The 112,608-nt window shown below is 69.8% G+C and carries 109 protein-coding genes, 1 tRNA gene and 1 riboswitch (1 of these 111 cut by a window edge); of the genes, 50 read left to right on the top strand and 60 right to left on the bottom strand.

Going from position 1 to position 112,608, the window contains the following annotated elements:
- The 6 genes from AB0H54_RS02595 to AB0H54_RS02570 form a co-directional block, all read left to right on the top strand.
- On the top strand, positions 1-1,978 hold the 3' portion of the coding sequence (locus AB0H54_RS02595) for a GNAT family N-acetyltransferase (protein ID WP_357342269.1). 62 nt of this gene lie to the left of the window's left edge; 1,978 of the gene's 2,040 nt are visible here — the last part of the coding sequence; its start codon lies off the left edge, out of view; its stop codon occupies positions 1,976-1,978.
- A gap of 576 nt (positions 1,979-2,554) precedes the next feature.
- Positions 2,555-3,154 (top strand): Uma2 family endonuclease, encoded by a 600-nt coding sequence (locus tag AB0H54_RS02590; RefSeq protein WP_357342268.1) that lies wholly within the window; start codon positions 2,555-2,557, stop codon positions 3,152-3,154.
- A gap of 94 nt (positions 3,155-3,248) precedes the next feature.
- The gene (locus AB0H54_RS02585) at positions 3,249-4,340 is read left to right on the top strand and encodes an LLM class flavin-dependent oxidoreductase (RefSeq protein ID WP_357342266.1); all 1,092 of its coding nucleotides are present in this window, start codon (positions 3,249-3,251) and stop codon (positions 4,338-4,340) included.
- Positions 4,337-4,957 (top strand): FMN reductase, encoded by a 621-nt coding sequence (locus tag AB0H54_RS02580; protein WP_357342265.1) that lies wholly within the window; start codon positions 4,337-4,339, stop codon positions 4,955-4,957. The genes AB0H54_RS02585 and AB0H54_RS02580 overlap by 4 nt, the downstream gene beginning before the upstream one ends.
- A 25-nt stretch (positions 4,958-4,982) precedes the next feature.
- Positions 4,983-5,531 (top strand): YceI family protein, encoded by a 549-nt coding sequence (locus AB0H54_RS02575; protein WP_357342264.1) that lies wholly within the window; start codon positions 4,983-4,985, stop codon positions 5,529-5,531.
- A 152-nt stretch (positions 5,532-5,683) separates the two neighbouring features.
- Positions 5,684-6,406, top strand: coding sequence for a hypothetical protein (locus AB0H54_RS02570; protein ID WP_357342263.1), 723 nt, complete (start codon positions 5,684-5,686; stop codon positions 6,404-6,406).
- Here AB0H54_RS02570 and AB0H54_RS02565 read toward each other — a convergent pair.
- Both AB0H54_RS02565 and AB0H54_RS02560 read right to left on the bottom strand, forming a co-directional pair.
- Positions 6,403-6,870 carry a MarR family transcriptional regulator gene (locus AB0H54_RS02565; protein WP_357342261.1) on the bottom strand — a complete coding sequence of 156 codons (468 nt, stop codon included), beginning with the start codon at positions 6,868-6,870 and terminating at the stop codon, positions 6,403-6,405. The genes AB0H54_RS02570 and AB0H54_RS02565 overlap by 4 nt on opposite strands.
- Positions 6,867-7,496: a DJ-1/PfpI family protein gene (locus tag AB0H54_RS02560; protein ID WP_357342260.1), complete on the bottom strand. Its 630-nt coding sequence runs from the start codon at positions 7,494-7,496 to the stop codon at positions 6,867-6,869. Before AB0H54_RS02560 ends, AB0H54_RS02565 begins: the two co-directional genes overlap by 4 nt.
- 115 nt (positions 7,497-7,611) lie before the next feature.
- Between AB0H54_RS02560 and AB0H54_RS02555 the strand changes: the two genes are divergently transcribed.
- From AB0H54_RS02555 to AB0H54_RS02545, 3 genes are all read left to right on the top strand, one after another.
- Positions 7,612-7,845 carry a hypothetical protein gene (locus AB0H54_RS02555; protein ID WP_357342258.1) on the top strand — a complete coding sequence of 78 codons (234 nt, stop codon included), beginning with the start codon at positions 7,612-7,614 and terminating at the stop codon, positions 7,843-7,845.
- 14 nt (positions 7,846-7,859) lie between these two features.
- On the top strand, positions 7,860-8,957 hold the full coding sequence (locus tag AB0H54_RS02550; RefSeq protein ID WP_357342256.1) for an SPFH domain-containing protein: 1,098 nt from the start codon (positions 7,860-7,862) through the stop codon (positions 8,955-8,957).
- Positions 8,958-9,046: 89 nt separating this feature from the next.
- Positions 9,047-9,394 (top strand): hypothetical protein, encoded by a 348-nt coding sequence (locus tag AB0H54_RS02545; protein ID WP_357342255.1) that lies wholly within the window; start codon positions 9,047-9,049, stop codon positions 9,392-9,394.
- Between the two features lie 10 nt (positions 9,395-9,404).
- Here AB0H54_RS02545 and AB0H54_RS02540 read toward each other — a convergent pair whose 3' ends face one another.
- From AB0H54_RS02540 to AB0H54_RS02525, 4 genes are all read right to left on the bottom strand, one after another.
- Positions 9,405-9,944: a hypothetical protein gene (locus AB0H54_RS02540; protein WP_357342254.1), complete on the bottom strand. Its 540-nt coding sequence runs from the start codon at positions 9,942-9,944 to the stop codon at positions 9,405-9,407.
- Between the two features lie 71 nt (positions 9,945-10,015).
- The gene (locus AB0H54_RS02535; RefSeq protein WP_357342252.1) at positions 10,016-11,224 is read right to left on the bottom strand and encodes an O-succinylhomoserine sulfhydrylase; all 1,209 of its coding nucleotides are present in this window, start codon (positions 11,222-11,224) and stop codon (positions 10,016-10,018) included.
- 10 nt (positions 11,225-11,234) lie between these two features.
- Positions 11,235-11,651, bottom strand: coding sequence for a rhodanese-like domain-containing protein (locus AB0H54_RS02530; RefSeq protein ID WP_357342250.1), 417 nt, complete (start codon positions 11,649-11,651; stop codon positions 11,235-11,237).
- A 17-nt stretch (positions 11,652-11,668) separates the two neighbouring features.
- Positions 11,669-11,786: riboswitch (SAM riboswitch) on the bottom strand.
- Between the two features lie 46 nt (positions 11,787-11,832).
- Positions 11,833-12,291 (bottom strand): hypothetical protein, encoded by a 459-nt coding sequence (locus AB0H54_RS02525; RefSeq protein ID WP_355274596.1) that lies wholly within the window; start codon positions 12,289-12,291, stop codon positions 11,833-11,835.
- A gap of 189 nt (positions 12,292-12,480) precedes the next feature.
- Here AB0H54_RS02525 and AB0H54_RS02520 point away from each other — a divergent pair, with 189 nt between their 5' ends.
- Together AB0H54_RS02520 and AB0H54_RS02515 are read left to right on the top strand one after the other, a co-directional pair.
- On the top strand, positions 12,481-13,869 hold the full coding sequence (locus AB0H54_RS02520) for an FAD-dependent oxidoreductase (RefSeq protein ID WP_357342248.1): 1,389 nt from the start codon (positions 12,481-12,483) through the stop codon (positions 13,867-13,869).
- A gap of 57 nt (positions 13,870-13,926) precedes the next feature.
- The gene (locus AB0H54_RS02515; RefSeq protein ID WP_357342246.1) at positions 13,927-14,793 is read left to right on the top strand and encodes an amidohydrolase family protein; all 867 of its coding nucleotides are present in this window, start codon (positions 13,927-13,929) and stop codon (positions 14,791-14,793) included.
- A 1-nt stretch (position 14,794) separates the two neighbouring features.
- Here AB0H54_RS02515 and AB0H54_RS02510 read toward each other — a convergent pair whose 3' ends face one another.
- Positions 14,795-15,277 carry a DUF456 domain-containing protein gene (locus AB0H54_RS02510; protein WP_355274691.1) on the bottom strand — a complete coding sequence of 161 codons (483 nt, stop codon included), beginning with the start codon at positions 15,275-15,277 and terminating at the stop codon, positions 14,795-14,797.
- A gap of 127 nt (positions 15,278-15,404) precedes the next feature.
- On the opposite strand from AB0H54_RS02510, the gene AB0H54_RS02505 reads away from it, so the two are divergent.
- Together AB0H54_RS02505 and AB0H54_RS02500 are read left to right on the top strand one after the other, a co-directional pair.
- Positions 15,405-16,499 (top strand): CaiB/BaiF CoA-transferase family protein, encoded by a 1,095-nt coding sequence (locus AB0H54_RS02505; RefSeq protein ID WP_357342244.1) that lies wholly within the window; start codon positions 15,405-15,407, stop codon positions 16,497-16,499.
- 78 nt (positions 16,500-16,577) lie between these two features.
- Positions 16,578-16,937, top strand: coding sequence for a hypothetical protein (locus AB0H54_RS02500; protein WP_355274696.1), 360 nt, complete (start codon positions 16,578-16,580; stop codon positions 16,935-16,937).
- Position 16,938: 1 nt separating this feature from the next.
- On the opposite strand, the gene AB0H54_RS02495 is transcribed toward AB0H54_RS02500, so the two are convergent.
- Positions 16,939-18,441, bottom strand: a complete 1,503-nt coding sequence (locus AB0H54_RS02495) for a PLP-dependent aminotransferase family protein (protein ID WP_355274699.1) — start codon at positions 18,439-18,441, stop codon at positions 16,939-16,941.
- Positions 18,442-18,502: 61 nt separating this feature from the next.
- On the opposite strand from AB0H54_RS02495, the gene AB0H54_RS02490 reads away from it, so the two are divergent.
- From AB0H54_RS02490 to AB0H54_RS02480, 3 genes are all read left to right on the top strand, one after another.
- The gene (locus tag AB0H54_RS02490) at positions 18,503-18,787 is read left to right on the top strand and encodes a hypothetical protein (protein ID WP_357342242.1); all 285 of its coding nucleotides are present in this window, start codon (positions 18,503-18,505) and stop codon (positions 18,785-18,787) included.
- 47 nt (positions 18,788-18,834) lie between these two features.
- Positions 18,835-19,398, top strand: coding sequence for a methylated-DNA--[protein]-cysteine S-methyltransferase (locus AB0H54_RS02485; RefSeq protein ID WP_357342240.1), 564 nt, complete (start codon positions 18,835-18,837; stop codon positions 19,396-19,398).
- Between the two features lie 155 nt (positions 19,399-19,553).
- On the top strand, positions 19,554-20,372 hold the full coding sequence (locus AB0H54_RS02480; protein WP_357342239.1) for an alpha/beta hydrolase: 819 nt from the start codon (positions 19,554-19,556) through the stop codon (positions 20,370-20,372).
- A gap of 13 nt (positions 20,373-20,385) precedes the next feature.
- Here the strand turns inward: AB0H54_RS02480 and AB0H54_RS02475 are convergent, their stop codons facing one another.
- From AB0H54_RS02475 to AB0H54_RS02465, 3 genes are all read right to left on the bottom strand, one after another.
- On the bottom strand, positions 20,386-20,679 hold the full coding sequence (locus AB0H54_RS02475; protein ID WP_357342238.1) for a hypothetical protein: 294 nt from the start codon (positions 20,677-20,679) through the stop codon (positions 20,386-20,388).
- A 180-nt stretch (positions 20,680-20,859) separates the two neighbouring features.
- Positions 20,860-21,741 carry a hypothetical protein gene (locus AB0H54_RS02470; RefSeq protein WP_357342237.1) on the bottom strand — a complete coding sequence of 294 codons (882 nt, stop codon included), beginning with the start codon at positions 21,739-21,741 and terminating at the stop codon, positions 20,860-20,862.
- A gap of 205 nt (positions 21,742-21,946) precedes the next feature.
- A complete protein-coding gene (locus AB0H54_RS02465; RefSeq protein ID WP_355274712.1) occupies positions 21,947-23,236 on the bottom strand; it encodes an adenylosuccinate synthase in 1,290 nt (429 codons plus the stop codon).
- A gap of 273 nt (positions 23,237-23,509) precedes the next feature.
- On the opposite strand from AB0H54_RS02465, the gene AB0H54_RS02460 reads away from it, so the two are divergent.
- From AB0H54_RS02460 to AB0H54_RS02450, 3 genes are read left to right on the top strand one after another with little or no spacing between them, the layout of a single operon-like run.
- Positions 23,510-24,139 carry a hypothetical protein gene (locus tag AB0H54_RS02460; RefSeq protein ID WP_355274714.1) on the top strand — a complete coding sequence of 210 codons (630 nt, stop codon included), beginning with the start codon at positions 23,510-23,512 and terminating at the stop codon, positions 24,137-24,139.
- Entirely contained in the window at positions 24,136-24,924 is a 789-nt protein-coding gene (locus tag AB0H54_RS02455) for a site-2 protease family protein (RefSeq protein ID WP_357342236.1), read from the top strand. Before AB0H54_RS02460 ends, AB0H54_RS02455 begins: the two co-directional genes overlap by 4 nt.
- Before the next feature lie 43 nt (positions 24,925-24,967).
- Positions 24,968-25,822: a glycosyltransferase gene (locus tag AB0H54_RS02450; RefSeq protein ID WP_357342235.1), complete on the top strand. Its 855-nt coding sequence runs from the start codon at positions 24,968-24,970 to the stop codon at positions 25,820-25,822.
- A 4-nt stretch (positions 25,823-25,826) separates the two neighbouring features.
- Here AB0H54_RS02450 and AB0H54_RS02445 read toward each other — a convergent pair whose 3' ends face one another.
- The 3 genes from AB0H54_RS02445 to AB0H54_RS02435 form a co-directional block, all read right to left on the bottom strand.
- Positions 25,827-26,993, bottom strand: a complete 1,167-nt coding sequence (locus AB0H54_RS02445; protein ID WP_357342234.1) for an FUSC family protein — start codon at positions 26,991-26,993, stop codon at positions 25,827-25,829.
- Between the two features lie 25 nt (positions 26,994-27,018).
- The gene (locus AB0H54_RS02440) at positions 27,019-27,453 is read right to left on the bottom strand and encodes a DUF3151 domain-containing protein (protein ID WP_355274722.1); all 435 of its coding nucleotides are present in this window, start codon (positions 27,451-27,453) and stop codon (positions 27,019-27,021) included.
- Between the two features lie 127 nt (positions 27,454-27,580).
- Positions 27,581-27,751 (bottom strand): hypothetical protein, encoded by a 171-nt coding sequence (locus tag AB0H54_RS02435; protein WP_357342233.1) that lies wholly within the window; start codon positions 27,749-27,751, stop codon positions 27,581-27,583.
- Positions 27,752-29,247: 1,496 nt separating this feature from the next.
- Between AB0H54_RS02435 and AB0H54_RS02430 the strand changes: the two genes are divergently transcribed.
- The 3 genes from AB0H54_RS02430 to AB0H54_RS02420 all read left to right on the top strand — a co-directional run bounded on the left by AB0H54_RS02430 (position 29,248) and on the right by AB0H54_RS02420 (position 32,438).
- A complete protein-coding gene (locus AB0H54_RS02430) occupies positions 29,248-29,880 on the top strand; it encodes a hypothetical protein (protein ID WP_357342232.1) in 633 nt (210 codons plus the stop codon).
- 515 nt (positions 29,881-30,395) lie between these two features.
- Positions 30,396-31,280 (top strand): hypothetical protein, encoded by an 885-nt coding sequence (locus AB0H54_RS02425; protein ID WP_357342231.1) that lies wholly within the window; start codon positions 30,396-30,398, stop codon positions 31,278-31,280.
- A gap of 99 nt (positions 31,281-31,379) precedes the next feature.
- Entirely contained in the window at positions 31,380-32,438 is a 1,059-nt protein-coding gene (locus tag AB0H54_RS02420) for a fused (3R)-hydroxyacyl-ACP dehydratase subunits HadA/HadB (protein WP_357342230.1), read from the top strand.
- Between the two features lie 31 nt (positions 32,439-32,469).
- Here the strand turns inward: AB0H54_RS02420 and AB0H54_RS02415 are convergent, their stop codons facing one another.
- Both AB0H54_RS02415 and fbaA read right to left on the bottom strand, forming a co-directional pair.
- The gene (locus AB0H54_RS02415) at positions 32,470-33,588 is read right to left on the bottom strand and encodes a BTAD domain-containing putative transcriptional regulator (protein ID WP_357342229.1); all 1,119 of its coding nucleotides are present in this window, start codon (positions 33,586-33,588) and stop codon (positions 32,470-32,472) included.
- A 37-nt stretch (positions 33,589-33,625) separates the two neighbouring features.
- Positions 33,626-34,663: a class II fructose-bisphosphate aldolase gene (gene fbaA / locus AB0H54_RS02410; protein WP_355274735.1), complete on the bottom strand. Its 1,038-nt coding sequence runs from the start codon at positions 34,661-34,663 to the stop codon at positions 33,626-33,628.
- A 167-nt stretch (positions 34,664-34,830) separates the two neighbouring features.
- Here fbaA and AB0H54_RS02405 point away from each other — a divergent pair, with 167 nt between their 5' ends.
- Together AB0H54_RS02405 and AB0H54_RS02400 are read left to right on the top strand one after the other, a co-directional pair.
- Entirely contained in the window at positions 34,831-35,493 is a 663-nt protein-coding gene (locus AB0H54_RS02405; RefSeq protein WP_355275405.1) for a VTT domain-containing protein, read from the top strand.
- A 4-nt stretch (positions 35,494-35,497) separates the two neighbouring features.
- Complete coding sequence (locus AB0H54_RS02400) at positions 35,498-36,196, top strand: DedA family protein (RefSeq protein ID WP_355274738.1); 699 nt, start codon at positions 35,498-35,500, stop codon at positions 36,194-36,196.
- A 3-nt stretch (positions 36,197-36,199) separates the two neighbouring features.
- Here AB0H54_RS02400 and AB0H54_RS02395 read toward each other — a convergent pair whose 3' ends face one another.
- From AB0H54_RS02395 to AB0H54_RS02385, 3 genes are all read right to left on the bottom strand, one after another.
- A complete protein-coding gene (locus AB0H54_RS02395) occupies positions 36,200-37,291 on the bottom strand; it encodes a glycoside hydrolase family 76 protein (protein ID WP_355275407.1) in 1,092 nt (363 codons plus the stop codon).
- 200 nt (positions 37,292-37,491) lie between these two features.
- Positions 37,492-38,175, bottom strand: coding sequence for a TrmH family RNA methyltransferase (locus AB0H54_RS02390; RefSeq protein WP_357342228.1), 684 nt, complete (start codon positions 38,173-38,175; stop codon positions 37,492-37,494).
- A 25-nt stretch (positions 38,176-38,200) separates the two neighbouring features.
- Entirely contained in the window at positions 38,201-38,518 is a 318-nt protein-coding gene (locus AB0H54_RS02385; RefSeq protein ID WP_355274742.1) for a DUF4190 domain-containing protein, read from the bottom strand.
- An 84-nt stretch (positions 38,519-38,602) separates the two neighbouring features.
- On the opposite strand from AB0H54_RS02385, the gene AB0H54_RS02380 reads away from it, so the two are divergent.
- Positions 38,603-39,049 (top strand): hypothetical protein, encoded by a 447-nt coding sequence (locus AB0H54_RS02380; RefSeq protein WP_355274744.1) that lies wholly within the window; start codon positions 38,603-38,605, stop codon positions 39,047-39,049.
- Here AB0H54_RS02380 and AB0H54_RS02375 read toward each other — a convergent pair.
- The 8 genes from AB0H54_RS02375 to clpB form a co-directional block, all read right to left on the bottom strand.
- Positions 39,033-39,974, bottom strand: a complete 942-nt coding sequence (locus tag AB0H54_RS02375; protein WP_357342227.1) for an alpha/beta fold hydrolase — start codon at positions 39,972-39,974, stop codon at positions 39,033-39,035. The two genes, AB0H54_RS02380 and AB0H54_RS02375, sit on opposite strands and share 17 nt — an antisense overlap.
- Before the next feature lie 68 nt (positions 39,975-40,042).
- Positions 40,043-40,741 (bottom strand): lysoplasmalogenase, encoded by a 699-nt coding sequence (locus AB0H54_RS02370; RefSeq protein WP_357342226.1) that lies wholly within the window; start codon positions 40,739-40,741, stop codon positions 40,043-40,045.
- Position 40,742: 1 nt separating this feature from the next.
- Positions 40,743-41,801 (bottom strand): beta-ketoacyl-ACP synthase 3, encoded by a 1,059-nt coding sequence (locus tag AB0H54_RS02365; protein WP_357342224.1) that lies wholly within the window; start codon positions 41,799-41,801, stop codon positions 40,743-40,745.
- A gap of 68 nt (positions 41,802-41,869) precedes the next feature.
- Complete coding sequence (gene pyrE, locus AB0H54_RS02360) at positions 41,870-42,433, bottom strand: orotate phosphoribosyltransferase (protein WP_019049751.1); 564 nt, start codon at positions 42,431-42,433, stop codon at positions 41,870-41,872.
- A gap of 76 nt (positions 42,434-42,509) precedes the next feature.
- On the bottom strand, positions 42,510-43,316 hold the full coding sequence (locus AB0H54_RS02355) for an SDR family NAD(P)-dependent oxidoreductase (RefSeq protein WP_355274757.1): 807 nt from the start codon (positions 43,314-43,316) through the stop codon (positions 42,510-42,512).
- Positions 43,317-43,335: 19 nt separating this feature from the next.
- A complete protein-coding gene (locus AB0H54_RS02350) occupies positions 43,336-44,481 on the bottom strand; it encodes a hypothetical protein (protein ID WP_357342221.1) in 1,146 nt (381 codons plus the stop codon).
- Positions 44,482-44,558: 77 nt separating this feature from the next.
- On the bottom strand, positions 44,559-45,344 hold the full coding sequence (locus AB0H54_RS02345) for a DUF5666 domain-containing protein (protein ID WP_357342219.1): 786 nt from the start codon (positions 45,342-45,344) through the stop codon (positions 44,559-44,561).
- A gap of 62 nt (positions 45,345-45,406) precedes the next feature.
- Positions 45,407-47,980 (bottom strand): ATP-dependent chaperone ClpB, encoded by a 2,574-nt coding sequence (gene clpB, locus AB0H54_RS02340; protein WP_355274766.1) that lies wholly within the window; start codon positions 47,978-47,980, stop codon positions 45,407-45,409.
- Between the two features lie 208 nt (positions 47,981-48,188).
- On the opposite strand from clpB, the gene AB0H54_RS02335 reads away from it, so the two are divergent.
- Complete coding sequence (locus AB0H54_RS02335; RefSeq protein WP_357342217.1) at positions 48,189-49,178, top strand: NADP-dependent oxidoreductase; 990 nt, start codon at positions 48,189-48,191, stop codon at positions 49,176-49,178.
- 7 nt (positions 49,179-49,185) lie between these two features.
- Here AB0H54_RS02335 and AB0H54_RS02330 read toward each other — a convergent pair whose 3' ends face one another.
- The 4 genes from AB0H54_RS02330 to AB0H54_RS02315 are packed head-to-tail and all read right to left on the bottom strand — an operon-like array spanning position 49,186 to position 52,224.
- Positions 49,186-49,944, bottom strand: coding sequence for an ESX secretion-associated protein EspG (locus AB0H54_RS02330; RefSeq protein WP_357342216.1), 759 nt, complete (start codon positions 49,942-49,944; stop codon positions 49,186-49,188).
- Positions 49,945-49,978: 34 nt separating this feature from the next.
- Positions 49,979-51,283, bottom strand: a complete 1,305-nt coding sequence (locus tag AB0H54_RS02325) for a hypothetical protein (RefSeq protein WP_357342214.1) — start codon at positions 51,281-51,283, stop codon at positions 49,979-49,981.
- On the bottom strand, positions 51,284-51,661 hold the full coding sequence (locus tag AB0H54_RS02320; RefSeq protein WP_357342213.1) for a hypothetical protein: 378 nt from the start codon (positions 51,659-51,661) through the stop codon (positions 51,284-51,286).
- A gap of 14 nt (positions 51,662-51,675) precedes the next feature.
- Positions 51,676-52,224 (bottom strand): DUF3558 domain-containing protein, encoded by a 549-nt coding sequence (locus AB0H54_RS02315; protein WP_357342212.1) that lies wholly within the window; start codon positions 52,222-52,224, stop codon positions 51,676-51,678.
- 65 nt (positions 52,225-52,289) lie between these two features.
- Between AB0H54_RS02315 and AB0H54_RS02310 the strand changes: the two genes are divergently transcribed.
- Positions 52,290-52,655, top strand: a complete 366-nt coding sequence (locus AB0H54_RS02310) for a hypothetical protein (RefSeq protein ID WP_357342210.1) — start codon at positions 52,290-52,292, stop codon at positions 52,653-52,655.
- Here the strand turns inward: AB0H54_RS02310 and AB0H54_RS02305 are convergent.
- The gene (locus tag AB0H54_RS02305) at positions 52,645-53,253 is read right to left on the bottom strand and encodes a maleylpyruvate isomerase family mycothiol-dependent enzyme (RefSeq protein ID WP_357342209.1); all 609 of its coding nucleotides are present in this window, start codon (positions 53,251-53,253) and stop codon (positions 52,645-52,647) included. The genes AB0H54_RS02310 and AB0H54_RS02305 overlap by 11 nt on opposite strands.
- Before the next feature lie 69 nt (positions 53,254-53,322).
- Here AB0H54_RS02305 and AB0H54_RS02300 point away from each other — a divergent pair, with 69 nt between their 5' ends.
- Positions 53,323-53,823 carry a MarR family transcriptional regulator gene (locus AB0H54_RS02300; protein ID WP_357342207.1) on the top strand — a complete coding sequence of 167 codons (501 nt, stop codon included), beginning with the start codon at positions 53,323-53,325 and terminating at the stop codon, positions 53,821-53,823.
- Here AB0H54_RS02300 and AB0H54_RS02295 read toward each other — a convergent pair.
- Together AB0H54_RS02295 and AB0H54_RS02290 are read right to left on the bottom strand one after the other, a co-directional pair.
- The gene (locus AB0H54_RS02295) at positions 53,804-54,217 is read right to left on the bottom strand and encodes a type II toxin-antitoxin system VapC family toxin (protein ID WP_355274795.1); all 414 of its coding nucleotides are present in this window, start codon (positions 54,215-54,217) and stop codon (positions 53,804-53,806) included. The two genes, AB0H54_RS02300 and AB0H54_RS02295, sit on opposite strands and share 20 nt — an antisense overlap.
- Positions 54,210-54,455 (bottom strand): prevent-host-death protein, encoded by a 246-nt coding sequence (locus AB0H54_RS02290; protein WP_355275408.1) that lies wholly within the window; start codon positions 54,453-54,455, stop codon positions 54,210-54,212. Before AB0H54_RS02290 ends, AB0H54_RS02295 begins: the two co-directional genes overlap by 8 nt.
- Before the next feature lie 279 nt (positions 54,456-54,734).
- On the opposite strand from AB0H54_RS02290, the gene AB0H54_RS02285 reads away from it, so the two are divergent.
- On the top strand, positions 54,735-55,895 hold the full coding sequence (locus AB0H54_RS02285; RefSeq protein ID WP_355274796.1) for an FAD-binding oxidoreductase: 1,161 nt from the start codon (positions 54,735-54,737) through the stop codon (positions 55,893-55,895).
- A gap of 38 nt (positions 55,896-55,933) precedes the next feature.
- The gene (locus tag AB0H54_RS02280) at positions 55,934-56,686 is read left to right on the top strand and encodes an FAD-binding oxidoreductase (RefSeq protein ID WP_357342206.1); all 753 of its coding nucleotides are present in this window, start codon (positions 55,934-55,936) and stop codon (positions 56,684-56,686) included.
- Here AB0H54_RS02280 and AB0H54_RS02275 read toward each other — a convergent pair.
- The 6 genes from AB0H54_RS02275 to AB0H54_RS02250 form a co-directional block, all read right to left on the bottom strand.
- A complete protein-coding gene (locus AB0H54_RS02275) occupies positions 56,683-57,852 on the bottom strand; it encodes an FAD-binding oxidoreductase (protein ID WP_357342204.1) in 1,170 nt (389 codons plus the stop codon). The genes AB0H54_RS02280 and AB0H54_RS02275 overlap by 4 nt on opposite strands.
- 604 nt (positions 57,853-58,456) lie before the next feature.
- The gene (locus AB0H54_RS02270) at positions 58,457-58,858 is read right to left on the bottom strand and encodes a helix-turn-helix transcriptional regulator (RefSeq protein ID WP_355274801.1); all 402 of its coding nucleotides are present in this window, start codon (positions 58,856-58,858) and stop codon (positions 58,457-58,459) included.
- Positions 58,858-60,039: a molecular chaperone DnaJ gene (gene dnaJ, locus AB0H54_RS02265; RefSeq protein WP_355274804.1), complete on the bottom strand. Its 1,182-nt coding sequence runs from the start codon at positions 60,037-60,039 to the stop codon at positions 58,858-58,860. The genes AB0H54_RS02270 and dnaJ overlap by 1 nt, the downstream gene beginning before the upstream one ends.
- Before the next feature lie 24 nt (positions 60,040-60,063).
- Entirely contained in the window at positions 60,064-60,585 is a 522-nt protein-coding gene (grpE, locus tag AB0H54_RS02260; protein ID WP_357344169.1) for a nucleotide exchange factor GrpE, read from the bottom strand.
- Positions 60,586-60,626: 41 nt separating this feature from the next.
- Positions 60,627-62,471, bottom strand: a complete 1,845-nt coding sequence (gene dnaK / locus AB0H54_RS02255; RefSeq protein ID WP_355274807.1) for a molecular chaperone DnaK — start codon at positions 62,469-62,471, stop codon at positions 60,627-60,629.
- Positions 62,472-62,733: 262 nt separating this feature from the next.
- Positions 62,734-63,201, bottom strand: coding sequence for a MarR family transcriptional regulator (locus tag AB0H54_RS02250; protein ID WP_357342202.1), 468 nt, complete (start codon positions 63,199-63,201; stop codon positions 62,734-62,736).
- Between the two features lie 111 nt (positions 63,202-63,312).
- On the opposite strand from AB0H54_RS02250, the gene AB0H54_RS02245 reads away from it, so the two are divergent.
- The 3 genes from AB0H54_RS02245 to AB0H54_RS02235 all read left to right on the top strand — a co-directional run bounded on the left by AB0H54_RS02245 (position 63,313) and on the right by AB0H54_RS02235 (position 65,677).
- Positions 63,313-65,001: an MFS transporter gene (locus tag AB0H54_RS02245; protein WP_357342201.1), complete on the top strand. Its 1,689-nt coding sequence runs from the start codon at positions 63,313-63,315 to the stop codon at positions 64,999-65,001.
- Between the two features lie 58 nt (positions 65,002-65,059).
- Positions 65,060-65,368 (top strand): hypothetical protein, encoded by a 309-nt coding sequence (locus AB0H54_RS02240; RefSeq protein ID WP_357342199.1) that lies wholly within the window; start codon positions 65,060-65,062, stop codon positions 65,366-65,368.
- Between the two features lie 72 nt (positions 65,369-65,440).
- Positions 65,441-65,677: a hypothetical protein gene (locus AB0H54_RS02235; RefSeq protein ID WP_357342198.1), complete on the top strand. Its 237-nt coding sequence runs from the start codon at positions 65,441-65,443 to the stop codon at positions 65,675-65,677.
- On the opposite strand, the gene AB0H54_RS02230 is transcribed toward AB0H54_RS02235, so the two are convergent.
- From AB0H54_RS02230 to AB0H54_RS02220, 3 genes are all read right to left on the bottom strand, one after another.
- On the bottom strand, positions 65,670-67,142 hold the full coding sequence (locus AB0H54_RS02230) for a dynamin family protein (RefSeq protein ID WP_357344167.1): 1,473 nt from the start codon (positions 67,140-67,142) through the stop codon (positions 65,670-65,672). The genes AB0H54_RS02235 and AB0H54_RS02230 overlap by 8 nt on opposite strands.
- A gap of 83 nt (positions 67,143-67,225) precedes the next feature.
- The gene (locus AB0H54_RS02225) at positions 67,226-69,064 is read right to left on the bottom strand and encodes a dynamin family protein (RefSeq protein ID WP_357342197.1); all 1,839 of its coding nucleotides are present in this window, start codon (positions 69,062-69,064) and stop codon (positions 67,226-67,228) included.
- A gap of 17 nt (positions 69,065-69,081) precedes the next feature.
- Positions 69,082-72,945 (bottom strand): IniB N-terminal domain-containing protein, encoded by a 3,864-nt coding sequence (locus AB0H54_RS02220; protein ID WP_357342195.1) that lies wholly within the window; start codon positions 72,943-72,945, stop codon positions 69,082-69,084.
- A gap of 283 nt (positions 72,946-73,228) precedes the next feature.
- Between AB0H54_RS02220 and AB0H54_RS02215 the strand changes: the two genes are divergently transcribed.
- The 6 genes from AB0H54_RS02215 (at position 73,229) to AB0H54_RS02190 (ending at position 82,516) form a co-directional block, all read left to right on the top strand.
- Positions 73,229-75,028, top strand: a complete 1,800-nt coding sequence (locus AB0H54_RS02215) for an Hsp70 family protein (protein WP_357342194.1) — start codon at positions 73,229-73,231, stop codon at positions 75,026-75,028.
- Positions 75,021-77,519 carry a LuxR C-terminal-related transcriptional regulator gene (locus AB0H54_RS02210; RefSeq protein WP_357342192.1) on the top strand — a complete coding sequence of 833 codons (2,499 nt, stop codon included), beginning with the start codon at positions 75,021-75,023 and terminating at the stop codon, positions 77,517-77,519. The genes AB0H54_RS02215 and AB0H54_RS02210 overlap by 8 nt, the downstream gene beginning before the upstream one ends.
- Positions 77,520-77,562: 43 nt before the next feature.
- Complete coding sequence (locus AB0H54_RS02205; RefSeq protein ID WP_357342191.1) at positions 77,563-78,672, top strand: hypothetical protein; 1,110 nt, start codon at positions 77,563-77,565, stop codon at positions 78,670-78,672.
- 118 nt (positions 78,673-78,790) lie between these two features.
- Entirely contained in the window at positions 78,791-80,152 is a 1,362-nt protein-coding gene (locus AB0H54_RS02200; protein WP_355274833.1) for a S1 family peptidase, read from the top strand.
- Between the two features lie 155 nt (positions 80,153-80,307).
- Complete coding sequence (locus tag AB0H54_RS02195; protein ID WP_357342189.1) at positions 80,308-81,570, top strand: S1 family peptidase; 1,263 nt, start codon at positions 80,308-80,310, stop codon at positions 81,568-81,570.
- Positions 81,571-81,661: 91 nt separating this feature from the next.
- The gene (locus tag AB0H54_RS02190) at positions 81,662-82,516 is read left to right on the top strand and encodes an NRDE family protein (RefSeq protein WP_357342187.1); all 855 of its coding nucleotides are present in this window, start codon (positions 81,662-81,664) and stop codon (positions 82,514-82,516) included.
- Positions 82,517-82,584: 68 nt separating this feature from the next.
- On the opposite strand, the gene AB0H54_RS02185 is transcribed toward AB0H54_RS02190, so the two are convergent.
- Entirely contained in the window at positions 82,585-83,256 is a 672-nt protein-coding gene (locus AB0H54_RS02185; RefSeq protein WP_357342186.1) for a hypothetical protein, read from the bottom strand.
- Between the two features lie 518 nt (positions 83,257-83,774).
- Between AB0H54_RS02185 and AB0H54_RS02180 the strand changes: the two genes are divergently transcribed.
- The 3 genes from AB0H54_RS02180 to AB0H54_RS02170 all read left to right on the top strand — a co-directional run bounded on the left by AB0H54_RS02180 (position 83,775) and on the right by AB0H54_RS02170 (position 88,977).
- Positions 83,775-86,981, top strand: a complete 3,207-nt coding sequence (locus AB0H54_RS02180) for a (Fe-S)-binding protein (protein WP_357342184.1) — start codon at positions 83,775-83,777, stop codon at positions 86,979-86,981.
- A 170-nt stretch (positions 86,982-87,151) separates the two neighbouring features.
- Complete coding sequence (locus AB0H54_RS02175; RefSeq protein ID WP_357342182.1) at positions 87,152-88,330, top strand: histidine kinase; 1,179 nt, start codon at positions 87,152-87,154, stop codon at positions 88,328-88,330.
- Positions 88,327-88,977 (top strand): response regulator transcription factor, encoded by a 651-nt coding sequence (locus AB0H54_RS02170; protein WP_357342180.1) that lies wholly within the window; start codon positions 88,327-88,329, stop codon positions 88,975-88,977. Before AB0H54_RS02175 ends, AB0H54_RS02170 begins: the two co-directional genes overlap by 4 nt.
- 4 nt (positions 88,978-88,981) lie before the next feature.
- Here AB0H54_RS02170 and AB0H54_RS02165 read toward each other — a convergent pair whose 3' ends face one another.
- On the bottom strand, positions 88,982-90,547 hold the full coding sequence (locus tag AB0H54_RS02165; RefSeq protein ID WP_357342178.1) for an alpha/beta hydrolase: 1,566 nt from the start codon (positions 90,545-90,547) through the stop codon (positions 88,982-88,984).
- A 91-nt stretch (positions 90,548-90,638) separates the two neighbouring features.
- On the bottom strand, positions 90,639-91,163 hold the full coding sequence (locus tag AB0H54_RS02160; protein WP_357342177.1) for a YdcF family protein: 525 nt from the start codon (positions 91,161-91,163) through the stop codon (positions 90,639-90,641).
- Between the two features lie 230 nt (positions 91,164-91,393).
- On the opposite strand from AB0H54_RS02160, the gene AB0H54_RS02155 reads away from it, so the two are divergent.
- Positions 91,394-92,716, top strand: a complete 1,323-nt coding sequence (locus AB0H54_RS02155; RefSeq protein WP_357342175.1) for a UDP-glucose/GDP-mannose dehydrogenase family protein — start codon at positions 91,394-91,396, stop codon at positions 92,714-92,716.
- Between the two features lie 87 nt (positions 92,717-92,803).
- Positions 92,804-94,165, top strand: a complete 1,362-nt coding sequence (locus AB0H54_RS02150; RefSeq protein WP_357342173.1) for an Hsp70 family protein — start codon at positions 92,804-92,806, stop codon at positions 94,163-94,165.
- Between the two features lie 3 nt (positions 94,166-94,168).
- Here the strand turns inward: AB0H54_RS02150 and AB0H54_RS02145 are convergent, their stop codons facing one another.
- The 3 genes from AB0H54_RS02145 to AB0H54_RS02135 all read right to left on the bottom strand — a co-directional run bounded on the left by AB0H54_RS02145 (position 94,169) and on the right by AB0H54_RS02135 (position 98,566).
- Positions 94,169-95,446: a YibE/F family protein gene (locus AB0H54_RS02145; protein ID WP_357342171.1), complete on the bottom strand. Its 1,278-nt coding sequence runs from the start codon at positions 95,444-95,446 to the stop codon at positions 94,169-94,171.
- Positions 95,447-95,911: 465 nt separating this feature from the next.
- Positions 95,912-97,165 (bottom strand): pyridoxal phosphate-dependent aminotransferase, encoded by a 1,254-nt coding sequence (locus AB0H54_RS02140; protein WP_218716750.1) that lies wholly within the window; start codon positions 97,163-97,165, stop codon positions 95,912-95,914.
- Positions 97,166-97,300: 135 nt separating this feature from the next.
- Positions 97,301-98,566 (bottom strand): XRE family transcriptional regulator, encoded by a 1,266-nt coding sequence (locus tag AB0H54_RS02135; RefSeq protein ID WP_357342169.1) that lies wholly within the window; start codon positions 98,564-98,566, stop codon positions 97,301-97,303.
- Between the two features lie 202 nt (positions 98,567-98,768).
- On the opposite strand from AB0H54_RS02135, the gene AB0H54_RS02130 reads away from it, so the two are divergent.
- Complete coding sequence (locus AB0H54_RS02130; RefSeq protein ID WP_357342167.1) at positions 98,769-99,281, top strand: hypothetical protein; 513 nt, start codon at positions 98,769-98,771, stop codon at positions 99,279-99,281.
- On the opposite strand, the gene dcd is transcribed toward AB0H54_RS02130, so the two are convergent.
- Complete coding sequence (dcd, locus tag AB0H54_RS02125; protein WP_355274869.1) at positions 99,194-99,793, bottom strand: dCTP deaminase; 600 nt, start codon at positions 99,791-99,793, stop codon at positions 99,194-99,196. The genes AB0H54_RS02130 and dcd overlap by 88 nt on opposite strands.
- A 128-nt stretch (positions 99,794-99,921) precedes the next feature.
- Positions 99,922-100,341 carry a hypothetical protein gene (locus AB0H54_RS02120; RefSeq protein ID WP_357342165.1) on the bottom strand — a complete coding sequence of 140 codons (420 nt, stop codon included), beginning with the start codon at positions 100,339-100,341 and terminating at the stop codon, positions 99,922-99,924.
- A gap of 286 nt (positions 100,342-100,627) precedes the next feature.
- Between AB0H54_RS02120 and AB0H54_RS02115 the strand changes: the two genes are divergently transcribed.
- Positions 100,628-100,698 (top strand) — tRNA-Gly (locus AB0H54_RS02115).
- Positions 100,699-100,746: 48 nt separating this feature from the next.
- Here AB0H54_RS02115 and AB0H54_RS02110 read toward each other — a convergent pair.
- From AB0H54_RS02110 to AB0H54_RS02085, 6 genes are all read right to left on the bottom strand, one after another.
- Positions 100,747-101,187 (bottom strand): hypothetical protein, encoded by a 441-nt coding sequence (locus tag AB0H54_RS02110; RefSeq protein ID WP_357342163.1) that lies wholly within the window; start codon positions 101,185-101,187, stop codon positions 100,747-100,749.
- A gap of 194 nt (positions 101,188-101,381) precedes the next feature.
- Complete coding sequence (locus AB0H54_RS02105; RefSeq protein WP_355274879.1) at positions 101,382-101,879, bottom strand: flavin reductase family protein; 498 nt, start codon at positions 101,877-101,879, stop codon at positions 101,382-101,384.
- Positions 101,872-102,390: an NAD(P)H-dependent oxidoreductase gene (locus AB0H54_RS02100; protein ID WP_357342161.1), complete on the bottom strand. Its 519-nt coding sequence runs from the start codon at positions 102,388-102,390 to the stop codon at positions 101,872-101,874. The genes AB0H54_RS02105 and AB0H54_RS02100 overlap by 8 nt, the downstream gene beginning before the upstream one ends.
- A 32-nt stretch (positions 102,391-102,422) precedes the next feature.
- Entirely contained in the window at positions 102,423-103,691 is a 1,269-nt protein-coding gene (locus AB0H54_RS02095) for an SfnB family sulfur acquisition oxidoreductase (protein ID WP_357342160.1), read from the bottom strand.
- The gene (gene sfnG / locus AB0H54_RS02090; RefSeq protein WP_357342159.1) at positions 103,691-104,806 is read right to left on the bottom strand and encodes a dimethylsulfone monooxygenase SfnG; all 1,116 of its coding nucleotides are present in this window, start codon (positions 104,804-104,806) and stop codon (positions 103,691-103,693) included. The genes AB0H54_RS02095 and sfnG overlap by 1 nt, the downstream gene beginning before the upstream one ends.
- Before the next feature lie 90 nt (positions 104,807-104,896).
- On the bottom strand, positions 104,897-105,214 hold the full coding sequence (locus tag AB0H54_RS02085; protein ID WP_355274888.1) for a hypothetical protein: 318 nt from the start codon (positions 105,212-105,214) through the stop codon (positions 104,897-104,899).
- A 136-nt stretch (positions 105,215-105,350) separates the two neighbouring features.
- Here AB0H54_RS02085 and AB0H54_RS02080 point away from each other — a divergent pair, with 136 nt between their 5' ends.
- From AB0H54_RS02080 to AB0H54_RS02070, 3 genes are all read left to right on the top strand, one after another.
- Positions 105,351-106,085, top strand: a complete 735-nt coding sequence (locus AB0H54_RS02080) for a crotonase/enoyl-CoA hydratase family protein (RefSeq protein WP_357344165.1) — start codon at positions 105,351-105,353, stop codon at positions 106,083-106,085.
- 172 nt (positions 106,086-106,257) lie between these two features.
- Positions 106,258-107,364, top strand: a complete 1,107-nt coding sequence (locus tag AB0H54_RS02075; protein ID WP_355274890.1) for a DUF4185 domain-containing protein — start codon at positions 106,258-106,260, stop codon at positions 107,362-107,364.
- 201 nt (positions 107,365-107,565) lie between these two features.
- Complete coding sequence (locus AB0H54_RS02070; RefSeq protein WP_357342157.1) at positions 107,566-108,213, top strand: class I SAM-dependent methyltransferase; 648 nt, start codon at positions 107,566-107,568, stop codon at positions 108,211-108,213.
- Here the strand turns inward: AB0H54_RS02070 and AB0H54_RS02065 are convergent.
- Positions 108,193-108,657: a flavodoxin family protein gene (locus AB0H54_RS02065; RefSeq protein ID WP_357342155.1), complete on the bottom strand. Its 465-nt coding sequence runs from the start codon at positions 108,655-108,657 to the stop codon at positions 108,193-108,195. The genes AB0H54_RS02070 and AB0H54_RS02065 overlap by 21 nt on opposite strands.
- 43 nt (positions 108,658-108,700) lie before the next feature.
- Positions 108,701-109,294: an alpha/beta family hydrolase gene (locus AB0H54_RS02060; RefSeq protein ID WP_357342154.1), complete on the bottom strand. Its 594-nt coding sequence runs from the start codon at positions 109,292-109,294 to the stop codon at positions 108,701-108,703.
- 231 nt (positions 109,295-109,525) lie between these two features.
- Between AB0H54_RS02060 and AB0H54_RS02055 the strand changes: the two genes are divergently transcribed.
- Positions 109,526-111,361, top strand: coding sequence for an acyl-CoA dehydrogenase (locus AB0H54_RS02055; RefSeq protein WP_355275414.1), 1,836 nt, complete (start codon positions 109,526-109,528; stop codon positions 111,359-111,361).
- 62 nt (positions 111,362-111,423) lie between these two features.
- Here the strand turns inward: AB0H54_RS02055 and AB0H54_RS02050 are convergent, their stop codons facing one another.
- Positions 111,424-112,557 (bottom strand): helix-turn-helix transcriptional regulator, encoded by a 1,134-nt coding sequence (locus tag AB0H54_RS02050; RefSeq protein WP_357342153.1) that lies wholly within the window; start codon positions 112,555-112,557, stop codon positions 111,424-111,426.
- Positions 112,558-112,608 lie beyond the last annotated feature (51 nt).

Genomic DNA, 112,608 nt, shown 5'->3' with positions numbered 1-112,608 from the left:
CTGGAAACACCACAATCGAACCTTGGGATTGATGCCTGCCGGTGCATTCAAGGACGCAGCCTTCCGCGGTTGGCTGATCGGGGCGTGGATTGGGGGCAAAGCGGTGGGGTACGCACTCTTCCGACTGCCTCGAAACAACAAGATCATCCTGGCCCATCTCTGCGTCGCCGATGAAGCGCGGGGATCCGGTGTCGCGCGTGCGCTGATCACCGCAATTCGAGATCGGCACTCGTCTCGCCTCGGAATCCGCGCCAAGTGCCGAAACGACTACAACCTCGACAAGATGTGGAGCCGGTTGGGGTTCCACCCACACGGAACAGCAGTTGGTCGTGGTAGGGATCGAAGCCCGATGACGGTGTGGTGGCTCGACTACGGCCACCCCGACCTATTCAGCTCAGTCGGCAATGGCGAGCCGTCCAACGGAGAGTCAAACGCCGTCGAAGCCGCGCTTGATCTCAACATCTTGATGGACCTCCACATCAGGAAAACGAGCGAGCGCTCACAGGTACTGGCCGCCGACCATCTCGATGGCCTGCGCCTTGTCGTCACCGACGGCGTCCACCGGGAACTTGCGCGACAACCAGTTGATCGTCGAGCTCGGTTGGAGTCGGCTGCGAACCAGTATCCGCATCGCGCTGGAGAACCAGGACGTGCCGCCGAGCTATACGGGAAGCTCGCCGAGGCGGCAACTGAGTGCACAATGTCGATGCAGGACGAGGGCGACCTGTGGCAGATCGCCGAAGCCGTCGCCGCAGGTGTTGAAATCCTATTGACCTGGGACGATGGCCTTCGGTCGAGGTTCAACCGGCTGAGGGCCCGCATCCCCGAACTCACCTCGCTGCAGGTGGTCGACCCCGATCATCTGGTCACGTATTTAGACGAGCTCGCCCATTTGTCGGCATATCAACCAGCACGACTCCAAGGGAGCGACTACGACCGAGTACGGGCTGGCGCATCCGACGAAGCTTGCTTGATGAATTTCCTCGGAAAACAGACCGGCGAGGCACGAGGCGAGCTCCGAGATGCGCTACGCCGGCTCGCACGGCAACATGTTCCATGCTGGCTAATCCGGACCGGCGACGCCGACCCGATCGCTTGTTATGCCGCGCATCTCGATGGCAACGTGCTCCGCGTGCCACTATTCCGCACTGCGGGCGGCCCCATGTCGGAAACGATCGCCCATCAGCTGCTCTGGCTGCTCCGCCGAGATGCTAAAGCACAAGGCGCTCAAGTTATCGACGTGACCGACGAGCATGTCGACGGCCCGCTGGTCCGCGCAATGGCCTCGGAACCGTTCCACCAGGTCGGCGAACACCGGTACGCATGGGTTGTGGCGGTCTGCGGAACGAGCCACGAAGTGACACAAGCAACGAATGCTGCACGTCGTTCAGTGGGAGTACCGCCTGGCCCGCTGCACCGACCTGAACTGCCGCCGCACGCAGCAGCTGAACTAGAGCGAACACTGTGGCCGGCGAAGCTGTCCGACAGCAGCTTGCCGCACTACATCATCCCCATCCAGCCGAAGTGGAGCGGAGAACTTCTCGGATACCCAGACCAATTGACAACCCGACCCGTTGAACTCTCACTGGGACGCGAACAGGTCTACTACCGATCCGCGAGACCTCGACTGAAGGCACCGGCCCGGATCCTGTGGCGGGTCAGCAAAACCAAGCACAACCCATCAGGGATTATCGGAACTTCAACGCTGGATGCTGTTTTTGTCGATACGCCGGAGCGCCTACATGCCATATTCAGCAAGTACGGCGTGTTCGACTGGAGACTTCTCGAGACCCTGGCAGCGGCCGGACCGATGATCCAAGCACTACAGTTCTCGGATACCGAGCTGTTCGACAGGCCGATCTCGGAATACGCCTACAACCTGATCAGGGAAGAACACGGTGGGCCAGGGACCTTCTACTCGCCTCGCCTCATCGGAAACCAGCTGTTCACAGCCCTGTATCGAGTCGCCACGGGATGAGGGTTGGCGATCTTTCGCCATCGAACAGGTGTTCGTCAGCAATCGCGACTAGGGTCAGGCCATGATCGCGACATCGAGGTCAACGAGCGAACTCCGATCGAATCCGCGTCCGGTATTGCTGTCGCTTCGGCCGCGATTCGCCGACGCGATCCTGGATGGCTCCAAAACTGTCGAGCTTCGACGAACCCGTGTCGCCGCCCCACCCGGAACCCTGCTCATTCTCTATTCGAGCGCGCCGGTGATGGCAGTCGTGGGGGTTGCGACACTTGCAGACCGCGAAACCGCCAGCCCACCGACAATCTGGCAGAGACATCGCAGCCACCTCGGGCTCACCCAAGCAGAATTCGCCGACTATCTCACCGGCGCACACCATGCCACAGCCCTGTCTGTCAGCAGCCCGCGAACACTCCCAGACCCTCTCACCTTGACTCAGCTGCGAACCCATGCCACATTCCAGCCACCGCAGAGCTACAGATACCTCGCACAGACAGATCCCGCCCCACTCACCCGGCTAGCGACATCGCTGATCGAATCGGATGGTGGTTCCGCGCGGCCTGCCCTGCGATGATGTCGAGCATGAGCGCGCCGGACGAACACGCACAGCTGCGAATTTCGACTGCCGAGTTCTTCGACGGCGCCGCGGACGATCTGGGCGATATCGAGATCGTGGGCGGGCGAGTTGTGCGCCTGATGGCCCAGAGTCCGCTACACAGTCGTGTCGTCCGTCGCCCGGCTGGAGCACTCGAGTCAGGCCGGCGCGATGGCGGTCCATGCATGGTGGTTGATTCCGACGTCGCAGCCCGCTTTCCGGACACCGATGCCGCCGCCGCAGATAGGCGTCTGAACATCCGGTATCCGGACGTGTGGGTCCGGGACTGCGATCCGTACGACGTCAACACAGTCACCGACCACATTCTGCTGGTGATAGAAGTGACATCCGAGTCAACCATCGACGCCGACATCACCGACAAGCGGATCCAGTACGCAGCCGCAGGCATTCCGAGGTACCTCATCGTCCGACTCGATCAGAAGGAAGAACGCATCGAGGAGATCGAGGAGTACCGACTCGACTGGTCGGGCCGACGATACCGCGTGCACACCGTGCATCGCCGCGTACTTCTGCTCGATGATCCCATCGAAGTAACCGTTCCGTTCGCATCACTGGAACAGGCATAGCCACCCCTGAATGTGAGCTGCCTCACAGCGGAATAGGTTCCCGCTCTCGCTGGTTATAGTTGCCATGGCAACCAAAGCGAGTCGAGGAGGGCCCGTGCAGTTCGGAATCTTCACCGTGGGCGATGTGACCACCGACCCCACGAACGGCCGCACCCCCACCGAGGCCGAGCGGATCAAGGCGATGGTCGCGATCGCGCAGAAGGCCGAGGAGGTGGGGCTCGACGTGTTCGCGATGGGCGAGCACCACAACCCGCCCTTCGTGCCGTCCTCGCCGACCACCATGCTCGGCTACATCGCGGGCCGCACCGACAAGATCATGCTGTCCACCTCCACCACGCTGATCACCACGAACGACCCGGTCAAGATCGCCGAGGACTTCGCGATGCTGCAGCACCTGGCCGACGGCCGGGTCGACCTGATGCTCGGCCGCGGCAACACCGGCCCGGTCTACCCCTGGTTCGGCAAGGACATCCGCGACGGCATCCCGCTGGCCATCGAGAACTACCACCTGCTGCACCGGCTGTGGCGCGAGGACGTCGTCGACTGGGAGGGCAAGTTCCGCACCCCGCTGCAGTCGTTCACCTCCACCCCGCGCCCGCTCGACGACGTCCCGCCGTTCGTCTGGCACGGCTCCATCCGCAGCCCGGAGATCGCCGAGCAGGCCGCCTACTACGGTGACGGCTTCTTCGCCAACCACATCTTCTGGCCCACCGACCACTTCCAGCGGCTGATCGAGCTGTACCGGCGCCGCTACGAGCACTACGGCCACGGCAGCGCCGACCAGGCCATCGTCGGCCTCGGCGGGCAGGTGTTCCTGCGCAAGAACTCCCAGGACGCGATCCGGGAATTCCGCCCGTACTTCGACAACGCGCCCGTCTACGGACACGGCCCGTCGCTGGAGGAGTTCACCGAGCAGACCCCGCTCACCGTCGGCAGCCCGGAGCAGGTCATCGAGAAGACGCTCACCTTCCGCGAGCACTTCGGCGACTACCAGCGCCAGCTGTTCCTGGTCGACCACGCCGGCCTGCCGCTGAAGACGGTGCTCGAGCAGCTCGACCTGCTCGGCGAGGAAGTGATTCCGGTGCTGCGCAAGGAATTCGCCGCCGGACGTCCCGCACATATCCCCGACGCGCCGACCCACGAATCACTGCTCGCCGCCAAGACGTCCACGGAGGTGACCGCATGACGACCCGTATCGCGGTGGTGTCGGCCGGGCTCTCGCAGCCCTCCTCGACCCGGCTGCTGGCCGACCGGCTGGCCACCGCCACCGCACGCGAGCTGCGCGCCGCCGGGGCCGAGGTCGAACTCGACTTCGTCGACCTGCGCGATCACGCCCGCGACCTGGCCGACAACCTGATCACCGGCTTCCCGGCCCCGGCGCTGCGGTCGGCGATCGATCAGGTCGTCACCGCCGACGGCCTGATCGCGGTGACCCCGATCTTCAGTGCCTCCTACAGCGGTCTGTTCAAGACCTTCTTCGATGTGCTGGAACCGGATTCGCTCGCGGGCAAGCCGGTGCTGGCCGGGGCCACCGGCGGCACCGAACGGCACTCGCTCGCTCTCGAGCACGCGGTGCGTCCGCTGTTCGCCTACCTGCGCTCGATCGTCGTACCCACCGCCGTGTACGCCGCGTCGACGGACTGGGGCGCCAACGGCGCCGACCAGTCGCTCAACAACAGGATCGACCGCGCCGCGGCCGAATTCGCCACCCAGATCCTCGGCAGGCCCGCCACCGGACCCGCCGACCCGTACGACGAGCCGACCCCGTTCGCGGATCTGCTCGCCGCCAACCTTCCACGCTAGAACCCAACCCCCACAAGGAGTTCCCATGACCACCGCTATCGCCAACGGCCTCACCGCGGGCACCTGGGCCATCGACCCCACCCACTCGACCGTCGGCTTCTCGGTCCGCCACCTGATGGTGAGCAAGGTCCGCGGCCGCTTCACCGACTTCGACGGCGCCCTCGTCATCGGCGCGGACGGCTCCGCCTCGGCCACCGCCGAGATCCGCGTCGACTCCCTCACCACCGACAACGCCCAGCGCGACGGCCACCTGCGCACCGCCGACTTCTTCCACGCCGAGCAGTTCCCGGTGATGACCTTCAAGTCCACCGGATTCCGCGGCGAGGGCAGCGATTTCGTCGTCGACGGCGAGTTCACCGTCCGCGGCAACACCAAGCCGGTCTCCCTCGAGGTCGAGTTCCTCGGCGTCAACGAGGGCATGGGCAACGGCCCGGTCGCCGGCTTCGAAGCCAAGACCGTCGTCTCCCGCCGCGACTTCGGCCTCGACATCGACATGCCGCTCCCCGACGGCGGCGCCGTCATCGGCGACAAGATCACCCTCACCCTCGAGATCGAGGTCGGCCTCCAGAGCTGACCCCGACCCCACTTCCCGACGCCCCCGTCACCACCGCGGTGCCGGGGGCGTCGTGCTGCCACCGGACGAGCGTCTCCGCGCGCCACGGCGACCCGGTCCGGCGCGGGAACGCATTGGTAGGGTCTGCATCGCTGACCAGGAGGGAGGACATCGTGACGGAGAACGGCGAATGGTGGTCGACACCGCGCGACGCCACCCACCTCGGACCCGGGTTCCCGCCGACAGACCTCCCGTCACCCGACCCGGCACCAGGATCTTCCCCGGGAGTCGCTCACCCGCCGTACCTCCCGCCGCAGCCGTACGCCCCGAGACCGCGATACCAGTCCAGGCGCAGCGGTTGGCTCGTCGGCGCGCTCTGCACGCTGTCGGCGATCGCGGTGTTCGCGGCGATCGCGATCTGGACCGGCGACGACTCCGCACCGGCCGCGACAGCGCCGGATATCGCGACCGTGCTCCCCGGGCTCGCGCCCAACGGCTACGCCGGGCTCTCGTGTACACATCGCACCTCCCGTGGCCCGCTGACGGCGCCGAACACCGACAATCTCCAGCTCGGGGATTGGACCGAAGCGTGGGATTGCGCGGGACTGCCCGAACAGCCGGGCTACGCCGTTCTCGCCTATCCGGCGAAATCGGACGTCCGCGGTGTCATCTCGCGACTTCCGCAGAACACCAATGCGTTCGGCCGCTATGACGCCTACACCTGGCATTCCTCGCCGTACGACACCCCGCAGCGCTCCTGGAAGGCGATCGTCTTCACCGACGATCGCCGGAGCCGGTTCCTCGTGCTCGCGCAGACGCCCTACTGGCAGGGAACGTCCAAGGGAATGTCGACCTCTGCCTTCGATACCTGGTGCGCCGCAATGCCATTCGGCTAGGGGTCGCCGTCGGTTCGATCCTCGGCCGTGATCGCGTCGACCGCGGTGGACAGTCGGGTCAGTGCGGCGACGATCGAGGCGAACTCCGCCGGGCCGAGTTCCTCGGCGAGGCGGTGGGAGAGTTTCGCGTGCTGCGGGTTGATGCGCTGGACCGCCGCGCGGCCCGATTCCGTCGCCGCGACGAGTTTGGCCCGCTTGTGTGCCGGGTTGCGGCGGTATTCGCACAGGCCCTTGTCGACGAGCAGGTCTGCGATGCGCTGGACGCTCTGGCGGGTGATGCCCATCGCGCGGGCGATGCCCGCGACCGGGAGCGGTTCGGCGAGGACGGCGCCGAGGACCTGCCACCAGGCGGCGGTCAGACCGGCCGGGGCGGCCAATTCCTCGGCGATGGCGAGGAATTGGCCGTTGAGCTTGAACGAGGTGATCGCCGCGGTGGAGAAGAGTTCCTGGTCGCGGGCTGTCACGCGTGTGCGGCTTCGTACTCGGCGAGCACGGCGTAGGCCGCGGGGTCGCGGTGCGCGAACAGCTGGTACCACGCCTCGATGACGTGCGGCTCGGACACCTCGAGCCGGGTGAAGACCTCCCTGGCGAACTCGAACGGCGACATGCCGTCGGCGGTGATCACGTCCCGGTCGGTGACGGCCGGCGCGTCGACATAGTGCTCGGCGCCCGAGTATCCGCTGTAGACAAGGTATTCGGCGGCATTGGAGGTGTGCGCGCGGTCGTCGAGCAGGCCCGCCTTGGCCAGGCCGAAGGTGGCACCGCAGATGCCCGCGACCGGCACGCCCGCCGCGACGAACTCGCGCGCCTTGTCCGCGAACGGCACCAGCTCCTCGCCCTCCCAGAGATCGGCGCCGGGCAGGATCAGCATCGCGCTGTCGGCCGGATCGAGATCGGCCAGCGCGAGGTCGGGCGTGACCCGCAGGCGGCCCATCGTGGTGATCGGCTCGGTGGTCAACCCGACCGTCTTCACCTGGAAGGTGCCCGGCTCGCGATGCCAGCTGCCGTTGGCGAGCTGCGCGGTGGCGGCGCCCACCTCCCAGTCGGCGAGGGTGTTGTACACGGCCATGTGAACTGTTCGCATCGTCATGACAGTATCCTGTCATATTTGACAGCTTGCTGTCAATAAGAAATTCGAAACCCACCGAAAGGCCGCGCGTCGTACGCTGACGTCATTCGCTGCGAGACAGGGAGGTTCAGCCGCGATGACCGACCCCGTGCACGGCATGACGGGCACCATCACGTCACCGATCCGGGGCCCGGGCACGCTGGGCGAAGTGCTCGTGGCGATCCGCGGGGGCACCGAGCTGTACATCGCGCGAGCGGACGAGCCGATCTCGGCCGGGACCACCGTGCTGATCGTCGCGGTCCATCCGGGCCGCATCGTCGATGTCGTCGTCTGGATTCCCCTCGCACCGCAACTGCCGCAAGAGAACTGAGAGAAGGGGCTCACATGCTGGGCTATCACGTCCCCGATCCCGACGAGGCCATGCTGGTCAGTGGCGCCAAGACCAAGGACAACGCGCCGTTCAGGGTCGTCATCGGCCGCGGCGCCTGGGTGGTGCCACTGTTCCGTAAGGTCCGCTACCTGTCGCTGGCCATGTTCGAATCCGAGATCAAGGAGCGTTGCGTCACCAAGCAGGCGATCCAGCTCGACGTGCGGGCGGTGATCGCGTTCAAGGTCGCCAACGACACCCCGTCCATCGTCAACGCCGCCCAGCGCTTCCTCTCCGAGCAGGAGCAGGAGATGTCGGTGCTCACCGGCCGCATCTTCTCCGGCCACCTGCGCTCCATCGTCGGCTCGATGACGGTCGAGGAGATCATCCGCGAACGCCAGAAGCTGGCCGACGAGGTCCTGCTCGCCTCGAAGGTGGAGATGGGCAATATCGGCCTGTGGGTCGACTCGTTCCAGATCCAGTCGATCGACGACGGGAACCTCGGCTACATCAACGCCCTGGCCGCACCGCACAACGCGGCCGTGCAGCGCGACGCCCAGATCGCCCAGGCCCAGGCCGCGCAGCGCGCCGCCGAGGCCGAGCAGGAGTCGCTGCGCCGCCGGGCCGAGTACGAGCGGGAGACCTCGATCCTCAAGGCGCAGTATCAGCGCGACATCGACAAGGCCAATGCCGAAGCGGCCCAGGCGGGTCCGCTCGCCGACGCCATCGCCCGGCAGGAGGTCCTCACCGCCCAGGCCGAGCAGGCCCGCAAGAACGCCGAACTGCGGGAGCAGGAACTGCAGGCCGAAGTCGTGAAACCCGCACTGGCCGAGGCGGAACGCGTCCGCATCCTCGCCGAGGCCGAGGCCGACCGCACCCGCATCCAGGCCGAGGCCGCCGCCTCCAACAACCGGATCGCCCTGGACCAGTTGCTCATCGAGCAGCTGCCCGAGATCGTCAAGCAGGCCTCCAACGGCCTGGCCAACGCGAATCTCACCGTCCTCAACGGCCCCGACGGCGTCGGCGAACTGGTCAACGGCATGGTCGGTCAGGGCCTGACCGTCTTCAACTCCCTGCAGAAGGCGCTGTCGAACGGCGATACCGACAACGCCTGATCCCGGTGTCCGGCCGGGCGCCATTAACGGCGCCCGGCCGGATGTCGATTCTCTGGCACGAACGCCGGGATCGACGCAAGGAATGACTGATGGGATTGTGGATCGGCAGCCCCGAGCTGGACGCCTCCGAGAAGGTGATCTGGCAGCAACTCGCCAATCGAACGCAGGGCGGCAGGGCCGTCGGCGGACGCCTCTTCCTGACCGGAGCCCGCCTGCTCTTCGTGCCCAACCACCTGGACGCGCTCACCGGTGGCAAGCGCTGGGAGGTGTCCCTGAGCCAGGTGCGCGCCGTCGGCAGGCAGAGCCCGGACGGCGGCCTGTTCAGCGGCGGCCTGCGCACCCGCCTGCTCATCGAGACCGACACCGGCACCGAGCTTTTCGTCATCGGCCAGCTCGACGAGGTGATCGGGATCCTCGAAACGGCGGTCCCCCTGTAGCGCCGCCGGATCAGCCCCGCCAATTCGACGGGGCCTGCTGAAACCCCGGCCGCGGACTGTCGAAGGTCGCGATCACCTCGCGCACGACCCGCACCGCGGCCCCGGGGCCGACCTCGGGCCATCGCTCGATCGCCTCGAACTTCACCGCCGAGCCGCTGTAGACGATCAGCTCGTCGGTCCGGGCGGGATAGAAGCCGTAACCGATGCCGTCGGTGGTCTCGTAGTACTCGTGCCGCGTCGAGTAGGCCGAGTCGATCCGACCCGGTTCGGGCAGCGACACGATGCCGTCGGCGACCGCGCGATCGAGAATCTTCCCCATGACCCCGGTGAGCCCGATGGCCGTGGCGTAACCGACCTCAGCGGACCACGGGCCCCGGTGCTCCTCACGCAGTGGCAGCTCGGCGGCGGGCCCGGTGAAAGTCCGGCCCGCCCACGCCACGATCGCGTCGTCGATCGGGAAAGTCCAGGTGTGCTCGTCGAAGAGCTCTTTCGCCCGCCGCCTACGACGATCGTTCTCGGCGTAGTAGGCCTGACGTTCTTCCGCGTCCATCAACCGAAACTAACAGCGCACCAGCACATCCGGCGGTCGATGACCGCCGACGGACTGGCGCGCTGTGGGTTTCAGCTCAGGGCGTGGTCGAGGTCGCCGAGGAGGTCCTCGATGTCCTCCAGGCCGACCGAGATGCGGACCACGCCGTCGGACAGGCCGATCGACGCGCGGCCCTCGGGGCCCATCGCGCGGTGGGTGGTGGTGGCGGGGTGGGTGATCAGGGTCTTCGCGTCGCCGAGGTTGTTGGAGATGTCGATGATGCGCAGACGGTTGAGGACCTCGAAGGCGCGCTTCTTGCCGTCGTCGCCTGCCAGCTCGAAGGTGACGACGGTGCCGCCGCCGGACATCTGCGCGGTGGCGAGGGCGTGCTGCGGATGCGATTCCAGGAAGGGGTATTTCACCCAGTTCACGGACTTGTTCGTCTCCAGGAACCGGGCGACCTTCAGCGCGGATTCGGTGGACTGGCGCACGCGCAGCGGCATGGTCTCCAGGCCCTTGAGCAGGGTCCAGGCGTTGAACGGGCTCAGCGCGGGGCCGGTGTGGCGCATCAGGTTCTTCACCGGGCCGTCGATGTAGTCCTGGGCGCCGAGGATCGCGCCGCCGAGCACGCGGCCCTGGCCGTCGATGTGCTTGGTGCCGGAGTAGACCACCACGTCGGCGCCGAGTTCGAAGCCGCGCTGCAGCAGCGGGGTGGCGAAGACGTTGTCCAGCACCACCTTCGCGCCCGCGGCGTGCGCGAGCTCGGTGACCTTGCGGACGTCCACCAGGGTCTGCATCGGGTTGGCCGGGGTCTCGAAGAACACGGCCTGGGTGGGCACCGAGAGCGCCTGCTCCCACTGCTCGAGGTCGTCACCGTCGACGAAGACGGTCTCCACGCCCCAGCGCGGCAGGATCTCGTTGCACACCACGAAGCAGGAGCCGAACAGGCTGCGGGCGGCGACGAGGCGGTCGCCCGCCTTCAGCAGCGCGCCCAGCGCCGTGAACACCGCGGACATGCCCGAGGCGGTCGCGAACGCGGCCTCGGCGCCGTCGAGCAGCCGGATGCGCTCCTCGAACATGGCCACGGTCGGGTTGCCGTAGCGGGAGTAGACGAAGTGCTCGACCTCGCCGGTGAACGACGCCTCGGCGGCCTCCGCGCTCTCGTAGACGAAGCCCGAGGTCAGGTAGAGCGCCTCGGAGGTCTCCTCGAAGCCGGAGCGGCGCAGACCGCCGCGGACGCCGAGGGTGGCCGGGCCGACGCCCTCGGGCAGTGGCTTGTCGAACGAACCACCGGTGATCATGCGTTTCTCCTTATGCCTGACGCCACGGCAGGCCGACCGCGCGCCAGCCGACGCTGCCGCGCTGCCCGAACGCGTCGGGGCCGCCCTCGAAACCGTCCAGCACGTTGTAGGACGGGGTGAAGCCCGCCGCCGTCGCCACGGTCGCCGCGCCGATGGAGCGCTGACCGGAGCGACACAGGAACACCACGGGCGCGTCGTCCGGCCGCCCGGCCAGCACCTGCTCGAGCTGCGCGCCGAAGTTCGGATTGCGGGTCCCGGTGCCGTCGACCCACTCGATGAAGTGGGCCGGGCGCTCGATCGAGCTGGTGTCGGGGATGCCGATCTGTGCCCACTCGCCTTCGGTGCGCACGTCGACCAGCACCGCGTCGGGGTGCTCGGTCAGGATCTCCCACGCCTTCTCAGGGGTGATGTCGCCGGCGTAAGTCATGTCGAACCTCCTGCGTGAATCCGCTCTTGCCGTGCCGGTTCTCCGGGCACACGGCCAGGTCGTCACCCGGAGCACCCCACCGCGGAGGAGGGTTGCCGACCAGCGAGCCGGGGCTTGGCGCTGGTACTCATGACCTTGCGATCTGAGATTGCCCCGGCGGAGGTCACCGTGTCAAACAGTTCTACGGGGTGCAGACCAGCCAGTTGCCATCCACCCTGGTCAGGTTCCAGGTGCTGGTGGACGACGTGTCGCCGATCCGCACGGTGGCGTCGATCTTGGCCCGGTCGCCGTTCACCGTCGCCTTGTCGAAACCCTTCTTGTCGATCGTCACTTCCGATTTCGGGCCACCGAGCCGTTCCGACAGGCCCGACTTCTCCTCGTCGAAGCCGGGGCAGGCGACACCGGGCGGCGGACGCAGCTCACTGCGCGAGCGCGCGTCGATATAGTTGGTGACGGCGGCCGCGAGCCGGTCGGCCTCTGTGACATTTTTCTCAGCGGGCGAGAGCAGCCCGCCGAGCACGATGCCGACGAGCACGATCACCGCGATCACCGCGGCCGCGACGAACGGGACGATGGAACGCTTGTCGGTCTGATCCACCACGATGGGCTGGTCTTCCGAGCCTGTCTGCTCCTCGTTCATGCTGTAATCCTGACAGACCCGGTGCGGGCAACCACACCGCACGCCGGGTGGCCACAACGCCGCAGATAGAATCGCCAGAATGCGGTGCGCCGCCGATCTCGAAGGCGGCTGCCAGCAGCCGGATCGTCAACTTAGCCTAAGCTAAATTGACGCCGTCAACAGTTCTCGACCAAAGGGTGCGCGTAGAAAATGACCGAACAGAGTGCAGCGACCCGCCCGCTCCGCATTGCGATCGTGGGCGCAGGACCGGCCGGTATCTACGCCGCCGACGCATTGATGAAGTCCGATGCCGATGTCAGCATCGACCTCTACGAGCGCATGCCCGCGCCCTTCGGCCTGATCCGCTACGGCGTCGCGCCCGACCACCCGCGCATCAAGGGCATCATCACCGCCCTGCACAAGGTCCTCGACAAGGACCAGGTGCGCCTGCTCGGCAACATCGACTACGGCACCGACATCACCCTCGACGACCTGCGTCAGTTCTACGACGCGGTCATCTTCTCCACCGGCGCCAACGCCGACCGCGCCCTGCCCATCCCGGGTATCGACCTCGACGGCTCCTACGGTGCCGCCGACTTCGTGTCCTGGTACGACGGACACCCCGACGTGCCGCGTTCGTGGCCGCTGGAGGCGGAGAAGGTCGCCGTGCTCGGTGTCGGCAACGTCGCCCTCGACGTCGCCCGTGTGCTGGCCAAGACCGGTGACGAGCTGCTGCCGACGGAGATCCCGCCGAACGTCTACAAGGGCTTGAAGGCCAACAAGGCCGTCGAGGTCCACGTCTTCGGCCGTCGTGGTCCCGCCCAGGCCAAGTTCACCCCGCTCGAGCTGCGCGAGCTCGACCACTCGCCGACGATCGAGGTCATCGTCGACCCCGAGGACATCGACTACGACGAGGGCTCCGAGGCCGCGCGCCGCAACTCCAAGCAGGTCGACATGGTCGCCAACACTCTCGAGCAGTGGGCGATCCGTGATCAGGGCAACCGCCCGCACAAGCTGTTCCTGCACTTCTTCGAGTCCCCGGCCGAGGTCATCGGCGAGGACGGCAAGGTCGTCGGGCTCAAGACCGAGCGCACCCAGCTCGACGGCACCGGCAACGTCAAGGGCACCGGCGAGTTCAAGCAGTGGGACGTGCAGGCCATCTACCGCGCCGTCGGCTACCTGTCGCAGAACATCACCCAGCTGCCGTTCGACGACCAGGCGGGCACCGTGCCGAACGAAGCCGGTCGCGTGATCTCCGACGAGACCGCCGAGGGCGACGCCCGCTTCATGCCCGCCACCTACGTGACCGGCTGGATCAAGCGCGGCCCGGTCGGCCTCATCGGCCACACCAAGGGCGACGCCAACGAGACCATCGCCTGCCTGCTCGACGACGCCAAGGACTTCGCCCCGGCGCCGCAGCCCGAGCTGGACGCGGTCACCACGTTCCTCGAGAGCAAGGGCATCCCGTTCACCACCTGGGCCGGCTGGTACCGCCTCGACGCCCACGAGCGCGCCCTCGGCGAGCCCGAAGGCCGTGAGCGCGTCAAGGTCGTGGAGCGCGAGGACATGCTGCGCGCCTCCGAGCCGAACAAGGTCTAGCCACGGACGTCGGGCCCGAACTGTTCCATTCCGCCGAACTCGAGGCATTCTGTACAAGTGTTCGATGCCCACGTCCACATCATCGATCCGCGGTTCCCGCTGATCGAGAACGAAGGCTATCTGCCCGACCCCTACACCATCGCGGACTACCGAAAGCGCATGGAGCACTTTCATGTTCGCGGTGGTGCGGTGGTCAGCGCGTCGTTCCAGGGTTCCGACCAGTCCTATCTGAAGGCCGCGCTGGCGGCCCTCGGTGAGGACTGGGTCGGGGTCACCCGGCTGGATCTGGACGCCACCGACGACGAGATCATCGAGCTGGATCGCGCCGGCGTGCGCGCGCTCCGGTTCAATCTCAAGCGCGCCGCCGCCGACATCACCGAGATGACGTTGCAGGCGCTGCGCGCGCACGAGCTGGCAGGCTGGCACGTGGAGCTCTACATCGACGGCCAGATGCTGGCCTCGCTGCAACCGGTGATCTCGAAACTGCCCGCGCTGTCCATCGACCACCTCGGCATGTCCGAGGAGGGTCTGCCCTACCTGCTGGATCTGGTCGATCGCGGCGCGAGGGTGAAGGCCACCGGTTTCGGCCGGGTCGACATGGACGTGGCCGAGACGCTGCGCCGGATCCACGCCGTCAACCCCGGCGCGCTGATGTTCGGCAGCGACCTGCCCGGCACCAGGGCGGGCAGGCCGTTCGCCGACGCCGACGTCGAACTGATCTGGCAGGTGGTCGGCGCCGACCTGCACTCGGTGCTCGAGGACAACGCCAGGGAGTTCTACCGGCTGCCGATCGCGGACCGGTCCACGGCCGATCCGCTGCCGACGACGCCGATCCCGCGCACCGACAATCCGACGGTGCCGATCCCCCGCGACGAACTGCCCGGCGCGGGCGAGCACACCCGCCCGCTGCCGGTCATCGAATAACTCAGGCCAGCATCGCGCCGGTGAACCAGACACCGGCGGCGATCAGCGCGCCGAACAGCTCGACCAGCATCGACAGGCCGACGCCCTTGAGCGCGTGCAGCGTCGCGGGCCAGGCCAGCTCGTTGGTCTTCAACCGGTACAGCTCGGCCAGGTACACGCCGAGCACGAAGCCGATGAACAGGCCGACGATCGGGATGACGAAGAAGCCGACGACCCCGAGGACCGCGCCGAACAGCAGCGCCTTGTTCGACACCCCCGCCTCGCGCATCCGCCTGCCCGGCCAGGTGTACTTGACGACGCCGGAGATGACCAGCGCGACCGAGGCGATCGCGAGCACCGTCCACGCGGTGCTGCCACCGGTCATGAAGGCCCACACCGCGATTGCCGCGAAGATCAGAATGACGCCGGGCAGAATCGGTACGATCACACCGATCAGGCCGACCAGAATGACGAGGCCTACAATGACCTCACCCCACACGCTCACTACCGGGTTCCTCCCATTGTGGCGCCGAGTCGCGCCACCGGAATTCTGACCCATGCCCTACCCGGCTCGCCATCCCGACGCTATTGTCAATGTGTCAATACCGTTCGACGATGAACAGAGGTCAGGTGTGAGTGAGTCCGCCGCCAAGCAGGGACCCCTCGCGGGTATCAAGGTCATCGAGCTGGCCGGCATCGGGCCCGGTCCCCACGCCGCGCTACTGCTGGCCGATCTCGGCGCCGATGTGGTCCGCGTGCAGCGTCCCGGCATGATGCCCGGATACATGGAGCGACCGCAGTGGCGCGGCCGGACCATCGTCGAGGCGAACCTGAAGGATCCGGCCGACGTCGCCAAGATCCTCGACCTGGTCGAGCGGGCCGATGTGCTGCTCGAGGGCTTCCGCCCCGGCGTCACCGAGCGCATGGGCCTCGGTCCCGTCGACGCGCTGGCCCGCAACCCGCGCCTGGTCTACGGCCGGATGACCGGCTGGGGCCAGTACGGTCCGCTCGCCGATCGCGCAGGCCACGACATCAACTACATCTCGCTGACCGGTGTGCTCAACGCCATCGGCCGCAAGGGTGAGCGGCCGGTGCCGCCGCTGAACATGGTCGGCGACTTCGGTGGCGGCTCGATGTTCCTGGTGTTCGGTGTGCTGGCCGCGCTGGTCGAGCGGCAGAGCTCCGGGCAGGGCCAGGTCATCGACGCCGCGATGGTCGATGGCGCGCTTGCCCTTTCGCACATGATGTGGGGCATGCGCGGGGTCGGCCTGTGGTCCGACGAGCGCGGCACCAACCTGCTCGACACCGGCATGGCGTTCTACGACACCTACGAGACCTCCGACGGCAAGTACATGGCCGTCGGCGCGATCGAGCCGCAGTTCTACGCCCAGCTGCTGGCCGGGCTGGAGATCGACGCGGAGGGTCTGCCGATGCAGCTCGACCCGAACGGGCAGGAGCAGCTGCGCAAGCTGTTCGCGGACAAGTTCAAGACCAAGACCCGCGACGAGTGGGCCGCGATCTTCGACGGCACCGACGCCTGCACCACCCCGGTGCTCACCTTCACCGAGGCCACCGAGAATCCGCACATCGCGGCCCGTACCGGCCTGATCGAGATCGAGGGCGTGGTCCAGCACGCGCCCGCGCCGCGGTTCTCCCGCACCCCCGGCGGCGTGCCGACCCCGCCGCCGTCGGAGACGACACCGATCGAATCGGTCTGGGCTGACTGATTCTCCGGCCTGTCGTCGGTAGTCTCAGCGACTATCGACGACAGGCCACGGATCCGAACCGGCCACCGGCCACCGAAGGTGCTCACCGCGCTGATCGCGGTCACCACCTTCGGCGCCGCGCTGCTCGCCTTCGCGGTGGCCGAGGCCCTGCTCGACGATCGCCACGCGCAGCTCGCCGAATCCCGTTGCCGCAGCGACCTGCCGGTCCCGATCACGGTCAGCCTGCTCAACGGGCTCGCGGCCGGGCTGCTGGCGGCCACCACCATCGCGCTGGTGTGCCTGCTGATGCTGCTGTTCCGCTATCCGTCCGCGCGCGGCGGCGTCGCCGTGCCGCTCACCACCGTGGCCATCGTGATCTCGACGCTGTTCATGCTCGGCGCCGGGTACGAGACCGTGCGGCCGCACCCGGCCACCTACCACTCGTGCGGATTCGGCTGACTCAGTAGCAGGTGAGCGGCTGGAGCGGATCGGCGGCGCGCGGGGTCAGCGCGTCGTAGGCGGCGGCGATGGACTTCACGGCCAGGCGCAGCTCGGCCTCCGGGTGGGTGAAGGGCAGGCGCAGGAACCGCTCGAACGCGCCCTGGACGCCGAAACGCGGTCCGGCGGCGAGCAATACGCCGTGATTGGGCGCGGTGGCGGCCAGTGCCGTCGACACCGGGCTCGGCAGCTGCGCCCACACCGACATGCCGCCCGCGCCGGGCGTGATGTGCCAGCCGGGGAGATCCTCGGCGACGGCGTCGAGCAGGGCGGTGCGCTGGGCACGCAGCTGCTCGCGACGGCGCGCCAGGATCGGTTCGGCGTGCTCGAGCAGGTGCACGGTGGCCAGCTGGTCCATCACCGGGGTGCCGAGGTCGACGGTGGCGCGGATACCGAGCAGCTTGGTGATCAGCGCCTGGTTGGTGCGGATCCAGCCGACCCGCAGGCCACCCCAGAACGACTTCGACGCCGAGCCGATGGTGATGATCTCCGGACCCTTGGCGAACGCGGCGACCGGCGGCGGCATGGTGTCGCCGGACAGGTTCAGCTCGCTCATCGACTCGTCGACGACGATGGTCATCCTGGTGTCGCGGGCGATGGCCGCCAGTTCGGCGCGGCCGTCGGCGTCGAGCAGCAGGCCGGTGGGGTTGTTGAAGTCGGGGACCAGGTAGGCCAGCGTCGCCGCGGTCTGCCTGGCGGTGCTGCGCAGCCCGTCGAGATCCCAACCGGCGTGCGGCGATTCGGGCCGCAGCGGCACCGGGATCGGGCGGGCGCCGACATCGCGGATGGCCTCGATCGCGTTCGGATAGCTCGGGTGCTCGATCAGCACGCGCGCGGCGGGCGAGGTGAGCACGTTGAGCAGCAGCCGCAGGCCGTGCTGGGCGCCGAGGGTGACCAGGATCTGGTCGGGTTCGGTGGGCAGGCCGCGGGCGGTGTAGCGACGGGCCAGCGCCTCGCGCAGGGCCAGCACCCCGACCGGGTCCATGCCGTGGGTGCCGAGGTAGGCCGGAATTCCTTGCAGCGCGGCGGAATACGCGTCGTGCAGTTCCGGCGGTGCCGACATCGCCGCGTAGGTCATGTCGATGGTCGGCAGCTCGGGCTGGGCCATCAGGGCCATGATGCCGCGGGCGGGCTTGGAACCGTCGTGCTGGATGGCGGGCGGCAGCGCCACCGTGCTGCGCGAACCCTGACGGCTGATCAGGTAGCCGTGCTCGCGCAGCAGCGAGTAGGTGGAGGTGATCGTCGTGCGGCTGACGCCGAGGGTGGCGGCCAGATCCCGCTCGCTGGGCAGCGCGACGCCGAGCGGGGCGCGGCCGTCGTGGATCAGCAGCCGGATGGCCTCGGCCAGGGCCAGATAGGCGGGCCGGTGCGGACGGCGCTCGGGGGAATCGCCGTCGGTTTCGGGGTCGCGCCACCGGCCGAGGTCGCGGGCCAGGCCGGACGCGCCGATCACTCTTGTCGCCATGAAGTCCAGTATTCCGTAAGTGGATATTTCTAGGCAAGGCCAGTCGGAGGATTCTTACGTCATGACCACTTTTCTCGCCCTCGCCGTCGCCGCCGCCTTCGGATACGCGGTCTACCACTTCTCCCCGAAACAGGGCGAGCTGCCGTTCTGGCCGTTCCAGTCCTCGCCGCACGACCGCGCCTTCGGCACCTATGATGACCAGCGACTTTTCCGCGACCTCGATGCCGTGCGGGTGCACGACGACGAGCCGCTGACCGAAGCGCCGAAGGCCACCGAAACCAGTCCAGTCCAGTTGCCGGAAACTGGCCTTCTCAAGGCCGGTGAGCGCGGGCCACTCGCCGCGTGACCGGGGGCGGACCCGAATCTGTCACCGGGTCGGCGCACACTGTGCTCATGAGTTCCGGAACCCGGACCGAACCGGTTGCCGCGGCACTGTTCGACACCGCGATCGGCCTGTGCGCCATCGCCTGGCACGGCGACACCGTCGTGCGGTTCCAGCTGCCCGAGGCGAGCGAGGAGGAGACGCTCGCCCGGATCACCAGGCCGCTGGCGGGCGCGCCGGTCGTCGAGGACGAGCCGGGACCCGTGATCACCGCGGCGATCGCGGGCATCCGCGCGCACCTGGCGGGCACGCTGGACGCGCTGCGCTGGATCGACGTCGACCTGCGCGGCGTGCCAGAGTTCTACCGGGGCGTCTACGCCGTCACCCGCGACATCGACCCCGGCCACACCCTCAGCTACGGCGACATCGCGATCCGCCTCGGCGCTCCCGGCTCGGCCCAGGCCGTCGGACAGGCGCTGGGCCGCAACCCCATTCCGCTCATCATCCCGTGTCACCGTGTGCTCGCCGCCGACCACGCGCTGCACGGCTTCTCCGCGCCCGGCGGCATCGGCACCAAGGCCCGGCTGCTGGAGATCGAGCGCACCCCCGGCTTCGGCGAGCCGATGCTGTTCTGACCCGGCCCGACCGATGAGTTCTCGGTCGCCGGGTGCGTCCGCATGGACGGTGACGCAGCACGCGCACCTCGGGAAACCCGTGCCGACCTGCGATGGACGCGATCGCGTACCGTCGAGTCCGGTGGTCACACGGCCCGAATGCGAGAGGAACCACGATGCAGACTGTGACGTCGGCCGACGGCACCACGATTGCCTACGACCGGGTCGGGGACGGAACGGCGGGCACCGTCATCCTGATCGGCGGGGCGTTCAGCTACCGCGAGTACACGACCATGGTCGAGCTCGCGCAGACCCTGGCGACCGATTTCGGTCTGACGGTGCTCAACTACGACCGGCGCGGGCGCGGTGACAGCGCCGACTCCCCCGGCGTGTACGACGTGGCCAACGAGATCGCCGACATCGCCGCGCTGGTCGAGGCCGCGGGCGGGCAGGCGGCGCTGTTCGGCTGGTCCTCGGGCGCCGCGCTGGCACTGCTCGCCGCGCGCGAGGTGGCGGGGGTGACCGCGGTGGTCGCGTTCGAGCCGCCGTTCGTCGTCGACCCGAAAGACCATGTGCCGCCGAAGAACCTGGCAGACAAGCTGCATCCGATGATCGCCGCGGACAAGCGCAACAAGACGGTGCGGTACTACATGACCAAGGCGATGGGCATGCCGTGGCTGATGGTCTCCGCGATGCGGCTGACCCCGTTCTGGAAAAACCTTGCCGCGACCTCGAATTCGACGGCCCACGACTGGGCGGTGATGCGGCCGTTCATGCTCGGCAAGTCGCTCGATCCCGCCGACTGGAGCGAGGTGAAGGTCCCGGTCCTCGTCCTCACGGGCGACCGCACCTCCCCGATGCTCACCCGGGGCGCCAAGGCCGCGGCCGCGGCCCTGCCCGACGCGACCTTCGCCGAACTGCCCGGCGTGAGCCACAACCCGAAGATCTCGATCCTGGCCCCCGCCATCGGCGATTTCCTCACCGCCACCCCCTGAACGGACCTGCCGATCAGGGTGGCGGTGGGTGATCGCGGTAGAACTGGCAGGGCTCGCCGGTGAGGTAGCCGTCCATACAGGCGAAGTAGGTCTGGACGCAGGCGTTGCTGGTGCAGCCCGCCGTGTACAGCATGCCCCGGATGCGCTCGTTGCGCTGTTGCGACGGCGCGAGGGTCTGCGCGGGCGGGAGCACCGAACTCACCGGCGCCGGGCTGGGTGGCGGCGTTGTCTCGCTGGGCGACGAGCAGCCGGACACGACAGCGAGCGTCAGCAGCGCTGACAAGGCCAGACCCGCGCGCACCGTCATCCGTCACCTCCGTCCGAAACCCGACTCGACGGTACTACCGCCGGGTCCGGCCTGCCCAGACCCGCGCCTGTCGGAGAGTGGCGACCTTGCGTTCATCGGCCGGCCCCATCATCGATCGCCGCCGACGAGGCCGAGGCCGATCGAGCAACCTTCGTCCGAGCGCAGGCGCCGGTCAGCGGGTCAGAGGGTAGCGCCGTAGGTGGCACCGGCAGCTCCGCCCAGAACGCCACCCGCGACCGCGGCGGGGACGCCGAGGAGCGCCGCACCGCCAACGGCACCGACACCCGCACCGATGAGGGCACCGGCACCGGCGGCACCAGCGCCCGCCGCGATGATCAGCGGCGACTCGGCGGCCCAGGTCACCGGGAAGGTCACGGGCGCACCGGGGCCGGTGGCGGCGGCCGCCAGCGCGGCGACACCGGCGGTCGCGGCGGCCGACCCCGCCACGCCGACACCGAATCCGATCGCCCCGCCCACTGCCGCACCCGCCGCACCACCGACGACGCCACCGGCGACAGCGGCCGGGACGCCGAACAGCGCAGCGCCCCCGAGAGCGCCCGCCGCGGTGGCGGCAGCGATCTTGTCGGAGCGGCTGGGGTTGATGCCGATCGAGCGGCCCTGGGTGGCGATGGCGGCCTCGACATCGGCGGCGGTGGTGTTCACGCCGTCGAGGACCTCGCCGGGAACCTCGTCGGGGACGGGGCTGGTGAAGTCGCCGACGCGCAGGGTGCGCGGGGGCGGGGCGATGGGCGCCACGGGCTCGACCGGCTCGGGGAGATGCAGTTCCTCGATGACGATCGGCGGCGGCGGGGCGGTGTACTCGGGCACCGGACGCGATTCCGGGCGTTCGGGGGCGAGGCGCTCCAGGGTGTCGGGAACGTCGAAGTTCGCCAGATCGGAACGGCCGTCGTCGGCGGGCGCCGGCGTGTTCACGCCGGGCTGTTCCGGGTTGATCCCCGGCTGCGGCACCGCGATCGCGACACCGGCACAGGCGACGGCCAGCGCCATCGGCAGCACGCCGACGAGCGGGCGAGCGACCCGCCGCGCCGTCGAAGAGTTCACATCATCGGACCGACGGATCACGCCGAACACCCACTCACACACTCGACACAGTGCGGCACGTCCCCGCGTACCGCGCAGCGACGATAGCGGTAGCCGAGCGGATGCTGTCAAATCGATAGCGAGTCGACATCACTCGCGCGTGTCGACCCTGAACTGCGAAAATGACCCCTCCCCGAGCGCGGGGAGGGGCCATTCGCGAAGAAACTCAGCCCAGCACGTCGTGGCGCACGATCGTCTGATCGCGGCCGGGGCCGACGCCGATGCACGAGATCCGCGCGCCCGAAAGCTCTTCCAGACGCAGCACATACGCCTGCGCGTTGGCGGGCAACTCCTCGAAGGTGCGGGCGTGCGAGATGTCCTCCCACCAGCCGGGCATCTCCTCGTAGATCGGCTTGGCGTGGTGGAACTCGGTCTGGGTGGTCGGCATCTGCTCGACCCGCTCACCGTCGATCTCGTAGGCGACGCAGATCGGCACGGTGTCCAGACCCGACAGCACGTCGAGCTTGGTGAGGAAGTAGTCGGTGATGCCGTTGACGCGCGTGGCGTAGCGGCTGATCACCGCGTCGAACCAGCCGCAGCGGCGGGCGCGGCCGGTGGTGACACCCACCTCGCCGCCCTGCTTGGCCAGGAACTCGCCGAAGTTGTCGAACAGCTCGGTCGGGAACGGGCCGGAGCCGACGCGGGTGGTGTAGCACTTGAGGATGCCGAGCACCGTGTCGATCTTGTTCGGGCCGATGCCGGAACCGACCGCCGCGCCGCCCGAGGTCGGGTTGGACGAGGTGACGAACGGGTAGGTGCCGTGGTCGACGTCGAGCAGGGTGCCCTGCGAGCCTTCCAGCAGGATGGTGTCGCCGCGCTCGAGCGCCAGGTTCAGCTCGAGGCGGGTGTCGGCGATGCGGTGCTTGAACGACTCGGCCTGGCCGAGCACCTCGTCGACCACCTGCTGCGGGTCCAGCGCGCGGCGGTTGTAGATCTTCACCAGCACCTGGTTCTTGAATTCCAGTGCGGCCTCGACCTTCTGGGTGAGGATCTTCTCGTCCAGCACGTCGGCGACGCGGACGCCGACGCGGGCGACCTTGTCCTGGTAGCAGGGGCCGATGCCACGGCCGGTGGTGCCGATCTTGCGGCTGCCGAGGAAGCGCTCGGCGACCTTATCGATGGCCACGTGGTACGGCATGATCAGGTGCGCGTCGGCCGAGAGCAGCAGGCCGGAGGTGTCCACCCCGCGCTCTTCGAGACCGGCCAGCTCTTCGAGCAGCACGCCGGGATCGACCACGACGCCGTTGCCGATGACGTTCTGCACACCGGGGGTGAGGATGCCGGACGGGATCAGGTGCAGCGCGAACTTGTCGCCGTTGGGGAGCACGACCGTGTGGCCTGCGTTGTTGCCGCCCTGGTAACGAACGACCCACTGCAACCGCTCACCGAGCAGGTCGGTAGCTTTGCCCTTACCCTCGTCGCCCCATTGGGCGCCGATGAGGACGATTGCCGGCATTTCGCGTCTCCTACAGATCGACGGCAGCACACGGTGTACTGCAGCTACCTGCCGATTGAGGCGGTGGCCGGAGACACAGTCTAGTCGACGCCTGATCAGGGCCCTCCGACCTGCCCTGTCCGAGCACGCCGACCCCCGGCCGCTCCGGGTGCCACGATCGGTTACGGTTACTTGCCGGCAGGGGGTTTGGCCGTGTTCGAGGGCGACACACCGTCGACCCGACCGAGGAGGGTGTACCGCAGTTTGAGTACCCACGTTCTCCGATGTGGTGACATGCCCGTCCCGATCGCGCTGGCCTCGCAGCCGACCACGCAGACCGAGCCGGTGCCCGATACCGCCGTGATCGATGAGCTGCTGCCGGTGCTGGCCGCCGACAGCCTGCCGCGCCTGATCGTGCTCGGCTCCGACGCCGCCCTGGCCGCCGTGCTCACCCATCTGATGCGCACCGAACGCCTGCATGTCGAGGTCGGGTTCGTCCCGGTCGAGACGACCTACGCCTCGCGGGTCTATCAGACCGCGACCGGCAACGCCGCCGCGAAGATCGCGCTGGAGGGCCGGGCCATCGAGACCCCGCTGATCCGCGACGACACCGGCACCGTGCTCGTCGGCCGGGCCAGCATCACCGGCATCGACGGCGCCAAGCTCGAGGGCGAGGCCTACGTCGACGACACGCTGCTGTTCACCGGCATCGTGACGACCATGCTGATCTCACCGACGATGACGATGCCCGGTGTCCGCGCCAGGGTCCGCAAGGGCTTCCGCAAGCGCACCTGGGTGTCCGGGCGCGCCGCGCAACTCGGCACGCCGGGCGCGATCGTCACCCGCGACGGGATCACCACCGAACGCAAGGTGCCCCGCTCGACCTTCTACCGCTTCGAACAACCCTGGCTCCTGGTGCGATGACGTCTTCCTTCCCCACCGGCAGGCGGACCGGCCACAGCGCCGTCCGCCCGAGCCCGGTCTTCCTGCTCATCGTGTTGATCACCGTGCTCGGTGGCGCGCTCGCCTGGGACGCCGACATCGAGTCGGTGCGCGCGAAGGTCGGCGTGTTCGTGCTCGTGGTGTTCGGCTGGATCATCAGCCTGTGCCTGCACGAATTCGCGCACGCCTATGTCGCGTGGCGCGCGGGTGATCATGAAGTGGAGGTGCGGGGATATCTCACCCTGAATCCGCTGAAATACAGCCACCCGGTGCTCTCGATCGGATTGCCGCTGATTTTCATCGCGCTCGGCGGTATCGGATTGCCCGGCGGCGCGGTGTATGTGGACACGACCCGATTCCGCTCGGGGGTGCAGCGGCTGGTCAGCGCGGTCGGCCCGGCGTCCAATCTGCTGTGCGCGGTGGTGCTGCTCGTGGTGATCCGCGCGTTCGGGACGATGCAGGAGCACGCCGGGTTCTGGTGTGGGCTCAGTTTCCTGGCGTTCTTGCAGATCACCGCGTTTCTGCTGAACATCCTGCCGGTGCCGGGCCTGGACGGATTCGGGATCATCGAGCCCTCGCTGAGCTACGAGACCCGGCGGTCGCTCGACCAGATCAAGCCCTACGGAATGCTCGTTCTCTTCGCTGTCATCTTCTTCACACCATTGAGCCGGGTGTTTTTCGACGCTGTTTACGCTTTGTTCGAACTTTCCGGGGTACCTGACGGGTGGGCTGCCTACGGTAGCCACATGACCCGCTTCTGGCGTTGATAGCCTGTCGCCGGTCAACCTCGACTCTGGAACGGAAACGCGTATGGGCACCACCGAACCGCCCGTAATCCTCTCTGTCGTCATCCCGGTACTCGACGAAGCCTCGGTCATCGCCGCCTGCCTGGAGCGGCTGGTCGGTCAGGACGCCATCGACGAGATCGTCGTCGTCGACAACGGCAGCACCGACCGCACCCGGGAGATCGTCGCCGAGCTAGCCGCCCGACATCCGAAGATCGAGCTGATCGACGAGCCGAATCCCGGCGTCGCGCACGCCCGCAACACCGGCTTCGACAAGGCGCGCGGCGACTACCTCGGCCGCATCGACGCCGACACCATGGTCGCGCCCGACTGGGGCGCCACCGTGCGCGCGCACCTCGACGCGCATCCGGACACCGTCGCGGTGACCGGCATCAGCACCTACCACGACTCCCCGATCGGCTTCTTCCTCGCCGCCGCGATCGGTGGCCAGCAGCGCCTCGGCCTGATCAAGCACCAGCCCGTCGGCAATGTGCACGGCGCCAATATGGCGATCCGGCGGACCGCGTGGGAGCAGGTGCACGCGGACACCACCACCCGTCGCGACCTGCACGAAGACCTCGACCTCGCGCTCTGCCTGACCAAGGCGAAGCTGCGCATCGACCAGCTGCCGCAGCTGCGCGCGGAGATCTCGGCGCGCCGCCGCCAGACCCCGCCGAGCGTCTGGTGGAAGTACCAGCTGCGTGGCCTGGAGACCATCGCCAACCAGGGCTACAACGTGGTGGGCTTCCACCGCGCCGTGATCACCGGCGCCTGGGTGATGCACACCTCGCAGTGGCCGATCTACCGGGTGTGGGACTTCGACCGCAAGCGGTTCACGCTGCGTCCCGGCCGCCCCAGGGTCTCCCCCGTCGGCGACTGATCCCTCACTCTTCGGGCGTCACATACGGATTGGGCACGGTGGGCGGGAGCAGCGCCATCGCCGAGATGCGCTGCATCCCGCACACGACCATCAGATCCACCACGATCGACCGGATCTGCGCGAACACCACGTGCGCCGAAAGACCGGCCCCGACAACGAGTTCGGGCCTGGCTTTCTTGGCGACGCTGCGCAGCGCGCGGGTGGCCTCGGCCTGATCGGGCTGCTCGCCCGGATCGGCCAGCATCATCCTGCGGACCACATCGGTGGCGTTGCCGAGCTGGTCGACCAGGTCGATCAGGCGGGGGTCGAGCACCTCGTCGTCGCGGACGAGGGTCAGGGAACGGCGCAGCAGCACCCTGGTATTGCGGACCGCGTTGTCGAGCGGGTCGGCCGCCGAATGGATGCGGGCCAGGCGCTTGCGGGAGTTCCAGTACAGCGGCGAGATCCGGCTGACCTCGCGACCGCCCTCCAGCGCCGAGCGCAGGGCGTCGATCTGCTTCTGGGTGGCGCGCACCGCGGTCAGCGACTCGTGCACCTTGTCCGAGTCCTGCTCGAGCAGGCCGTCGGCGCAGGTGATCATCGACTTGCTCATCACCGACAGCACATCGGCCGCGTGCTCGCGGGCCCGGCGCACCGGATGCAGCGGGATCAGCCCGACCATGAGCACGCCGACCAGCCCGCCGACCAGGGCGTCGATCATCCGGCTCGGGCCCGCCCCCGGCGATTGGCTCAGCGTCGAGACCAGCACCGCCGACCCCGCGGCCTGGATCGTGATGATCGAGCCGCCGTCGAGGAACACCGAGCACGCCATCGCGGCGGCGACCACCAGGCCCACCTGCCAGACCCCGGTGCCGACCTGGGCGATGAACAGGTCACCGATGCCGATGCCGACGGCGACCCCGACCACCAGCTCCACCGAGCGCCGGATCCGGGCGCCGAAGGAGATGCCGATCGAGACGACCGCGGCGGTGGGCGCGAAGAACGGGTCGGGATGCCCGATGACGTTGTGCGCGATGAACCACGCCAGCGCCGCGCCGAGCGAGCACTGGATGATCGGGATGGTCGACAGACGCAGTCGCACCGCCGACGCCTTCAGGCGATCGACGGTGCTGTCCTTGGCGGCGGCGACGACCGGAGTCGCCGCGGCGACGACGGAATGGGGATCGCTCACCTACGGCTCGGATCCGGTCGCCGGCTCAATCCAGGCCGAGTTCGGCTGCCGCGTGCGGATCGCAGTCCTCGAGCAGGTCCAGGCAGCGGGCGTATTCCTCGGTCTCGCCGATGAGCTTGGCAGCCCTGGCCAGCGCGCCGACGCTGCGCAGGAAACCCTGGTTCGGCTCGTGATTCCACGGGACCGGGCCGAAACCCTTCCAGCCGTTGCGGCGCAGCAGGTCGAGGCCGCGGTGGTAGCCGGTGCGGGCGAAGGCGTAGGCGGCGACGGTGTCGTGGGTGACCTCGTCGCCGGCGCGCTCGAGCGAGGCCTCGGCCAGCTGCGCCCAGGCGATCGAGGCGGCCGGATGATCGGCGGCGACCTTGACCGGGTCGGCGCCCGCCGCGATGGCGTCCTCGGCGTCGATCAATTCGGGAAGGAGGACCGGCTGCGGTCCGAGCAGGTCACCGAAGGAGGTCATGGGTTCATTGTGCACCGCGGCCCGTCACGACGTCGCCCGGCCCGCCGCGAGGCGATCGGCGAACCCCTCGGCGCGACGCGCACTAGGCTGAGGCGCGAGTGGAACGTTCGAGCCTGAGCGAGGGGTACTAGGTGTCCGACCCGACCGACGAGAACAACGCGGCAGCCGACTCTGCCGACCCCGGCGCGACCGCCCAGCGGGGCGCCGATTCGTCGAGCACCGCGCCGTCGACCGGCGCGCCCAAGTCGACCCCCGAAGCGGTCACCGAACCGGGCAGGCCGACCGTTTCCCCAGGCACCACGGAGACCGTGGTCATCCGTCGCGGTGACCTGCCGGGTGCGGCCGGGCAGGGTTCGAGCCCGTCCGGACGGGCTGCCGACGCGGCCGGTCCTTCGGGCGGATCAGGCGATGCGCCGGGCAGTTCCTCGCCGGGACCCGGCAACGCGACCGGTGGCCGGCGCCCCGATGACCAGTCGACCGAGCGACATACGAACGCGCCCGGCGGACGCCAGTCCGCACCGCCATCGAGCGCGTCCGGCGGCCAGCAGCCGGCCGGACGCCCCGCCGGCGCTCCCGGCGGTCCGCGACCACAGGTCGGACCGGCAGCACCCCCGCCACGCCGAGCCCAGCCGGTCGGTCGTTCCTCGAACCCGGCTGCCGGACAGCGTCCTTCCGGCCCCGGCGGCCCGGGCAACCAGCCCGGCAGTCCCCGACCCCAGGGCGGACCCGGTGTGCCGCCGGGCCGTCCGAACGATGGTCCCGGTGGTCGTCCGGCATCCGGTCCGGGCAACACCCCGGGCGGCCTCGGTCCCCAAGGTGCGCCTGGTGCTCAAGGTCGGCCTGCGGCCCAGGGTGGCCCAGGCGCTCCCGGCGCCCAAGGTGGGCCCGGCGCTACCTTCGGTCGATCCGGCAATGTGCCTGGTGGACAACAGCATTCGGGACCGGGTGGGCCTCGGGTGGCGGGTGGCCCTGGCACGCCGCCGCATGCGGGACGGCCCGGTGCGGGCCCCGGTGGGCAACAGCCTTCCGTGCCCGGCGCGCGGCAGGGTTTCGGTCCGGGCAACGCACCCGGGCAGCCCTCCGATCGCCCCGGCGGACAGCCGGGTTCCAGCCCGGGCGATGATGGCCGGCGCCCCACAGGTCCCGGGTCCGATCGCCCTTCGGATGCGCGCGGACCACAGGCCGCCGGTCCCGGTAACGGGCCTGGCACGCAGCGATCCTCGGGTCCGGGCGCACCGCAGGTGGGTCGCGTGCCGGGCGCACCGGCCGGTGGTCGACCCGGCAATGCGCCTGGCGGACAGCCCGTTTCGGGTCCGGCCAACGGTGGTGGCGCCCCGGCTGGAGCCTCGCCGCTGGCTGGTCTCTCACAGGGCCTGCCCGGGGGGGATCGCGCGGACCAGAGCGGTGCGGACCCGGCGGGACGCGGCAACGAGCGCCCCGCCGACCTCGCCGGACCGGACGCCCCGACCACGGCGATGTCGATCCCGGGCCGGAAACCGGCCACCACCAAGGGTGATTCGGCCGACGACCGCACCGTCAAGGTCCCGAGCGCACAGTCCAGGGCGGCCCAGGCCGACATCTCGACCGCCGAGATGAACCAGGCCGACCGCCCGTCGAAGCCGGACGCGAAGCCCGGCAAGGCAACTGCCGCAGCGGCAGGCGTCGCGGTCGGCGCGGCCCTCGCCGGAGCCGCCGCCGCGGGCACTCGCGATTCCGACACGGACCAGGCAGCAGACGCGGCCACCGGCACCCCTGAAGACTCAGCGCGGGCGGACCGCAGCGCCGATGCGACTGATGCAACTCGAAGTGGTGAGTCGCCGGATGCCGACACCACGACAGGTGCCGATGCCGCAGCAGCAGGCTCACCGACCAGCACTGGCGCCGCAGGCGCTGGCACAGCAGCCGCTGGCGCAGGCGCGGGCAGGCCAGGCGCAGCTGGCGCAGGCGCGGCGGGCGCAGGCGCGGCGGGCGCAGGCGCGGCAAGCGCAGGCGCAGGTGGCGCGGGAGCAGCAGGCGCAGGTGGCGCTGGCGCAGCAGGCGCAGGCGCCGCAGACGCAAGTGGCGCAGGCGCGGGAGCAGCAGGCGCAGGTGGCGCTGGCGCAGCAGGCGCAGGCGCGGCTGGCGCAGCAGGCGCAGGCGCAGGCGCAGGTGGCGCTGGCGCAGGTGGCGCTGGCGCAGGTGGCGCTGGCGCAGCAGGCGCGGCTGGCGCAGGCGCAGCAGGCGCAGGCGCGGCAGGCGCAGCAGGCGCAGGCGCGGCAGGCGCAGCAGGCGCAGGCGCGGCAGGCGCAGGCGCTGGCGCAGCGGGCGCTGGCGCAGCTGGCGCGGGCGCAGCATCGAGCGCAGGCGCCAACGTTGCTGGCTCACCGACCGGCACGGGCGCTGCGGCGGCTGGATCGAACTCCGCTGTCGGAGATGCCGATTCGGTAGCGACCGGCTCTGCGGGGGCGAACGACAGCACTGCGGCGAAGGCAGGCTCCGCGGCGGCCGCAAGCGCTGCCGCCCAGGCCGATGAATCCGCAAGCGGCCGCTCGGCTGCCGGCGCTGATGCTGCGGCGGACGGTAGCCGCTCGGCCGGCGGCGCTGATGCTGCTGCGGCGGCAGACGGCCCCGGGGGCGACGGATCGGCTGCAGCGGGTCCGGGGGCAGGCGGGGCGGGGGCGAACGTCGCCGGTCCGCGAGGTGCCACGCAGGCCGATGCCGACGCACCCACGATCTCCGGAGTTGTCGCCGGCGAGGGTGTTTCGCGGTCTCGGGATGTCGACGCGACCGAGAAGTTCCAGACCGCAGCGGGTTCCGGCGACAAGGGCACGCCGCAGGGAGCGGGTACCAAGCAGGGAGGCCGACCAGGCGCGGACGCGGGTAATCGGCCAGGTGCTGCCGCTGCGGCGGCGGGAGCGGCGGGAGCGGCGGGCGCTGCGGCGGCGGGGGCGGCGGGTGCTGCCTTGTTGCGCAAGGGCGGGGGTGAGCCGCCCGCGTCGGAGGATCAGACGATCGCGATGCGGGTGGTGAATCCGGCGGACGCGCCGACCACCGCCATGCCGGTGCAGCGGCCGCAGGGGACGGATCGGGTGGTGCCGCCGTCGGGTGGCAGGCCGATGACACCGCCGCCGAATACCCCGCGTGGGCCCGCGGGGCCGCGGCAGGCCGGGCATCAGGGGCCCGCCGGGCCGCACGGGCCGGGGGTCGAGGAGACCCAGCCGTCGCCGCCGCGCGCGCCGATCGCACCGCCCAAGCCGGCGTCGGCGCCGTCGCCCGCCGACATCCAGCCGACGCGCCCCGCGCAGCAGCTGGCCGAGGGCAAGCGTCAGGTCGCGCCGCCGGAGGCACCGCGCCCGGTCGCGCCGCCGCGGCGAATCGAGGCTCCGCAGGAGGCCGCGGCCGACAAGCCGGCCCGCTCGAAGCGCTGGCTGCTGGCGGCGGCAGGCGCCGCGGTGCTGGTCATCGCCCTGATCGTCACCGTGGTGACGCTGATGACCGGTGGGGACAACTCGCCGGAGGGCCAGGTCCGCACCGCGATCGGCGCCTACGCCGACGCGCTGGGCTCCGGCGACCTGGACGACCTGCGGTCGAGCACGTGCGGCCAGCTGCACGACTTCTATCAGGGCATCACCGCCGACCAGTTCAAGGGCGTGCACCAGCTCTCGACCGAGCGCGGTTCCATCCCGGTCGTCGCCAGCGTGGATGCGGTGCGCATCACAGGCGACACCGCGCTGGCCGAGGCGACCGTGTACACCTCGGCCGATCCGGCGAAGCGGACCGCGCGGACCTTCGACCTGCAGCGCACCGACGGTAGCTGGAAGGTCTGCGACCCCGCGGGCACCCCGTAGCAGCGGTGTCGACCCGTCGTAGCGGCAGTTCATGGCCGCTATGACGGGTCACACATAACTGGTCATCCGCTTGGGTACTCGAGTAACATTTTCCGGATCATGAGCAGGGAACAGACAGTGTCGCAGCCGGGCACCGAAGCTGTGGTCCCGGATGCGGCGCTGGTCGGCCAGCGCTTCGGTTTCCGCGATCACTACGAGGTCGGCCGCGAAAAGATCCGGGAATTCGCCAGGGCCGTGCAGAACACGCACCCCGCCCACCACCAGGAAGTCGACGCGCGCAAGCTCGGGTACGACGGCGTCATCGCGCCGCCGACCTTCGCCTCGGTGATCGGGATGAGCGCCACCAGGGCGCTGCTCGACAGCGTGCTGACCGAGTATGACCTCTCCCAGGTGCTGCAGACCGACCAGGTCTTCGAGATCTACCGGCCCATGCTGGCCGGCGACCGGATCCGCACCGAGATCGAGATCGAGTCGATCCGCCAGTTCGGTGACAACGACTTCGTCAACGTCGGCTTCAAGCTGATCAACTCCGACGACGAGATCGCCGTGCAGGGCACCACCACCATCGTGGCCCGCCGCGGTGTCGAGGTGGACCCGAACATCGTCGAGGCCGTCGAGAACATCAGCATGCACGCCCGCCCGGCGGCCATCGCCGGCGTCGACACCGACGACATCCTGATCCGCCACACCGGCCCCGCACCCGCCACCCCGGAACGTGAGTTCGCGCCGGTCAACACCGTCCCCGAATTCGGCTCGGTGGCCAAGGGCGACGAACTGCCCGCCGGTATCGCCAAGGTGACCCGCGGCGACCTGGCCAACTACGCGGGCGTCTCCGGCGATCCGAACCCGATCCACTTCAGTGATCGCGCGGCCGAACTGGCCGGCCTGCCGACCGTGGTCGCCCACGGCCTGCTCACCATGGGCCTGGCCGCCCAGTACCTGAGCGACTGGCTCGGCGACCCGACCGCCATCGCGAAGCTGGCCGTGCGCTTCTCCGGTTTCGTGCCGGTGCCGCCGGCCGCCGCGGGCGTCATCGAGTTCTCCGGCAAGGTGAAGTCGGTCGACCCGGAGCGCCGTGGCGCCACCATCCTGCTGAGCGGAATCTCCGAGGGCCGCAAGCTCTTCGGCCGCGCGGTCGCCGAGGTCCGCCTAACCTGAGCAGTTCTCGCCGGTGGCCCGGGCGGATCGCCTAGGCCACCGCGATGAACGTCAGGATCGTCGCGCCGATGCGGATGAGGTCGCCGTCGGCGAGCAGGGCGCCGCTGTCGATCGGCACCTCGTTCACGTAGACGCCGTTGGCCGAATGCAGGTCCTTGATCAGCAGGCCGGCGCGGCTCGGCATGATGTGGGCGTGGTAGCGGCTGGCCTTCGGGTCGTCGAGGACCAGTTCGTTGTCGGTCATCCGGCCGATCCGTAAGCCGCCGTGCGGAATCGGGATGGTGCGGCCGTCGGCGAAGCGCAGATTGCCGTTGCGGATCGAGCGCGGCACCTCGGTGACCGTCTCGGTCATCGCGGCCGCGAGCTGCTCGGATCGCTTGGCCTCCACCACATTCAGCGGTTCCTGCCGCAGCACCCGCTGTTCCAGGTCGATCAGCGCGGCGCCGGGGTCGATGCCGAGTTCCTCGGCCAGCACGGCACGCACCCGGCGGCACGCCTCCAGCGCGTCGGCCTGGCGCCCGGACAGGTAGAGCGCGGTGATCAGCTGACCCCACAGCGGCTCGCGCAGCGGGTGCTCGTTGGTCATCGAGACCAGCTCGCCGATCACCGAAGACGCTCGGCCGCAGGCGATCTCGGCGTCGACGCGGGCGGAGACGGCCAGCAGCCGCTCCTCGTCCATCGCCGTGGCGAAACCGTCGGCGAACTGCAGCCCGGCCAGGTCGGCCAGCGCGCGGCCGGACCACTCCCGCAGCGCGACACCGAACAGATTGGCCGCGCCGGGGTGGTCGCCCACCTCCAGGCAGCGGCTCCCCGCCTCGCGCGCGTTCTCGAAGCGGCCGAGATCGCATGCGGTGTCCGGGATCTCGAGCCGATAGCCCGCGCCCTCGGTGCGCAGGACCTGAGCCGAGTCGATGCCCGCGTTGCGCAGGGCCTTGCGGATGTTCGAGACGAACACCTGCAGGCTGGCGGCGTAGGAGTCCGGCGGATCCTCGTTCCAGACCATCTCGGCCAGCACGGCAGAAGACACCGCGCGCCGTCGATTGACGGTGAGCGCGGCTAGCAGAGCGCGCGGCTTGGGCCCGCCGACCGCCACCGGCTCACCGCCGACCAGCAGTCGAACGGGCCCGAGCACACGGACATCAAGACTCATGAGCTCGGGCCCCGTTTGATTGTCGCGAAAAGGCCGATCAGGAACCGCTGACGGAGCGTCCGGCCGACTTCAGGTCGTTGCAGGCCTCGACGACGCGCGCGGCCATCGAGGTCTCGGCCTTCTTCAGGTAGCTGCGCGGGTCGTAGACCTTCTTGTTGCCGACCTCACCATCGATCTTCAGCACACCGTCGTAGTTGGCGAACATGTGGCCGGCCACCGGGCGGGTGAAGGCGTACTGGGTGTCGGTGTCGACGTTCATCTTCACGACGCCGTAGCGCAGCGAGTCCTCGATCTCGGACTTCAGCGAGCCCGAACCACCGTGGAAGACGAAGTCGAACGGCTGCGAGCCCTCGGGCAGCGCCAGCTTGGCGGCCGCGACGCGCTGGCCCTCGGCCAGCACCTCGGGCTTGAGCACCACGTTGCCCGGCTTGTACACGCCGTGCACGTTGCCGAAGGTGGCGGCCAGCAGGTACTTGCCGTTCTCCCCGGCGCCGAGCGCGTCGATGGTCTTCTCGAAGTCCTCGGGCGAGGTGTAGAGCTTGTCGTTGATCTCGGCCTCGACGCCGTCTTCCTCGCCACCGACGACGCCGATCTCGACCTCGAGGATGATGTTGGCGGACTTCGAGAGCTTCAGCAGCTCCTTGGCGATCTCGAGGTTCTCGTCGATCGGGATGGCCGAGCCGTCCCACATGTGCGACTGGAACAGCGGGTTCAGGCCGTTGTTCACCCGCTCCTGCGAGATGGCGAGCAGCGGACGCACGTAGGTGTCCAGCTTGTCCTTGGGGCAGTGGTCGGTGTGCAGCGCGATGGTCACGTCGTACCTGGCCGCCACCACATGCGCGAACTCGGCCAGCGCCACCGCGCCGGTGACCATGTCCTTCACGCCGAGACCGGAGCCGAACTCGGCGCCACCGGTCGAGAACTGGATGATCCCGTCGCTGCCCGCGTCCGCGAAGCCCTTGATGGCGGCGTTGATCGTCTCCGACGAAGTGCAGTTGATAGCCGGGAATGCGAACGAGTGCGCCTTGGCCCGGCCGAGCATCTCGGCGTAGACCTCCGGAGTCGCGATAGGCACAGCAGTGACCTCCGTGTGTGGGGAGCGAAAAACCAATTCTGTCAGGCGTCAGCCTACTGTGGGCCACTCATGTCACAGATTCGCCCGGTACTGTGGGGGCCGTGACTTTGCTGGCGGTATCCGATGCGGTGACGAACAACCTTGCGTTGACCCAGTTGCTGGACCCGATGTATCTGCTCCAGGAGACCTGGCTCAAGAACGCGGTCCTACCCGCCATCCTGGCGATCGTCTTCATCGAGACCGGTCTGCTGTTCCCGTTGCTGCCCGGTGACTCGCTGCTGTTCACCGGCGGCATGCTCGCCGCGCAGCCGAACCCGCCGGTCTCCATCTGGGTGCTCGTGCCGCTGGTGATCCTCGTCGCGTTCGCCGGTGACCAGTGCGCCTACTGGATCGGCCGGCGGATCGGTCCGGCGATCTTCCGCAAGGAGGACAGCCGCTTCTTCAAGAAGCAGTACATCACCGAGACGCACGAGTTCTTCGAGAAGCACGGCCCCAAGACCATCATCCTGGCCAGGTTCGTGCCGATCGTGCGCACGTTCATGCCGGTGCTGGCCGGGGTGTCCAAGATGGACTACCGCAAGTACGTGGCGTTCGACATCGTCGGCGCGGTGCTCTGGGGTGGCGGCGTCACGGTGCTCGGCTACTTCCTCGGCAACGTGCCCTTCATCCGCGACCACATCGAGGGCATCTTCCTGCTGATCGTGTTCGTCTCGATCCTGCCCGCGATCATCACCGTCGGTAAGAAGGTGCTCGACAAGCGTCGCGGTACCGCGCCCACCGAGGACGCGCCCGCCGCCGAGCTGGCCGCTTCGGCGAACGAGATCCGCTGAGCAAGTGACCGCAGTACCGTCGACCCTGGCACTGGGCAGCTTCGATCCACTGATCTCGGCAGGCCCCGCCGTGGTCTGGACGGTTGTACTCGTCTTCGTCTTCCTCGAATGCGCCTTCATCATCGGGCTGTTCCTGCCCGGTGACTCGATGCTGATCACCGCGGGCATCGTGATGGCCTCGCACGCCAACGGCGAAGCCCAGGTCTGGGCCCTGTCGCTGGGCACCATGGTGGCCGCGATCGCGGGTAACCAGGTGGGCTATGTCGTGGGCCAGCGCACCGGGCATCACCTGGTCGCGCGCAAGAACGGCCGCTATATCAACACCAGGAATCTGGCCAAGGTCACCGCGCTGCTGGAGAAACACGGCTTCCTCGCCGTGCTGGTGGCGCGCTGGATTCCGTGGGTGCGCACGCTGTGCCCGATGGTGGCGGGCGCGGCCGGGATGGACCATCGCCGCTACACCGTCGCCAGTACTCTCGGCGCGATCATCTGGGCCCCGGTGCTGCTGCTGATCGGCTACTACGCGGGCGAGTTCCTCGAGCAGGTGCCGTGGCTGATGCCCGCGGTGATCGGCACGATGATCGTCGGCCTGATCATCGGCACGATCCTCGGCCTGCGCCACTACCGCCAGGAGATGGCCAAGCCGGCCGAGGACTTCGATGTCGAGCGGGCGCCCAGCGTCGTCGGCGAGGCCGAGCGCTGAGGCTCACAGCCCGGCGGCGGTGACCTGGTAGGCGGCTTCCATCAGCATCCAGCCGGACAGCTGCACCGACAGGTCGCGTTCCGGCACGACCGAGGCCGTCACGGAGCCGCCCGCCGTGAACTTGCCCGCACCGGCCGTGCCGCCGGGTAAGCGGGCGGGCTTGCTCCAGTCGTGGCCGAACAGCGGCTCACCCTCGACCTCGAGCCGGTTGGCCCAGGCCGCGGTGGCGGACGCCTTCACGATGGCCGCCGCGGTCCGCCGATCGGTCTCCTGCTGCTTGCCCTCGCCGGGCAGCATCAGCGCGACGACCGCCAGGTAGCGGGCCAGGATGCCGTTGAACAGGCCGCCGTCACCACCGCCGCCGCCGGAGATCACCAGGCGGGTGGTCATGTGCTCCTCGACGGCGGCCAGCAGGCGGCCGACCCGCGCGATGTGCCGCTCGTCGTCGTCGATGTGCACGGCCAGCTCGGTCTCCAGACCGAGCACGACGCCCTGGCAGTAGCTGAACACCGGCCGTTCGATCTCGCCGGACGGCAGGTGGATGCCGTCGAGGATCAGGCCGGACTCGGGATCGCGCAGGGTGGCGTCGATCCAGTCGGCCATCTCCTGCGCGCGCTCGACCCGGCCCAGGCGCAGCAGCGCGATGCCCGCCGGGCCGTTGGCGGGCGCGTTGAAGAAGTCCGAGCGGACCCGCCACGGGATGCCGCCGCCGGTGTCCGGGTCCCAGGCGCCGTAGAGCTGCTGTTCGAGCGCGGCCAGGCCGCGCCGGGCCTCGGTCAGGTCCTGGGTGCGCTCGGCGCGTTCCAGCGCGATCGCGAGCCAGGCCATGTCGTCGTAGTAGCGGTTGGTCCAGCCGGTGATGTTGCGCATGCGGATGGCGCGGGCGATCGCGCCGATCCGCCTGCGCCGGGCGGGGGTGGGCACCCGGTTGGCGGCGTCGACCGCGATGTCGAGCAGGTGCGCCTGCCACCAGTAGTGCCAGCCGGCGAAGGCGCGTTCGCGCCGGGTGGCCGGCCAGCCGACGACACCCAATTCCGTTCCGGGACAACCCCACAGCATGCGCAGGTGCCGCGAGATGATCGCGGACTCGGCCATGTCGGCGCGCTCGGACCACAGCGCCGGTGTCGGCACGGATCCGGCGCGATCAGTGGGCTGTGGGCGCCGGCCGCTGCGCGAGGTCATAGCACCATGGTGCCAGTTGCTGCCCGGTTTCCGCGCCCGTTCTGTTACCGATTCGAGGCTGATTCGATCACAACCGGGCCGATACACACATGGACACGGTCAGGAACCGACCGCTACCAGGCCAGCGACAGGTCGGCGTGTTGCCTGATCCAGGCGTGCATGGCGATCCCGGCGGCGACGCCGGCGTTGATACTGCGCGTCGAACCGAACTGGGCGATCGAGACCGTCAGCGCCGCAGCGTCTTTCGCGTCATCGCTGACGCCGGGCCCTTCCTGGCCGAACAGCAGCAGGCAGTCGCGGGGCAGTTGCGCGGTCTCCAGCGGGACGGCGCCGGGCACATTGTCGACCGCGACGACGGTCAACCCCTCGGCCGCGGCGAATTGGCGCAGCTCGGCCAGGTCGCTGTGGTGCACGAGGTGCTGGTAGCGGTCGGTGACCATGGCGCCGCGCCGGTTCCACCGCCGCCTGCCGACGATGTGCACCGCGGCCGCGGCGAAGGCGTTGGCGGTGCGGACCACCGTGCCGATATTGGCGTCGTGCCCGAAGTTCTCGATGGCCACGTGGAAGGGAAAGCGGCGCGCATCGATGTCGGCGACGATCGCCTCGCGGGTCCAGTACCGGTAGGCGTCGACGACATTGCGCCGGTCGCCCTCGGCCAGCAGCACCGGGTCGTAGCGATCGTCGGTGGGCGCCGGGGTGCCGTACTCCTGCTCCCACGGCCCGAGCCCGTGCGGATGCTCGCCCCATTCGGTCGGACCCGCGACCTCGACCTCGGGCGATGGCACTGACTCGTTCACCCGGAGAATGCTAGGTGGACCTCGGCTAGGCCGTTGATTCGGCTGCCCCCACGAGGACGAACACCACCACACTCGCCACGGTGACGAGCAGCGCCACCACGAGCACCGCGGTGCCGACGATCCCCATGATGTAGCCGGCGTACGCCTGCGAACGGCCACCGACCCGGCCCTGCGACGCGTCGATCTCCGCGAGCACGGAGCGGCCCTTCGCCCAGGCGAACGGCGCGAGGATGCCGCACAGCGCGAGTCCGAGGATGCCGAGGATCAGCGCCGTGGTCGCCTGCGGATGGTCCGGCGGCGGCCCGTAGCCGGGATATCCCTGCGGCGGGGGCTGAGTGCTCATGCGCGAATCGTAATCCCGGACGCCAGGAAGCGGGCGGTGACGCGACCTATCCTGGAGGCGTAGGGCTCACGGGTGGTTGTCGGTATGGAGCACACGCGCATTGTTCAGGCGCTGACCTGCGTCGTCGCGATGTATCTGGTCGCGCTCGCGGTCTGGCTCGGCTGGCTCGCCCCGCATACGCCGCCGGGCACGATGCCCTATCAGGTCCTCATCATGGTCGGGTTGTTCGGTTCGTGCGCCGGTATCGCGATGGCGATCGCGTCGATGCCGACCAGGGCCGACCGCAAGCTGCGCAGGCACGGGCTGGAGGGCTGGGCGCGCATCGACGGCATGCGCCCGCTGGCGCGCACCGATCATTCCAGTGAGCTCACCGAATTCGACGTCGAGCTGACCGTGCCGGGGTCGGCCACCTATCACGGGAAGATCGTGGTGGACGTGATGCCGGTCGACAAATCCCGGATGACGATCGGCCAGACCATCCCGATCCGCGTCGACCCGCTGAACAGGAACCGCATCATGCTTGTGCTGTAGCCCCCGGCGTCGGCAGGCCGACGATCGGTTTGCCGCGGCGCAGGGTGCGTTGCCAGCGCTGGAAGTCGAAGACGGCGGGTTCGGTGCTGTCGATGAAGGCGCGGATCAGTTTCACGAAACGGTCCGGGTCGTAGTGGTGCGGGAAATGTCCAGCGCCGTCGAAGATCTCGAGCATCGAGCCGGGGAACGCGCGGTGCGCGCGTTCGGCGTGGCCGGAGGGGATGACGGTGTCGCGGGTGCCGCCGATGATGAGCGTCGGCAGGTGCGCGGCGAGGTAGCCGCGGTCGAGCATGGTGATGGACTGTCCGTGCCGGTCGGCGGCGGCGCGGATGGTGCGCAGGAACGCGTTGCGCGCGCCGGTGTCGGACAGCTGGCCGTAGAGGCGAAGCACGTAGTCGACGTCCGGGCCGACCCCGAGGCCGCCGAGCCCGTTGACCACCGGGATCGCCGCGCGCACGACGGTGCGCACCGGCCAGCTGGTCACCGCCATCAGTCCGGGACCGGCGCCGGGCAGCGTGGCCAGCCGGAACGCCGGATGCACCCCCGCGCCCATCCCCGCCGGGCAGACCAGCGCCAGCCGCTCCACCTTCTCCGGGAACTGGTAGGCGAATTGCATCGCGACGCCGCCGCCGAGCGAATGCCCGACCACGGTCACCCGCTCGAAGCCGAGCACGCTGAGCAGATCACGCATGCCGTTCGCGTAGGCGGCGACGGCGTAGTCGGCCCGGGGCTTGTCCGATTCGCCGTGGCCGAGCAGGTCGGGCGCGAGCACGGTGAAATGCTCGGCGAGCGCGTCGAACACCGGCGCCCAGGTCCCCGAGCTGTCGGAGATGCCGTGGATGAGCAACAGCGGCGGCCCCGACCCCGCCATCCGGAACGCGCGGCGATAGCCGTGCACCTCGATGAACTGCACTTCCCCGGTCATCTTCGAAGCGTGCGCGGCCGGTGTTGCCGCCCGAGGACGCCCAGGTAAGCGCTGTGTGACAGGGAGTATCAGGCACCGCGCCGAGGCGTGCCGACCTCCGGATCGGTGAGGAGGTACTGCGCGGCCGCGTAGGTCGCCAGGATGACGCCTTCGCTGATCCGGCGGGTCCGGTCGTCACGCGCGAACAGGCGGCGCAGCACGATCAGGCCGTCCGACACCGTGAACAACAGCGCGCCGACACCCAGCCTGCTACGCGGGTCACCGTTCGGGATGTTCAGTCCGGCGACATTGCGCGCACCGGGCGCGAGGGCCGGATCGGAGGCCAGCGTCGCGGCGGTGCCGAGCGTGGCGCCGTAGGCGGTCAGCGGCACCGCGAGCACCGGGGCCTTGGCCCGCAGCAGCCCGGCCGCACCCGCCCACGCCACCAGCCGGGGCGCGGCGATCGCGGCACGCGGCCTGGCACCGCGCCGCCACCACAGCATCGAGTACCCGGTCTGCATGACGGCGAACGAGGACGCGCCCGCGATCAGGCGCTTGTCGTCGTCGGGGTCGATCAGCAGCACGTCACCGACGGTGGCCGCGGCCAGCGAGCCGAGCAGGATGCGGCGTTCGGCCGGATCGAGCTCGATCCCGCTGGTGACGGTGTCGGCCGCCAGCAGTGGCATGAGCAGTGGCTTGGTCAGCCATTGCAGCCGTTCGCGACCGGTGACGGCACCGAAGACGGTGACCGCCGCCGCCGCGAGATATCCGGCTCGCAGCGGTCGCACGTCAGAAGCTCGTTTCCTTCGGGGCGGGCGGCAGGGTGACGACCTGGCCCGCGTAGCTCAGTCCGGCGCCGAACCCGAGCAGCAGCGCCAGCTGACCACCCTTCGCCTTGCCGGTGACCAGCATCTCCTCCATCGCCAGCGGGATCGAGGCGGCCGAGGTGTTACCGGTGTGCTCGATGTCGTTGGCCATCGGGATGCCGTCGGCCAGGCCGAGGTTCTTCTTCATCAGCTCGTTGATCCGCGCGTTGGCCTGGTGCGGGATGAACACCTCGATGTCCTCCTTGGCCACGCCGGAGGCGTCCAGCGCCGCCGACAGCGCGCGCGGCAGCGTCACCGCGGCCCAGCGGAAGACCTTGGGGCCCTCCATGTGCAGCGACATCCGGCCGATCGGCTCGACCGCGGGGTCGGTGCCCTGCATGGCCTGGGCCTTGTTCATGTACGCGAGGAAGTCGACGTCCTGGGCGATGGCCTCGGCGTTCTCGCCGTCGCTGCCCCAGACCGTCGGCGAGATGCCGTTCTCCTCGGCCGGGCCGACGACCACGGCGCCCGCGCCGTCACCGAAGATCATCGCGGTGCCGCGGTCGGTCGGATCGAGGCCGACGGTCATCGTCTCGGCGCCGATCACCAGCACGTATTCGACCGAACCGGCTCGGATCAGGTCGGCGGCGACGCCGAGGCCGTACCCGAAACCGCCGCAACCGGAGGTGAGGTCGAAGGCCGCGACGCCGTTGAGACCGAGGTCGGAGGCCACCGAGGGGGCGCCGTGCGGGGTGAGCTTGAGCCAGCTCGAGGTGCACAGCAGCACCGCGCCGATCTTGTCGCGCTCGATCGGGGTGTTCTTCAGTGCGCGATCACCCGCGGCGACGGCGATCGACCGGATGGTCTCGTCGCCACTGATCCAGCGGCGGTTGTGGATACCGGTGCGCTCGAAGATCCACTCGGGCGTCGAGTCGAGCTGTTCGCACACTTCAGCATTGCTGACGATGCGCTGCGGTCGGTACGCACCGATCCCGAGCATCGCAACGTTGTCACGACTCTTGTTAACTGCAATGCTCACCACAGGTGACTCACACGTCCTTCAGACTTACCGGACGACCACATCGTCATCCAGGTTTGGCGTTGTTCAGGCTAACCCAGAGCAAGGTCATCGAGACCGAGGATGGACCGATACTCCAGTCCCTCCGCGGCGATGACCTGGTCAGCACCGGTTTCCCGGTCGACGACGGTGGCGACGCCGACCACGATCGCGCCCGCGTCGCGCAGCGCGCGAACCGCGGTCAGCGGCGAGTTGCCGGTGGTGGTGGTGTCCTCGACGACCAGCACCCGTTTGCCGACGATGTCGGGGCCCTCGATCTGGCGCTGCATGCCGTGCGCCTTGGCGGCCTTGCGGACGACGAACGCGTCGATCGGACGACCCGGCGCGTGCATGACCGCCATCGCGACCGGATCGGCGCCCATGGTGAGTCCACCGACGGCGTCGAAGTCCCAGTCGGCGACCAGCTCGCGCAGCAGCGAACCGATCAGCGGGGCGGCCTGGTGGTGCAGCGTCGCGCGGCGCAGGTCGACGTAGTAGTCGGCCTCCTTGCCCGAGGACAGCGTCACCTTGCCGTGCACGACCGCGAGCTCGCGCACGAGCGCGGCCAGCTGGTCGCGATCCGCCTCGGTGAGCGCCTGACGTGCCTGGTCGATCATCGTTTGCGTGTCCTTTCGGTCATGAGCCGGGCCGGTGATAACGCTACGCGCTGCTTCTCGGCCCAGCGCTCATGCCCTAGGTCCGTCCGCGCGCGTTGAAGAGTCCGCGATTGAGGCGGGTCACCAGGGTGCGCGGGACGAACCCCGCCACCGCGGTGAGCACCTTGTACTGCACACCGGGCACGCTGATCACCTTGCCGGAATCCAGATCCTGCAGGCACCCGTCGACGACCTGGTCGACGTCGAGCCACAGGCGCTTCGGCAGCGAACCCATCTCGATGCCTGCGCGCTCGTGGAACTCGGTGTGCACGAACCCGGGGCACAGCGCCTGGACGCGGACACCGGTGCCCGCCAATCCACCCGCCAACCCCTCCGAGAAGGATACGACGTAGGCCTTGGAGGCCGAGTAGGTCGACCCCCGGCCGGGGATCAGCCCGGCCACACTCGCCACGTTCACGATCGACCCGCTCGCCGCGGCGATCATCGCGGGCAGCGCGGCCCGGCTCAGCTGGAGCACCGAGGTGACGTTGACGTCGAGCTGGGCCTGCAACTCGGCGGGCTCGAGCGTCCAGAACTCCCCCGAATGCGCGAAACCCGCGTTGTTCACCAGGAATTCGAGGCCCTGCGCGGCGCGCTCGGCGACCCTGGCGCGGTCCTCGTCGTCGGCGAGGTCGGCGACGAGCACCTCGGCGGAGGTGGCGTAGCGGCGGCCGAGCTCATCGGCGAGCGCGCGCAGCCGCTCCTCGTTCCTGGCGACGAGCACCAGGTCGTAGCCGAGGCTGGCGAGGCGGTGGGCGAATCCCTGCCCGATCCCGGACGTCGGTCCGGTGATCATGGCGACGGGACGGTGCACGCCGGGTAGGCGCACGGGACTATCGGTCATCGCTGGTCGATTCCACTGGTCACTTCGGTACCGGACCCTGATAGGGGCGGAACCCCGGATGGAACGGCCCGCCGGGCTGTCCCGATTCGGCGTCGTCGCCCTGCGGCAGCGGCGGTTCCACCCGCGGCCGCGGTTCGGGGACGACGGCCAGCGACGGGCGCTTGGGCGGCTCGCCGAGGGGACGACGGCCGGGCGCGGGCTGATCCTCGAAATCGGGATCGTCGAGGTCGGGGTCGTAGTCGTCGGCGGTGTAGGCGGGCCTGCCCGCCGGGCGGCGGCCGTACTCGTAGTCGTCGGGCGCGGCGGCGGCCTGCGGCGCGGCGCCGCGCGAGCCGTAGCCCGGCTCGTCGCGGTAGCGATCGGCGTCGTCGTCGAGGTCGTCGTCCGGGCCGGGGAACCGGGCGCGGCCGTGGTCGGAGTAGTCCTCGGCGACCGGGCGGCCTGCCGCGAATTCGCTCGGCGACCGCTCGTCGTCGAAGTCGTCGTCCTCGTCGTAGGCCGGTCGCGGGGGCGCGGTCAGCGGCTGGTCGGCGTTGCTGCGCGGACGGGTGAATTCGCTCGGTTCGGCGACCGGTGGCAGCACGTGCAGCAGCCCGGACAGGCGCAGCACCGCGTCGATCGCGGTCTCCCAGTCCTTGGCGCCGCTGCCGACGGGCAGCATGCCGAGGGTCCAGTTGCCCTCGCTCCACAGCATCTGCACGGTGTCGGTGAGCGACTCGATGAAGCCGACCATCCGCTGGTCGACCGCGTGCCTGGCGATCTCGGGATCGGTCGCGAAGACGACGCGGTCACCGATCGCGCCGAGCAGTTCCAGATCGTGGTCCTTCGGCGGCGACGCAGTCTTGAGCCGCATGTCGACGTCGATCTCGGAGCCGATCTGCCTGCGCACCGCCACCAGGGTCGCCGCGTCCTCCAGGTCGAAGAGCACGAACTTCTCGCCCTTGCGGATGCCGGAGACCACGTCGACCGCGGAGAGGTAGCCGAGCTTGGCCAGTGCGCCACGACGCCACGTCGAGGCGAGCGCAGGCTCGACCGAGACGTAGGTATAGCCCTGGGACTTCGCCCAGACCTGGCGGGCGTGCCCGGTCCGCTGTCGCTGGACCCGATCGAAATACAGCAGTACGACCGCACCCACGAGTGCGATCGCCGCTAACCCGAACCACATAGCCGTCATCGTCGCCTAGCCTATCCAGCCGTCGCCGTGATCGCCCGGCAGTGCCGGGCTTTCGACGCGCGGGTCGCTCATCGGGGGCCGCTTGGTAACGCCGTACTGATGATGATCTTGGCGTGGATCGACCCGTCTGGGTTCTTGTCGCCCTGCACCATAACCATGTCGCCGACGGGCAGCTCGCTCGCCTTCGTGCTGGTCAGCGAGATCACCTGGGTGGCATCGTCGATCAGCACCCGGACCGTCGATCCGCCGAGGGTGCTCATGGTGATCTCGGTGCCGGTGTTGGCGGTGATGCTGCCCATCGTGGCACCGAGATCGTCGCCACCGCCGAGGCCGGGCAGCCCGGGCAGGCCGCTCGCGCTGGGCGGCACGACCGGAGTGGTCTGCCGATTGGTCGGCGGCACCAGCACCTGGCTGGTCGTCGCCCCCGACGCGGTGGTGTCGTCATCGGACTTGTTGCCGCTCAGCACCAGGCCGGCGAGCACGCCGCCGACCGCGATCAGCGCGAGCACGCCGAGGCCGAGCGCGATCCACAGACCGGTGTGCCGCTTCGGCGGTTCGCCCTGGTCACCGTCCTGTGGACGGGGCGGATAGCCCGGTGGCGGGGCGCCGGGGTAGCTCTGGCCGTAGCCGGGGGGCGGCTGGTGCGGTGGTGGTTGCGCTGCGGGATAACCACTTTCGTAGGCGCCCCACTGCGCGTCGTGCGGAGGTAGTGCCTGCGTCGGGTTCGACGGCTGCCCCCACTCGTCGAAGCCACCGCCGCCGTACGGCTTGGTCGAATCCATGCCCGGCGAACCCAACCGTTCGGTCGGCGAATCCTCCGGGCGTTGCCCCCACGGATCGTTCGGGTTCGTCATGAGCTCCAGCGTAGGTCAGCGCGGTGCGTTGGGAGGTCCCTACGCACCGCGCTGTGGATTATTCACGAGCTGTGGACAGCCTCGCGGCCGACGACCAGCTTGTCGGCGGCGTCGTCCACACTCACCCGCACCGTGTCGCCGTCGACGACCGCGCCGGAGAGCAGCTCCTTGGCCAGGCTGTCGCCGATGGCCTGCTGGATCAGCCTGCGCAACGGTCGCGCGCCGTAGGCCGGGTCGTAGCCGCGCACCGCCAGCCACTGCTTGGCCTCGTCGGTGACATCGAGGGTCAGCCGCCGCTGCGAGAGCCGCTTCTGCAACTGCCGCAGATTGATGTCGACGATCGACTCCAGTTGCTTCGCGTCGAGCGCGTGGAACATCACGACGTCGTCGAGCCGGTTGAGGAACTCCGGCTTGAACGCCCGCCGCACCGCCTCCATCACGTGCTCCCGATCGCCGCCCGCACCCAGGTTGGAGGTGAGGATGAGGATCGTGTTGCGGAAGTCGACCGTGCGGCCCTGGCTGTCGGTCAGCCTGCCCTCGTCGAGGACCTGCAGCAGGATGTCGAAGACATCGGGATGGGCCTTCTCGATCTCGTCGAACAGCACCACCGAGTACGGCCGCCTGCGCACCGCCTCGGTGAGCTGGCCGCCCTGGTCGTAGCCGACGTAGCCGGGCGGGGCACCGACCAGGCGAGCCACCGAGTGCTTCTCGCTGTACTCGCTCATATCGATGCGGACCATGGCGCGTTCGTCGGCGAACAGGAAGTCGGCCAGCGACTTCGCCAGCTCGGTCTTGCCGACGCCGGTCGGCCCGACGAACAGGAACGACCCGGTCGGGCGGTTGGGATCGGCGACCCCGGCCCGTGCCCGGCGCACCGCGTCGGACACCGCCTGGACCGCTTCCTCCTGCCCGACGACGCGCCCGGCGACCTCGGTCTCCATCCGCAGCAGCTTGGCGGTCTCGCCCTCGAGCATCCGGCCGACCGGCACGCCCGTCCACGACGACACCACATCGGCGATGTCGTCGGGGGTGACCTCCTCGTTCAGCATCACGTCGCCGTCCGGCGCCGCGCCGCTGACCTGCTCGGCCGTGGCGAGCTCCTTCTCCAGCGCGGGAATCCGGCCGTAGCGCAGCTCGGCGGCCTTGCCGAGGTCACCGTCGCGCTCGGCCCGCTCGGACTCCCCGCGCAGCGCCTCGAGCTGCTCCTTGAGCCCGCGCACCGAGTCGATCGCGTTCTTCTCGTTCTGCCAGCGCGTGGTGAGCTGGCTGAGCTTCTCGCGGTCGTCGGCGAGTTCGGAGCGCAGCTTCTCCAGCCGCTGCTTGGAGCCCTCGTCGGTCTCCTTCTCCAGCGCGACCTCCTCGATCTCGAGGCGGCGCACGGCCCGCTCCACCTCGTCGATCTCGACCGGGCGGGAGTCGATCTCCATGCGCAGCCGCGAGGCCGACTCGTCGATCAGGTCGATCGCCTTGTCGGGCAGGAACCGGGAGGTGATGTAGCGGTCCGACAGCGTCGCGGCCGCCACCAGCGCGGAATCGGTGATCCGCACGCCGTGGTGCACCTCGTAGCGCTCCTTGATGCCGCGCAGGATGCCGATGGTGTCGGCCACCGACGGCTCACCGACCATGACCTGCTGGAACCGGCGTTCGAGCGCCGCGTCCTTCTCGATGTACTTGCGGTACTCGTCGAGCGTGGTCGCGCCGACCAGGCGCAGTTCGCCGCGCGCGAGCAGCGGCTTGATCATGTTGCCCGCGTCCATCGCGGAATCGCCGGTGCCGCCCGCGCCGACGATGGTGTGCAACTCGTCGATGAAGGTGATGATCTCGCCCGCGCTGTTCTTGATGTCGTCGAGCACGGCCTTGAGCCGCTCCTCGAACTCACCGCGGTACTTCGCGCCCGCGACCATCGCGCCCAGGTCGAGCGAGACGACCTTCTTGTTGCGCAACGATTCCGGGACGTCGCCCTCGATGATCCGGCGCGCCAGACCCTCCACGATGGCGGTCTTGCCGACGCCCGGCTCACCGATGAGCACCGGGTTGTTCTTGGTGCGCCGCGAGAGCACCTGCACCACGCGGCGGATCTCGGTGTCGCGCCCGATCACCGGGTCGAGCTTGCCCGCGCGGGCGGCCTCGGTGAGGTCGGTGGAGTACTTCTCCAGGGCCTGGTAGCTGGCCTCCGGGTCGGGATTGGTGACCCGCGCGCTCCCGCGCACCGTGGTGAAGGCATCGCGCAGCGCCTCGGGGCTCGCGCCGTGCCTGCGCAGCAGCTTGGCCACCTCGGAGTCGCCATCGGCGAGGCCGACCAGCAGGTTCTCGGTCGAGACGTACTCGTCGCCGAGTTCGGTGGCCAGTCGCTGCGCGGCGGCCAGGGCGGCCAGGGCCTCGCGGCCGAGCTGCGGTGTGGTGGTCGCGCCGGTCGCGCGCGGCAGCCGGTCGACGATGTCGCCCGCTTCGCGCTCGACGGTCGCCGGGTCGACACCGATGGCCTTCAGCAGCGGGGCGGCGATGCCATCGGTCTGATCCAGCAACGCCACCAGCAAGTGCGCCGGACGGATCTCCGGGTTGCCTGCCGCCGAAGCGGCCTGAAGGGCGGCGGTCAGCGCCGCCTGTGTCTTGGTGGTGGGATTGAACGAGTCCACAGATCTCCTCCGGGGTAGGTCAGGTATCGACTGGTTCAACGCTCACAAAGTTGAGTCTGTTCCACTCAACTTCAACTTTTTCCGGCGGACACCGAATCGGTGTTCACGCTACGCCGCGACACCACCGAAGACGATCAATCACCGCACGTCGCAAGGCTGTCCGCCTAGGATTGCCGTGCCCGGACCACCCAACAAGAGGAGCCGACCGATGCGCGCGATCGTGGTTCAGAAGTTCGGTGCCACTCCCGAACTCGCCGATATGCCGGTTCCGGAGCCCGGGCGCGGGGAGGTGCAGGTCGCGCTGGACGCCGCCGGCGTCAACCCGTTCGACCTCAAGATGGCCGACGGCATCCTCGAGGGCAAGATGCCCACCGACTTCCCGATGATCCTCGGCGTCGACGGCGCGGGCACGATCTCGGCGGTCGGCGCGGGCGTGCGCTCGTTCGCGGTCGGTGACCGGGTGGTCGGCAAGTTCCTCACCGCCCCCGCGGGGCACGGCAGCTGGGCGCAGTACGCGACCCTGCCCGAGGACGCCACGCTGGTGCCCATCCCCGACGGCGTCACCTCGGTCGCGGCCGCCGCGCTCCCCGTCGCGGGCGTCACCGCCCAGGACCTCGTCGACACCGCGCAGATCCGGCCCGGCCAGACGGTGCTGATCGTCGGCGCGACCGGCGGCGTCGGTTCCTTCCTGGTCCAGCTCGCCAATATCGCGGGCGCGCATGTCATCGCCACCGCCCGCGGCGACGCCACCGACCAGGTCGCCCGCCTCGGCGCCGCGGAAACCATCGACTACACCCAGATCCGCCCCGCCGACCCGAACGTGGTCGACCCCGACCCCGCCACGAAACGCGACTCCAGCATCACCGGCGCCGTCCGCTTCACCCACCCCGACGGCATCGACGTCCTCTTCGACCTGGTCAGCAGCCCCGCCGACTTCGCCACCCACGCCACCCTCGTCCGCCGCGGCGGCCGCGCCTACTCCACCACCTGGGCCGCCGACGAGAACGCCCTGCGCGAACACGACATCACCGGCGGCAACTTCGAATCCAAGGGCCGCGGACCGGAACTCAGCCGCCTGCTCGCCCGCGTCGCCTCGGGCGACGTGGTCGTCCCCGTCGAAGCGACGGTCCCCCTGGAAGCCGCCCCCGCCGTCCTCGGCGCAGGCCGCGCCCGCGGAAAAACCGTCCTGGCCATCTGAGCGGTGGTCAGTGGGGGCGGTAGGTGCCGGTGCGGGCCTTGGTGGCGGTGGTGGTGAGGATCGAGGCGAGGGTGGTGTGGAGGCGGGTGGGGGTGGTGGGTTTGGCGATGAAGGTGGATTCGCCGTAGAAGACGTAGCGGCCGTCGTTGGTGAGGTCGTGGAGCTGGAAGTCGTCGCGGCCCTCGGTGTGGCGGTTGTCGACACTGGCGTGCGCGTAGACGCCGATGTGGGTGAGGGTGTCGGTGGGTTTGGCGAGGAAGGTTTCGAGCTGTTCGCGCGGGGTGGGGTTCCAGCGGTCGCGGACGTGCGGGCGGGGGGCCGCGAGTTCGGCTGCGGTGACTTTGATTTCACGGCCGGTGCCGGGGCCGACCTTGGGCAGGGTGGACAGCACGGCGGCGGCGAGGTCGTCGGGGGCCATCAGGTGCAGGGTGATGTCGCCCGGGTCGGATTCCTCGCCGGGGGCCTGAACGGCCAAGGCGGCGTAGGTGTCCCGGGTTCCGCCGTGCGCGCGGATCGTTCGCGTGCTGCCGCACGCGCCCGCCACCTCCACGCGCGCGTGCGGCGCCAGCAACGCGGCCATGGCGGCGTCGAGATCGCTGTCGAACTCGGCCATCATGTTCTCGGCGGCCTTGCTGCGCAGCCGGAGGATCTCCGCCCGGGATTCGACGCCGACGTAGCGGTGGTGCAGCGGGTACGGCAGGACGTCGCGGCCCGCCGCTTCCCACAGGGTGCGGAAGTCTAGAGCGGTGAGATGCCAGGTACGCACGGGAGATCTACTCTGTTCCATCAGGTTTCGCGATTCAGTCGGCGCCGATGACGGGCGGCACCAGCTTGGGCAGGTTGTCCAGACCGGTGAGTTCGTCACCGTGTTCCTGGGTGACCAGGTAGTCGGGAATGCCCCTGGTGGATTCGTCGTCCTTGCCACCGCCCCTGGCGCCAGGGGCGCCCATGCCCGGCATGCCGGCCCGGCCCGCGGCACCGCTGCCCGCGCCCGCCGCCCGCGCGCCCGCTGTCGTGGTGCCCGCGGCCGCGCCGCCACCGGGGACCGCGCTGCCCGGCGCGGGCGAGCCCGGCGAGCCGGAGCCGGGAGTTCCCGCGCCGCCGGGTGATCCGGACGGTGACCCGGATCCGGGCGTGGTTCCGCTCGGCGTCGTGGATGCCGGCGTGGTCGCGCCGGGGTCGGTCGACTGAGGGGCGGTCGACTCGTCGTCGGTCGTCGTGTCGTCGCCCGCGGTCGTGTCGTCGTCGGTGGTGTCGTCGTCGGCCGGGGTGGTCGACGCCGGAGTCGTGGCCGCGGGGTCGGTCGCCGGTTGCCCGGTGCCCGGGGTGGTCGAATTCGGGTTGTTCGAGTTCGGCCTGGTCGACCCGCCGGTGTCGTCGGGATCCCCGCCGCCGTTCTCGACCGTCTTCGGAATGGGTATGACCGGAACCTTCGTATCGGATTCGATAATCACCGGGGCGTAGACCGATGTCAGGACGCGAACCGCCTCGACGCGCGCATTCTCCTGTGCGACATCGTCATTGCGCCAGGCACGGCCGGTGAAGAGGCCACCGAAATTGTCCAGGCCGCTGCGATGTTCGGGCTCGAACGGAACCAGCCGCTTCGTCGGTTCGAGGCCGGTGCGCAGTTCGTCCAGCTTGCTCCTGGTGAGCGCGGCGGCGGTGGTGACCTTCTTGCCCGTGGCGTCGTAGGCCGCGACGGTCTGCGCCGCCGCGGTCGCTGCCGCGCCGGACCAGACATCGGGTGCCATGCCCCGGGTGATCTGCTTGCGGAACTCGTCGAGCGAGGTGCTGTTGCGGGTGGAGATCTCGTTCCACGCGCTGATCAGATCGTTGACGGCGTCGAGGTCGATCTTGTCCACCTTCGCCCGCAGCTGGGCGACGGTGCCAAGGAAATCGTCGGTCTTCGTCACCATCGCGGGACGGAATTCACCGTCGAAACCGAGTTCGGCCGCCCGCTGCCGGTTGGTCGTGCGCTGGTCGTTGTAGCGATCCTGGATGTCCGCGATATCGGAGGCGTCGAGTTCGCCGTCGTCGCCGAACGGGGACATGACGAAATTGCGGAGGCCGCCGAAGAGGTCGAGTCCGGCGATATTGGGCTGCATCTACTTCACCTGCTCGGTGGTGTAGTCGAGGGCGTTGGCGTTTTCGATGTCCTGGCCGGTGAGGTGTTTGAAGGACAGGGAGAAGACTTCGCGCAGTTGTTTGACGGCTTCGATGTCTTTGAGGATCACCTCGTAGATCGAGTTGGGGTCATTCGACGCCTGCAGCCGGAACTTCGCCTCGAGCTGCCTGGCCATGTCGAAATCGCCGAAGCCACTGACGTTCTGCGCACGCACAGAGGTGATCAGCAGTGCGTCGAGATCAGCCAGTCGTTTATCGCAGGCTTTGTACATGGTGTACGCCGCCGACTCGTTGTTCAGATAGACCTCGCCGGCCTTCGCCTGCGAGAGAAGCGCGCTGTAGGGCGTTGTGTCAGCCATGTCGCCACCTCCCGCTACCGGGGAAAGGTCGGCACGAGCGCTTCGCCCGCGCGGTTCAGGTAGACACACGGGTCCTCGAGGCCATCGAGGCTGGCGCGGTTGGTGACCTCGAGCTGGACCACGCCGGATTGGGTCGCGAAGACCACGTCACAGATCAGGTTCCGCCGATCGCCCTCGATTTTGAACTGACGGCCCTGGCGCCCGGCGACTGTCACGTCCGTGAAGCCGACGTTCCCCGGCTTGGCCTCGAACTCCGCGAGGGTCTTGTTCGTCGTGTAGACGGTCAGCCCGAACTTGGGCGCCATCCATCCACAGATCTCCCACCCCGACTGCGGAACCCCGGCAACCCCCTTCTCCTCGGAGGCCGGATCCACCCCCGCCGCCGTCAGCGCGTCATCCGAGATCTCCGTGCACGGGTTCCACAGCGTCGGCTTCGCCGTCGTGGTCGCCCCCTTCGACGACGTCTCCCCCGAGTCGCACGCGGCCAGCCCGACCAGCGCAAGGCCCGCCACGATCAATGCTGTACCTGCGCGTTTCAATCCCCGCCCCTTCTCGCCGTCCACTGCTCTGACCTGGGACATTAGCATGGGAAAGAGTGGTTGAGCCCGGCCGCGTAGGTTGGTCGACCATGAGTGGACTTCGACTTTCGGCGCCGTTCGACGGGCGCGATCCCGGGGGCAAACCGGTGGTGAATCGGCCCGGGGTCGACCCGCTGATCCGCGATCGGGTGCTGGCCTATCTCGCGCACGCGCCGGTGGTTTTGAGCGCACGCAGCTATGACGCCGACGACTTCGACGCGCGGGTTCGGGATGTGCCGTTGAACTTCCACACCGACGGGGTGTTCGTGTGGCCGGGAGCGGTTCCGCATTACCTGCGCAAGTACGGGGTGCCGCCGGAGCCCGCGTTGGTCCAGCACATCGTCGGCAAGAAATTCGAGATCGGGGAGGTCGGGGAGGACGCGCGGCAGGCGGCGGTGCGCTTGGTCACCGGCTGACCCGGCGGCGGACCAGATCGCTGACGTCGCGGCCGGTGAGGAGCAGGAGCAGGTCGAGGGTGGTACCGCGGAGCTCGGGTCCGGAGCCGACGGTCCAGGGCGAGTCCTCGGCGACGAGGGTGACGTCGGCGAGGCGGCGCTTGGCCCAGAACGGCCAGCCCATGGTCCAGACCCGTTGGGCCGCAACGGCCGCCGCGGCGGGATCGACGGTGATGGTGCGACCGAGGGGCCGGGCGATGTCCTGGGCGTGCACGATGACGTCGTAGTGGATGTTGCGGTAGTTGGTGACGACGGGCAGGCGGCGGGAGTCGGCGACGGCCGACAGATCGGCGGCGAGGTCGGGGGTGGCGTCGGCGTGGCGGACGGCGATGTCGTGATTGAGGCGGTGGAAACTGCCGCGGGCGCGGGCCGCCTCACGGAGCATGCCGAAGGGGCCGGGCGGTTGCGGAGCCAGCGCCACGTGGGCGGCGACGTCGCGAATGCGCCAGCCGTCGCACAGCGAGGGGCTGTCCAGCTCGGCGGGGGTGAGGGTGGTGAGCAGTTCGACGATGGCGCGGCGCTGCTCGGCGATGATCCGCCAGTGTTGATCGACATCCACGGTCGGCCTCCAACTCGTCAGCCTTTCTGACTAATATAGTCAGTGAAGCTGACCGGATCAAGGAGCAGGATGACCGACGACGACGCCCTCAACCTCGGGGTTCTGCTCTTCGTTCCCTATCGGGAGATGGAGCGGCGGGTGCTCGTCGCGCTGACCGAGAGCGGATTCGCGGATCTGACGCAGGCGCAGGCGCGACTGGTCGCGCGGATCGGGCCGGAGGGGTCGCGGCTGACCGATCTCGCCGCGCAAGCGCAGGTCACCAAGCAGACCGCGGGGGTACTGGTGGATCAGCTCGTACGGGCGGGCTACCTGGCACGTGAGCCCGACCCGAGCGACGGCCGCGCCAGGCTGCTGCGGCTGGCGGAGAAGGGGCAGCAGGCAGTCGAGGTGGCCAATCGCGCGGCGGTCGAGGTGCAGGCGGAATGGGTCGCACACCTGGGGCCGAGGCGTGCCGCCACCCTGCGAAAGTCCCTCGTCGCACTGCGGGAGATCACCGACCCTTACCGAAAGAGCTTGGTGGCCGGCCCCGATCTGCCGCCTGGTCAGGCGCTCAGACGGCCACCAGTGTGAGCACCGGGTCCAGACCGCGGAAATCATCGACATTGCTGGTGTAGAGCGGTAGGTCGTTCGCGGAGGCGATCGCGGCGATCATCAGATCCATCTTGCGCGGCTTCGGATTTCGCCCGCCGGCGATGACGAGTTTGGCCATCGTCGCGAATCGGCGCGCGGCCGCGGAGCACAGCGGCAGGGCGTCGAACGCGTGCTCCACTTCCAGCATGCGCTCGGTACGGAGGGCGAGCGTTTTCGGCTCTGTCGCCAACGCGATCCCGATCCCGAGTTCGACCAGGGTGACCGTGCTGATCCGCGAACGGATCGGGAGCTTCGCGTCATCGATTCGCGGGAGATCGATGAGTACACAGGTATCCAGCAGTCCGACCGGGTGCCGCGGCGGAGTCTCAGTCATCGAGACGCTCGGCGCCGAAAGCCGCGTCGATCTCCGCTCGCTCTTCCGCCGCGGTGCCCGCATCGGCGAAGCGCGCGAGTCGTGCCTTCAGCTCGGCTGTGCCGATGTCGCGCTGCGGGCGGATCGGGCGCAGCTCGCCGACCGGATGGCCGTTGCGGGTGATGATGAAGTCGTCACCGGCCTCGAGGGCATCCATCACCCCGGCACTGCCGTTGCGCAGCTCAGCTTGGGTAATCATCCTGGTCACGCCCCCAGGATAGCAAGCGATGCTATGTGTCGCTAGATCCTCCTCGGACGCCGCACGCATCGAGGACGCGGCCCGAGCAAGATCACCGACCCGTATCGATCACGGCGACAGCGTGCCAACCCGCGATCGACGGCTTACGATCCGTCCGGCGAATGGGACGGTGACGAGCATCCCTGCACCCAGCGGCATGTTTCGGGGGATACTTGAGGAGGTGCCCGTCGTGAGGCGGGGCCACATCGCAGCAATTTCAGGGAAAGGGAGCTTGACGACGTGGATGCGCGTTCGCTTGCGCTGGTCCGCGCCGATTTCCGCGGGGTGTCGGAGACGCCCGGTGGTGCAGAGCGGCTGATCAGCGCTTTCTACGGTCACCTGTTCGCGCAGAACCCGGCGTTACGGGAGCTGTTCCCCCCCGCCATGGACATGATGCCCAAGCGTCTGGTCACGGCGCTGCAGTATGTCCTGGACAACCTGGAGGACTTCGAGCGCGCGCAGAAGTTCCTCGAGCAACTGGCCCGCGACCACCGCAAATACGGGGTCGAGGCGGACCACTACGACATGGCGGGCCGGGCGCTGCTCTCGGCCCTGCGTTCCTTCCACGGCAACCGGTGGACCAAGGAACTGCACGAGGGCTGGAGCGATATCACCATCCTCGTCTCGGCCTCGATGGCGATCGGCGCCAACGAGGACAAGTCGCAGCCGTTCTGGGGTGCGACGGTGGTCGGGCATCGCAAGGTGCTCGACGATCTGGCCATCGTGCGACTACAGGCCGACGGGCCGATTCCGTTCAAGGCCGGCCAGTACGTGCCGGTGCAGGTGCCGCAGCGGCCGAACATGTGGCGCTACTTCTCCCCCGCCATCCCCGCCAACCCGTACGGCGAGATCGAGTTCCACGTGCGCCGGATCAGCGGCGGCTGGGTGAGTCCCGCGATCGTCAACGACACCAAGGTCGGCGATCGGTGGAAGATCGCCGGTCCGCTCGGCGGCCTGCACGTCGACCGGGAATCCGGGCGCGACGTGCTGTTCATCGGCTCCGGCACCGGGATCGCGCCGCTGCGCGCGCAGCTGATCGAGATGAGCCAGCGCGGGATCAATCCGCGCGTGCACTTCTTCGTCGGCGGCCGCTTCCCCGGCGACCTCTACGACGTCGACAACATGTGGCAGCTCTCCCAGTCCAACCCCTGGCTGACCGTGGTGCCGGTGTGCGAGGAGCGCGACGATCCGTGGTGGTATCCGCAGCGTCCCGCGTCGACGCCGACCGGCATGTACCGTCGCCTGGTCGGTAACCTGGGTGCGGTGGTGACCAGCTTCGGCGCGTGGGCCGACCGGCAGATCCAGCTCGCCGGCTCGCCCCGGATGATCGCCGACACCCGCCGCGCCCTGATCCGGGCCGGCACGCCGCCGCAGATCATCGCCGCCGACCCGGTCGGCTGAGAACCCGTCCCGCACCACCCGTTTCGCGAAAGAGACCGATGAGCGCGATTCCCGCCCCGGCCTGGACGGCGACTGTCGTCGGCCACCACCGTCTGCGCAACGACATCGCCGTGATCCGGCTGATCGGCGACTTCGTGCCGTTCGCGGCGGGCGGTTCGGTCGAGGTGGAGGTGCCCCAGCATCCCGGCGTGCGGCGCAGGCTCTCCCCCGCGCTGCCGCCCTCGCTGGACGGCAAGCTGGAATTTCACGTGCGCACGGTGCCCGGCGGCTGGTGTTCGAGTTCGATCGTCGCCGATACCAAGCCCGGCGATCAGTGGCGGATCAACGCGCCCTACGGCGTCTTCCACGTCGATCCTGAGGCCACCGAGGTGGTGATGATCGCGGGCGGGACCGGTCTGGCGCCGATGCGCGCCCAGATCCTCGAGCTGGCCCGGCGGGAGAATCCGCCGCGCACGTACCTGTTCTACGGTGGCCGCTCCCCGCGCGACCTCTACGCCTCGGACATGCTGTTCCTGCTGTCCGGCGAATTGCCCTGGCTGACGGTGATTCCCGTGGTCGAGAGCCCCGACGATCCGTCGATCCGCGACGAATGGCACGAGCACTCCCGCGTCGACATCGGCTTCGCCCCCGCCGAGATGCTGCACGGCACGCTCGCGGACGTGGCCGCCGCGCACGGCCCGTTCGGTCAGCAGGTCCTGGTCTGCGGGTCCCCCGCCATGGTCCGCACCACGGTCGACCGGCTGATCGAATCCGGCACTCCCCCGGCGAACATCACCGCAGAGGGGGCCTAGAACAGGGGGTCGTGGCGGATCGACTTGGCCTGGGTGCCCGCGGCCATCAGGCGGAACTTGGTGGTCTGGACCATGGAGGGCGAGCCGACGATCTGGACGTCGCGGTCGGCCCAGGGGCCGTAGCTGGCGACGACCTTGCCGATCTGGCCGGTCATCCGGGGCTCGAGGCCGGGGAGTTCGGTCTGGGGCTCGCCGGAATCGTAGAACCACCAGGGGTTCTCGTCGCTCTCGCTGACCGGGGTGACGGTGAGCCACTTGTTGGCGATGGCCAGCTGGCTCAGGACCTGCAGGTCGTAGAGGTCGCAGGGGTGATGACCGCCGACGAACAGGTGGACCTTCGGGTTCACCCGGCGCTGGGCCATCGCCATGATCTGCGCGCGCAGCGGCGCGATGCCGGTGCCGCAGCCGACCATCAGCATCTTGCGCTTGGTGTTGCGGGGGACGCCGAGCCCGCCGAGCGGCGATCCGAGCAGCCACTGGTCGCCGACGGTGGTATGCGAGACCATGGCCGGGCTCACCCAACCGCCGAGCACGCTGCGCACGTGGAACTCGATCTCACCGTTGGCGTTCGCCGGGTTGGCCGGGGAGAGATAGCGCCACATCCGGGGCCGCGCCGGCACCTGGACGCTGAGGTACTGGCCCGCCGCGTACTGCATCGGCTGATCGAGCTGCACCCGGATGACCGCGAGATTGCGCAGCACCTCCCGGCGTTCGACCACGGTCGCGCTCCAGGCTGCGGGCGTCGTCTCCTTGTCGGCGGCGCTGATCATCGCGCCGCTGATGGTGGCCAGACCCTCGTCCCAGGCGCTGGCGACCTCGTCGGTCCACATCTCGGTGCCGGCGAACTGGCGCATGGCCGACTTCAGCGAGTTGGCGACCGCGACGTAGTGCGCGGGTTGCACGCCGTACTTGCGGTGATCGCGCCCGAGCTGGGCCAGGAAGGGAAGCAGCTTGTCCGGCTCTTCCAGCCGGTCGAGCGCGTAGGAGATCGCCTTGACGAGCCGGTCACGCTGGGAGTCCATGGCGGCCGGGAAGTAGTCGCGGACGCCGGGATAGTCCGTGAACAGGATCGAGTAGAACGACCTGGCTAGCTTCTCGGGCCCACCGTCTTCCGCAGCAACCGCCTTGAACGTAGTTCGGATCAAAGCGACAGTCCGCGAATCCATATGTGTCACAACCTCGTTTCGCCATCGAACGCTAGCCGCGCCGGCGAGTGACGGGCTGGGAGGACACTCGTCAGCAGCCGATGCGAGAAGTCTAGGCGAGGTTTGCCAGCTTCGTAATCGTACTCTTAAACATCACGAGTGTAATTCTCTAAAAACCATACGGTACTCATCAGTATCACCTGAAAACATACCTCAAGATCGTTAAAGACGGGTGAACGCTACCTCACACTTTGCTGATCTTGCCCGCAAAAGCATCAATCCCGCACCGATGTGCCTGGTAGAGCGACCCTTCCGCTACGAATCCGCGGCCCCGAAATCCGACGCGCCGTGCCGCGACACGCGGGGAGGGCAGGTCGGAGCGCCGGGATTCTCCTGCGGAAACAGGCTCCGATTGGTCCGAATTCAGCGTCCTTCCAGCAAACTTCCGTGATGGTTCCGAGATATATCCCCACCTCACAGCGTTGCACCGGGTGACAGCCGGAGCAAGATCACGAATAAAGAGGTTGCTGGAGAATCACCAGCCGGTCGCCGGGGATTGACCGAGCCCCCGGCCCGCGACCGCGGGAGCGGATCGCGAACCGGGGGCCCGGTCGAAACGTGGAACTCAGCGCCGGTGCCGTGGCTGCCAGACCACGAGCGCGGTGCTGCGCTGGGGCGGTGACAGGTCGGGCCGGTAGCCCGCCCGCAACTGCTCCAGCTCGGCGCTCATCTCCTCCACGCGCTGTTGCAGCGCCTCCACCTGATTGGTGAGCTCGATGATGCGCTTGATGCCGGCGAGGTTGACGCCCTCGTCCTGCGACAGCCGCTGCACTTCGCGCAGCAGCTCGACGTCGCGGGCCGAGTACCGGCGTCCGCCACCCGAAGTGCGTTGGGGGGTGACCAAACCCAGCCGGTCGTACGTGCGCAGCGTCTGCGCGTGCATACCCGCCAGCTGAGCCGCCACCGAGATCATGAAGAACTCGGCACGCGAGGTCCCACCCGACGCGGACTTCGGATCATCGGCCATCAAGCACCCGCCCATCCTGCACGCGGATCGAAGCCACCGGCCCGCTCGGCCTCCTGATAGCGCTTGAGCGCATCGGTGGCGTCGGAGTCCAGGTTCTGCGGAACCGCGACCTTCACCGTGACCAGCAGGTCACCGGCGCCGCCCGCCGCGCCGCGCTTGGGCACACCACGACCGCGTACCCGCAGGATACGCCCGTCGGCGGTGCCCGGCGGCACCTTCACGCCGACCCGGCCGTCCAGCGTCGGCACGGAAACAGTTGTCCCCAGTACCAATTCGCTGTAGCTCACCGGGAGCACCAGGGTGAGGTCGTCGCCCTGACGGCCGAACACCTTGTCCTGGCTGACATGCACGGTCACGTAGAGATCGCCCGAGGGCGCCCCACGCAGGCCCGCTTCGCCCTGCCCGGCCAGCCGGATCTTCTGCCCGTCACTGACACCCGGCGGGATCCGCACCGTGATGGTGCGGGTCCGGTTCTGGATGCCGGTGCCCGAGCAGTCGGTGCAGGGGTCGTCGATGATCGACCCGGTGCCGCGGCAGTCGTCACAAGGCTCGCTGAAACCGAACGCGCCCTGATTACGGCTGACCACACCGGAACCGTTGCAGTGCGGACACACTCGCGGGCTGGTGCCCGGCTTGGCGCCGCTGCCGTGACACGTGGTGCACGGCGACGGACTGGTCATCCGCAGCGGAACGGTGACGCCCTGCGCCGCCTCGCGGAAGCCCAGCGTCGTCTCGGTCTCCACATCGGAGCCACGGCGCGGACGGCTCGCGCCCCGCGCGCCGCCCCGGTTGAACAGCCCGCCCAGCAGATCGCCGAGCCCGCCGTCGCCCGCACCGGCGCCGCCGGCCTGGCCGAAGATGTCACCGATGTTGAAGTCCTGCGAGAAGCCGCCGCCGGCGCCGGGGGTGAACCCGCCGCCGCCGTAGCCGCGCCCGCCGCCGCCCGCGAACAGGCGACGTGTCTCGTCGTACTCCTTGCGCTTGGCCGGATCCGACAGCACGGCATTGGCCTCGCTGACCGCCTTGAACCGCTCCTCGGCCTTGGTGTCACCCGGGTTGGAGTCCGGGTGCAGGTCGCGGGCGAGCTTGCGGTAGGCCTTCTTGATCTCGTCCTGCGAGGCGCCGGAGGAGACACCCAGCTCCTTGTAGAAGTCCTTCTCGATCCACTCCCGTTGGCTCACCGGGCATCTCCTCCTCTCGAGTTGTTATTGAGTGTCGCCGTCGGCATCCGAATCCGATGCCCCCACGGCCTCGGCATCGGTTACCCCGACCAGCGCGTGCCGAAGCACCCGGTCGCCGAACCGATAGCCCTTGCGCATGACCAGGCCGATCACCGGATCCGCGCCCGAACCCTCGTGCTGCACGGCCTCGTGCAGCGTGGGGTCGAACGGGTCACCGACGCCACCGAATTCGACGAGACCCTGCTTGGTCAGCGCGGTCTCCAGCTTGTCGGCGACGGCCTTGAGCGGGCCGGTCTCCAGGTCGCCGTGCGCCCTGGCCCGGTCCAGATCGTCGAGCACACCGAGCAACTCGGTCACCACCGCGGCCTTGGCCGCGTCGATGTTCGCCTGACGATCCCGCTCCACCCGGCGGCGGTAGTTCGCGTATTCCGCGGTCAACCGCTGCAGGTCGGCGGTGCGCTCGGCCAGCTCGTCGCTGACCGGCGCTTCGGCCTCGCCGTCGGTGGACGGCTCCGCCGCCGCGTCGGCGGCGGAGTCGGCATCGATGACGATGTCTTCGATCAGCTCCTGCTCGGAGTTGGCCTCGGTCACTTCTTCTCCGTGTCGACCGGCTCGTCAACGACCTCGGCGTCGACGACGCCGTCGTCATCGGCGGGGCCGGCGCCGTTGCCCTCGGCGGCGGCGTCGGCGGCCTGCGACTCGTAGAGCGCCTGGCCAAGGGCCTGCGACTCGGTCGCCAGCTTCTCCACCGCGGTCTTCACGGCCGCGATGTCGGTGCCGGCCAGGGCGGTGTTCGCCTCGGCGATGGCCTCTTCCACCTTGGACTTGATGTCGGCCGGGACCTTGTCCTCGTTGTCCTTGATGAACTTCTCGGTCTGGTGCACCAGCGACTCGGCCTGGTTGCGGGTCTCGGCCTCCTCGCGGCGGGCCTTGTCCTCGGCGGCGTGTGCCTCGGCGTCCTTGACCATCCGGTCGATCTCTTCCTTGGACAGGCCGGAGCCGTCCTGGATCTTGATCTTGTTTTCCTTACCGGTGCCCTTGTCCTTGGCGGTCACGTGCACGATGCCGTTGGCGTCGATGTCGAAGGTGACCTCGATCTGCGGCACGCCACGCGGGGCCGGGGGCAGGCCGGTCAGCTCGAAGGAGCCGAGCAGCTTGTTGTGCGAGGCGATCTCGCGCTCGCCCTGGAAGACCTGGATCTGCACGGACGGCTGGTTGTCGTCGGCCGTGGTGAAGGTCTCCGAGCGCTTGGTCGGGATGGTGGTGTTGCGCTCGATGAGCTTGGTCATCACGCCACCCTTGGTCTCGATGCCCAGCGACAGCGGGGTGACATCGAGCAGCAGGACGTCCTTGACCTCACCCTTGAGCACACCGGCCTGCAGGGCGGCGCCGACGGCGACGACCTCGTCCGGGTTCACGCCCTTGTTCGGCTCACGGCCACCGGTCAGTTCCTTGACCAGGTCGGAGACGGCGGGCATCCGGGTGGAGCCACCGACGAGCACGACGTGGTCGATGTCGGCCACGTTGATGCCGGCGTCCTTGATCACCGACTGGAACGGCGCGCGGGTGCGGTCCAGCAGATCGGAGGTGATCTTCTGGAACTCGGCGCGGGTCAGCTGCTCGTCGAGGAACAGCGGGTTCTTGTCCGCGTCGACGGTGATGTAGGGCAGGTTGATCGAGGTCGACTGGCTCGACGACAGCTCGATCTTGGCCTTCTCGGCGGCCTCGCGCAGGCGCTGCATGGCCATCTTGTCCTTGGTCAGGTCGATGCCCGAGGACGCCTTGAACTTGTCGACCAGCCAGGACACGACGCGCTCGTCCCAGTCGTCGCCACCGAGGTGGTTGTCACCGGAGGTCGCGCGGACCTCGACGACGCCCTCGCCGATCTCCAGCAGCGAGACGTCGAAGGTGCCGCCACCGAGGTCGAAGACCAGGATGGTCTGCTCTTTGTCGCCCTTGTCCAGGCCGTACGCGAGCGCGGCCGCGGTGGGCTCGTTGACGATGCGCAGCACGTTCAGGCCGGCGATCTGGCCGGCTTCCTTGGTGGCCTGACGCTGGGCGTCCTCGAAGTAGGCCGGGACGGTGATGACCGCGTCGGTGATCTCCTCACCGAGGTACGCCTCGGCGTCGCGCTTCAGCTTCATCAGCGTGCGCGCGGAGATTTCCTGCGGGGTGTACTTCTTGTCGTCGATCTCGACGTTCCAGTCGGTGCCGATGTGGCGCTTGACCGAGCGGATGGTGCGGTCGACGTTGGTGACGGCCTGGTTCTTGGCAGGCTGACCGACGAGAACCTCACCGTTCTTCGCGAAAGCGACGATCGACGGGGTGGTGCGCGAGCCTTCCGAATTCGCGACGACGACCGGCTCGCCGCCTTCGAGAACGGAGACGACAGAGTTCGTGGTCCCGAGGTCGATTCCGACCGCACGAGCCATAGTGATTCCTCCTGTTTGACGAACTTAGGGGTAACAGTCTCAGTAACACTGAGTGTGGTGGGCTCAATCCTGCCCTCGAGATCCATCCCGAGTCAACCCAGACTTGAGTGACACACGCTCAATGTTGTCGATCTGCACAACCAGCAGCTGCGGCGATTCATTCCCGCCGCCCGAAAAAACTTCCCGACCCCGGGCCATTCTTGCGCCGACCTCGCTCAACCGCAGCACCCGACACCACATCGTGACCGGCCGGAGACCTCCGTCAGCGAGTGAGGCCGGGGTGGATACCGGGACGCAGGCCGTTGCCCGCGGCGGTGCGCTGGAGGAGGTCGAGGAAGGTGGCCCGCTCTTCGGCGGCGAGGGGGGCGAGGAGTTCGGTGTCGAGGGATTCGACGACGGCTTCGGCCCGCGCCAGGAGGGCGTGGGCGGCGGGCAGCAGGTAGACGGCGTGGGCGCGGCGGTCGGTGGGGTGCCGACGGCGTTCGACCAGGCCGCGGGCCTCGAGATCGTCGACCAGGGTGACCATCACGTTGCGGTGGATGTCGAGCGCCTCGCCGAGTTCCTGCTGGGTGCGGCCGTCGTGCTGACCGAGCAGCTTCAGCATGCCGAAATGCCGGGGCTTGATATCGAGCGGGGCGAGCAGGTCGGCGAACCGGTACGCGGTATGGAAGCCCAGCTGACCGACGAGGAAGGCGGCGTGGGCGGACAGCGGGGCGGCGGCATCGGTCACACAGCGAGGATACCCAATCCATGCACGAGTAGTGATTGCACTCTTGTGTGATTATCACTTGAGGTGCATAGTTTGAGAGGTCTCCACCACCGACCAGAAGAGAGACCTCCCGTGACTTCCCCAACCACCACAGCGGACCCGCGCCGCTGGATCGCGTTCGCGGTGGTGCTCGCCGCCGGGTTCATGGACCTGCTCGACGTGACCATCGTCAATGTGGCGGTGCCGAGCATCCAGAGCGATCTGCGGGCCGAGTACTCGCAGATCGAATGGATCATCGCCGCCTACGTCCTCGCCTTCGCCGCCGTCCTCATCACCGGCGGACGGCTCGGCGACATCTACGGACGCAAACGCGTCTTCCTGCTCGGCATGGCCGGCTTCACCCTCGCCTCGGCGGCGTGCGGACTCGCCACCGACCCGGATGTGCTGATCGCGGCCCGATTCGCGCAGGGCGCGATGGGCGGGCTGATGGTGCCGCAGATCCTCGCGATCATCCAGACCACCTTCCCGAAGGAGGAGCGGGCCAAGGCGATCGCCGTCTACAGCGGCGTCGGCGGCTCGGCCTCGGCCGTCGGGCTCGCCCTCGGCGGCATCCTGGTGCAGGCCGATCTGTTCGGCCTGGGCTGGCGGACGATCTTCCTGGTGAACATTCCCGTCGGCATCGCGGCGTTCGTCGCGGCCTGGTTCGTGATGTCGGATTCGAAGTCGCCCGCCGCGCCCAGGCTGGATCCGGTGGGCATGGTGCTGGCCATGGCCGCGGTGCTGCTGCTGGTGTTCCCGCTGGCCGAGGGTCGCCGGCTCGGCTGGCCCGCGTGGACCTTCGCGATGATGGCGGCCGCCGCCGGCGTGTTCGTGGCCTTCCTCTTCTATGAGCGCTCGCTGACGCGGGCCGGGCGCTCGCCACTGGTCGATCTCGGACTGTTCCGGTCCCGGCCCTTCGCCGTCGGCCTCGGCTCGTGGCTGCTGTTCTGGATCGGCATGGGCGGGTTCTTCCTGGTGTGGACGCTGTTCATGCAGGCCGGGCTCGGCTGGACGCCGATGCGCGCCGGACTCACCGCGGTGTTCTTCGCGGTGGGGGCCGGAGTGGGCGCCGGAGTCTCGGTGGGCGTGCTGGCCGCGCGGTTCGGGCGCCGGGTGCTGATCATCGGCGCGCTGATCAACGCGGCCGGGTTCGGGATCTACGGCGCGATGGCCGTGCGCTACGGCAGCGAGTTCGCCTCGTGGCAGATGGTGTTGCCGCTGATCGTCACCGGCGCGGGCTTCGGCATGGTGGTCGCCCCGACCATCGACCTGCTGCTCGGCCAGGTGCCGCTGCGCGAGGCGGGCTCGGCGTCCGGACTGCTCAACACCGGGCAGCAGCTGGGGACCGCGCTCGGTGTCGCGCTCGTCGGGGTGCTGTTCTTCACTGTGCTCGACCATGATTCGGACCGGGGCGTGGCGGAGGTGACGCCGCAGATCCGCGCGGAGCTGGCCGCCGACGGCGTGCCGGTGTCAGCGCAGGATCAGATCGTCGCCGGGTTCGGGGCGTGCGTGGGCGCCCGCTCGGCCCAGGCCGATCCGACCGTGGTACCGGACAGCTGCCTGCCACCGACGAATCTTCCTGGCGGCGACGAGGTCTCGCGGCTGCTCGCCGATGCCGGGGCCGAGGCCAACGCGGTGAACTTCGCCGAGACCTTCCGGTACACGCTGTATTACGGCATGGGCATCCTGCTGCTGGTCTGCCTCGGATTCTTCGCGCTACCGAAGGAGGCCAAACTGGAACAGCGCCCACTCGACCCCGAACCGGAAATCGTCACGGTATGAAACCCAGGGTGGGCGTGCGGGACCAGCGCGCCCACCCGCTCCCGATCGGAGGAAGCACATGTACACCGTGGATCTGCTGATCGTCGGCCGCAGCCGTCGCGTCGTCGACACCGCCACCGCCTACCTCGCCACCGTCGACATCCACGCCCTCGGCGCGACCGAGGACGACGAAGCCCTCGCCATCCTCGACCGGGAGCGGGTCCGGATGTTCGTCATGGGCGGCGGTGTGGAAACGGAATCCCGAAAGACACTGACAGCCAGGGCCGAGGAACGCGGGACGGCGATCATCGCCGCGAAGCGCGCCGGACGAGAGGTCGAACAGTACCTCGCCGAGGAAGTCGTGCCCCTCTTCCGGGCCGATTCCTGATCGCCGTCGGACCGCCCTGCCCCGGGGATTGGGGGCAGGGCGGTGCGTGGGTTGGTGGGTTAGTTTCGGGGGATGTGGAAGCGTGGGATCTGTGGGTTGCTGGTGAGTGGTGCGGTGGTTTTCGGGGGCGCCGGGGTGGCGTCGGCGGAGACCGGGGTGGTGGCCGATGACGGGTGCACGTTCTCGTCGGTGGGTGGGTCGTGCAGTGACCCGGGGCCGGTGGGGCACGCGTTGATCGCGGTCAGGGAGTTCGCCAAGAGCCTCGGTTACGGGACCGGGAGTTCCTCGGGGACCGCGTACTTCATCTGACCGGGCGGGAGAGTTCGGCCAGGATTCCTTCGGCGCTGCGGGCCGCCGCGCGGCAGGCGGTGGCGGTGGCCTGATCGGCCAGCGGGTGCGCGGCCCTGGTGCGCCAGGTGCGCACCGCGCTGAAGGCGGTGGCGCGGACGGTTTCCAGGTCCGCGTCGGCCGGGAGGCCGAGTCGCAGGTGGGCCGCCACGCCGGCGCCGCCGAGGATGCGATGCAGGTCGGCGAGAACCGGTGCGGGCAGCGGGAGTTCGTCGGTGCGCAGGCGGCCGAGCAGACGCAGTTCGGTGAAACCGTGGACGTCGGCGAGCCGGGCCCGCACCCGGGGGCGGAGCTGGTCGGCCTCGGTGCCGGAGTAGGCGACGAGGATCCGGTCCAGGGTGCTCAGCGCCGAATGCGCCTTCAATTCCTCGGCGCGCTGGCCGAACTGGACCTCGAGCACCGAGCGCAGTTCATCGATACCGCTGCGCGCGGCCAATTCCGCGGCCAGCGAGGCGGAATCCCGCACACCGAGGCGAATCAGCATGGTGGCCATGCGGATACCGAACAGGCCGAAGCGATCCGCCAGCTGCGCCCGCAGTTCCGGCGCCACCGGCAGCGCGATATCGGCGCGGGCGAACCGGTCCGCCGAGAGCAGGGCGACACCGAGATCCTCCGCGGGGACCGTGGCCAGCGCCTCGAACGCGGCGAACTCCGGCTGCCGCAGGGTGGACGCGGCGAACGCGAGCAGACCGGCCACCGGAATCACCGCCTGGCACAATCCGGTTCGCTCCAGCTCACCCGCGAAGCGGGCCGCGACATCGCGCGCGGAATGCAGCGCGTCGATGCGGCCCGCGCCGATCTCGTCGGCGCGCGACACCACGCCGATCACCCCGAGCGGTCCGGCGCCACCGGCACCGGCGCCGATCTGTTCGAGGAACTGCACGTCGGTGGCGTCGAGGCGGCGCAGCAGGTAGACCACGGCGTCCGCGCCGGGCGCCGTGATCGCCGACCCGCGCGGGTCGGTCCCGGCGGCGGCGGGTGTGAGCAGCCGCGCGGTGCGCAGCGACACCTCACGCGACAGCGACGAGGTGCCGGGGGTGTCGATGATCGTGGTCTGCGCCAGCGCGGCCGACGGCCAGCCGACCTCGAGATGATCGACCTCGCGGGGGCGCCCGCCCTCCCAGTTCAGGGCGTTCAGGTCGAAGGTGAGGCCGTGCGCGCCGCTGCCGCGGCGCACGATCACATTGGCGCGGGCACCGTCGGCCGCGTGCGCGGTGACGGTGGGGGTGGCGCCGTCGCGGTACCAGGTGACCACGCGGGTGCATTCCGTGGCATCGGTCGGGGCGACGGCCTGCCCGACCAGCGCGTTCAGCAGCGTCGACTTGCCCGCCTTGATCGAACCGGCCAGGGCGACGCGCAGCGGCTCCCGGAGGCGGTACTCACACTCGGCGAGCAGGGCGCGCGCGTACTCGTCCCGGCCGAGCATCCGCGCCGCCGCGCCGACCAGCTCGTGCGCCTCGGCCAGGATCCTGGGTGCGGCCTGCGGTGCGGCGGTGTCGAAACGGTGGGTCACCCAGATACCGTACCGTCGGCCCGTCCCAGCTCGGCTTGCATGGAATCCGCGTAGCGGCGCAGTTCCGCGACGGCGGTCAGCTGGCGTTCCAGCACGACGGTGCGCTCGGCTCGGTTCGTCGCGGCCATCGTCGCCGCGTCCTGCGCGGCCCGCAGCGAGGCATCGATCGAGCGCAGGGTGCGCTCGGCGACCCCGGCGAAGTGATCACGCAGGGCACGGTGGATGCGGTGCAGGCGGTCCTTGGTGTCCTTGCTCGCCTGGAAGGCCACGTCGTCGAGGAAGCGGCGCACCTCCGCGTTGCCCTCGATCCGGCGGCGGGCCAGGCGCGCGGTCTTGTCGTCGCGGTAGGCCTTGCCGCCCACGATCAGGCCGGCGCCGAGGGAGATCGGGTTCAGCATCGCCAGACCGGCGAAGGTGGTGGCCAGGCCGACCATCAGGACGCCGCCGTAGGAACCACGCATGCCCACCAGCACCTTGCTGGCGAAACCGATGTCCGGTTCGAGGTCGGCCAGGGACCCCGAGCCGGCCAGATTCCGCTCGTCGTCCATGCCGGTGTGGACATCGGGCAGGTCGACGGCGCCGACCTCCGCGAAGTGACCGGCGATGCGTTCGGCGAGCAGTTCGGCCCGGCGATGGGTGAGCAGCAGGTTGTCGCCCAGCGCGGTGTCGACGGCGCCGGTGAGCCACTCGGCGATCGCGCCCCAGTGCCTGCCGGGGTCGTGGTCGTCGATCCACTCCTGACCGGTGCGGGCGACGCCGCGCAGGCGCTCGCGCAGGTCGTGGTCGACGTCGCCGACGAGGTCGGTGATGCCGTCGGTCAGCGTCTGCTGCCAGCTCGCGGTGCGGCGCTGGAGATCCTCGGCGGCCGCGCGCGCCGCCTGGAGCTCGGTGACCGCGGCCGAGCCGAGCGCGGGATCACGCAGCGCGACCAGCTCGCTGCCGAGCGCGAGCGCCAGATGTTCGGCAGCCGAAGACAATTCGCGGGCGACCGCCTGACGGGTGGCGACCTGGTCGCGGGCGACCACCCGGTCGCGCAGGAAGCCGAAGAGCGCGCCGAAGCCGGACTCAGCGCCGAGCTGCGCGTCCTGCAGGCGCAGCGCGTGCGCGCGCAGCAACGCCGACACCGGGATCAGCGAGACGTCGGTTTCCGCGCGGGTCAGGTGCGCGCGATCGGCCTCGAGCACCTGGTGCCAGTGCGGATACAGGTCGGTCTTGGTGAGCAGCACCGCGACCGTGGGGCACAATTCGCGGATCTGCCGAAGGAAGGTGAGCTCGGGGGCGGTGAGCTCGGTGGAGGCGTCCGACAGCACCAGCACCGCGTCGGCGGCCGCCGCGATGCCGAGAACGCCTGCGGCGCTCGCATTTCCGTGACCACCGACGCCCGGGGTGTCGATGAGTACGACGCCGTCGGCCAGCAGCTGGTTCGGCAGTTCGGCCTCGATCCGCACCACCTGCCTGCCCCGCGCCAGCTGGCTGCGCGGGTCGACGACGCCGATCTCGTCGAACGGGATCTCCACCCGCGACTCGTCGACGCCCGGCGCGGTGAGGACCAGGAACGCGCGCTGCTGCTCGCCGTAGGCCAGTTGCAGCGGGAGAACGGTGGTGGTGTCGTCACCGACCCGGCACACGTCCAGCCCGAGCAGCGCGTTCACGAACCGGCTCTTGCCCTGGCCGAGCTGGCCGGTGACGACGATCCGGTGCCGCGGATCGCGCACCCGGACCGCGACCTTCTCCAGGCGCCCGACCAGGTCGTCACGACCAGCGGCGCGGGCCGCTGCGACGGTGTCGGTCAACACCGTCGTCAGCGGCACCGCGTTCGGTGCGAGAGTCCCCATCGCAGCGCCCGTTTCGCTCAGTGGAACAGTCCGTCGGTGTGGGTGTCCACACCGGTCTCGGCGACAGTACTCGACTCGCCGAACAGCGACGCGTCGCCTCCACCGAGGGCCGAACCGTGCAGGCCGGAGCCGAACGCACTGGACACATCGACCGAGGACCAGGTGTCGGCCGCGGTCGTCACCGCCCCCTGCGCGGTGCCGCCGAGCGCGCCCGACGTGTCGGTGTGCGATGTTCCGGTGAGGTCGCCGGTCACGGCGGTGCTGCCCTGGGTCGCCCCGCTCACCGTGCCGCCGAGCTGCGCGCCGGTGCTCGTCGCGCCGGACAGGCCCGCCTGCGTGCTGCCCGCGACCGAGCCGGTCAGGCCCGTGCTCGCGTCGACGGTGCCGCCGAGGCCGGACTGGGCACCGCCGGCCACCGAACCCGTCAGGCCCGTGCCCGCGTCCACCGCGCCGCCGAGGCCGGACTGCGCACCACCGGCTACCGAACCCGTCAGGCCCGTGCCCGCGTCTACGAAGCCGCCGAGACCGGCCTGGGCACCGCCTGCGGCCGAACCCGCAAGGCCGACACCGGTTTCCGCCAGACCCGACAGGCCGGACTGGGCGCCGCCTGCCACCGAGCCCGTCAGGCCCGTGCCCGCGTCGACCACGCCGCCGAGACCGGCCTGGGCACCACCCGTGGCCGAACCCGCAAGGCCGACACCGGTTTCCGCGAGGCCCGACAGGCCTGTCTGGGCGCCACCGGCCAGGCCGAGGCCGGAATCCACGGCGCCGCCGAAGCCGGCCTGGGCGCCGGTGGTCAGGTCGGTGCCGAGGGTCGCGGCGGTGTCGAAGCCGGCGCCGGTCGTGGCGGACAGGCCCGTTTCCAGACCGGAGGAGACCTCGCCGCCGCCGGTGAGCAGTCCGTCGAGCCCGAAGCCGCCGCCCGCGCCGCCGGTCAGGCCACCGATCAGGCCGGTTCCGGCCGACGCGGCACCGCCCAGCCCGGTCTCCAGGCCGGTCCCGAATTCCGCGCCGGCGCCGACGGCGCCGTCGAGACCGGTGATCGCGGTGGTGGTCGCGGCCGCGCCGAGGCTGCCCGCGGCCTGCGCACCGGCCGAGGCTGCCGCACCCAGCCCGCCCGCCGCGGTGGTCGCGCCGCTCACGCCGGCGTTCAGCCCGCCGCCGAGCTGCGCGCCCGCCTCCGCGCCGAGACCGGCGGCGCCGTCCACCAGGCCGTCGACGCCGGCGGTGAAGTCACCACCGGCACCGACGGCCCCGGTCAGAGCCGTGTCCAGCCCGGTGCCGAGCGCACCACCGGCACCGGCCGCACCGGTCAGCGCGCCGTCGAGTCCGGCACCGGCCGCACCCGTCAGCGCACCGCCCACACCGGCGCCCACATCCACAGCTCCGCCCAGCCCGGCCGCGAGATCGGCGCCCGCGCCGACCGCCCCGGTCAGCGCACCACCGACCCCGGCACCGACCGCACCGCCCAGCCCCGTCTCGAGACCAGCACCCGCACCCAGCGCTCCCTCGAGACCGGCGCCCACCGACCCGCCCACACCGGCGGCGACATCGGCTCCGGCACCCACAGCACCGTCGAGACCGGCACCGACGGCACCGTTCAACGCACCGCCCGCACCGGCGGCGAGGTCAGCACCCGCGTCGACGGCACCGCCGAGGCCTGCACCGAGGCCGGCACCCGCGTCGACAGCACCACCGAGACCGGCACCGACCGCGCCGCCCAGCCCGGTCTCGAGACCAGCGCCCGCGCCCAGCGCTCCCTCCAGGCCCGCACCTACGGCGCCGCCCACACCGGCAGCAGCATCTGTTCCGGCACCCACCGCACCGCCGAGACCAGCACCGAGCGCGCCGTCCAGCGCACCGCCCGCTCCGGCAGCGAGGTCAGCGCCAGCATCGACGGCACCACCGAGACCGGCACCGAGCGTGCCCTCCAGCGCACCGCCCGCACCGGCAGCAAGGTCAGCGCCAGCATCGACGGCACCGCCAAGACCTGCACCGAGCGTGCCGTCCAGAGCACCGCCGAGCCCACCGCCGACGGCGCCGTCCAGCGCACCGCCCACTCCGGCAGCCAGGTCAGCGCCTGCACCAACAGCACCGCCGAGTCCGGCACCGGCACCCAGCGCACCTTCGAGGCCCGCACCGACCGAACCGTTCAGGCCGGTCGCGAGATCGGCGCCCGCACCCAGCGCCCCATCGAGACCCGCACCCGCGTCCAGGGCACCTTCGAGACCGGCGCCTGCGGCACCGTTGAGGCCGGTCGCGAGATCGGCGCCCGCACCGAGCGCGCCATCCAGACCGGCGGCAAGATCAGCACCCGCGCCCACAGCACCGTTCACAGCGCCGTCGAGACCGGCACCCGCGTCGATCGCACCGTTCAGCGCGCCGCCCGCGCCGGCAGCGAGGTCAGCACCCGCGCCGAGGGCGCCGTCGAGACCCGCGCCCGCGCCCAAGGCACCCTCGAGGCCCGCACCGACCGCACCGTTCAAGCCGGTCGCGAGGTCAGCACCCGCACCCAGCGCTCCATCGAGACCCGCGCCCAAGGCACCCTCGAGGCCTGCACCGACCGCACCGTTCAGGCCAGTCGCGAGGTCAGCGCCCGCGCCGAGGGCACCGTCCAGACCCGCGCCCACCCCGGCCGCACCGTTCACGGCACCACCGAGACCAGCGGCAAGATCAGCGCCCGCGCCCACAGCGCCGTTCAGCGCACCGTCCAGACCGGCACCGGCACCAGCCGCGCCATTCAAGGCACCGCCGAGACCGGCGGCGAGATCGGCGCCCGCGCCCACAGAGCCGTTCAGCGCACCGTCCAGACCCGCACCGGCACCAGCCGCGCCATTCAACGCACCGCCCAGACCGGCCGCAAGATCAGCGCCCGCGTCTACCGCACCGCCCAGACCAGCGCCGGCGCCGATCGCGCCGCTCAGCGCACCGTCGAGACCGGCGGCGAGATCAGCACCCGCACCGACAGCGCCGTTCAGGGCACCGCCGAGGCCCACACCGGCACCAGCAGCACCATTCAGCGCGCCACCCAGGCCGGCAGCGAGGTCGGCGCCCGCGCCTACTGCGCCGTTCAGGGCACCGTCCAGACCCGCGCCGGCACCGATCGCACCGTTCAGGGCGCCGCCGAGACCGGCAGCGAGGTCGGCCCCCGCGTCCACCGCGCCGTCGAGACCGGCGCCGATCGCGCCACTCAGACCCGCGCCGGCGCCGATCGCGCCGTTCAGGGCACCACCGAGACCGGCCGCGAGGTCGGCGCCCGCGCCTACTGCACCGTTCAGGCCTGCGCCGATCGCGCCGTTGAGGCCCGCGCCCGCGCCGATCGCGCCGTTCAGGGCGCCGCCGAGGCCGGCGGCGAGGTCGGCGCCCGCGCCTACTGCGGCGTCGAGGCCGATGCCGGTGCCGAAGGCGGCGGCGATGTCGGTGGCCAGTTCGCCGCCGACGTTCACGCCTGCGCCGATATCGGTGTCGATGTCGACGTTCGCGCCGGTGACGGCCGACAGGGCGGCTTCGAGACCCGCGCCGACCTGGGCCGCGGCGCCCGCGACGGCCGAGGCAGCCGCGCCGAGGCCGACGTCGAGGCCGATGCCGAGCTGGGCGTCGGTGGCGGTCGCCGCTGTCACGGCGGCGGCCGCGGTGGCCGTCGAAGCGAGGGCGGCGGTCGTGCCGGCCGCGGCGCCGGCCGCGACGATCGCCTGCAACTGGGAGCCGCCGCTGACCAGCGCGGATTCCGCCACCATCGGGGCGACGGCGGAAATATCCTCGGGCGTCACGTCGAGCCCGGCCACAGTCAGGGCCTGGCACGGGTTCGCGCAGTAGCTCGCGGCGGCCTGGGGGTCGCGCAGCAGGTTGAGGATGAATTCCAGAATCGCATTCGGTGTCATCGAGATCAGCTCCTCCAGATCATGGGCGATCCGTTGTCGTCGGAATGTCTTTCACGCTAGGTCCGCGAGCCGTTACAGGTAACGGGGCGAATACCTAGTTCACGAGGGGCGTCCCCCATTAGGGGCGCACCACCGATTAGGGGAATTTCCCCGTACTTCCCCCGGCACAGGTAACAGCTGTCCCCTAGCAACCGACAGTTCGAGTGGGACGCCGACCACCCCGGCGATCTCGCTGTATTCACCTTTTCCGGTCCGCCGGAAGTCCTGCGAACGGGGTTGTCCAATGACAGAGCGGCTGGCGCTCGGCATTACCGTCGGGGCCGCGAATTCGGTCGCCGCGGCCACGACGGCCGACGGGTCCGGAACCACCGTTCGCGCGCATCACAGCGCCCTGCTGCTCGGCGCCGACGGCTCGACCGGCTTCGCCGACGCCGCCCAGCACGCGCGCGGCGTGGTGGTCGACGACTACCTGTCCCGGGTCGGTGACCCGGTAGACCTGCTGGCAGAGGACGGTTCCAGCCACGACGCGGCCGATCTGGTCGCCGCCGCGACCCACGCGCTGGTCACCGAACTGGCCGGCCGGGCGAGCGCCGAGGCGACCATCGTGGCCTGCTACCCGGCGTGGTGGTCGGAACCGACCGTCGAGACGACGCGCGCGGCGCTCACCCGCGCGGGCCTGCCCGAGGTGACGCTGGTGCCCGAGCCGATGGCCGCGGTGCGCCGCTACGAGATGGAGAACGGTCTGCTCGACGACGGCGCGCTGGCCGTCTACGACTTGGGCGCGAGCGGCCTCACCGTCACGGTGTTACGCACCGGCGACCAGGCGGGCATGCTCGGCGCACCCCTGCACAGCACGGCGATCGCCGGTACGGAATTCGATCTGCTGACGATGCGCTATGTTCTGGCTAACGCACTGGACGGTCAGGATATCGATCCATTCGACCCCGTTGTCGAGGCCGAATTATCGGCCTTGCGAGCCCGCTGCAGAAATGCGAAAGAAGAGCTCTCCAGAATTACCGCGACGGTGATCCCGGTGGGTCTGCTCGGGGCAGCGCACACCGCACAGGTCCGGCTGACCCGCGGTGAACTCGAAGACCTGCTGCGCCCGACCCTGTTCGATTCGATGAACCTGCTGCACGACGCGGTGCGCCGCGCCGGACTCACCATGGGCGATATCAGCCGGGTGCTGCTCACCGGCGGTGGCGGGGCGATCCCGCTGGTCGCCGAGCTGATCTCGACCGAGTTCGGGCTGCCGGTCGCCGCCTGCGCCGACCCCGCGTCCTGCACCGCGCACGGCGCCGCCGAGATCGCCCTGGACGTGGCCGCGGTCTCCGTGCCCACCGAGGCCATTCCCGCCGCCGTCGTGGCGCTGCCCGCGGTGGCGGCGCCGGTCGTCGACGACATCGCGCTCCCAGTGGACGAACCAGCCCCCACCAAGATGTTCACCGCCAAACGGGCGGCGATCATCGCGGCGGCCGCGGTCACGATGGCCGCGCTGGCCACCGGCACCCTCGCGCTCGGCGGGGTCACCACCCCGTCCACGCCGAGCGGGCCCGTCGCGACGACGAGCGGGGCGCCCGTGCCCGGCGCCACCGCCGTCACCAGCACCGGTGGCGCGCCCGGTGCAGTCGACGGCACCGACTCGACGGTCGCCGACCCGACCCGTCCCGGCGCACCGAGCACCGCGACGCCGCCGGGCCAGACGCAGGCGGGCACCACGCAGCCGGGGACGCCGGGCAGCGCCCCCGCGGCCGCGGGCAGCCCGGCACCGGCAGGCACGCAGGCGGGCGACAGCCCGGCACCGGCCCCCGCGGCCGGACAGCCCGCTCCGGCCCCCCAGCAGCCCGCCGAACAGGCCCCCGCGCCAGCCCCGGCTCCGGCACCCGCTCCGGCCCCAGCGCCCGCGCCAGCCCCGGCTCCGGCCCCGGCCCCCGCGCCCGCCCCGGCACCCACCAGACCGACGATCCCGCCCATCAACGTGAACCCCGGCGACCTGCTCGACGGCGTGGGCGGCGCGGTCGACGAAACCCTCGAGACGGGCACCCAGCTGCCGGGCCAGATCCTCGGAGGAAATGGTGGCTGACATCGCCCTCGACTCCCTGCCCAGCGCACGCACCGTCATCCGCGAACTCGACACCGCCGACAAGCAGCCGGTGCTGCTGATGATCCGCGGCCGGGCCGGTACCGGAAAGTCCGTGCTGCTCAACGCGGTTCGCTCACATCTGCGCGATCGCGGCATCCCGATGACCGACTCGGTGCACGACGACGCGACCGACCGGGCCGTGCTGATCGCCGACAACGTGCACCGATACAGCGCCGTCGACCTGCGAAACCTGTGCGCCGCCATCGAATCCGGCCGCCGCTCGGTGGTGCTGGCCACCCAGCCGCGCCCACACGATCCCCGACTACGCGCCCTGTCCGACATCGTCTCGCGGCACGGCCGCACGGTGGAGCTGCGCGCGCTCGGCAGCGCCGACACCGCGTCGTTCGCCAGGGAACTCGGGGTGGCGGTGTCGCAGCCGCTCGCGCTGCGCATCCATCAGCTCACCGCGGGCATTCCCGGCGGCGTCGTCGCGGCGCTGGCCGCCGCGCGCACCGCCCCGCTGGAAACCTGCGTGACCGCCGTCGACGAGGCGATCACCGCGTGGACCCGATCGATGCTCGACGCGGCCGAACCCGAGCTGCTCGACACGCTCGTGATCGCCGCCACCGGAACGGGTTTGGACGCCACCGAACTCACCGAGGTGCTCGGCGTCGACACCGCCACCGCCCACGATCTGATCGACCGCGCGCGAGCGGGCGCGCTGGTCACCGACGCCGATCTGCTGCTCACCCCCGCCGTCGGCCCGCTGCGCATCCTGCTCGGCGACCGCCGCTATGTCGAGGTACAGCGGCGCCTGCTCGCCGCGCGACTCGACGCGGGACTGCTGCGTGACTGCACGGCGCTGATCCTGGCCGAGTCGGGCGTGGTCGACTCGCGCCTGGCCGAATTCCTGTGCCGCACAGCGGAGAAATCGGGACAGCCCGCGCGCTACTACGCGGCCGCGGCCGCGGCGGGCACCCCGGTCGAGTCGATCGCGCTGCGCTGGGCCGAGGCCGCCGCGCGCGCGGGTGACGCCGACACCGCGCTGCGGCTGGCCCAGCCACTGCTCACCGCGGACGGCATCGCCGCCACCGATCTCGTTGCCGCCGTGCGTATCTGCGCGGCCGTGCTCACCCGGCGCGGGCTGGTGAGCCGCGCGGCCGGGTTGTACACCTGGCTCGGACCCGATCGGGTGGGCGCCGACTGGGCGCCCGCCGCGATGGTGCTCACCCTGGCCGGGGAGACCGCGGGCGCGACCCGGATGGCCGCCGCGGCCCAGCTGTGGCCACCGACCGAGGCCGACGCGGGCGCGCGGCTCATCGCCGGCGCGCTGCACGAATCCCTCGACCCGCACGGAACCGGAACGGCCGCCGCGATTTCCGCGCTGATCCAGGCGGGCAACACCGACACCGACGACCGCTACCTCCCCTGCTCGGCCGTCTCGATCGCCACCCTGCTGTGCCTGGGCACCGGCGAACCCCGCCGCGCGGGCGACGCGCTGCGCCGCGCCGCGGGCCGGGGCGCGGGCACTCAGCTGCCCGTGCTCACCGCCTGGGCCGCGCTGCTCGGCGGCGACGAGCAGCGCGCCGCGAACACCCTCGCCGAGGTCGACATCGCCGCGCTCGAACCGCGCGATCAGCTGCTCGCGCACGCGCTGGCCGTCGGCCTGGCCCGGCGCGGCGGCGACCACGCCGCGCTGACCCGCGCGTGGCAGGCCGCCAGCCCGCTGTTCGACGAACTGGAAGCCGACCTGCTGAGCCTGCTGCCGATCGGCGAACTGTGGCTGGCGGGCCTCCGGTTGCGCGATGTGCGCCGGATCGAACCGCTCGTCGACGCGGCCCGCGGATTGCTGCGCAAACTGGGCCGCGCGCCCGCCTGGACCAACCTGTTCCACTGGTACGGCGTCCAGGCCGCGCTCGCCGACGAATCGCCAAGCGACCTGCTCCCGCACGCCCACGCGCTCAAGACCGCCGCGGCGGCGGGCGACCAGCAGGCCGCCGCGCTGGCCGACGCGGGCCGCACCTGGGTGCTCGTGCTGCGCGGTCAGGTGGTGGCCGCCGAGGTGCAGGCCGCGGTGTCGGCGCTGGCCGAATTCGGTCTCACCTGGGACGCCGCCCGCCTGGCCAGTGAGGCCGCGCTCGCCGTCGGCGACTCCGCCACCGCGACCACACTGCTCAAACTGGCCCGCTCGGTGCGCGTGCGGGCGCAGCCGGTGGAACAGCCACTGCCCGCGGCGCAGCCACTGCCACAGGGCGCGGAGCAGCCCGCCCCGCGCCCGCCCGACACGGCCGCGCTCAGCGATCGCGAGCGGGAGGTTGCCGAGTTGGTGCTGCTCGGTCTGACCTATCGGGAGATCGGCGCGCGGCTGTACATTTCCGCCAAGACCGTGGAGCATCACGTCGCGCGAATCCGACGCCGGATAGGCGCGCGCTCACGATCCGAATTATTGTCAATGCTCCGCGCCATGGGACACGGTTCACTGCTGGTGTAACACGACGCGGCCTGTCGTCGTCGCCCGAAGCGAGGTAAACCGGATGGCCACTGGGGTCGGCCTGCGCATCGCCGATGACGAGTGCATCGCGGCGGTGGTCACCGAGGACGGCACGGTGCGGCTCGTCGAACGCGATGCACTGCTGCACATGTCCGACGAGGGCGACGCCGCGCTCGGCGGACCGGCGCCCACCGGGCACGCGCACTCGATCGCCGGTTTCGTGCGCGCGATCGGCGACCCGGCGGGCATCGACGTCGACGGCGGCGAGGCCTACCGCGCCGAGGACCTGCTGGCGACCGCGATGTTCTGCCTGATCGACCTCACCACCGAGCACCTCAGCGGCCCGGCCGAGTTCTACGCGACGCATCCGGCGCAGTGGACGCCCGAGGTGGTGCGCGGCGTGCGCGAGGCGCTGGACTATCTGGGCCTGAAGTCGGTGGCGCTGCTCGGCGAGGACGAACTGCCCCCGCCCGCCGACGGCATCGATCCCGGCCGCTCGTTCGCGACGTCGGCCGCCGAGGCCGCGCTGGTCGCGGTGCTGGCGACGCCGGCGGGCGCGACGCCGCCCGATCCGATCGTCACCGAGAACTCCCTCGTCGTCACCGATGTGATCCCCGCGCTCGCCCGGCCCGCGGCGACCGCGCAGGCCTATTCGGCGGCGATGCCGGTGACGGCGCAGCCGACGAAGGCGCTGGCCACCCCGACCTCGGCGCTGCCGGTCGTCGCGGTGGAACCGCGGGAACCCCAGCGCAGCCGGACGCCGCTGCTCATCGCCGCCGCCGCGCTGATCGGGCTGCTGCTCGGCGGTGTCGCGGTCTCGGTGATGCTGCGCGGTAGCGACACCACCCCGCCGCCACCGATCTCCGACGCCCGACCCGATTCGCTGACGGTGACCCCGACACCCGCGCCCGCGCTGCCCCCGCCGCCGCCGGTCGTCGAACCGACCACGCGCGCACCGGTCGTCACCACGACGCCCGAGCCCGAGCCGGAGCCGTCGACCAGCACCGAAGCGCCGCCGACGACCACACCGGAGCCGACGACCACCGACCCGTCGACCCCGCCCGGCCGCAGCACGACCCGCCCGCTGCTGCCGTTCCAGACGTACCCGCCGGGGTATCTCCCCTCGCCCATGCGGATTCCCGGATACAACTGATCCGGTGCGGGGGTACGGTAACCGCGCCCTCCGCGCGCCCGTGCCCTAGAGTGATGCGCTGATCGACATCACAGCCGCCGGCGGTGGTCTCGATCACTCGTGCCGACGAAGGGATTTCATGCGCAAGTTGGTGGCGCGTCGCGCCGCAGTCAAGGCAGCCTCCGCCGGTTTCGCCGCGACTGTTCTCCTGGCACCTCTGTTCGGCCCCGGCGTCGCGACCGCGGAACCTTCGGCGCCCCTTCAGCTTTCGGCCGACGCCTTACCGGCCGAGCTGGTGACGGCACTCTCGCGCGACCTCGGGATGACCCCGACCGAATACCTCGACCGCGCCGCCCGCGCGCAGCAGCTGCGCGACTACGCCAGCGACTTCCGTGCCGAGAACCCCGACACCTTCGCCGGCGCCTGGATGACGCCGGAGGGCAAGGCCGTCATCGCCGTGACCAACGCCGAGGCGGGCAAGATCGCCGCGGCCGACGGCTACCAGACCCACCTCGCCCCGATCTCGGCAGGCGGCCTGGAGGGCGCGCTGGTGCAGCTGGCCCAGTGGATCGCGAGCCTGCCGCGCGAGATCTCGGCGCCGATCAGCTCGATCGCCATCGACGCGCTCAACAGCCAGCTGGTGCTCAACATCGCCAACACCGGCCCCGGCCACCTGCTCAACCTGCCGACCCTGATCGCCACCATCAAGGTCGTGCTCTCGCCCGGCGGCGGCGGTCCGGTCGAGTACAAGCCGATGGGCGGCGACACCTACATCACCGCGACCAAGGACCTGCACGACACGACGCTGCGCGGCGTCGACGTCTGCTCGTTCGGCTTCAACAGCACCGATGCCGCGGGCAACGCGCTCAACATCTCGGCGGGCCACTGCAACCCGAACGTCGACAACGGCGGCACCGCGCCGGTCTACGTGCCGAACGTGCGCGACATCCCGAACAGCCCCGAGGTCGGCTCGTTCGCCAAGGCCGTGCTCGGCGGACCCGCCGCGCTGGACTACTCGGTGATCAAGCTGAACGAGCGCGCGGTCAACGCGGGCATGGACCAGCCGCGGGTGCGCGGCGCGAACGGGACGTCGCTGTACATCACCGGCACCGCCGAACCGGTCACCGGCGCCCCGGTCTGCAAGACCGGCCAGTCCTCCACCTTCACCTGCGGTTTCGTCTCCGCCGACCATGTGGAGACCCAGCTGTTCACAGCCGAGGGCGTCAGCAAGACGATCCGCGGCTTCGCCAGCAGCGCCTGCACGCTCGGCGGCGACAGCGGCGGCGCGATCGTCACCGGCACGCTGGCGCTCGGCATCACCAGCGGCTCCAACGCCGCCGAGGCGCCGAACTGCACCGAGGCCAACACCCAGCTGGCCCCGTACGGCGGCACCGCCTCGCTCGGCGTGCCGATCCGGCCGATCCTGACCGATATCGAGGCCACCTCCGGTGGGGGTCTCGGTAGTGGAATCGCCGTGCGTACCAAGCCGAACGCAGGCTGACCTCACAACGAATCGCCGGACCGGACCGGGTGAGCGAAATCTCTTGCCCGGTCCGAGTAGGCATAACCCGCTCCAGCCCATATAGTTCGATCATGCTCCTGCCACGTATGGGTCGCACCCCGTCCGCGCGAAGCTCGAGAAGAGCTCGGAAGTCCGTGATCGCCGCTTCGGCGGCGATTCTGCTGTTCGGCCCCACCATGGCAGTCGCCGACGCGCAGCCCGCGCCCGCTGCCGACCTGCCCGCGCAGCTGATCGAGGCGGTCACCCGGGATCTGAAGATCTCCCCCGACGAGTACCTGCGCCGCGCCGATGTCGCGCAGCAGGTCGCCGCGTTCTCCACCACCGCGCAGCGCCAGTTCCCGCAGGCCTTCGCCGGCGCGTGGCTCAACGACGCCGGTAACGCCGTCGTCGCGCTCGCGCAGGGCCCCGGCGCCGACCAGGCCCGCGAGGCCGCCCAGTCGGCCGGTTTCGAGGTCCGCAACGTCGCCAAGAGCGAGTCCGCGCTGCGTGGCGAGAAGACCGCGTTCGAGAACTGGCTGGCCGCCGCGCCGCCGGAGATCGCCAACCTGGTCCGTGGCGTCGTGATCGACACCGTGAACAACGCGATCGCCGTGCGCGTCGAGCAGGCCGGTCTGCCGCTGCCGAGCTTCATCGACCCGTCCCGTGTCGTCGTCACCGCGCCGCCGGTGGCGGGCGAGCGCGTCGACCTGTCGGCCACCCCGGTCGCCGGCGACGGCAACGGCGCCCTGGCCGGCGGCGACGGCTTCGCCTCGGTGATCGGCCGCAGCTCGCTGCGCTGCTCGCTGGGCTTCAACGGCACCGACCGCGCGGGCAACGTCATCAACATCTCGGCGGGCCACTGCAACCCCGACATCGGCTCGGCGGGCACCGGCAACGCCGCGGCCGTCTACGAGCTCAACGGTGATCGCGCGGGCGCCCAGCTGGGCACCTTCCAGAAGTCGGTGCTCGGCGAGCAGGACTACTCGATCATCCGGATCAACGACAACGCTCGGGCGCGCTTCGAGAACAACCTGGTCCGCGTGCCGGGCAACGCCCCGATCGCGGTCGACGGCGTGGCCACCCCGGTCGTCGGCGCCCCGGTCTGCAAGTCGGGCTCGCGCACCGGCTTCAGCTGCGGCATCATCAACGGCGTCGACCAGACCGTCCAGGTCGGCGACCGTCAGCTCACCCAGAGCTTCTCGGCCAACATCTGCGCCCTGCCCGGCGATTCGGGTGGCGCGATCGTGACCGGTCGCCTCGCCCTCGGCATCTCCAGCGCGTCGTCGGTCGCCGACTACCCGATCTGCGAGATCCCGAACATCATCGGCGCGATCACCGGTGACGTCCCGCAGCTGTTCGCGCAGCCGCTGAGCGTCGTCCTCTCGGACAACCCGGGCCTGGCGGTCCGCACCAACTGATCGCGGGTCACACCGCAGGCACAGAGCAGCCAGAAAAGGCCGGTAGCAGTGCGCTACCGGCCTTTTCGGTGTCCAGGGCATGCTTGGGGTCATGTGTCTGGTTCTGCTCGCCTGGCGAGCGCACCCCGAGTACCGGCTGATCGTGGCCGCCAACCGGGACGAGTTCTACACCCGCGCGACCGAGTCGCTGCGCTACTGGCCGGAGGAGCCCGGGCTGCTGGCCGGGCGTGATCTGGGCGCGATCGCGGTGGGCACCTGGCTCGGCCTGCGCACCGACGCGGCCCGCTTCGCCGCGGTCACCAATGTCCGCGATCCCCAGGACACCCCGGCGCGGCCGCGTTCCCGCGGGGCGCTGCTGATGGACTACCTGCGCGGCGCGGGTAGTCCGCCCGAGTATCTGGCCGAGGTGGCCGGGGCCGCACCCGACGCCTACGTGGGCTACAACCTGCTGGTCAGCGATCTGCGCAGCCTGTGGTGGCAGTCGAACCGCAGCGGCGTCGGCCCCACCGAGCTGGCGCCGGGGCTGCACGGGCTGTCCAACGCGGCGCACGTGGCGACCGTGCCCGGATCCGTCCACAACGATCCCCAGGCCCGCCCGACGGTGCTCGGCGCCGGCGCCCCGCCGCTGTGGCCGAAGGTCGACAGCGGCCTGACCGGCCTGCGCGACATCGTGGCCACCGCACCGGATTCCGTCGACGACTACTTCACCTTGCTCGCCGACCGCACCGAGGCGCCCGACGACCGCCTGCCGCACACCGGCATCCCCCTGGAATTCGAGCGGTCCGTCTCCGCGCGCTTCGTCGCCCACGATCTGCACGGCACCCGCGCGAGCACCGTGCTGCTGATTCGCGAGGACGGTCGCTACACCATGGCCGAGCGCACGTTCGGCCGCCACGGGGTCGCTGACGGCGCGAAATCGGTGTCGGGGGAGCTGGTCCTGGACTGAGAAACGCGGAAGGCCCCGCTCCGGATCGGAGCGGGGCCTTCGCGGTGCAGCTATTCGACCAGCGCTGGTCAGTTACCCGGGGCCGGAGCCGAGGCCGCCTGGGTGGGCTTGTCGGCCCACACCGAGGTGTTCGGCGCCGCCTGCAGCACCTGCAGCAGTTCGAAACCGGCGACCGCCATGGTCGGGCCGCCGATCGCGATCATGCCGAGGATGCCGCCGATGGTGGCGCCCAGGGGCAGACCCACCACACAGCCGGCGAGGACGGCGATCAGGCCGAGGCCGCAACCGACGATGGCGCCGATCGCGGTACCGACGAAGGTGCCGATCGCGGTGCCGATGCTGAACTTGCTGGAGAAGTCGTTGATCGCCTTCTGGTTCTCCTGAACCGAGGCGATCTCGGTGCCCTTGAGAACCGGCTGCGGAACAACCGTCTCCTGGCTGATCTCGACGCCGGCCGGCTTCTCCGGGGTCAGCGACAGGACCTTGCTGTCCTTGGCGACCTCGGTCTTCATCGGGATGTCGACCCCGTTGATCGCGTAATCGATCGGCAGCGAGATGACGACAGCCCCCCGACTGTCCTTGATCTCGGCAACCTTGGTCTTCGGCGCTTCCGGCGTCTCGCCGGCCTGCTCGACGATCGAGAAGGTGCCGTTCTGCAGGGTCGCGACGACGGTCTTGTCGACCAGCTTGACCGAGTACTTGATGTCCTGCGGGGCCTCTTCGGCATGCGAGGTGCCCATGGACACGGTCATAGCACCGATAACCAACGCGGCTGCCGCAGTGGTCCTACGGAAGTTCATTCGGGTTCCAATCCATCAGGTGTGGTGCGGCGTGCGATCCGCGACACGCGAGACTCGTCAAGCAGGGACACACCGTGAGGTGTCCCTTACTTCTCCCCGAGCAGTGTGAAGACCGGCACAGCAGACAGAACAGCTGGAGCCTAATGGACCGAATCCGCTGAGGCCAGAAGGAATCTCGACAGCCGGAGTAAGCCTGTCCTTAGCTCCGTCGCAGATCACGCACGGTTTACGGTGTTCACCAGCAGCCCTAGGAACCTTTCGGCAAACATTTATGTGACATTGCTCACAGGCAAAACCTAGGTCAAGCCGCAGTAAACAAGGTCAGAGCGCAAATGCCGATCCTACGGTGGACACCGGTAGTTACTGGCCGGTAACTTAGCGCCGGTTACGATACGAGCCAACCGGGTGAGTCCGTCTCACCCAAGACCCTCGTGTTGCCTCTAAAGAAAGGTCGCGACATGAATGCCCTGACAATCACGTTGGGCACGATTGGAGCCACGCTCAGCCTGCTGTGCTGGCTGTCGTTCTTCAGCGGCGTGTGGAAGATCGGCAAGTCCGTCACGATCGGCCAGTCCGCGCCCGATCGTTGGCGACCGTTCATCCCGCGCTTCAAGACGATGCTGATCGAGTTCCTCGCGCACACGCGGATGAACAAGTTCCGCACAGTGGGCTGGGCGCACTGGCTGGTCATGATCGGCTTCCTTGGCGGCATGATCCTCTTCTTCGAGGCCTACGGCCAGACAATCAACCCCGAGTTCCACTGGCCGATCATCGGCGCCTGGCCGATCTACCACCTGTGGGACGAGATCCTCGGTATAGGCACTGTGGTCGGCATCGTCACGCTGATCGTCATCCGCCAGCTGAACCACCCGCGTATCCCCGCGCGGCTGTCCCGGTTCAGCGGCTCGAAGTTCGCCCCCGCCTATGTGATCGAGTCGATCGTGCTCGTCGAGGGCCTCGGCATGATCTTCGTCAAGGCGGGCAAGATCGCGACCTACCATCACAGCAACCCCTACACCGATTTCTTCACGATGCGAGTGGCCGAGCTGCTGCCCGCGAGCCCGGAGCTCGTCTCGATCTTCGCGTTCATCAAGCTGATGTCGGGCAGCCTGTTCCTGTTCCTTGTCGGCCGCAACGTCACCTGGGGCGTGGCCTGGCACCGGTTCTCGGCCTTCCCGAACATCTACTTCAAGCGTGAGGCCGACGGCGGCGTCGCCCTCGGCGCGGCCAAGCCGATGATCTCCAACGGCAAGGTCCTGGACATGGAGAACGTCGACCCCGATGTCGACAACCTCGGTGTCGGCCGCATGGAGGACTTCTCCTGGAAGGGCTGGCTGGACTTCAGCACCTGCACCGAGTGTGGTCGCTGCCAGTCGCAGTGCCCCGCCTGGAACACCGGCAAGCCGCTCTCGCCCAAGCTGCTGATCATGTCGCTGCGCGACCACGGCTACGCCGCCGCGCCGTACCTGCTGGCCGGTGGCCGCAAGGATCCCGGTGGCGACGAGATCGGCCTGGTCGACGCCGACGGCAAGCCCGACGAGGCGAAGCTGGCCAAGATCCCCGAGGCCGCGCGCCTCGAGGCCGAGCGCCCGCTGATCGGCGGCGAGGACGTCAACGGCGTCATCGACCCCGAGGTCCTGTGGAGCTGCACCAGCTGTGGCGCCTGCGTCGAGCAGTGCCCGGTGGACATCGAGCACGTCGACCACATCATCGACATGCGCCGCTACCAGGTGCTGATCGAGTCGGAGTTCCCGTCCGAGCTCGCCGGTCTGTTCAAGAATCTGGAGAACAAGGGCAACCCGTGGGGCCAGAACTCCAAGGACCGCCTCAACTGGATCAAGGAAGTCGACTTCGACATCCCGGTCTTCGGCAAGGACGCCGACAGCTTCGACGGCTACGAGTACCTGTTCTGGGTCGGCTGCGCCGGCGCCTACGAGGACCGCGCCAAGAAGACCACCAAGGCGGTCGCCGAGCTGCTCGCCACCGCGGGCACCAAGTTCATGGTGCTCGGCGCCGAGGAGACCTGCACCGGTGACTCGGCGCGCCGCGCGGGCAACGAGTTCCTCTTCCAGCAGCTGGCCATGCAGAACATCGAGGTCATCAACTCGGTGTTCGAGGGTGTCGAGCAGTCGAAGAAGAAGATCGTCGTCACCTGCGCGCACTGCTTCAACGCGCTCAACAACGAGTACCCGCAGGTCGGTGGCACCTACGAGGTCGTGCACCACACCCAGCTGCTGAACCGCCTGGTGCGGCAGAAGAAGCTGGTGCCGGTGGCCTCGGTGTCGCAGAACATCACCTACCACGACCCCTGCTACCTGGGTCGGCACAACAAGATCTACAACGCGCCGCGTGAGCTCATGGCGGCCTCGGGTTCGACCCTGGTCGAGATGCCGCGCCACGGCGAGCGGTCCATGTGCTGTGGTGCCGGTGGCGCCCGGATGTGGATGGAAGAGCAGCTCGGCAAGCGCATCAACGTCGACCGCGTGGACGAGGCACTGTCCACCAACCCGACCAAGATCGCGACCGGCTGCCCGTTCTGCCGCGTCATGCTCACCGACGGTGTCACCGCGCGTCAGGAGCAGGGTCAGGGCGAGGGCGTCGAGGTCGTCGACGTCGCGCAGCTGATGCTCGACTCGATCACCCGGGTCGACGCCGCCGAGCTGTCGGCGAACCTGCTCGTCGTCCAGGAGCCGAAGGCTGAACCGGAGCCCGAGCCCGAGCCGGAACCCGCGCCGGTCGCCGAGGTGGCCGAGGAGGCCGCCCCGAAGGCCGCGCCGGCCGGTGGTGGACTGGGCATGAAGGGCGCCGCCAAGGCGCCCGGTGGCGGACTGGGCATGAAGGGTGCCGCGAAGGCCCCCGGCGGTGGACTCGGCATGAAGGGTGCCGCCAAGGCGCCGGGTGCGCAGGCACCCGCCGCCGAAGCCGCGCCCGCCGAGTCCGCGCCCGCCAAGGGTCTGGGCATGAAGGGTGCCGCGAAGGCGCCCGGCGGACTCGGCATGAAGGGCGGTGCGAAGGCGCCGGGTGCGAAGGCAGCCGACGCGGCGCCCGCCGCCGAGACCGCGGCCCCCGCGGCCCCGGTCAAGGGTCTGGGCATGAAGGGCGGCGCCAAGGCGCCCGGTGGCGGACTCGGCATGAAGGGTGGCGCGAAGGCCCCCGGCGCGAAGGCTCCGACCGCTCCCGCCGAGGCCGCGGCGCCCGCCGAAGCCGCACCCGCACCGGCCGCCCCGCCGGTCAAGGGTCTCGGCATGAAGGGCGGCGCCAAGGCTCCGGGTGCGAAGGCCCCCGGCGCGAAGGCCCCCGCCGCCGCGGCTCCGGCCGCCGCTCCGGCAGCGGCCCCGGCCGCCGAAGCTCCCGCCGCGGAGCCGGTCTCGGCCCCCACCGAGACCAAGCCGACGGTCGCCGCCAAGGGCCTGGCCATGAAGTCCGGCTTCAAGCGCCCCGGCCCGAAGGCCCCCGGCGCCGCAGCCCCGGTCACCCCGGCCCCGGCTGAGCCGACGGCTCCGGCGGAGCCGACGGCCCCCGCCGAGCCCGAAGCCACGGCGGAACCGGCCACCCCGGCCGAGCCCACCAACGGCAACGGCACCCCGCCGGTGGCCCCGCCGACCGCCAAGCCCGGCGGCCTCGGCTTCAAGTCCGGCGCGAAGGCCCCCGGCCGCAAGAACTGACAACTGAACACAGCGAGAGGCGCGGATTCTTCGGAGTCCGCGCCTCTTCGCTTCTCGGGTGGACCCCGATCCCGCGGACCGGTTCGTGCATCAGCACCATTGTCGCGCTCCCCCGGGAAATCGTTCCGAGGGTAGAGGTGGTGGCCGACGGGTCGACCTAGGGTGAGCGAATGGTCGATGAACGAGTCGCGGTCTGGCTGCGCGCGCGGACGGCGCACGCGGACGCGGTCATCGTGATCGCGCTGATCGCGGTGTGTTTCCTGGCCGGAGCGCTGGTCGACGCCGGGGCGGACTACTTCGCCTTCTCGGTGGCCCTGCTGGTTCCGCTGACCTGGCGGCGGAGATGGCCGGAGTGGTCGGCCGCGGTCGTCGCGGTGGTGGCGCTCGTCCAGTGGGCGACGGTCCAGGCCACGACCGGCGCGTTGCCCGCCGATATCGCCGTGCCGCTCGCGGTCTACACCCTCGCGGCCTATGCCGATCGGTGGGCGAGCCGCGCGGGTCTCGTGGCGGGGTTGGCCGGCGCGGCGCTGGGCGGCTGGAGTTGGCCGCAGCTTCCGATGCCGGTGTCGGCGCACGTGCTCGTCGGGGTGTCCTTGGCGGGCGCGGTCGTCGCGGCATGGCTCGGCGGCGCCTGGCAGCGTGCCCGTCGCGGCGAGTTCGAGGCGCTGGCTCGGCAGACCGCGCTGCTCGAGCGCGAGCAGGAGCAGCGGACCCGGATGGCGGTGCTGTCCGAGCGGAACCGGATCGCCCGCGATATCCACGACATCCTCGCGCATTCGCTGGCCGTGATCGTCGCGCAGTCCGACGGTGGTCGCTACGCGGCACCGGCCGAGCCGCGGCGCGCGGTCGAGGCGCTGACCGCCATCGGTGACCAGGGCCGCGCCGCCCTCGCCGAAACCCGCCGCGCCATCGGCATCCTCCGCGAGGACGACCGCGACGAGCCCGATCCCGCCCCGGCACCGGGGATCTCGGACTTGACCCGCCTGGCCGGCGACCTGAGCGACGCCGGCCTGCCGGTGGATCTGACCGTCGACCTGGCCGGGGAGCCGCTCGACACCGGCGTGAGCCTGGTCGTCTACCGCCTCGTCCAGGAAGGTCTGACCAATATCGTCAAGCACGCCGGAACCGGTGCGCGCGCGGAGGTTTCGGTGCGCGTCGACGATGCCTGCTTGCAGGTCAGCATCCGGGACGACGGGCACTCCGAGGGTGGGTCCGCCAGTGCCGGATACGGCCTCGTCGGCATGCGCGAGCGCGTCGCCGCCTACGGCGGCAGCATGGAGTTGCGCCGCCGCTCCGACAGCGCCGGGCATCTCCTCCGGGCCCGCATTCCCCTGACGGTCCGCCGATGATCGGGGTGCTCCTGGTCGAGGACCAGGCACTGGTGCGGGCCGGGTTCCGCATGGTGGTCGATTCCCAGCCAGATCTTCGGGTAGTCGGCGAAGCTGCCGACGGCGCCGCCGCCCTCGCCGCGGCCGGACGGCTGGCTCCGGATGTGGTCGTCATGGATGTCCGGATGCCGGGGATGGACGGCATCGAGGCCACCCGTCGGCTGACGGCCGCGCGTAATCCGCCCAAGGTGCTGGTCCTCACGACCTACGACCTCGACGATTACGCGGTCGCCGCCGTGCGCGCGGGCGCGAGCGGATTCCTGCTGAAAGAGGCGCCGGCGGAGGTCTTCCTGTCCGCGGTGCGCAGCGTGCACGGCGGTGACGCGGTGCTCGCCGCGTCCACCACCCGGCGCCTGCTCGATCGGCTCGCCCCGCCGATCGATCCGGCGGCGCGACAGCTGGTGGCCACCCTCACCGGTCGCGAGCGCGACGTACTCACCGAAATGGCCAGAGGATCGTCCAATGCCGAGATCGCGATGGCGCTCGACATCGGCGCGGGCACCGTGAAAACCCATGTGCGCCATATCCTCACGAAGCTGTCGGCGCGAGACCGGGTGCGGGCGGTCATCATCGCGCACGAAGCCGGACTCGCCCGCGGGCCGCGGTAGCCCGTCACTCCCGTCGGCACAGGATGTCGGCCGCGGGCAGAACACCGTCGAGCAGATACCGCTCGACGGCGGTGTCGACGCAGCGCGAGCGCTCGAACAGGTACACGCCGTGCCGGAACACGCCGGGCATCGTCACCGAGCGCGAACCGGACAGCGCCGCGCGCAGTGCCCGCTGCCCGGCGATCGGTGCGACCGGATCCCCCTCGGCGCCGACGAGCAGCGCCGGGGCCGAGGTATCGATCTCGGTGGCGGGTTCGGCCGGTCGCGTCGGCCACACCGCGCACGGGGTGAGGTGACGGGCCAGGGCGCCGAACAGTGGTTCGGCGGCGCGATGCTCCTCGATGTCGGCGTAGTGGGCCTCGACATCCCTGGCGGCTCGATCCGCGCATTGATTGGCGACTGTCGCGCTGAAACCGAATTCGGGGATCACCTCGGTCTCGGCGTAGAGAGCGAGCTTGCCGGTCAAACTTGGCGGCAGGTCGACGACCAGGCCGCGCGACGCGTCGGACAGCGCGCGCACGTGCGCGCCGAATTCGGCGTACGACTCGTCGGTGTCGTCGACGGTCAGCAGCAGGCCGGGAACCATGTCCGCCGTGAGCGTGATCCCGGCGACCGCGGGAGGACGCTCGGCGATGCGGGCGGCCAGGGCGTCCACTTCGGCGAGCACCGCCTGCTGAGTCGTGCCGAGGCCGAGTTCCGAGTCGTGGTCGGCGGCCCAGCGGGCCCAGTCCGCCAGCGCGGCCGCGGTGGCCGGTGCCGTGGCGCGGGTGAGGTCGGGGCCGGGCGCCCGCGGGTCGAGGGCGCTGTCGAGCACCATCCGGTCGACATTGTCACCGAACATCTGCAGGTAGACGGCGCCGAGATAGCCGCCCCACGACCAGCCGAGATACGACAGCCGTTGCCGGCCGAGCAGTGTCCGCAGCAGATCGAGGTCGCGCGCCACGGCGCGGGTCGAGGCGTGCGGCAGCAGTTCCCGATGCGGTGCGCACCGCTGTGCCAGACCCCGCGCCACCTCGACGGTGCGGTCGAACCCGGCACGGTCGGTCGGCGCGCCCTGTGCGATGCCGAGATACTCGCCCGTCGGCCAGCCACACTCGAGCGGACTGCTCGCACCGAAGAATCGCGGGTCCAGCGCGACCAGGTCGTAGCGCTGCGCCAGTTCCGGCGCGGCCGGATAGCCACCCTCATGGCCCTCGACCAGCATCGACACCCCCTCGCGTGACGGGCCGGGTCCGCCGGTCTCCACGACCAGAGTCCCGAGCCGCCGGGCGGGATCGCTCGCGGGACGCAGCGCGACCGCGATCGTGACCGTCGGCCCGAACGGACGCGCGTAATCCACCGGCGCCTGGAACTCCCCACACCGCGCGCCCACCGCGGCCAGCCCGCGCCCCACCACGTCATCCGGCGAGGTGTCGCAGTCGTGCCATTCGATCCGCTGGTTTCCGATCCGATCCGGCAGCGTTCCGTGCGACGGCGCCACCTGCTCAGGTGCCGCACAACCGATCACCGCTGCCGCGGCACACCCCGTCGCGACCGCGGCCGCGCTCCGTCCACTGGTGAGGATTCCCATGGTCGAACGGTATTTCCGCCCCGCCGTCGCCCGCGTCTACCGGCTGAGTGACTTTGTCGGCCGCGCATTCCACCGCCGGGAAGAGGCCACCTCAGCAGTCGGCGAACCAGGCCTTGACGTACCCCGCCGACTGGTAGGCGTAGTCCCAGGCCCAGCGGGCCGGGGAGAGGTGGGGTTTCGGGTCGACGAAGAGGAGTTCGCCCGGCCAGCAGGTGCCGAGGATGTAGCGGGCACGGGAGACGTGCGGGGTGAAGGTGACGACGATGACGCGGGACCAGCCGGCGCCGAGGCGGGCCAGTTCGCGGCCTTCGCCGAGGGTGGTGCGGGGACTGGGGTCGAAGCAGATGACCTCGAAGCTGTAGCCGCCGTGGCAGATCCGGTTCACCATCGGGCTGTGTTCGTAGGGGTTGGAGACGAGGACGCGGGGTGCGTAGCCCTCGGCCGCCAGTCGCAAGCCGAGCTGTTCGCGACCGTCGTGCGCGCCGCCGAGGACCAGGATCGCGTCGGCGGGCAGCGGCGCGTCGACGCGCGGGCGCACATACACCGGCCACAGCGCGGCCACCGCGACGATCACCGCGAGCAGCAGCGCACCGAGGACGACAACGGACCGGCGCACCGGCCCGATGCTAGCGACGCGCCAGCACCCCACCCCACCGACACGTCCACTCCCGCGGACACCCTGCACACCCACGATCCGAACCTTGCACCCCAACAGCACCATCGCCGCAGGTAGCGGCCTCGCGAAAGCCGCCGACCAGCCGATGTCTCCCCCTGTACACCAGATGTTGCGCCCGCTCTTGCCTCGCTGACGCGGCGTAGCCACGCGCGCGGCTTACCAACAGAACTATGCGATGCACAGTCTTCGGAACGGGGTACCTGGGGGCCACGCATGCCGCGTGTATGGCCGAGCTGGGGCACGATGTGGTCGGGGTGGATGTGGATCCCGGCAAGGTGGCCAAACTGGCCGACGGTGTGGTGCCGTTCTACGAACCCGGTCTGGACGAGGTGCTCCAGCGCAACCTCGCCGCGGGCCGCCTGCGGTTCACCACCGACTACGAGGACGCCGCGGCCCACGCCGACGTGCACTTCCTCGGTGTCGGCACACCGCAGAAGAAGGGCGAGTACGGCGCCGACCTGAAATACGTCCACGCCGTGGTCGACACGCTGGCGCCGATGCTGGAGCGCCCGGCGATGATCGTCGGCAAGTCCACCGTGCCGGTCGGCACCGCCGCGGCCCTGGGGGAACGGGCCCGCGCGGCCGCGAACGTCGACGTCGAGGTGGCCTGGAACCCGGAGTTCCTGCGCGAGGGCTTCGCCGTGCAGGACACCCTGCGCCCGGATCGCCTTGTCCTCGGCATCGACCACGCCCGGGAACGATCGACCTGGGTCGAGGAGCAGATCCGCGAGATCTACGCCGATCTGATCGCCGCCGAGATCCCCTTCCTGCTCACCGATCTGGCCACCGCCGAACTGGTGAAGGTCTCGGCGAACGCCTTCCTGGCGACCAAGATCTCGTTCATCAACGCGGTCTCGGAGGTCTGCGAGGCGACCGGCGCCGATGTGACGATGCTGGCCGACGCGCTCGGCTACGACGCCCGCATCGGCCGCCGATTCCTCAACGCCGGACTCGGTTTCGGCGGCGGCTGCCTGCCCAAGGACATCCGCGCGTTCATGGCCCGCTCCGGTGAGCTGGGCGCCGACCACGCGGTGGCGTTCCTGCGCGAGGTCGACAACATCAACATGCGCCGCCGCACCAAGGTGGTCGACATGGCCGCGCGGGCCTGCGGCGGCTCGCTGCTCGGCGCGAACGTGGCGGTCCTCGGCGCGGCGTTCAAGCCGGAGTCCGACGACGTGCGCGATTCGCCCGCGCTGAACGTCGCCGGGATGATCCAGCTGCACGGCGCGGTCGTCACGGTGTACGACCCGAAGGCGGTGGAGAATTCGCGCCGGGTCTTCCCGACGCTGAACTACGCCACCTCGGTCGCCGAGGCCTGCGATCGCGCCGACGTGGTCCTGGTCCTGACCGAATGGAACGAGTTCACGGCATTGACCCCGGCCGATCTGGATCCGGTGGTGCGGACCCGGTCGATCATCGACGGCCGCAATTGCCTGGACCGCACTGCCTGGCGGGACGCCGGGTGGGTGTACGCCGGACTCGGTACCCCGTAGAGTGGCGATCCAAGCGGGGGCTGCCGGGCATCGTCCCGAGTGTGCAGGCTCCGCATGTCGTGCAGTAGGGAACGAGATGGGCAGCTGATGAGCGCGGTATTGGGAGTATCGGTGGGCGCCGGCACGGTGCGCCTCGCGCGCCCGCAACACGGTGGTCCCCACGGATTCGTCCCGCCGTATTCGTTCGAGCTGCACACCATTTCGATGCCCGAGCACCAGGCCGAGGAATCGGCCGCCGACACGATCGCCGCGACGCTGGCCGCCGCGCCCGAGGTCGCGGCCACCACGGTCACCTTCCGCAGCGAACCGCAGGCCAGGGCGATCCGGGCCGCGATGGCCCGGCGTCAGCTCACCAACTATCAGCTGGTTCCCGAAGCGGTTGCCGCCGTGCACTTCGCGCACGCGACCACCGACATGCGCGAGGTGTCCACGCTGGCGGTCTACGACCTGGGCAGTTCGGGCCTGACGGTGAGCGTGGTCAACGCCCGCACCAGCGACGTCTACCAGTGCGAGCGGATCAGCGACATCAGCGGCGACTACCTGGATTCGCTGATCCGGGAGCAGCAGATCGCCTCGGGCCGGATCGCGCATCCGGCCGACCCGGTGGGCCTGGCCGAGCTGGACGCGCTGTGCCGGGCCGCCAAGGAGCAGCTGTCGAGCACCAACGCCGTCGCGCTGCCCAGCGAGCAGGGCCTGGTGCTGCTCACCCAGGAGAACTTCGAAGCGCTGATGATGCTGGCGATCGAGTCGTCGGCGCGGATGACCCGCGATGTGATCATCCGCGCGCAGCATCCGGTGCAGGCGATCATGGTGATCGGCGGCGGCGCGCGGATTCCGCTGATCGCCCGGGTGCTGGAACGCACGATCGGGGTGCCGGTGATCGTGCCCGCCGAGCCGGAGACCGCGCTGGCCCGTGGCGCCGCGCTGCTCGCGCGGCCCGCGCAGGTCCAGCAGGCGCCCGCGAGCCCGGCTCCCGCCCCGATGACCGAGATCGACGACGCGACACCGGCCTGGCTGACCGCGCCCGCGCGCCGTCGTCGGCCGCTGAGCGCGCTGACCAGCCGCAGCGGCAACAATCGCCGCGAACTGAACGCCGCAGTGCTGACGGTGAGCTCACTCGTGGTGGTCGCCGCGATCGGCCTCGGGCTCGGTTACGGCCCCGAGGTGCTCGAGCGCGGCAATTCCAGCGACGGCTCCCAGGCGGTGCCCGAGTCGACCGCGCCCCGGCCGACGCTGGCCGGCCCGTCCTCGGCGGCCGCCCCGACCACCGACGCGGTGCACGCGACGGTGGCCGCGCCGCCGGTGACCCGACAGGACTCGCAGCCGACCACCTCGACCCCGCCGCCGCAGGGCCCCAACACCATCACCGTGGTGCCGGGGCTGCCGCCGATCATCGTCCCGACGATCCCGCCGGTGGTGTTGCCCGGCTTCCCGCCGGCGGGTCAGTAGCGCTCAGTTCCTGGCGTGCCGGGCCCGCTGCGGCGGCGCGGCGACCTGCTTGGCGCCGAACGGCCGGGCCAGCAGTACCGCGATCAGGGTCGTCAACGGCACCGACAGCGCCAGTGCGATGCCACCGACCGCCGACCGCGCGATCTCGATGGCGACGGCGTCGCCGGTGAGCACGTCGTTGATGGACCGTCCGGCGACGCTGAACAGCAGCAGCAGCGGCAGCGCGCCACCGGCGTAGGCGAGCACCAGGGTGTAGACGGTGCTGGCGATGTGGTCGCGGCCGACCCGCATGGCCGCGGTGAAGATCTCCCCGCGGGACGCGCCTTCGTCGAGCGCGGCGAGCTCGAACGCCGCCGAAGCCTGGGTGATGGTGACGTCGTTGAGCACACCGAGCGAACCGATGATGAAGCCGGCCAGCAGCAACCCGGTGATGCTGACGTGCTGGATGTAGGTGGCCACGTTGGTGTTCTGCTCTTCGGACAGCCCGGTGAGATTGGTGATCTCGAGCGCCACCCAGGACAGCAGCGCCGCGACGAGCATCGAGGCGAGCGTGCCGAGCAGCGCGGAACTGGTCCGCAGGTTCACCCCGTGGGCGAGATAGAGCACCACGTAGAGGATCAGCGCGCCCGACACCAGCGCCACCGGGATCGCGGGCTTGCCGTCGAGCAGCGCGGGCAGCAGGAACATGACGACGACCGCGAACGCGAACACGAGCCCGAGCAGCGCCCGGAACCCGCGCCACCGCGCGACCACGCAGATGACGATCACGAACGCGAGCACGATCACCAGCAGCGGCAGTCCGCGCGAGTAGTCGTCGAAGTCGTAGATGGTCGTGCCGCTGGGGTCGGCCGCGCGCACGATCCGGATGTCGTCGCCCGCCCGCAGGTCGGGCTGTCCCGGTCCCGGCGCGATTTCGAACAGCGTCTTCTTGCCCTCGTCCGGCCCGGAGCGGATGTCGACCACGCTGCGCTGACAGGTGTAGGAGGCGGCCCGCGGCTCGACCGGCTGCCCGGTGAACACCCGCCCGTTCGACGGACTCCCGCACGGCCCGATGTCCTGCAGCACCACGGTCCCGGCCTCGGTCTGCACCGCCCCACCCGACACGGTCTGCATCGGCAACGGAATCTCGACATGCTGCGCGCTCGGCCACAGCATCGCGGTCGCCACCAGCACCACCACCCCGATCACCGCGAGCAGCCCCACAACGACCTTCGCCGCAGTGGCCCCGATAGCGATGGGCCCCGAATGATCGTGGTGATGGTGGTGATGATGATCGCTCACCGGGCAAAGCTTAAAGGATGTCGTTTTCAAGAACGACCCAGAGCAACCCCGCGATCACGCAAGAACATGGGTAACTCACCGGGAACGGGCTGACGAAACCCACCCACCAACCACCGGCCGCCAACGCAAAACTCCCCGGGACTCAGGTCTGGCCTGAATCCCGGGGAGGCGGTGCTGCGCTGTGGGGGCGGCGGAGAGCAGGGGGATGTCTCCGCCGCCCGCAGGCAGGCGCCCAGGGGGGTAGGCGCGCTTACCTGAGGCTCTCGATTGTCCAGGGGGGGTAGACAACCGGGCCGGGCGCCGAAGCGCCGAGGACTACTGTACACAAAACTTGGACTTTTGCACTAGTAGCTCTTCAAAATCTCCGAGATTCCGAACTTGGAGTCTGTTTTGGTCTATCTATACAGATGACCAGGTTGCCCAGACCCCTGAAACTCACTGGTCACAGCCCCGTGAGGTGAGGACTCACTGACGGTAACTGGCGAGGAAGTTGCCGAACCGCTCGATCGCCACCGCCAGATCCCGCGCCCAGGGCAGGGTCACGATCCGCAGGTGGTCGGTGTCGGGCCAGTTGAACCCGGTGCCCTGCACCATCAGGATCTTCTCTTGCAACAACAGATCGAGCACAAGCTTCCCGTCGTCGTGGATCTCGTGCACATTCGGATCCAGTCGCGGGAAGGCGTACAGCGCGCCCCGCGGCTTCACGCAGGACACCCCGGGGATCATGTTGAGCCGCTCCCAGGCGACGTCGCGCTGCTCGAGCAACCGCCCGCCGGGCAGGATCAGGTCCTCGATGCTCTGGTGCCCGCCGAGCGCCACCTGGATCGCGTGCTGGGCGGGCACGTTCGGGCACAGCCGCGAGGAGGCGAGCAGATCGATGCCCTCGAGGAAACCGGCCGCGTGCTCCTTGGGCCCGGTGATGGCCAGCCAGCCGGAGCGGTACCCCGCCACCCGGTACGCCTTGGACAGGCCGTTGAACGTCAGGCACAGCAGATCGGGCGCCAGCGAGGCCAGCGAGATGTGCTTGGCGTCGTCGTAGAGGATCTTGTCGTAGATCTCGTCGGCCAGCAGCAGCAGGCGATGCTTGCGCGCCAGGTCGACGATCTGCTGCAGCACCTCCGCCGAGTACACCGCACCCGTCGGGTTGTTCGGGTTGATCACCAGCAGGGCCTTGGTCTTGTCGGTGATCTTCGATTCGATATCGGCGATATCGGGCTGCCAGCCGTTGGCCTCGTCGCACAGGTAGTGCACCGGGGTGCCGCCGGCCAGGCTGGTCATGGCCGTCCACAGCGGGTAGTCGGGCGCCGGGATCAGCACCTCGTCGCCGTTGTCGAGCAGCGCCTGCATGGTGACGGTGATCAGCTCGGAGACGCCGTTGCCCAGGTAGACGTCGTCGACGTCGAGCTCGGGGAAGCCGGGCACCAGCTCGTACCTGGTGACGATCGCGCGCCGCGCCGACAGGATGCCCTTGGACTCGGAGTACCCCTGCGCGTACGGCAGCGCCGCGATCATGTCGCGCATGATCACGTCGGGCGCTTCGAACCCGAACGGGGCTGGATTGCCGATGTTCAGCTTGAGGATGCGGTGCCCCTCGGCCTCCAAACGCGCCGCGTGTGCGTGTACCGGCCCACGGATCTCGTAGACCACGTCCTGCAGCTTCTTCGACTGCTCGAGAACGCGCGGCGGCACATGCGGCGATTGAGGACTCACCCGACCAATGGTAGGTCCCGCCTCCCCGGGATTCTTGGCCAGACCCAGGTGCCGCATGGCCCACGATGGCGGGCGGCGGGAGGTTGTCTGGTTCGGTCAGCCCGTGCCCGGTGAGTTACCCATGTTCTCCGATATGGCGGTTGGCTAGGACGGATAGGCGCGGGTGGCGAGTGCGGCGGTCGCGACGCAGAATTCTTCGATCTGTTCGTCGAGACCACGTGCTTCGACCGCATCGCGATAGGTCGGGGCGGCGATGCGGCGGCGCAGGCCGACCAAGCGCTCGCCGAGCTGGGCGATGCGGCGGTCCTCGGGCAAGCCCAGGACCGGGCGCAGGGCGTCGGCGGCGCCGTCGATGCTGCCGTTGATGAGGTGGGCCGCGGCGTTGTCGACCCGGGCCAGTGACTCGGCGCCGTAGGAGCGCTGCAGGGCGGGCCCGCTGGAGTACAGGGTGATGGCCCGTTCGGTGGCGGCCAGCGCCTGCTCGGCGCGGCCGAGCTGGATGCAGGTGGCGCCCGCGTAGTAGGCGGCCTTCGGCGCGCCGAAGCCGAACACGCCGCCGATCTCGTCGTGCAGTTCGTCGCGCCGGTCGCTGACGACCGTCTCGGCGGCACGCAGGCACCGGTCGGTCTCGGCGTCGCTGCCCAGCCGCGCCCACACCCTGGCCTCGATATTGAGCAGCCGGACCCGGGCCAGGCCCTGCCCGGCGAATTCCTGGCCGCTGCGCGCCAATTGGACCGCGTTGCGCGGCCGGTCCGACCAGTTCTCGATCAGCGCGTGCATGCCGCGGGTCCACGCGCGTAAGCCGTTGTGCCCGCTGAGTTCGGCGTATGCCCAAGCGGCCCTGATCTGTTCGCCCGCGGCGTCGAGGTACCCCAGGTCGGTGCTGGCGTTGGCCATCAGACCCGACAGGGTGCCCGCGAGCAGGTAGAGGTGACTGGTGTCGCCGGGCTTCTGCTGCCCGTCGAGTAGTCGGTACACCCGGCGCCGCACCCGCAGCATCTCGACCATCATCGGCGCGGGCGCGGCGTGCACGTACTCGTTGGCGATGCGCCGGACGTCGGCGTCGAGCTGTGCCAGCGTCGTCGCGCCCACATTGGTGCTCTCCGCCGCGGCCGCGTGTTCGCTCGCCTCGTGCGCAGCCGCCATGATCAACTCCCTCTCCGACATCACCTCGGACACAGCGCCTTTGATCGCACCGGCGTCGACGAAAGCGAGCAGGTCGGCGTCGGCGCCGGTGGGCGCCAAAAGAGTAGAGAAACGTGCGCGGACGACGTCGTCGGACCGAGCCAGCGACGTGTCGAGCGCGGCTTGATTCACCGGCCGCGGACGCACCCGCGCGCCACCGGCCTCCCATTTCGAGACCAGGCGTTCGTGCACGCCGAGATGAGCCGCGAACTCCCGGATGCTCATTCGTTTGGCATCGCGAAGAGCTCTGGCCTCCCTGCCTGTCCACTCCCCGACCACGGCGTCACCTCATCCGACGGACTACTGCCTCCAGAGTACGAGTGCGACAGTGAGACACACCACATCTTCGCGGAATCGGTTGCCTGAGGCAGTGAAAGGGCGGTGCGGGGCAGTGGTCGCGCGCACGCGTAGCAGCGATCCTGGAAAGGTGGAAGCCAGAACTGTCGATGACTGGGTGTCTTGCTACCAGCGCGAATTCGGGCTACCCGTTCGCGAGCGCGGTGGCTTCGTGATGCTGCCGATCACCGATCGGCTCTGCGTGGTGCATCTGCCGACCACGCGGGCCGAGTCGGTGCTCGCGACCTTACGGGAGCAACGCCGGGCCGGTCCGGTGCTGGCCAGGCAGATCCGCTGGAGCCTGCTCACCGAACCCGACGCCCGGCCACCGGCCGAGGTGATCACCGAGCTGGCGGGTCTCGATATCGATATCCCCGGCGTCGGCAGCGCGGTCATGCTGCCGACCAGCCTGGGCCGCTGGAGCCGCGAGGGCTGTCACTGGGTGCGTCCACCGAGCCGCGAGGACGTGCTGCCGCCGCTGTCGCTGGTGCTGCACCTGGCGCTGGCGGTGACCCCTCAGCGGGTCTCGACGGCGCTGAGCGAGGCGGGCGGCAACGGGAAGTTGAGGTACGACCGCGACGGCGTCGGCCCGCGCTGCCCCTGATACTTCGAGCCCGCCGCGGCGCTGCCGTACGGGTGCTCGGCCGGGCTGCTCAACCGGATCAGGCACAGCTGCCCGATCTTCATCCCCGGCCACAGCGTGATGGGCAGGTTCGCCACGTTCGACAGCTCCAGGGTGATGTGCCCGCTGAACCCCGGGTCGATGAACCCCGCCGTCGAGTGGGTGAGCAGCCCGAGCCTGCCCAGGCTCGACTTGCCCTCCAGCCGCCCGGCCAGGTCGTCGGGCAGCGAGCACACCTCGAGAGTGGACCCGAGCACGAACTCGCCCGGGTGCAGCACGAACGGCTCACCCGGCTTGGGCTCGACCAGGCTGGTCAGCTCGTCCTGCTGCATGGCCGGGTCGATGTGGGTGTAGCGACTGTTGTCGAACACCCGGAACAACCCGTCCAGGCGCACGTCGATGCTCGACGGCTGCACCATCGAATCCAGCATCGGTTCGACACCGAGACGCCCAGCGGCGATCTCGGCCCGGATGTCACGATCGGAGAGCAGCACGCGCCCAGTGTAAGCAGCCTGATGCCGCAGGTAGACCGCCCCCACCCCCGGAGCGCGCGGGCACCCGTGTCGGTGGCCTCGGCGAATCGATGTCACCGGCGAGACCACCGACGGCGGAATGCCAGGCGTTACTGCGTCGGCTGGACGATGCCGCCGGGCCCGGTCGGCGGGGACTTCACGGTCGGGTTGACGATGCCGCCCGGTCCCGTCGGCGGCGGCGCCACCGTGGTCGGGTTGACGATCCCACCGGGGCCGGTCGGCGGTGGCGCATCGGTGGTCGGGTTCACGATCCCGCCCGGCCCGGTCGGCGGTGCCTCGGTGGTCGGGTCGACGATGTCGCCGGGCCCGGCCGGTGGGACCGGCGCGTTGGTCTCGACCGGCGGTGCGGTCGATTCCTGGTGACCGCCGTGCTCGGCCGACGTGGTCGTCGTCGCGCTGGTGGTCGTCTTACTGGTGGTAGTCCCGGTCTCGGACCCGGAATCGTCCGAGCACCCCGCCCCGAGCACGGCCAGCGCCGCGATCGCCGGAACCAACAGAACCCGCTTCATGCAGTCAGCCTTTCGCCATCCCGGCCCCACCCGACCCGACGCCACCGAGCCGAAACATCGAACCGGAGAACCTGTTACGCCGCACACCGCGACCCAACCGACCCCGCACGCAACGCTGACCAACTGTGCGGACCCGTCGACGCACTGTAGAACGCCACCCCACCGAAACGGCCCGGTTTCACCCCGCCCACCCGTCAACACCGGTCGACGCCCACTCGCCGAATCAAAGAGTTGACCGGCACCTGAGCCGGTCTGATAGAGTCGCGAACGCGCTCGATGAACGCACGCCGATGTAGTTCAATGGTAGAACTTCTGCTTCCCAAGCAGACAGCGCGGGTTCGATTCCCGTCATCGGCTCAAAGCCGAAAGCCCCCAGGTCACCCGGGGGCTTTCGTCGTTTCCGCGCTATTGACCCTTCAGGGCTCGGTCGGCGCGGTTGACCAAGGCGGCGGTGGTGAAGGTGCCGATGGTGAGGGCGACCATCAGGATCTTCGCGGGCCATGGCCCTTCGATGACGGCGCCGACGGTTCCCATCAGGACGAGGCCACTAGCGGTGACCAGCATCGTCATTGCCCTGGTGGTTCCGTTGATCTCGCCGCGCAGAATCCGCCGTGACGCCGTGAGCAGGCTGAGGGCGAGAATCCCGGGCAGCAGCGCGACCACGCAGACGACGATCAGGTACTGGCGATCGACCAGGCCGGCCACCACGAGTCCGGCGGAGCAGGCCGCGAACACGCTACCCAGCGCGATCCCGGCGGATCCGGCGAGGCGGGTCGATCGCCGAACCGCGGGCTGGTTCGCGTAGGGCGACGGCACGCCCGCCCGCATCGCATCGATCTGAGACATTCGAAAACCCCCGTGTGACAGTGGAAATGGCGGGCGAGAACGGCTTTCCGCAGCTCGTGCCGACTGTCCGAATCCCCCCGCCCGAAGGCTACCGTCCACGATCACCCGCGAACAACCGATACCGAGCGTTCGAGGCAGCACCACCATCGACGACGAAGGCCCCGATCGTCGGATCAGGGGCCTTCGTCGTCGAATCAGCCCGCGTGCAGCGTGCGGAACTTGCTGCCGTGGAACACGAGTGGATCGAGGTCCTCACGCGCGGCGACGCGGTTGACGCGCAGGATGACGACGAGATGGTCCCCCGCGGGGACGTGGGTTTCCGGGACGCCTTCGATCCAGGCGGTGGCGCCATCGATGAAGACCGCTTCGCCGGTGCCGCGGTGCAGGGCGGTCTCGCGGAAGCGGTCGCCGTTGCGGGCGCCGAGGGCCTTGGCGGCCGCCTGCTGGTCGGTGCCGAGCAGGCTGAGGCCCAGGTGGCCTGCGCCGGCCAGTTTCGGCCAGGTCGACGAGGAGTTCTGCACGCAGAACGAGACCAGCGGTGGGTCGAGGGAGACCGGAACGAAGGTGCTCACCGCCAGGCCGTGCGGTGTGCCGTCGATCTCCGCGCACACCGCGACGACCCCGCTGGGGAAGTTCGCGAAGGCGCGGCGCAGGCCGGTGCCGTCGGCGGGAAAGTCCAAGAGCTCACGCATGATTCGTCGCCTCCACCGGCTGTTCGAGCAATGCCGCGACGACGGGCGCCCAGCGTTGGGCATACGCCTCGATGACGCCGTCCTCGGCGAAACCACGATCGGCGAGATAGAGCCCCGGCAGCGCCGCGGTCCCGCCGATCTCCACCAGCACCGGCTTGAGCAGCAGATCCGGCGCGAGCGCGTGGGCCGGCCCGGCGCCGAGCATCACCGGCACGGTGACCACGCCCGCCAGCCCGGTGCCGCCGTCGAACTGTTCGAGGAACAGTTTCAGCAGCCCGGTGTAGGTGGCCTTGAAGGTCGGGCTGGCGAAGACCACCAGCTCCGAGGCGGCGACGGCGCGCGCGGCCGCGGTGACCTCGGGGTCGCCCCAGCCGAGCAGGCCGGGGCCGAGAGTCACGAGATCGATCACCTCGGGTTCGGCGCCGGGGCGCAGCGCCCGCGCGACCCGCACGGCCGCGTCCAAGGTGCGAGACGCCGGCTTCGGATTGCCGACGACGACGGTCACTGTCACTGGATGTACCTCACTCTGTCTTTCGTCCGTGCTCAGATGACGCCGTGCAGCGGCGGCGGCCGATCGTGCAGCACCGCCCGGCCGATGTGCTGGTACTTCCAGCGCACCGGGTCGTGCAGGGTGTGGGTGCGCGCGTTGCGCCAGAAGTGGTCGAGCCGATGCCCGGCCGCGGCGCTGCGCGTGCCACCCACCTCGAATATCGCCGCCGACGCCTCGTTCGCAGCGCGATCGGCGAGGACCTTGGCGGTCGCGACCGCGATCGATGCCCGCGCGGCGTCGTCCTGGTGCTCGCCCGCGCCGGCCCGCTCGGCCGGGGGACGCAGGGCGTGCCCCGCCGCCGAGGTTCCGCGGATCGCCGCGTCGACCGCCGCACCGGCGACGACCAGCGAGGATTCCGCCGCGGCCACCGACACGGCCAGCTCGCCGAAGCGCTGCACCACCAGCGGATCATCGATCGCCCTGTCGACCCCGGCTTCGAACCACGGCCTGCTCCGCGTGCGCACGAATTCGGCGGCGGCTTCCAACGCGCCCCGCGCGATGCCCGCGTCGATCGCGGCGTGCAGCAGCTGGGCGAACGCGCCGTAGCCGGTCGGCGCGTGCACCGCGGCGGCGCGCGGCACCAGCTGGTCGGCGTCCACGGTCACCGCGTCGAACTCGACAGTGCCGCTGCCGGTCGTCCGCTGGCCGAGCGCGTCCCAGTCGTCGACGATGCGCACCCCCGGTTCCAGCGCGGCGACGAAGGCCACGTACTCCCCCGGCTCCCGGCCCGAAACACCCTGCGGGTCATCGAGTCTGGTCAGCACCGCGAGCACATCGGCGAACAGCGACCCGGTGCAGTAGTACTTGGTGCCGTCGACGACGAACCGCCCGTCGACCGGACGCACCGTCGTGGCGATGTCGGCGACGGTGGCCCCGCCCCGTTCGGACTGCGCGTTGGCGATGCGCGCCCCGGCGAGCACCCGCCCGAAGTACTCCCGCTGCTGCGCGGGAGTTCCGGCCAGCCGCAACAGGTTCAGATACACGAAGTGACTGTGCGGCACCTGCGCGATGTTCGGATCGGCGCTCGCCAGGATGCGGAACACCTCGGCGACCACGCTCGGCGGCAGGTCGGCGCCGCCGAAGGCCGCGGGCACCGTGATCGCCAGCAGCCCACTGGCCGAGAGCTGATCCAGTTCCTCGTGCGGGAGCCTGCGCGTGTGATCCCGCTCGGCCGCGCCGCGCGCGAAGTCGGCGGCGAGTTCGGCGGCGATCGCCAATGCCTGTGCGGCCGTGGTGATCCGCTCGGCGGTCACCACGGTCATCAGCGTCCCGCCGCGACCGGGGTTGCGGCGGCCTCCAGCTCACGCACCAGCGGCAGCACCTTGGCGCCGAAGTACTCGATCTCCTCCTGGAAGTGCAGGAATCCGGCCAGGATGAGGTCGACGCCGAGCGCCCGGTACGCCACGATCCGCTCCGCGATTTGCTCGGGCGTGCCGATCAGCCCGGTGCGGAAACCGTCGTTGTACTGGACCAGGTCCTCGAAGGTGGAGTCGGCCCACATGCCCTTGCGATCGGCGGTCGAGGCCCCCGCCTGCTGCACGGCGTCGCGGAACCCTTGCACCGCGGGCTTGTTCGCCTTCTCGACGATCTCGCGCAGGGTGTCGCGGGCCTCCCGCTCGGTGTCGCGGGCGATGATGAAGCCGTTGAGCCCGAACTTCACCTCGCGGTCGTTGTCCCTGGCGACGGCGCGCAGATCGTCCAATTGCTCGGTGACACCGTCGAAGTCCTTGCCGTTGGAGAAGTACCAGTCGGCGTAGCGGCCGCCGTTGCGGCGCGCGGCGGTGGAGTTACCACCCTGGAACAGTTCGGGATTCGGCCGCTCGGGGGTGTTGAGCGGCTTGGGCTTGAGGGTGAAGTCGCGGATGCGGTAGAAGTCGCCGCCGTAGTTCACCGCGTCCTCGGTCCAGATCTTGCGGATCACCTCGAGGAATTCGGCACTGCGCCGGTACCTTTCGTCGTGCTCGAGCCACGGCTCGCCCAGCGCCTGGAACTCACCGGCGAACCAGCCGGACACGACGTTGATCGCGAACCGGCCACCGGAGAGGTGGTCGGCCGTCGCGCCGAACTTGGCCAGCACGGCCGGATGCCACAGCCCCGGATGGACCGCGGCGATCACCTTCAGCCGCTCGGTCGCCCCGAGCAGCGCGAGGCTGAACGAGGTCGATTCGTGCTGGTACTCCGCGCCATAGGACGCGGTGTAGCGGACCTGGGAGAGCGCGTAGTCGAAACCGTTGCGCTCGGCGGTCTGCGCGAGCTTCTTGTTGTATTCGAAGTCCCAGCCGGTGCGCTGCTCGATCTCGCTGGTCACCAGCCCCCCACTGACGTTGGGGACCCAGTAGGCGAACGAGACCTGGTCGGCGATTCTCTCCGTTGTCATAGCGGCTCCTTCTCGTCGGCGTTTCCAGTGCAACACCGGCGTGGGAGCCCGACGAGGGTTTGAATCGCCGCGATCGATACGGCCCGCGGCTCAGCGGCCCAGGTGCACGCAGTTCTCCGCGATCTTGGACTGCGCGGCGCCCACCTTGGCGGCGTCGTCCTGGCCGAGCAGCTTGGCCGGATCACCGGACTGCGCGTTGGACACCATCACCCGCAACCCGTCCTGCGACATGCCCGAATCCAGGAAGACCTGTGCCGCGCAGTCGGCCAGCTCCGGATTGGTCAGCCCCTTGTCCTGCAACGACTTCGACAGCTCCGCCTGGGTGACCGCGGGCGCCTCGTCGCCGCCGCCACAAGCAGATAGCACCGGCACGGCGAGCAGCGCCGCGGCGAGCAAACAGATCCGCACTCTCGAGTCCTCTCGATCGGCGCGCATCGGCCGATGCGCAGCCGTGGAGGATCATGCCGCACCGCCGCCGCGAGGGCCACACCGTCCTGCCCACGCAGAACTGACTCACGAGTAAGGTAGCCCCATGGGAGACCACATCACCGTGCGCTTCGACAGCGATCGCGCATATATCGCCTTGAACCGGCCGGGCAAACACAACGGACTGACGCTGGAAATGCTCCGCGATCTCGTCGCCGCGGCCCGAAAAGTGGCCGAGCACAAAGAGACCCGGGTCGTCATTGTCAGCGGTAACGGTCCCAGTTTCAGTAGCGGACTCGATATCGCGGCGGCCACCCGCGATCCGCTGGCTATCGTCCGGGAATTTCTCCCGCGACCGTGGCGCGGAACGAATACTTTTCAGGAAGCCTGCTGGGCCTGGCGCCGCCTCGACGTGCCGGTGATCGCCGTGGTGCACGGGCGCTGCTACGGCGGCGGCCTCCAGCTCGCGCTGGCCGCCGACTTCCGGATCGCCGCGCCGACGGCGGAGTTCTCGGTGATGGAGGCCGCCCACGGCCTGATTCCGGACATGTCGGGCGTCGCCACGTTGTCGCAGCTCATCGGCATAGACAAGGCCATGCTGCTGACCATGACCGCCGACCCGATCGACGCCGCCCAGGCCGCCCGGATCGGCCTCGTCACCGAGGTCGCCGACAACCCGCAGGCCGCGGCCGCCGCCCTCGCCGACCGGATCACGGCCCGCGATCCGCGCGCGGTCGCCGCCGCCAAGCGCCTGTTCGACCGATCCTGGCAGCGGAATTCCCGCGCGACCTTCGCCGCCGAACGCGCGGCCCAGGTGCCATTGCTCCTGCGTAAGGCCCTGAATCGTAGCTAGTGACAGGCAACTGATCATTTGTTCATGCCGAGCCACGATCCGATGTACCACACCTCACGCCGATCGGCTGTTAGCATCGCTGCGATTCGCCCAATAGTCGAAATGTGGTCCGCGACACAGGTGAACCTGAAGCGGGCTCGAATTTCGGCGTGACCCGGAGGCTCCGACGACCGTGAAGAAGACCGGTTCCATCCTGCTTGCCGCGTTCGCCGGAGCCACGGCCATGCTGGTGAGCGGGGCGACGCCCGCCGTCGCGAATCCCAACGCGATCAACCCGATCCCGGTGCTCAACGGAACCAACGGCCTGCCCGCCCTGCACGGGCGCACGCAGGCCGTCTTCCAGGTCACCGGCATGGCGAGCCCGAACAACACCCAGAACTACAACGTCCTGGGCACCGACCTCGGGATCATGTGGGACAACGGCCGCGGCGAGATGCTGACCGCCTTCGGCGACACCGCGGGCATCGGCTTCCCCAACCTGCTGGCGGGCAGCACCTGGGCGTGGCGCTCGAACATCCTGGTCCGCAGCCACACCAAGGACCCTGCGGGCGGCGTGTTCTTCGACAGCGTGGTGCGCGATGTGGTCGGCCAGGCGCGCGACCTCATCCCCAGCCCGAAGATCCCGTTCCTGGAGATCAGCCGCATCCCGACCGCGGGCATCTCGGCCAACGGCGTGCAGTACATGTCGCTGATGTCGGTGAAGACCTGGGACGCCCCCGGCGAGTGGACCACCAGCTTCTCCGGCCTGGCCGCCTCCGCCGACAACGGCGAGACCTGGGCCGACCTCGGGCACACCCGGCGCCCCGACGAGGGCGGCAACACCAACTTCCAGATGAACGCCTTCCTCAAGGACGGCGGCTTCGTCTACGAGTACGGCACCCGCTCGGGCCGCAACAACGACGCCTTCCTCGCCCGGGTGCCGGAGGCCCAGATCGAGAACCTCGGCGCGTACGAGTACTGGGACGGCGGCGGCTGGAAGCTCAACGACGTGAACGCGGCCGCGCCGATCATGGGCGGCGTCGGCGAGCTGTCGGTGATGTACAACGAGTACCTCGGCCAGTTCGTCTCGCTGACCACCGACCCGTTCAACTCCGTGGTGATGCGCCGCGCGTCGTCGCCGGAGGGCCCGTGGAGCGCCCCGGAGGTCCTGATCGACGCCCGCGAACTCCCCACCGCCTACGCCCCGTCGATCTTCCCGTACCAAACGGGCCGCGACCTCTATTTCATGACCACCATCCACACCCAGTACAACGTCGTCCTGATGCGTACCCGCCTCTGAGACCTGGAGAGCTGAAGACCTGGCACCATAGGTCTCGCAAGCACATGGGTAACTCACGGGGGACGGGCTGACATGACCACCGATCAACCGCCGGCCGCATCGGCAGCCGGTGACGCACCCAGGTCTGGCCAGAAGTCGCGGGGAGGCGGAACAGGAGGCGGATCGGCGGCGGAATGGGATGCTCGGTATGCCCATAGCGAATTGATCTGGGGCGCACCGCCGAACAGCACGGTGGTCGAGTACGTCTACGGCCTCGACCGCCGGATCCAGCTGCTGCCCGACGAACCGGGCGGCACCCCACCCGCGCTGCCCCGCGCGCTGGACCTGGCGTGCGGCGAGGGCCGCCACGCCCTGTGGCTGGCCACGCACGGCTGGCAGATCGACGCCGTCGACTTCTCCCAGGTGGGGATCGACAAGGGCCGCACGGTCGCGGCCCGGCTGTCCCGCTCGGTCCGCTCGCGGGTGAACTGGCACTGCGCCGACATCACCGAGCTGGCCGGCGCGGGCATCACCGGGCCGTACGAGCTGATCCTGATGGTCTTCGTGCACCTGCCCGCCGACCAGCGCGGCGCGTTGCTGCGCGAACTCGCGGGCATGCTCTCCCCCGGCGGAGTCCTGCTGGTGCTCGGTCACGACACCAGGAACCTGACCGACGGCTACGGCGGCCCGCAGGACCCGGCCATCCTGTTCACGCCCGACGACATCCGCGCCGAGCTGAGCGCCGCGGGCGAGCACCTCACCATCCGCATCGCCGACGCGGTACTACGGCCCACCGAGGGCCCCGACGCCATCGACGCGCTGGTCCTGGCCGAACGGGACCTGCCGGAATCAGGCGAACCGACCGCGTAGCTGCTCGGCGAAGCCGCGCGCCGAGGTCAGATCGTCGGGGCTGGGACGGCCCTTGTTGAGCCCGCCGACCAGTGCCAGCGGACCCATCGTGTCGAGTCCACGGCAGGCGAACCCGCCCACCACCTCGAAGCCCTTCTCGGTCAGCTGGTCACCGAGATTACGCAGGTAGGGCCGGAATTTCGGCTCGGGCAAGCCGCTGGTGGCGAAGACGAACGCCTCGCGCCCCTGCCCGGCGGGCAGCGCGTCGACGAACTCGCGCAGGCGCGCGTCCAGGGCCATCCAGTACACCCCCGACCCGAATCCGACGAGGTCGTAATCGGCGAGTTCGGCCGCGGTGATCTCCGACGGGTCGACCACCCGCGCGTCGAGCACCGACCCGATGGTGTCGGCGACCTTCCTGGTGTTGCCGTGCGACTTGGACGTGCAGACGATGAGCGCCTTCATGCCGTGCCCCCTGCCTCGATCGAAGCGTGCTTGCGCGGCAAGCCTAGCGCCAGCGGGCGAACCAGGGTTCGACTGTCGCGGCGATCACGTCGAACCCGGTGCGGAACGAATGTGCCTGCTTGGGGATCACTTTCACCTCGGCGGCATCGGCGGGATCGGGCACGCCGAACGGGTCGCTGCCGCCGTTGATCACCACGACCTCGATGTCACCCGGCGCGAGCAACTCCGCCCGCCTGCTCTTGTCCGGCTTCCCGGGCGGATGCAACGGGAACGACAGCGCGATCACCCCGCGCGCGCCGACCGCCACGGCGGTGCGACACGCCACGCGCGCGCCGTTGCTTCGACCCCCCTGAACAATCGGCACCCCGGCAAACCTGGCCCGCAGCGCGGCCACGATCTCGAGCCACGCCTCGTCCTGCTTGTCCGCCGACCCCGGCGCCCGGCGCCCGGCGACCCGGTACGGCTGCACCACCCTGGCCACCGCACCACCGGCTTCGATCGCCGAATCACGTACTGCCAGAATATCTTTCGCATCGACACCGCCACCGGCGCCATGCGTGATCACCAGCAGGAAAGCCGGGTCGTCGACCTCGTCGAGCTCGATCTCGGCGGGTCCGGCACTCGTCTCGATGCGCACACCTCACGGTAGCCCCGCCGTCGCGGCGAGCAACGTTTCGGCGCCCGTGCGTGTTTTTCACGTCACATTGCCCCCAGCCCCTTTGCCGAGACGATTACTCACCGGTAATATGGTCCATAAGTTACCCGCGAGTAGCATGCGGAAAACCGGCACGCTACCCGGTGGACGTCACACGGGCGGGAACGGCGCACAACCGACCGCACCAGAACTCAACGGAGAGTGAGTACTCACATGGGCCACTACAAGGCAAACGTTCGCGACCTCGAGTTCAACCTCTTCGAGGTCCTCGGCATCGACAAGCTGCTCGACGCGGGCACCTTCGGTGACCTGGACACCGACACCGTCAAGGAGATGCTCTCCGAGGTCCGTCGCCTGGCCGAGGGCCCGCTGGCCGAGTCGTTCGCCGACGCGGACCGCAACCCGCCCACCTTCGACCCGAACACCCACACGGTCACCCTGCCCGAGTCCTTCAAGAAGTCCTACAAGGCGCTCGAAGACGGCGAGTGGGCCAAGGTCGGCGTCGTCGAGGAGCTCGGCGGCCTGAACGCTCCCTCCGCCATCACCTGGGCGCTGTCCGAGATGGTGCTCGGCGCCAACCCGCCGATCCAGATGTACGCCGCGGGCGCCGGCTTCGCCCAGGTGTTCTTCAACAACGGCACCGAGGAGCAGAAGGGCTGGGCGGCCAAGATCGCCGAGCGCAACTGGGGCGCCACCATGGTGCTGACCGAGCCCGACGCGGGCTCCGACGTCGGCGCCGGCCGCACCAAGGCGGTCAAGCAGGAAGACGGCTCGTGGCACATCGAGGGCGTCAAGCGCTTCATCACCTCGGGTGACTCCGACGACCTGTTCGAGAACATCATGCACCTGGTGCTGGCTCGCCCCGAGGGCGCCGGCCCCGGCACCAAGGGTCTGTCGCTGTTCTACGTCCCGAAGGTCCACTTCGACTTCGAGACCGAGACCTACGGTGACCGCAACGGCGTGTTCGTCACCAACGTCGAGCACAAGATGGGCATCAAGGCCTCGGCCACCTGTGAGGTCACCTTCGGCGGCCACGGCGTGCCCGCCAAGGGCTGGCTGGTCGGCGAGGTGCACAACGGCATCGCGCAGATGTTCGACGTCATCGAGAACGCCCGCATGATGGTCGGCACCAAGGCCATCGCGACCCTGTCGACCGGCTACCTGAACGCGCTGGAGTACGCCAAGACCCGCGTCCAGGGTGCCGACCTGACCCAGATGACCGACAAGGCCGCGCCCCGCGTGACCATCACCCACCACCCGGACGTGCGTCGTTCGCTGGCCACCCAGAAGGCGTACGCCGAGGGCCTGCGCGCGATCTACCTCTACACCGCCGCGCACCAGAACCCGGAAATCGCCGAGGCGGTCTCCGGTGCGGACAAGGACGTCGCGTTCCGCGTGAACGACCTGCTGCTCCCGATCGTCAAGGGTGTCGGCTCCGAGCGCGCCTACCAGTACCTGACCGACTCGCTGCAGACCTTCGGTGGCTCCGGCTTCCTGCAGGACTACCCGATCGAGCAGTACATCCGCGACGCGAAGATCGACTCGCTCTACGAGGGCACCACCGCGATCCAGGCGCAGGACTTCTTCTTCCGCAAGATCGCCCGCGACCGCGGTGTCGCCCTGGCCCACGTGGCCGGCCAGATCCAGAAGTTCATCGACGCCGAGGGCGCCAACGAGCGCATCAAGGGTGAGCGCAAGCTGCTCGCCACCGCGCTCGAGGACGTCCAGACCATGGCCGCCACCCTGACCGGCCACCTGATGGGCGCCCAGGAGCAGCCGACCGAGCTGTACAAGGTCGGCCTGGGTTCGGTCCGCTTCCTGATGGCGGTCGGCGACCTGTTCATCGGCTGGCAGCTGCTGCAGCAGGCCGAGATCGCGCTGGCGGCCCTGGACAACGGCGCCACCGGCTCCGACGTCGCCTTCTACACCGGCAAGGTCGCCTCGGCGCAGTTCTTCGCCCGCAACGTCCTGCCGGAGCTGACCGCGACCCGCGCGATCCTGGCCAACCTGGACAACGACATCATGGAACTGGACGAGGCTGCCTTCTGAGGCTGACCGATTCCTGAACGGTCCGGAGTCTTCTGACTCCGGACCGTTTTTCTGTCTTCCGTCTATCCGGCGAACCAGCCGGAGGGGCCGACTTCGGTGCCCATGCGGGGGACATACTGGTCGAAGTAGACGCGGGCGATGAGTTCGCGGCGGCTGCGGACCCCCGCCTTCTCGAAGATCGACTTGAGGTGGTCCTGGACGGTGTAGGCCGAGACGTGCAGGGCCGCGGCGATCTCCTTGGTCTCCACGCCCTGGAGGACGAAGCGGGTGACGTCGTGCTCGCGCGGGGTCAGGCCGAAAGCGGCGACGACCAGGGTGACGATCTCCGGCGGCCGCGCCTCCTCGATGGTGACGACGACATCGCCGACGGCGCCGTCGCGCCCGGCCAGCGGTGACGCGTGCAGCACCAGCCACACCCCGGACGAGGTGCGCACCCGCGCCCTCGGCATCGCGGCGCCTGGTGTCCCCAACATCCGCCGCGCTGCGCTGACCAGCGAGATCACCAGGCTCAACGGGTCGCCGCTGTGCACCGACGACCGTAATTGCGCGAAGCGCTCCTCGGCGCCGAGGCTGATCTGGGACACCTCGTCGTTCGCGTCGACGATGACGACGGCCGGACCCGCGGTCTCGGCGCCCAGCTCCGGGGCGTCGGCGAGCCGCGTCAGCACGCCCGCGCGCACGCCACGGGCGAACGCGCCGGACAGCGAGGCGAGGTAGTCGACCTCGTCGTCGACGAAGGCCGGGTCGTCGGTGCCGCGGAACATCGCCAGGCACCCCCACGCGCCCGAAGCGTCCCGGAACACCAGTCGCGCTTCGTCGGCGAAGCCGTAGAGCGGGCGCATCAGCCGCGACATCCGCTCGCAGCGGTCGATGTCGTCGCCCAGGACCGCGTGCATGCCGATCGCGCGCCGGTCGGAGACCGCGAGCGAGCGGAACGAGGTCGCGTCCTCGGTGCCGTACTCGATGAGGCCGAAGAGCCGGTCGTGCTCGTTCGCCGACACCAGCGACCCGTACTTGCGCGCGCTGGTGAGCATCATCGTCGCGGGATCGTGAGTGCCGACGCACGCGGCCACCGCCGGTACCGCGCGGCGCACCGCGTCGGTCGCCTCGACGAGGAATTCGTCGAGATCGAGACCGGCACGTGAGAGCACATCCAGATCGCTCCGCACGCGCTCGGGGAGAAGCCGGCTGCGCATGTCCCCCAGTATGCGCCGCGGACCATAGGCCGCCATATCCCAGACGGCTGG

Source organism: Nocardia sp. NPDC050718 (assembly GCF_040654235.1).
Taxonomy (GTDB): domain Bacteria; phylum Actinomycetota; class Actinomycetes; order Mycobacteriales; family Mycobacteriaceae; genus Nocardia.
Note: the sequence above shows the minus strand (reverse complement) of the source record. Positions and strands in the feature narration are given on the sequence as shown.

What these genes read in the sequence shown, in the direction of transcription:
- AB0H54_RS02405 (WP_355275405.1), top strand. Translation starts at nt 34,831, where the DNA reads ATGTATCTGCTCCAGGAGACCTGGCTCAAGAACGCGGTCCTACCCGCC.
- AB0H54_RS02580 (WP_357342265.1), top strand. Translation starts at nt 4,337, where the DNA reads ATGACGACCCGTATCGCGGTGGTGTCGGCCGGGCTCTCGCAGCCCTCC.
- AB0H54_RS02530 (WP_357342250.1), bottom strand. Translation starts at nt 11,651, where the DNA reads ATGACTTACGCCGGCGACATCACCCCTGAGAAGGCGTGGGAGATCCTG.
- AB0H54_RS02110 (WP_357342163.1), bottom strand. Translation starts at nt 101,187, where the DNA reads ATGTCTCAGATCGATGCGATGCGGGCGGGCGTGCCGTCGCCCTACGCG.
- AB0H54_RS02290 (WP_355275408.1), bottom strand. Translation starts at nt 54,455, where the DNA reads ATGATTACCCAAGCTGAGCTGCGCAACGGCAGTGCCGGGGTGATGGAT.
- AB0H54_RS02155 (WP_357342175.1), top strand. Translation starts at nt 91,394, where the DNA reads ATGCGATGCACAGTCTTCGGAACGGGGTACCTGGGGGCCACGCATGCC.
- AB0H54_RS02560 (WP_357342260.1), bottom strand. Translation starts at nt 7,496, where the DNA reads ATGACGATGCGAACAGTTCACATGGCCGTGTACAACACCCTCGCCGAC.
- AB0H54_RS02180 (WP_357342184.1), top strand. Translation starts at nt 83,775, where the DNA reads ATGAATGCCCTGACAATCACGTTGGGCACGATTGGAGCCACGCTCAGC.
- AB0H54_RS02230 (WP_357344167.1), bottom strand. Translation starts at nt 67,142, where the DNA reads ATGCTCGGCCGGGACGAGTACGCGCGCGCCCTGCTCGCCGAGTGTGAG.
- AB0H54_RS02050 (WP_357342153.1), bottom strand. Translation starts at nt 112,557, where the DNA reads ATGCGCAGCCGGCTTCTCCCCGAGCGCGTGCGGAGCGATCTGGATGTG.
- AB0H54_RS02450 (WP_357342235.1), top strand. Translation starts at nt 24,968, where the DNA reads ATGGGCACCACCGAACCGCCCGTAATCCTCTCTGTCGTCATCCCGGTA.
- AB0H54_RS02120 (WP_357342165.1), bottom strand. Translation starts at nt 100,341, where the DNA reads ATGAAGCGGGTTCTGTTGGTTCCGGCGATCGCGGCGCTGGCCGTGCTC.
- AB0H54_RS02105 (WP_355274879.1), bottom strand. Translation starts at nt 101,879, where the DNA reads ATGCGTGAGCTCTTGGACTTTCCCGCCGACGGCACCGGCCTGCGCCGC.
- AB0H54_RS02490 (WP_357342242.1), top strand. Translation starts at nt 18,503, where the DNA reads ATGACCACTTTTCTCGCCCTCGCCGTCGCCGCCGCCTTCGGATACGCG.
- AB0H54_RS02440 (WP_355274722.1), bottom strand. Translation starts at nt 27,453, where the DNA reads ATGACCTCCTTCGGTGACCTGCTCGGACCGCAGCCGGTCCTCCTTCCC.
- AB0H54_RS02590 (WP_357342268.1), top strand. Translation starts at nt 2,555, where the DNA reads ATGAGCGCGCCGGACGAACACGCACAGCTGCGAATTTCGACTGCCGAG.
- AB0H54_RS02480 (WP_357342239.1), top strand. Translation starts at nt 19,554, where the DNA reads ATGCAGACTGTGACGTCGGCCGACGGCACCACGATTGCCTACGACCGG.
- AB0H54_RS02525 (WP_355274596.1), bottom strand. Translation starts at nt 12,291, where the DNA reads ATGAACGAGGAGCAGACAGGCTCGGAAGACCAGCCCATCGTGGTGGAT.
- AB0H54_RS02460 (WP_355274714.1), top strand. Translation starts at nt 23,510, where the DNA reads ATGCCCGTCCCGATCGCGCTGGCCTCGCAGCCGACCACGCAGACCGAG.
- AB0H54_RS02540 (WP_357342254.1), bottom strand. Translation starts at nt 9,944, where the DNA reads ATGGACGCGGAAGAACGTCAGGCCTACTACGCCGAGAACGATCGTCGT.
- AB0H54_RS02465 (WP_355274712.1), bottom strand. Translation starts at nt 23,236, where the DNA reads ATGCCGGCAATCGTCCTCATCGGCGCCCAATGGGGCGACGAGGGTAAG.
- AB0H54_RS02295 (WP_355274795.1), bottom strand. Translation starts at nt 54,217, where the DNA reads ATGACTGAGACTCCGCCGCGGCACCCGGTCGGACTGCTGGATACCTGT.
- AB0H54_RS02240 (WP_357342199.1), top strand. Translation starts at nt 65,060, where the DNA reads ATGTACACCGTGGATCTGCTGATCGTCGGCCGCAGCCGTCGCGTCGTC.
- AB0H54_RS02375 (WP_357342227.1), bottom strand. Translation starts at nt 39,974, where the DNA reads ATGACCGGGGAAGTGCAGTTCATCGAGGTGCACGGCTATCGCCGCGCG.
- AB0H54_RS02190 (WP_357342187.1), top strand. Translation starts at nt 81,662, where the DNA reads ATGTGTCTGGTTCTGCTCGCCTGGCGAGCGCACCCCGAGTACCGGCTG.
- AB0H54_RS02205 (WP_357342191.1), top strand. Translation starts at nt 77,563, where the DNA reads ATGGCCACTGGGGTCGGCCTGCGCATCGCCGATGACGAGTGCATCGCG.
- AB0H54_RS02535 (WP_357342252.1), bottom strand. Translation starts at nt 11,224, where the DNA reads ATGATCACCGGTGGTTCGTTCGACAAGCCACTGCCCGAGGGCGTCGGC.
- AB0H54_RS02495 (WP_355274699.1), bottom strand. Translation starts at nt 18,441, where the DNA reads ATGGCGACAAGAGTGATCGGCGCGTCCGGCCTGGCCCGCGACCTCGGC.
- AB0H54_RS02325 (WP_357342214.1), bottom strand. Translation starts at nt 51,283, where the DNA reads ATGCAGCCCAATATCGCCGGACTCGACCTCTTCGGCGGCCTCCGCAAT.
- AB0H54_RS02430 (WP_357342232.1), top strand. Translation starts at nt 29,248, where the DNA reads ATGCAACTCGAAGTGGTGAGTCGCCGGATGCCGACACCACGACAGGTG.
- AB0H54_RS02545 (WP_357342255.1), top strand. Translation starts at nt 9,047, where the DNA reads ATGGGATTGTGGATCGGCAGCCCCGAGCTGGACGCCTCCGAGAAGGTG.
- AB0H54_RS02385 (WP_355274742.1), bottom strand. Translation starts at nt 38,518, where the DNA reads ATGAGCACTCAGCCCCCGCCGCAGGGATATCCCGGCTACGGGCCGCCG.
- AB0H54_RS02355 (WP_355274757.1), bottom strand. Translation starts at nt 43,316, where the DNA reads ATGACCGATAGTCCCGTGCGCCTACCCGGCGTGCACCGTCCCGTCGCC.
- AB0H54_RS02225 (WP_357342197.1), bottom strand. Translation starts at nt 69,064, where the DNA reads ATGGGGACTCTCGCACCGAACGCGGTGCCGCTGACGACGGTGTTGACC.
- AB0H54_RS02475 (WP_357342238.1), bottom strand. Translation starts at nt 20,679, where the DNA reads ATGACGGTGCGCGCGGGTCTGGCCTTGTCAGCGCTGCTGACGCTCGCT.
- AB0H54_RS02485 (WP_357342240.1), top strand. Translation starts at nt 18,835, where the DNA reads ATGAGTTCCGGAACCCGGACCGAACCGGTTGCCGCGGCACTGTTCGAC.
- AB0H54_RS02555 (WP_357342258.1), top strand. Translation starts at nt 7,612, where the DNA reads ATGACCGACCCCGTGCACGGCATGACGGGCACCATCACGTCACCGATC.
- AB0H54_RS02065 (WP_357342155.1), bottom strand. Translation starts at nt 108,657, where the DNA reads ATGAAGGCGCTCATCGTCTGCACGTCCAAGTCGCACGGCAACACCAGG.
- sfnG (WP_357342159.1), bottom strand. Translation starts at nt 104,806, where the DNA reads ATGACAACGGAGAGAATCGCCGACCAGGTCTCGTTCGCCTACTGGGTC.
- AB0H54_RS02235 (WP_357342198.1), top strand. Translation starts at nt 65,441, where the DNA reads ATGTGGAAGCGTGGGATCTGTGGGTTGCTGGTGAGTGGTGCGGTGGTT.
- AB0H54_RS02310 (WP_357342210.1), top strand. Translation starts at nt 52,290, where the DNA reads ATGAGTGGACTTCGACTTTCGGCGCCGTTCGACGGGCGCGATCCCGGG.
- dnaK (WP_355274807.1), bottom strand. Translation starts at nt 62,471, where the DNA reads ATGGCTCGTGCGGTCGGAATCGACCTCGGGACCACGAACTCTGTCGTC.
- AB0H54_RS02335 (WP_357342217.1), top strand. Translation starts at nt 48,189, where the DNA reads ATGCGCGCGATCGTGGTTCAGAAGTTCGGTGCCACTCCCGAACTCGCC.
- AB0H54_RS02135 (WP_357342169.1), bottom strand. Translation starts at nt 98,566, where the DNA reads ATGAGCATCCGGGAGTTCGCGGCTCATCTCGGCGTGCACGAACGCCTG.
- AB0H54_RS02095 (WP_357342160.1), bottom strand. Translation starts at nt 103,691, where the DNA reads ATGACCGTGGTGACCGCCGAGCGGATCACCACGGCCGCACAGGCATTG.
- AB0H54_RS02200 (WP_355274833.1), top strand. Translation starts at nt 78,791, where the DNA reads ATGCGCAAGTTGGTGGCGCGTCGCGCCGCAGTCAAGGCAGCCTCCGCC.
- AB0H54_RS02550 (WP_357342256.1), top strand. Translation starts at nt 7,860, where the DNA reads ATGCTGGGCTATCACGTCCCCGATCCCGACGAGGCCATGCTGGTCAGT.
- AB0H54_RS02170 (WP_357342180.1), top strand. Translation starts at nt 88,327, where the DNA reads ATGATCGGGGTGCTCCTGGTCGAGGACCAGGCACTGGTGCGGGCCGGG.
- AB0H54_RS02215 (WP_357342194.1), top strand. Translation starts at nt 73,229, where the DNA reads ATGACAGAGCGGCTGGCGCTCGGCATTACCGTCGGGGCCGCGAATTCG.
- AB0H54_RS02455 (WP_357342236.1), top strand. Translation starts at nt 24,136, where the DNA reads ATGACGTCTTCCTTCCCCACCGGCAGGCGGACCGGCCACAGCGCCGTC.
- AB0H54_RS02380 (WP_355274744.1), top strand. Translation starts at nt 38,603, where the DNA reads ATGGAGCACACGCGCATTGTTCAGGCGCTGACCTGCGTCGTCGCGATG.
- AB0H54_RS02275 (WP_357342204.1), bottom strand. Translation starts at nt 57,852, where the DNA reads ATGGATTCGCGGACTGTCGCTTTGATCCGAACTACGTTCAAGGCGGTT.
- AB0H54_RS02270 (WP_355274801.1), bottom strand. Translation starts at nt 58,858, where the DNA reads ATGGCCGATGATCCGAAGTCCGCGTCGGGTGGGACCTCGCGTGCCGAG.
- AB0H54_RS02150 (WP_357342173.1), top strand. Translation starts at nt 92,804, where the DNA reads ATGAGCGCGGTATTGGGAGTATCGGTGGGCGCCGGCACGGTGCGCCTC.
- AB0H54_RS02220 (WP_357342195.1), bottom strand. Translation starts at nt 72,945, where the DNA reads ATGACACCGAATGCGATTCTGGAATTCATCCTCAACCTGCTGCGCGAC.
- AB0H54_RS02345 (WP_357342219.1), bottom strand. Translation starts at nt 45,344, where the DNA reads ATGACGAACCCGAACGATCCGTGGGGGCAACGCCCGGAGGATTCGCCG.
- AB0H54_RS02165 (WP_357342178.1), bottom strand. Translation starts at nt 90,547, where the DNA reads ATGGGAATCCTCACCAGTGGACGGAGCGCGGCCGCGGTCGCGACGGGG.
- AB0H54_RS02420 (WP_357342230.1), top strand. Translation starts at nt 31,380, where the DNA reads ATGAGCAGGGAACAGACAGTGTCGCAGCCGGGCACCGAAGCTGTGGTC.
- pyrE (WP_019049751.1), bottom strand. Translation starts at nt 42,433, where the DNA reads ATGATCGACCAGGCACGTCAGGCGCTCACCGAGGCGGATCGCGACCAG.
- AB0H54_RS02185 (WP_357342186.1), bottom strand. Translation starts at nt 83,256, where the DNA reads ATGGGCACCTCGCATGCCGAAGAGGCCCCGCAGGACATCAAGTACTCG.
- AB0H54_RS02575 (WP_357342264.1), top strand. Translation starts at nt 4,983, where the DNA reads ATGACCACCGCTATCGCCAACGGCCTCACCGCGGGCACCTGGGCCATC.
- AB0H54_RS02415 (WP_357342229.1), bottom strand. Translation starts at nt 33,588, where the DNA reads ATGAGTCTTGATGTCCGTGTGCTCGGGCCCGTTCGACTGCTGGTCGGC.
- AB0H54_RS02395 (WP_355275407.1), bottom strand. Translation starts at nt 37,291, where the DNA reads ATGGCCGAGTCCGCGATCATCTCGCGGCACCTGCGCATGCTGTGGGGT.
- AB0H54_RS02300 (WP_357342207.1), top strand. Translation starts at nt 53,323, where the DNA reads ATGACCGACGACGACGCCCTCAACCTCGGGGTTCTGCTCTTCGTTCCC.
- AB0H54_RS02175 (WP_357342182.1), top strand. Translation starts at nt 87,152, where the DNA reads ATGGTCGATGAACGAGTCGCGGTCTGGCTGCGCGCGCGGACGGCGCAC.
- AB0H54_RS02280 (WP_357342206.1), top strand. Translation starts at nt 55,934, where the DNA reads ATGAGCGCGATTCCCGCCCCGGCCTGGACGGCGACTGTCGTCGGCCAC.
- AB0H54_RS02350 (WP_357342221.1), bottom strand. Translation starts at nt 44,481, where the DNA reads ATGTGGTTCGGGTTAGCGGCGATCGCACTCGTGGGTGCGGTCGTACTG.
- AB0H54_RS02520 (WP_357342248.1), top strand. Translation starts at nt 12,481, where the DNA reads ATGACCGAACAGAGTGCAGCGACCCGCCCGCTCCGCATTGCGATCGTG.
- AB0H54_RS02320 (WP_357342213.1), bottom strand. Translation starts at nt 51,661, where the DNA reads ATGGCTGACACAACGCCCTACAGCGCGCTTCTCTCGCAGGCGAAGGCC.
- AB0H54_RS02055 (WP_355275414.1), top strand. Translation starts at nt 109,526, where the DNA reads ATGGGCCACTACAAGGCAAACGTTCGCGACCTCGAGTTCAACCTCTTC.